Below are 115,343 nucleotides of genomic sequence, written 5' to 3' on the forward strand. Positions count from 1 at the left end.
GCTCCTATCCGCTGGATGGTGTACGGGGCCTCGGCTCCCGCACATGGTGTCCGCGTCCCGGGAGGCGTGCTTTGACGAGCTCCATGGTGGGTCCGAGATCGGAAAGCTGCCACACGCTGTGCCGTGAGGTAGCGGCCCAGCGGACCGTGTCCGCCACATCGCGGAGGTACCCTCCGCGCCGCTCGACGACGGCGCGGCGAAGATCTCCAGCCGTCCACGCGTAACGGAGCCCGGGCACTCCGTCCGGGAGCCCTCGGTGTCCGATGCCCAGCGTGAGGTGACCCCACAGATCGATCATCCCGGGTCTGGCGGCGTCCGCGAGTCGCATGGAGCCGAAGAAGCGGCCGTTGAGGTCGATGAGGTGATAGGTGTTGTGACTGTCGATGAGGAATTGGAGCTCGACCAGTCCCCGCCAGCCCAGCCCCGCAAGAAGCTGTTCCGCGCGGGAGGCAAGCACCTCATCAACCGGCACCGTGACAGCCCGCGCCGAGATCCCGTTGGGTGTGGGCCACAACCTCGTGCTTTCCTGCTGCACCCGCGCGGTGAGGCGTCCCCGGTCGAAGATCCCGATGAGCGCGCTCAACCGGCCCGCAACCGGTGTTTGAAGCACGGGTCGGGCTCCTGCTGCCTGGAGGTCACGAATCCGCGGTTCGGCCGCACTGATCGTGGGGTAGGTTCTCGCCTCCATGCGGGTCTGCCGGGTTTGTCCTGGGTTCCAGTGGGCGCGGCTCTTCACGATGACCGGGCCACGCCAGGACCGGATGCTCGCCTCGTCGGCATCACGGATCAGGGGGGTGGATAGCCCTGCTGCGACCGCATGCTCGGCGAGCCGGACCTTGTCCAGGGCATTCGAGACGACATTCGCCGGAGGGTGGGGATTGAGCGCCGGGATCCGGCTCCGATAGGTGGAGACTGCGGCCATCCAGTCGTCTCCGGAACCGAAGACCATCGCGTACTTGCCGGCCTGCACGGCAGCCCTGACCCCGAGTACGAACGATTCGCCGTCTCCGCGTGGTCGGGGAACAGTGTGCCGCGCCGTCACGGCTCGTGATGCTCCAGCCATGCCGCCGCCTTCCGGGGTCCCGAGCCCTACGCGCCACCCGGCGGCAGACAGTGACCGGGCGGCAGCCAAAGCACCACGGTCGCGACCCGTTCCGACGATCAAGGCGCTCAGCGGGGCCTCGACCGGTGATCGACCCGACGTCGAGAAAACCCTCGCCAGCCGTGGGTCGTTTCCCCGTTCCATCCCGCGCGCCGTACCGAAACCAGATTCTTGTTCCCTGGTGCTCATCGCTGCCCACCGTCATCATCGCGTTCACCAGGTTCCATACTGCTGGAGCGTACAAACGGCAGATGAGGAGAGCATGAGAAACATCGGCTGCATGCTCCCGGATGAGCGACCGGCAGCCCCACGTTCCGCGCTCGTCCGGCTCCGCCGTGCAGAGCAGTGTAGTGCTGCCCACCGGTGATCACAGCGCATCACGGAGCTGGTGGAGGTCTCATGTCCTTCTCATGGTCAGTGCCTAGCGTGGGCCGAGGGGAAACCCCGATCGCGATCCTGCCGGTCGGCGATCACGGTTGCGGAGCACTGACGGGCAGCAGCGATGCGCCGTCACTGGCCAAGGACTTCACCACCACGACGAAGAGGAATCACCATGAAAACCCACCTGCCCAAGCTTCTTGCCGTTGTCGCCACACTGATCGCCCTTGCCCTGACGGGCTGCGACAACCCCTCCCAGGATGAGGGATCCAACAACAACCAGGAACAACAGGACGATTCCCGGAACCAGGACAACCAACCGGACGACGGCAGCGACGATAGCGATGACACCGACGACGACAACGGCGACGGCGCTGGAGAAGACGACGGCGACGACGACGACTGAGCATCAGCACTCCCCTTGCTGATCGCTCGACGGCACCTCGTTCATTCCATGCTGAGGTGCCGGTAGACCGTGGCGCGACCGGCTCAGTGGATGGCGAGTTCAAGAGCGAGCACTGCCAGTCCGAGGACTGCCATGATGGCAAGTACCAGGATTTTGAGTCGTGGCCTTACGCGTAGACGACGTACAGCGAACAGCGTGACGACCATCAGGGTGGCGACGAGCGCTACCGCTATCAGCCGGAGCGCCGGCGCCAGTCCGACCACGCCGAGGGCGCTGAGCCCCAGGATCGCCATCGGCGCCAGAAGCACCCCCAGGGACCCGAAACTCACATAGGCGAGATGGGCGAGTTCGGCCCGGGATGGCAGGGAGCTGTCCCGAACCATATGCGCGGTTACATCTGCAACGAACACTGCCAGCAGCGTGCCCACAACGGTGAGCAACAGCGTCAACGCAGCGCCACCGATGGTGGCATGTTCGGAGTCGCGTTCGACGGCGATCGTCACGGCCAGCGTGGTGAACGTGACGTACACACGCTCCTTCAGGGCTTCAGAGCGCTGCTGCGCGGTCGCGCCAGGTGGTCCGCTGAAGAGGACGGCAGCCACGTTCTGCTCCTAGAATCGCTGTATCACAATCCGTGGTGTCTCACCGATGGGCCGGAAGTGCATCTGGCGCTGAGGGCCGCGACGCTACCGGCGATGCCATCGGCACCGGACGAAGGAGCGGGCAGCACCCGTCCCACCGACTGACGACTCTCAGCTACCGCACCAGCAGCGGTTTCGATGAGGGATGGGAGTCGTCCGGCGTCGAGGTGCTACCCGCCTGGGTCACCTGCCGGCCGATGCCATGCTGTCGGCGTTCTTCCGAGCCAATGCGGCGTCGAGGACCCTGTACTCGGCCTCTTCCACAGCCCAGTAGGCATACGCGATCGCGAATTGTGCGTCTTCCTCGGCGACGTCCGCGTTGCGCTGCGCAGCCTTGACGTCGTGCTCTGCCTTCTTGGATTCGACATCGCGGCGGAGAGAGGCGATGTCCTCGTCCCAGCTCTTCTGCACGTCGCTCCACCACGCAGCGACCTTTCCCTTGTTGGCTTCGGCGGTCTCGCGCAGCCGGTCCGTGCCCTTCTGCAGCGAGTCCCGTGCGCTCCGGACATCCTGCTGGAGCTTCGCGTGTGCATCCTGCTCGGCGGCGACGAATCGGTCTTCTGCCTCTTTCGCTCGGGCCGCGAGCCTGCTCAGATCCTCGGAGAGGGGCATGAGAATTTCCTTCCACTGTGGTGCTCTGATTGTGAGGTGACGGGAGATCGTCGTCTCCGGGACGGCGGTGCCCATTCGAAGGAGCCGGTCCCACCGTCGTTCCAGACTCACCCCTGGGCTCGCGAACGATTAGGGTCGAAAGTCCTTCGATCAGGTGTGCGCCCTCCATCCGCCGACGGTGCCCGCACGCCGCGGAGCAGGCGCGGTCTCGGCGAACGCTCCAATCCGTGGTCTGGCGGCGGAGAACAGGGCACTTCGCGAGAATTCCCTCGCGTCACGTCTCGGTCGACGACATCACCGTTCACGTGCGGGTCACAACGGACCGACAACCCGTCGGTGCAGTTCCACGGTGAGCCTGTGGATCTCGCGAGTGAGCTCGGTGTTGGTCTTCACCTCGGTCTCCGCCTCGAGGAAATCGTGATCCGCCTTCTCCTGCTGGAAGGCGGATGCGCGGTTCTGCCCGATCAGGACGAAGGTCGACAGGAAGATCGCCTCCAGTGAAACGACGAGGGTCAGCGTCGGCCACGGACTTTCCTCGACGAAAAGCATCCACACGGCGAATACGACGACATGGACGTAGACGAAAGGCATGGATCCGGCGAAGTCGGTGATCACATCGGCAATCCTCAGTTGCGGTTGCTTGGCGCGCCTTTCCCGGAACCTGGTCACGACCGGGTGTTCATGCAGTGGCGGGGGAGGATGGAGTCGGGGCATTGTTCTTCCTCGGAAGGTGTGGCGGGCCAACCCGCGCCTCAGGCTTGTGTCTGAGCGAAGCCTTGGTCCGTTGTCGACCTGATTGCGGGAGAATCCGGGGCGGCCTGCCCCTCGGTCCAGGTGCGGCGCCACGGCCGCTGATCGTAGATCGCAAGGAGTTGCGCGCCGAGGCCCAGGAACACCATGGCGGCCCATACGGCGATGTTCAGCCACGGGATCTGCAGTGCGACGATGAGGATCACACCGCCGACCAGAGCCTTCACCACCGGAGGCTGGTCGCCCCGGAACAGGAGCCTTCCGATGTAGTACGCGACATGCACGAAGGTCGCCAGCGTGAGAACGAGCCAGACCAGGAAACCTGCAAGGGCGAGGGGCGCCCCGATGATCGTCACCAGAATGACCAGCAGCGCGATAGGAACAGCGATCGACGCCACGAATCCGACGAGCAGCGCCCTCCACGGCGTCGGGACGAGCTGATTGGTGACCCGATGCAGCACGCGGGGAAAGAGTAGTCCAGCGAGTGCTGTCACGAGGCTCAGCGCGACCAGCGCGTAGAGCAATCCGAGGAGCCAACCGATGAACAACGCCCAGGGCGAGGGTTCGACCGTGGGTGGCTGCGGTGACACGACACGCTCCACCGTGCCGCTGACGGCGCCCTCGGCGATCCGAGCGTCCCGGTCACTGCTGTAGGTGACGTCACCTCCGACCGTCCCATCGATGGTGAGGCCTCCGACACCGACGACGACATCACGGCCGACCGCCCCCGCGAGCACGATGTCCTCCGCACCACCCACCAGATCGCCGCCGAACGAGCCCTCGTCGGTGACCTTCACGATCGACGCGACGATCGTCCCACTCCGTGAGATGTCACCGTTGATCGTGACGTCCTGCCCTGCGAGCCGGACATTGCCGTCCACGTTCCCGGTGATGGTGATGGTCTGGGCCGCTGCAATCACATCACCGGTGACATCACCGGAGATGGTGATGCTTTGTCCTGCTGCGTACACATCCCCGTCGACATCATCGGCGATATCGACAACCGAATCACTGTAGAACTGCGGACCGACGCCATCGTTGACCACAGAGGGCACGGACGACGGGCCCGATGCCGGAAGAGCAGCGACCGACGCCGACCCTGTCGCCACAACGAGGATTCCAGCCGCGAGAACTGCGGCAAGAACCCTCCGGGTATGTGGAAATGCTTCCATTGCAACGCCTCTCCTGCCTGGGGTGCACATGATGTGGTGGGCCCTCGTCGGCGTCGCGAGCGTGTGCGCCTCGTGACCGGTCGGAGCTCTTCGCCCGACCCCGACGATGCGAGCGGGTCGAGCTTCTCAGTGGCGTTCACCCTGGAGGAGAGTCGAAGGTCCCGATAGTGGGACCGTGCTGGTGGTCGGCGCTGTCCCCTGATCCCGACCGGGCCCCGGTCGAGCTCCCGCGGAGCCCGGGCGGGGGCCGGCTCAGCCCCCGAGCGGGCTCCGCGAGTTCTCCGGTGAGAGCAGTCAGTTCGCGTAGACGTCCACCAGGCGCAGGTCCGGCGTCCACAGCCCCAGCGAGTCGCCGGTGTTGTTGAGCACGGAGGACGGCATCGCGTTGAAGTAGGCGGTCGGCGTGTTCGTGCCGGGCCCGGTGTGGACGCGCAGCTCACCACCGGGCTGCAGGACATAGCCGTCCCCCACACGCAGGACGGTGTTCGCGGCGTCCCGGAGGAAGTAGCCGCTGACGTCGACTGCAGAGCCGGAGGCGTTCCGCAGCGTCACGTACTCACCGGCGTCCGGCTGGACGTCGTCGCCCGCCGGGTTGTTCACGGCCCCGCTGATCTCGAGGGCTGCACCCGGGAACACGGGGATCCCGCGCAGGTAGCGGCTGTTCTGGATCGGGAAGTCGGTGGTCACGACGTCGACGCCGAGGTCCACGACGGCCTGCACGGCTTCCGGCGAGTTCACGGTGTAGACGCCCATCACGAGGCCCGCGTCCTTGACCCGGGCGACATCGGCGGCAGTGAGGCCACGGTAGTTCGCGCCGACGGAGTCCACGAACGTGGCCCACTCGGCCAGCACCTCGGACCCCGGGACCACGCCCGTGAGCTGCTGCAGTTCCACCTCGGGCGCCAGGGCGGCGAACCTGCGGTTGGAGGACTCGTCGAAGCCGAGCACCTGCACCTTGTCCGCGTCGACCAGCTTCTGCCAGGCGGGATCGGTGCTCAGTTCGGTGGCCACCAGTTGCTCGATACCGGGTGAGTTCACCGGCGACTTGATCTCGATGTACACGCCGGTGTTGCGGGTGGCCACCGTGGCGGCGTCGTCGAGGTGCGGGATCTTCTCGCCGACGAAGCGCCCGTCGAAGTACGAGCCGACGTCGAGCTGCTGCAGCTCGGCCCACGTGAAGGACGTGATCGGGTCGCCGGCGCGGGCCGGGAAGACGTCCTCCACATTGGTGGTGCGGGCGGGGGTGTCGTCGTGGAAGAGGAACGGGACGCCGTCGGCGCTGAGCTGCACATCGATCTCGATGAAGTCCGCGCCGGAGGACCGGCCGTCCTTGAAGGCCGCCACGGTGTTCTCGGGCGCCGTACCCCCGGCACCGCGGTGCCCCACGAGGACCGGACCCGCCTGGTGCTTGGCGTCGCCGCGACCCCCGGACGCCTCGGTGACGGTACCGACGGGGACGGCGTGGGCGGGAGCAGCAAGGAACGAGAGTCCGACGGCGACGGCGGCCGCCGAACGGATGGAACGGGCGAAACGGGGCATGGGTGGATCCCTTCGGGTGGAGGACACGCAAGCGATGACCGCTCACCTCGAGCCAACAGCCCCCGTCCGGCACTCCGCTCAATGGCGCATGAACTGCCGGTGAAAGGCACCGTTACCTCAGGTAACGGCCGCCGAGGCCGGGATCCCGGACGACCGGGCGCCAGGGCACTCAGAGTCCGAGGGCCGGGACGGTCAGCCCGAACTCCCGTCGGAGCGCCAGCTTCGCCGCGTTGAGCCCGGCCATCCCGTGCACGCCCGGGCCGGGCGGCGTGGACTGCGAGCAGAGGTAGAAGCCCTTGATCGGCGTCGCCCACGGCTGCAGGGACGGCACCGGCCGGGCGACGATCTGGCGGAGGTTCACCGCCCCGCTGCTGAAGTCCCCGCCCACGTAGTTGGCGTTGTAGACCTCGAGCTCACCGGCCGTCGTCGTATGGCTCTGCACGACGACGTCCCGGAAGCCCGGCGCGAACCGCTCGATCTGGGCGGTCACGGCCTCGGCCATGTCCCGCGTTGAGCCCCGCGGCACGTGGCAGTAGGTCCAGAGCGTGTGCCGGCCCTCGGGCGCGCGGGTGGGATCGAACGACGACGGCTGGGAGAGCAGCACGTACGGGCTGTCCGGGTGGATGCCCTGGTTGACCTGCTTCTCGCCGGCGGCGATCTCCTCCCGCGTCCCGCCCAGATGCGCCGTTCCGGCGCGGTGCAGTTCGGGGTGGGTCCACGGGACGGGCCCGGACAGGATGAAGTCCACCTTGCACGCGGCGTTGCCGTACGTGAAGGCCTTCAGTGCTGTCTCGTAGGCGGCCGGGAGGCGCCCACGGGACATTGCCTGGAACGTCTTCGGTGCGACGTCGAGCAGCACCACGGGCGCATCCGACACCTCCGCGAGGGTCTCCACCCTGCTGTCCGTGATGATCTGCCCACCGTGCTGCCGCACGTCGAGTGCCAGGGCGTCGGCGATGGACTGCGATCCCCCGACCGGGATGGGCCAGCCCCCGGTATGGGCCAGGAGATTCAGCACCAGACCGGCGCCTGCCCCGGTCAGGGAGGGCAGGGTCCCCACGGGGTGCGCCATGACACCCGTGACGAGGGCCTTCGCCTCCTCGGTGCTGAAGCGGCGGTTCCACCACGGCAGTCCCTGGTCGAGGACTGCGAGGCCGAACCGCACGGTGGCCTCCGGGCTCTTCGGGACGCGCACCACGTGGTTGAGGGTGAACGCGAGGATGGCCTGTTCGCGGTCGCTCAGCGGCTGCAGGAGCCGCCGGTACGCCTCGCCGTCCACGCCGAGGCCCTCGACGGTCCTCTCGAGGCTGCGGTAGGCGATGCCTGCCCGCCCGTCGTCGAGCGGGTGGGCGAAGGAGACCTCGGGAACCGCGAAGCCGATGCGCCGGCTCAGCTCGAAGGCGCGGAAGAACGGCGAGGCGAGGGCCATCGGGTGGACGGCCGAGCAGAAATCGTGGAGGTGGTCCTGCTGCATGAGCTCGATGGACCGGGACCCGCCGCCGATGGTCGGCGCGGCTTCGTGGATCCGTACGGACAGGCCTGCGCGCGCCATGACGACGGCGGCCGCGAGCCCGTTGGGACCGGCGCCGACGACCTCGACATCTACCATGGCTTCCTCTCTTCGGGGCGGGGCGATCCCGCCGGTCAGGTCTCCGTGCTCNGGGGGGGGGCGCCCCCGCCGGTCAGGTCTCCGTGCTCGGGCGGCTGCGCCCGCCGACCCGATCGGCCGCCTGCCGGAGGCGGTCGACGGTCCGCCGTGCGGCTGCCGGCCCCCTCCGGCGCGCGGCCAGCAGTGACGCCACCGCGGTGTAGCGGCCGGCGTCGAGCGGGACGTCGTAGGTCGTGGGCACCACCACCACGTTCTTCGAGAAATTCCGTTTGAACGTCGTGACGTTGGCCAGGGACGGGTAGTTCTCGCTCTCGATGCCGGTGAGGCCGCACGCGGTGTTCCCCCCGGCCTTGAGCGCCCTGAACGCCTCCCACAGCAGCAGGTAGGGGGCGAAGGTGTTGCGTGCCGCGAGAGTACTGCCGGCGAAGTAGTAGACGGCGTGGCCGCGGTACTCCGTGGTGATCAGCCAGCTCAGGGGCCGCCCGGCGCGGTAGGCGACGAGGAGGCGGAGGTGGTCGCCCAGTACGGTCAGCAGGGTCTCGTAGTAGGACGAGTCGAAGGACTGGAATCCGTCGCGTTCGGCTGTCTCCTGCAGGATCGGGTACAGCTCGGTCGCGAAGACCTGCTTCCATTCGCTGCGCGGAATATGTTTGATCTCGATGCCGTTGCGTTGGGCCCGCCGGATGCTGTTGCGTGCGTTCGGCCGGAAACTCTTCAGCAGGTCGGCCTCGGACGGCGTGAGGTCGACGACGATCTCCCGCTCGTACCAGCCGTGCTCGATCGGACCGGCGGCGGGGGCCTGCGGTGTGGCGACCTGCAGGCGGACATAGAGCGGGTGCACCGTCGGGTGGTCCCGGAACTGCCGGCGCACGGTCTCCATCAGCAGGCGCTCCGCGGCGGGGGTCCGTTCCGCGAACCAGACCGGTCCGTTGACCACGACGACGGATTCCCGGAAGCGGCGGACCACGTGGACGTAACTGGCGGTCGCCACGAGCCTGCCCGCTGCATCCCGGTACGCCCAGATGCCCAGCGGCGTGCGCCCGAGGGCCCGCTCGAAGTCGACCCAGTCCGGCGTCTGCTCGAGCGGGATCACCACCTCGGGGTGCGCGGCGGCGATGGCGTCGAAGGCCTGCCGGTCGAGCGGGCTGTAGGTCAGGAGTGCTGCGTTCACTGGGGGTCTCTCACTGGGGGGCCTGCTCGGGTCGATGATCGGGCGCGCTGCGGGCCGGGGGTGCCGGCCGACCGGGGCCCGTCACCGTCGGCCGACGCGGTGAAGGCTGCGTCCGCGCGGTCCTGCAAGCCTATCGGAGCAGCGCGCACGGAGGGCTCCGCCGTCCGCAGCCCCTCCGACGGCCCCCGACGGGGCGAGGATCCCCGGGGTCCCAGGGTGAAGCGATCACGCGCCCGGTCGAACGGGCCACCCTGGGGGTCGTCGATGCCGCCGCGCCGCACCACATCGCCGCGTGGCGCGAGGATCTCCGCGACGACCACCCCCATGACATATGCCGTGCCAAGCATGTGAGCGAGGACCGCCCAGGAGTACGTGCCGAGTCCCAGGTTGTTCGCGGCGGGGCCACCGCTCGTCATGCCCCCGAGATACAGCCAGACGGCCGCCCAGTGGAGGACCTCCACGAACTGCCAGGCGAGGACCACCCGCCATCGGGGAACCGCGAGTGCCACGAGCGGCACGAGCCACAGGGCGTACTGGGGCGAGTACACCTTGTTGCAGAGGATGAACGCACCCACGATGAGCACGGCCAGTTGGGCGAGCCGGGGCCGGCGCTGCGCCCGCAGCGCGAGGACCGCGATGCCCGCGCAGGCGAGGACGAACAGGGCGGCGGCACCCGTGTTGATGGCGCCCGGTGTGAGGGTGGCGACGCCTGCCTGCCGCGCCAGCGCGTTGTACACGTACCACCCCGAAGAGAATCCGGCGTCGCGCGTCTCCGAGAAGGTGAGGAAATAGCCCCAGCCTGCCGGATCACGCAGCAGGAACGGCAGGTTCACCGCGAGCCAGGCCGCGAGCGCACCGGCCGCCGCACCGAGGAAGGGACGGTAGCGCCCCGTCCGGATCGCCAGGACCAGCACCGCCCCGAGAATCAGGACCGGGTAGAGCTTCACCGCGGCGCCGAGCCCCCAGAGGATCCCGGCCAGGACCGGCCGGTCGCGCGCGAACGCCAGCATTCCGCAGGCCGCGAGGAGCACGGCCCAGAGATCCCAGTTGATGGTGCCGGCCAGGATGATGACCGGCGCCGTGGCCACGAAGGCCGCGTCCCAGGGGCGCCGTCCGGCGAGCCGGAGGGTCGCGAGGACCGTCAGGATCCACACCCCGGCGAGGAGTACGGCGTTGACGTCGAAGTAGAGGAGGGAGGCCGCCGCGGCGTCCGCGCCACCCGCGACCACCTCCACCAGCACCGCGGTGCCCGAGGCGAGCAGCCCGAGCAGCACCGGGTACTCGAAGAGCGCGCCAGGGGTGATGAACGGCAGGACGCCCTCCCCGAGACCCCGGCTCCGGTAGAGCTCGGTCCAGTCGGAATAGCAGGCGCGGTAGAAGTAGTCCGGGGAGGACCACCCCTCGATGCGGCACGGGTTCTTGACGACGACGGCCAGGACGGCCGAGCAGACGGTCAGGAGGATCAGCACCCGCTCCACCGTGAACCAGCCCGGCGAGATACGGCCGGGGTCGGTGCGTCGTCCGAGCGGGCCCCCGACGCCCTCGACCAGGGGCCGCAGCGCCGGATCGGACCGGCTCGGGACGCTGATGCGGTAGGGGCCGCGCCTGCCCGTGCCCGAGGTCATCCCCCGAGCCTAGCCGCCCCGCGCCCGGCGGACGGGCAGCGCCCGGGCGCATGATCGGGCAGGTGATCGGGGGCGGGGACCGGATCGAGGAATGAGGCGGCAGCCGCCCGCGTTGGAAACTGAACGTACACTGGCATTCCCTGCCAACCGCGCCCGGGGCGACGACGGCCGGGGCATATTCAACTGGCTTTCGAGGAGAACTGTGGGACAGAACCCCATTCGCGTGGCAATTATTGGAGTCGGCAACTGTGCCGCGTCGCTGGTCCAGGGCGTGCACTACTACCGCGACGCGGATGCGGCGGGTGCCATTCCCGGCCTGATGCACGTCGAGTTCGGCAAGTACCACGTGGGTGACGTGCAGTTCGTGGCGGCATTCGACGTCGACGGCAAGAAGGTGGGCCACGACCTCGCCGAGGCCATCGGCGCCAGCGAGAACAACACGATCAAGATCGCCGACGTGCCGCCCACCGGCGTCATCGTCCAGCGCGGTCACACCCTGGACGGCCTCGGCAAGTACTACCGCGAGACCATCGTGGAGTCGGACGAGGAGCCCGTCGACATCGTGGCGCAGCTCAAGGCGTCCAAGGCCGATGTCCTGGTCTGCTACCTGCCCGTCGGCTCGGAGCACGCCGCGAAGTACTACGCGCAGTGCGCCATCGACGCCGGCGTCGCGTTCGTCAACGCCCTCCCCGTCTTCATCGCCGGCACCAAGGAGTGGGCGGACAAGTTCACCGAGGCCGGGATCCCGATCATCGGCGACGACATCAAGAGCCAGATCGGCGCCACGATCACCCACCGTGTCATGGCGAAGCTGTTCGAGGACCGCGGCGTCACGCTCGACCGCACCTACCAGCTGAACGTCGGCGGCAACATGGACTTCAAGAACATGCTCGAGCGCGACCGCCTCGAGTCGAAGAAGATCTCCAAGACCCAGGCCGTCACCTCGAACGTCAAGGCCGAGCTGCGGGCCAATGACGTCCACATCGGCCCCTCGGACTACGTCGCCTGGCTCGACGACCGCAAGTGGGCCTTCGTGCGCCTCGAGGGCCGCAACTTCGGTGACGCCCCCGTGTCACTCGAGTACAAGCTCGAGGTCTGGGACTCCCCGAACTCGGCCGGGGTCATCATCGACGCTATCCGTGCGGCGAAGATCGCCCTGGATCGTGGGATCGGCGGACCGATCCTCTCGGCGTCGAGCTACTTCATGAAGTCGCCCCCGGAGCAGTACGCGGACGATATCGCCCACGAGAAGGTCGAGGCCTTCATCCGCGGCGACATCGAACGCTAGCCGGCATCACGGGAGGCCGGGACGGTTCGCCGTCCCGGCCTCCCGTGCGTTCCGGCCCGTTCCCGGGCAGGGACGGGTGCTAGAACAGCCCGACGGCGTTGCCGTCGGCATCCACGTCCATCCGGAGCGCGGCCGGCTCCTTCGGGAGTCCGGGCATCGTCATCACGGAGCCCGTGAGCGCGACGATGAACCCGGCGCCGGTCTTGGGGATGAGGTCCCTGACGTGCACGGTGAAGCCCTTGGGTGCGCCGAGCACGCTCGCGTCGTCCGAGAACGAGTACTGGGTCTTCGCCATGCACACGGGCAGCCCCGACCACCCGTTCGCCTCGATCTCCTTCAGCCGGCGCAGGGCCGGGACCGAGAACTCGACGCCGTCCGCGCCATAGATCTCCTGCACGATGGTGCGGATCTTCTCCTGGACGGGGAGGTCGAGCGGGTAGAGGTGGGAGAAGGCGACGGGCCGCTCGAGGGCGGCCAGCACCTCGGCCGCGAGCTCGTCCCCGCCGGGGCCGCCTCCGCCCTGGCCCCACACGTCGGCGACGGCGGCGGCGATCCCCTCCCCGGCGCACCAGGAGAGCAGCCAGTCGAGCTCCTCCGGCGAGTCGGTGCCGAACCTGTTGATGGCGACGACGGGCCGGATCCCGAACTTCTCGATGTTCCGCACGTGGCGGAGGAGGTTCGCCGTCCCGTCCCGGAGCGCATCGGCGTCGGGCGTCGCGAGGTCCGCCTGGGCCACCCCGCCGTGCATCTTGAGGGCGCGGACCGTCGCGACGATCACCACGGCGTCGGGTGCGAGATCCGCGGCCCGCGCCTTGATGTCCATGAACTTCTCGGCGCCGAGGTCCGCGCCGAAGCCGGCCTCGGTGACGACGATGTCCGCGAGGCGGCGCGCCGTCCGGGTGGCGATGACCGAGTTGCAGCCGTGGGCGATGTTGGCGAAGGGACCGCCGTGCACGAGGGCCGGTGTGCCGGCGATGGTCTGCACGAGGTTCGGCTTGAGGGCGTCCTTGAGCAGCAGCGCCAGCGCCCCCTCCACCCGCAGGTCCCGGACGGTCAGCGGCCGGCGGTCGTAGGTGTAGCCGAAGGTGATGTCCGCCAGGCGTTCCTTGAGGTCCTCGGGGTCGGCGGCCAGGCAGAAGACGGCCATGATCTCGGAGGCCACGGTGATGTCGAAGCCGTCCTGGCGGGGTGTTCCCTGCATGGGCCCCCCGAGGCCGATGACCACTTCGCGCAGGGCGCGGTCGTTGACGTCCAGGACCCGCTTGAACGTGATGCGCCGCGGATCGATGCCGAGCTCGTTGCCCTGGTGGATGTGGTTGTCGATCAGCGCCGCCAGCGCGTTGTTCGCGGAGGTGATGGCATGGAAGTCGCCCGTGAAGTGCAGGTTGATCTCGTCCATCGGCAGCACCTGCGAGTAGCCACCACCGGTCGCGCCGCCCTTCATGCCGAGCACGGGGCCGAGGGACGGTTCACGCAGGGCGATCATGACCCGCTGCCCCGCCCGGGCGAGCGAATCAGCGAGCCCCACGGTGCAGGTGGACTTCCCCTCCCCGGCGGGGGTGGGACTCATGGCGCTGACCAGGACCACCTTGCCGGGGGTGCGGCCGTCCTCGGGTAGCAGGCGCGGGTCGATCTTCGCCTTGTACCGGCCGTGGAACTCGAGGGCCTCCCGCGGGATCCCGGCCGCATCGGAGATGTCCTCGATGGGCCTGACCGCGGCGGCGCGGGCAATCTCAAGATCGCTCATGCAGCCAACCTATCAGCGCGCCGGGATCAGGCCCGCGGGAGCCCGGCCCGCCCGAGGACGTAGTCGATGAGGGGTTCGTACAGTCCAGGGGTCACGTTGTCGTCGAGCGGGACGGCGACGTCCAACTGGCCCTGCGCCTCCGAGACGAACAACCCGGGGTCGTTGCAGTCCGCGAAGCCGACGGTGGGCAGCCCGACATTCGCCGCATGGCCTGCCCAGCCGTGATCGGCCACGACGAGATCCGGGAGGTCGTGTCCGGTGTTCGTGAGCGTGTCGAGGCTCAGGCGCATGGGCTCGGGGAAGTGGGTGTGCATGAGTCCGCCGTGCTGATGCCACACGAGGACACCGAAGACCTGCCGGATGTCCCCGGCCCCGAAGTGGCGCCCCTCCGGGACCCGGACCACCGTGGCGCCCGCCGCGGCCACCGCCTGCGCGAAGGCCGCATGGACGGGGAGCAGGCCCGCGGGGTGGCCTGTCGCGAAGAGGATCCGCTCCCGCCGGCGGGCTGACGCCCCCAGCCGGTCGGCGAACCGGTCGAGGGCGGCGACGCACTTCTGCGCGTCGATGGTGTCCTGGCCCTCGGTGTGGTTCCGGTCGGGGCTCGTCCCCACACGCTCGTGCATGAGGTCGAAGACGTCGTCGTAGGTCCAGTCGCGCGTGTGTTCCACCCCGAACTCGAGGTGCTCGTTGCGCTCGAGGAAGAGCCGCATGTGCTTCAGGTTGTCCTGCCGCGGCGTGGCCACCAGGCCGGTGATGCGAACGGAATCGAGGTATGCGGCGAGCTCGGCGGGATTCACGCTTCCATCCTAGGTTCCCGGGCGGGGCTTCAGCGGGCGGTCGCCGCGGGGAAGCGCTCGACGGCGGCGCGATAGCTCTGCGCCGTCAGCAGGGCCGTGCGCTGCCAGCCGAACGCCAGCGCATGGGTGGCGGCCCCCCGGCCCAGTGTCTCCTTCAGGCGGACGTCGTCGTGCAACCGTTCGAGGACGTCCGCCCAGTGGGCCGCGGAGTGGCCGTTCACGAGGAGGCCGCTGCGCCCGTCGCTGACGGCCTGCGGCAGCCCGCCGACGTTGGCGGCGACCACGGGGGTTCCGCAGGCCTGCGCCTCCAGCGCCACGAGGCCGAAGGATTCACTGAAGGACGGCATGGCCACCGCATCCGCGGAGCGGAACCACTGGGCGAGGTGGGAGGCGGTCACGGGCGGGTAGAGGCGCACGTCCCGGGTGAGGCCGGCGGCGTCGATGAGGGGCTGCAGGGCCAGGGCCTCGGCACCGCTTCCCGCGCCGAGGATGCTGACGGCGAGCGGGATGTCCGGCCGGCGGCGCCGGAGTTCCGCGGCCGCTGCGACGAGGACCTGCGGACCCTTCAGCTTCTGGATCCTCCCGGCGAACACCACGTGGAACTGCTCCGGCGGGAACGCCAGTGCAGCGCGCGCAGCGGCCCTGTCACCCGGGTTGAACGTCGAGAGATCCACGCCGGGAGCCACGACGTCGACCCGGTCCGGGTCGGCGCCGTAGAGCGAGATGAGCTCGGACGCCTCGGTGCTCGTATTCGCGATCAGGCGGGCCGCCCCCTCGACGACCGCCTCCTCACCGGCGATCCGATCCGCCGGTTCCGGGGCGCTGAGTGCCTTCATGCGCAGGTTCTTGACCTTCGCCATCGTGTGCATGGAGTGGATCAGGGGGAGGTTCATCTCCCGGCTGAGCGTGAGGCCCACGAGTCCGGAGACCCAGTAGTGGGAATGCAGGACGTCGAAGTGGCCGTCCGCGAGGAGGTCGGCCACGTCGGTGATCGCGTCGGCGAAGGTGTCCGTCAGTCCCGGGAGGTCCTCCTTCGGGATGCGGTGGCGGGGCCCGGCGTCGAGGTGGTGGACCACGACACCGTCGGCGAGCACCTCACGCCGCGGGCGTCCCTCACCGGCCTCCCGGGTGAAGATCTCGACGTCGATCCCGACGCCGGCGAGTTCGAGGGCCGTGCTCCTGACGTAGACGTTCATGCCGCCCGCGTCCCCCGTGCCGGGCTGCTCGAGCGGCGAGGTGTGCAGGGACAGCATGGCCACGCGCCTGACGCCGGACACACCATCTCCCTTCCGACCGGCGGGGGAAAACCGGTCGCATAACCTCACGACCCTATAACGCCGCGTCCGCACCCCCCATTCCGTGAATCGGTCACACCCTGCCGGTCGCCGACGGTGCCCGGGATCGCTGATCTGATCGCCGGCTGCGGTCGGCGCGGCCGGCCCGTATGTCACTTGATGTAGGTGGTGTGCTGGGGCAGTGTGAACCGCTGCGACGCCTCCCAGGGGTCACGGGGCCGGTCGGCCCAGATCTGTCCCCACACGGACAGGCTGTTCCTCCATCTCCTCAGCAGGCGTCGTACCTCCTTCCTGCGGTGGAAACCGGGCATCGGATGGGACGGGGCACCCGGGAGGTCCACTCCCGGGCCGGCGTCCGGAAGGGGGGTCAGCGATCCGCCCATGATGAATTCGCCGGAGGCGGGAAATGGTGCGGAGGGATTGTCGGTGAATTGGTCGGGAATGGGCCGGGAATTGGGCAGGACGGAATTCGGCAGGGACGAGCCACGAAGGGCATTACCGGAAAAGAATGGGACGAGGAAGCCGCGCACGGTCACGGGCGCGGGGATGGTGCTGGTCGACCGGCTACCGCCGGTGCGCTGGCTTCCTAATGGTCACGGGTGACGAAGGCGGGATCGGTGCGGCGGGCAAAGGCTCCGCCGAGCATGGTATTCACGATCTCCACCTCCGTTCCGTCGAGTGACCTGCAGTCATGCGGTAATGGGTTCCCTCGCTGCTCGAGGTACGAACTGTTCGAGTTGGGATGACCCAATGGCACGTGGATAAAGCTACCGTATGAAATATGCGCAGGGATAGCCCTTCGGATGAATTGGTCCGGATATTTTCGGGGAAAGGTGGACATCGGGTGTCGGCACCGACGGCCGCGAGCTCACGCATCGTCCAGATCGATGCCCTGAGGGGATTCGCCCTCTTCGGCATCCTCATGGTCAATGTGTGGTTCTTCGCCGACTCGTCCCACCTGGCGGGAGGTCGGGATCCGTCCACCTCGTCACGGGCGGACCTCGTCATCCGGTTCGCCGTCGTGACGTTCTTCGAGGGCAAGTTCTACCTGCTGTTCGCGCTGCTGTTCGGCTACGGATCCGTCGTGCTCGCGGCGGCGCCCGGCAGGGACCCGGCACGCCTCGTCGCACGGCGCCTCGTCTTCCTCGGGGTCCTCGGCGTCGTTCACGGGCTGACCCTGTTCTACGGCGACATCCTCCTCACCTACGCGCTGGCAGGAGCGATCCTGCTCGCTGCCGGGTCCCTCGCGCCACGCGCGCGCCTCGGTCTCGCGATCGGCATCACGCTGGGGATGGCCCTGCTCCTCGTCACCGTGGCGGTGCTCCTGCCCGTCGGCGGTGCGGCCGGCACTGCCGGCGCGCCGATCGTGCCGACGGCGTCCCCTGCCGCCGCACTGGCCGCCAATGCGGCGACCTACGGTGTCGTTCTTCCCTCCGTCGTGTTCTTCCAGGGTCCGCTCGCCCTCGCGGCCTTCCTCGCGGGCTCCGCCCTGGCGATGCTGGGCGTCCTCCGGCCGGCGGTGCCCGACCGCGCCGTGCTGTGGCGCGTCGTCGTCCTCGCCCTCCCCCTCGGGCTGGCCGGCGCGGCGTACTCGGCCTATCTCGATGTGTGGGCCGACGGCAGTGCGGTGCCGCTCCTGGCCACCGGGATCTCGGTCGTGGCGTCCCCGTTCGTGACCGTGGGCTACGCCGCGTCCCTCCTGCTGGTGCTGGGCTCACGCGCCGGACGCGCCGTCGCCGCGGTGCTCGCCCCGACCGGGCGCCTGTCACTGAGCAACTACCTCGCCCAGTCCGCCGTGCTGTGCCTCGTCTTCACCGGGTACGGGTTCGGCCTGATGGACCGCCTCCCGGCCACGCTCGTGGTCGTGGTCGTCGTCGTGCTCTTCGCCGGGCAGGCTGCTGCCAGCCGCCTCATCCTCGCGAGGTACCGGACCGGACCGCTCGAGTGGGCCCTCCGGAGCTTCGCCCGCCGGGCGCCGCGGCGGGAGCCGGGGCCCGACGGCGCGTAGATCTATCGACCTAGAGGTTCCAGTGCACGATGGCGGGCGTGTGCTTGTCCCAGCCGAGCGCGCAGACCGCGGCGGTGCCGAGGACGAACCGCCGGCCCTCGATGCCGCCGAACTGCAGCCAGCGGGCCGCGACGATCCGCAGGAAGTGGCCGTGTGCCACGAGCAACGCGTTCTGCACGGGCGTCGCCCCGGGGTCGTCGTCGGCGGCAGTGCCGCATCCGGCCTGGACGCGGGCGATGACGCGGTCCGCCCGCTCCGCCACCTGGTCGAGGGTCTCGCCGTGCGGTGCGCCGTCGTTCCAGATCAGGTAGCCGGGGTTCTCCGCGCGGACCGTCGCACTGTTCAGCCCCTCGTTGTCGCCGTAGTCCCACTCGTGGGCGTAGGGCAGCACCTCGGCGTCGGGGAACCCCGCGAGTTCGGCCGTCCGGACCGCGCGCTGCAGGGGCGAGGTCACCACGAGGTCGAAGTCGATGCCCTGGAGGTGCTCGCGCGCGGCGAGCGCCTGCTCCTCCCCGTATCCGGTCAGGGGAAGATCGGTCAGGCCCGTGTAGCGGCCGTCCCTGGACCATTCCGTCTCGCCGTGCCGGAGCAGCCACAGGCGGGGCAGGGGTGTCCCGGACGGGGTGAGGTCCGGTGCTGCGGCGCCTGACAACGGCTTCATGGTGTGCTCTCCTGGGATTCGGGCTGCTCGCTCCACCACTGGCGGAGTTTGGTCTGGGCATCGGCGGGGTCCTGCGGGCCGTGTTCCATGCGTTCCTCGAGGAGGAAGCGGTAGGCGCGACCCACCACGGGGCCGGGGCGGACCCCGAGCAGCGCCATGATCTGCTCGCCGTCGAGGTCGGGGCGGATCGACGCCAGCTCCTCCTGATCGGCGAGCGCCGCGATCCTCGCCTCGAGATCGTCGTAGGCGAACGCCAGCCGTTCGGCCTTGCGCCGGTTGCGGGTGGTGACGTCGGAGCGTGTGAGGCGGTGGAGCCGCTCGAGGAGGGGTCCGGCGTCGCTCACGTAGCGGCGGACCGCCGAATCGCTCCAGCCCGCCTCGCCGTAGCCGTAGAACCGCATGTGCAGCTCCACGAGACGCGCGACGGCCTTGATGGTGTCGTTGTCGAACCTCAGCGCCCGCAGCCTCTTCGCGGCGAGCTTCGCGCCGACGGCGTCGTGGTGCCGGAAGCTGACCGCGCCTCCGGGCTCGAACTTCCGGGTTGCGGGCTTGCCGATGTCGTGGAGGAGGGCGGCGAGCCGCAGGACGACGTCGGGCCCCGGGACGGGGCCGTCCTCGTCCGACTCGAGGGAACACGCCTGGCGCAGGACGGTGAGGGAGTGCTGGTAGACGTCCTTGTGGCGGTGGTGCTCGTCCGTCTCCAGCCGAAGGGCGGAGACCTCCGGCATCACGTGCTCCGCGAGTCCGGTCTCCACCATGAGGTCGATCCCGGCGTCGGGCGCCGCGCCCTGGAGGAGCTTCACCAGTTCGTCCCGCACGCGCTCGGCGGAGATGATCGAGATCCTCTCGGACATGTGCGTCATCGCCTCCGTCACCTCCGGGGCGAGAACCATACCCAGCTGGGAGACGAAGCGCGCGGCGCGCATCATGCGCAGCGGGTCGTCGGAGAACGACGACGACGGCGTACCGGGGGTGCGCAGGACGCCCGCGTGCAGGTCCCGGACACCGCCGAACGGGTCGACGAGTTCGAGGGACGGCAGCCTGAGGGCCATGGCGTTGATCGTGAAGTCGCGGCGCTGGAGGTCGTCGTCGAGGTTCGTGCCGAAGGCGACCGTCGGGTTCCTCGACGACGGGTCGTACGCTTCTGCGCGATACGTGGTGATCTCGATCTGGTAGCCGTCCTTGCGGAGGCCGATCGTGCCGAACGCCCGGCCGATCTCCCAGTACGCATCCGCCCAGCGCCTGACGACCGCGAGGATCTGGTCCGGGTCCGCGTCCGTGGTGAAGTCCAGATCGGGCGACACCCTGCCGAGGAAGAGATCGCGCACCGGCCCCCCGACGAGCGAGAGCTCATGGCCCGCGGCGGCGAAGAGTCCGCCGACCTCGAGGACGACGGAGGGGAGGGGTGCGGTGAGGGTCGAAGTGTCCAGCAGGTGCGCCATAGTCTCTCAAGGGTGCCAGATCAGCACCCGTTTCCCACACCGGGGACCGGGCCGCACGATGCCGTGACACTGCCCCGGAAACGGGCAGGCCGGGGGCCGGGTCGTCGTCGCCCCGTGCCAAAGATCGTTAGAGTGGTCTGCATGGACCGACCCGTTCCAAGTGCTCCGAAGCGCACCCCGTTGACAGTGTCAATGGGAACCACGGGTATGCCTGCCGTGCAGCACCAGTTGCCCACGGTGGAGGAGGTGTCCGCGGGCGGCATCGTCGTCGACGCGTCGAAGGAGACCCTCGACGTCGCCATCATCGCCCGCCTCAACCGCGGCGGACGCCTCGAATGGTGCCTGCCCAAGGGCCACCCCGAGGGCGCGGAGAACAACGAGGAAGCGGCAGTCCGGGAGATCGCCGAGGAGACGGGTATCGAGGGCAGGATCGTCTCCGCGCTCGGCAGCATCGACTACTGGTTCACGGTAAGCGGCCACCGCGTGCACAAGACCGTCCACCACTATCTCCTGATCAGCACCGGCGGCTACCTCACCATCGAGAACGATCCCGATCACGAGGCCGTCGACGTCGCCTGGGTGCCCCTGCAGGATCTCGGCCGCCGCCTGTCCTTCCCCAATGAACGGCGGATCGCCGACCTCGCCCGCGAGGTCCTGCCCGAGCACCTCTGAGTCCGGCCGGCGACCAGCACGAGCGGGTCGCGGCGCGCCGTCGCCGTCCCATCGGTGAGACGATGGGGAGCGATGTCTGACACGAACACAGCCTCGGTACCCCTGCAGGAGCCCGGTCACCCGGTCCGCGATGACCCTTCGGCACCGCGCGGCGGTTCCGCCGTCCGGTCGAGTGCGATCATGGCCGCCGGCACCCTGGTCTCGCGGATCCTCGGCCTGGTCCGGGTGGCCCTGCTGGCGACGGCGATCGGTGCTGCGGGTCAGGTCTCGGACCTCTTCACCTCGGCCAACAGCCTGCCGAACTTCCTCTACCTGATGCTGGCCGGGGGTGTGTTCAACGCGGTCCTGGTGCCCCAGATCATCCGGGCCAGCAAGCAGGCGGACCGGGGGGCGGACTATGTGAGCCGCCTCCTGACCCTCGCCGCCGTCGTCCTGCTCGTGCTGACCGTGCTGGTCACGCTCGCCGCGCCGGTCATCGTGGGTGTGGCGACGAGCTTCACGGGGGCGAACCTCGCCCTGACCACGGTGTTCGCCTTCTGGTGCCTCCCGCAGATCTTCTTCTACGGGATCTACGCGGTGACCGGTCAGATCCTGAACGCCAACGGCTCGTTCGGCCCGTACATGTGGGCTCCCGTGGTCAACAACGTCGTGTCCATCGCCTTCCTGGTGGTCTTCATCGCGCTGATGGGGGGCGAGCAGGCGGAACGGCACAGTCCGGACTCCTGGACCTTCGAGCAGACGGTGCTGCTGGCGGGCGGGACCACGCTCGGCATCGTGATCCAGGCACTGGTGATGTTCATCCCGCTGAAGCGCCTGAACCTGGGCCTGCGGCCGAAGTTCGGGATCCGCGGCACGGGCCTCGGGCGGACGGGCAAGCTCGCGTCGGTGACGATCCTGACGATGCTCATCGGCAACGGTCTCTATCTCGTGAACCTGAACATCGCCACGATCGCCGGCGATGCGCGCGAGGGGCTTCTCGCGCAGGATCCCCCCGTGCAGATCGCGGGGTGGACGAGCCTCGAGCTCGGCGCCCTGGTGTACCAGCTGCCGCACTCCGTGATCGCTCTGTCCCTGGCCACGGTCATGTTCAACCAGCTGTCCTCAGCGCATGCGGACGGCGATCTCCCCACCGTCCGGGCCACCCTGTCCCAGGGCCTGCGCATCATCGGTGTGGCGACCGTGTTCGGCGCCGCCGCCCTGCTGGCCTTCGCCGGTCCCCTCGGCATGCTGTTCAGCGAGTCGCCGGAGAGCGCGGCCATCAACGGGGTGATCATCGCGATCCTCGCCGTGGGCGCCCCGTTCCTCAGTGCCAACTTCTTCCTCAACCGCGTCTTCTACGCGAGCGAGGACGTCAGGACACCGCTGAAGATCCAGCTCATCCTGTCCGCCGTAGGGGTCGGCCTCGCCCTCGTCGCGGGGACGTTCGATCCGCGGCTGATCGTACCGATGCTGGCCGTCGCCTACTCGCTCGGCAACGCGATCGCCGTCGTCGTCAGCCATCTGTTCCTCACCCGCAAGATCGGCTCCTACGGCGCCGGACACGTCTTCGACGTCCATGTCCGCCTCACCCTGGCCGGGATCGTGGCGGCGATCGCGGGGACCGCACTGTGCTGGGCGTTCGGAGGATACAGCGCGGACGGCTTCCTCTGGCAGTCGAAACTGAACGCCATCGCCGTGCTCGCGATCGGCGGCGTCCTCATGCTGGCCGTGTACCTCGTCATGCTGAAATTGCTGCGCGTCACCGAACTCACCGAACTCACGGGCCCGATATTCGCTCGATTCCGCCGGAGCGGCGCCTGACCCACCAGCCCGGGAATGGGACGACCGACCGGTAGCATGGGTAAAAATCAGCCAGGGTTTCCGGGGAGGAACACGTGCCAGAAGCAGTAGACGTCGGTTCAGTGCTGGGTGGCCGTTACAAGGTGACCGCCTACGTGCTGGCATCTGCTGAGAAGGATCTCGTGCTCGACGGCGTCGACCAGGTCCTCAACCGGGCCGTCAGCATCCTCGTCGCTTCGGCCGGCAATGCCTCGCAGGTGGCCACGAGCGCCCGGGAACTGGCCACGGGGGACCGCAACGGGAACATCCAGGTCCTCGACCTCGGCATCACCGACTCCGGCACCTACCTGGTGACCAACCGCGCACCTGCCGCCGACATGCTCGACCTGATCGTCCAGCAGGACGCCCCGGCCCACGACGCGCCGTACATCGAACCGTTCTTCACCGACACGCTCGGCTCCGAGATCTTCGGCCGACCGCGTTCCACGGAACCCGAGACCTACGAGGACGACGACCACTACGACGAGGACGACGCCAGGCCGCAGCGCCCCTCGCGGTTGTCCGGCCTGACACAGCGTTTCAGTCGACGAGGTCCCGGGAACCAACAGCAGGACGACACCTCGGATCTCGAGCCCGTCGCAGCCGAGCCGGCCGCCGCGCAGCCACTGGCCGACCAGCGGTCGTCCTCGCACCGCGTTCCCCCGCCGCCGAACCGGCGGCCCGGCGGGGCGTCGGCCGCAGGTTCGGCGGGGTCGCATGATGGGAACGGTCCGGAACGCCTGGACCCCGCCGCCGTGGCGGCCGGCGCCGCAGCAGGAGCGGCATCGAGCGTCAGCGCCACGTCCGCGGCTGGAACTGCTTCCGCCGGCGGGGCGCAGAAGGCCGCGCGGCCGGCCTCGAGGTTCCCGTTGTCCGCGTACAACGACGACGACGCCCCCACCGATGGTTCCGACGATTCCGACGATTCCGACGATTCCGACGAGTACGACACGGAACAGGCGGACCGGGACGACTACGACGACAGCGACGGCGGCGGGCGGAAGTTCACCCGAGTCCTCGTCGGGGTGGTGCTCACCGTCGTCCTGGTGGTCGCCGTGGTCCTGGCGACGACGCACCTCGGGTCGGTGTTCAGCGGAAGCCGGCCCGTCGCGGACGACGCTCCCGTCCCGGCCACGAGCGCACCCGCCGAGGCCCCGACGACGGCTCCGGCCACTCCCTCCGCGGAGCCGACCCCTGCGGCGGTGGCTCCCGTGATCACGGGCATCACCCGACTCGTACCGGACAATCCCGGGCTCGACGCCGGCAATGACAGGACGCTGCCGCTGATCATCGACGGGAACCCTGCGACCTTCTGGGGCAATCAGGTCTACGCCAGCGACACCTTCGGAGGCCTCGCCACGAATCTGGCGCTCGTCGTCGAACTGGAGGAGGAGTCCACCATCACGCAGGTCACCATCGACCAGTTGAACGCGGCGGGCGGCACATTCTCCGTCCTGGTGAACGACCAGCCCACGCTCGACGGCGCCGAGCAGATCGCCCAGGGAGGATTCACCGCGCCGACGGCGAACCTCCCCATCCCCGCCGGCCCGGACGGTCCCGTCACGGGACGGTACGTGATCATCAACTTCACGCAGCTACCCCGGCTCTCCAACATCCAGGCCCAGTTCCCGTTCGGGCTCAGGATCGCCGAGATCGAGGTCAGCTGATCCCCTGCGGCGCGTGCTCCGCGATCCTGTGGGGCACGCATCGGAGCGAGCCCGGGCACCCTTCCCCCGCGGAATAACCGCACCAGCGGTTCCGTTGTGGGAGGTGTCCCCCGAGAACGCCCGGCACGGCCGTATCAGCGCAGGAACAGACAGGAAGGTCTTCCGAACACGTGACAACGCACACCGATGTCCAGCTGGAAACACCCACGGCAGATGCTTCCGGTGGTGAACACAAGATCCACGACGTCATCATCGTCGGGTCCGGACCGTCCGGCTACACTGCCGCGGTCTACACCGCCCGGGCCAACCTCAAGCCCCTCATGATCGCCAGTTCGGTCAAGGCCGGCGGGGAACTCATGAACACCACCGACGTCGAGAACTTCCCCGGTTTCCCGGAGGGTGTCATGGGCCCTGAGCTCATGGAACAGTTCGAGCAGCAGGCCCGCCGGTTCGGTACCGAGATCCTCTACGAGGACGTGGTCTCCGCAGAACTCTCCGGTGACATCAAGAAGCTCACCATCGCCACGGGCGAGGAGTTCCTCGCACGGGCGGTCATCATCTCGACCGGTTCCGAATACCGCGAGATCGGCCTCGACGACGAGAAGCGGCTGTCAGGGCACGGCGTGAGCTGGTGTGCAACCTGCGACGGTTTCTTCTTCCGGGACCAGGACATCGCCGTGGTCGGTGGTGGTGACTCCGCCATGGAGGAGGCTCTGTTCCTGACGAAGTTCGCGCGCTCCGTCACGGTCATCCACCGCCGCGACAGCCTCCGGGCGTCGAAGATCATGCAGGATCGGGCCCTCGCCCACGAGAAGATCCGCTTCCTGTGGAACTCCGAGGTGGTCGGGATCCACGGTGCCGCCAAGGTCACCGGGGTGAAGGTCGCGAGCACCGTCGACGGCTCGACCAGCGACGTCGACGTCACCGGCATCTTCGTCGCAATCGGGAACGATCCACGCGTGGACCTCGTCAAGGACCAGCTCCAACTGACCAGCGAGGGCACCATCGCCGTCCAGGGCCGCACGTCGAAGACTTCGCTGCCCGGTGTGTTCGCCGCCGGTGATGTCATCGATCCGACCTACCGCCAGGCGATCACCGCGTCGGGCAGTGGCTGCGTCGCAGCCCTCGATGTGGAGCACTATCTGGCCGACACGGTCAGCGGGGCCCTCACGGCCGCCCGGGTCCCCACCCCTCCGGCCGAAGCAGTCTCCGAATCAGCCACTCTCTGATCGATCAACTACGCAAGGAGCAACACAATGAGCAACGCAAAGGATGTGACGGACGCGTCTTTCGACGCTGACGTCCTGCAGGCCACCAAGCCCGTCATCGTGGACTTCTGGGCCGAGTGGTGCGGCCCCTGCCGCATGCTGTCGCCGATCCTCGACGACATCGCCGCCGAGCACAGCGAGAAGATCGACGTCGTCAAGGTCAACGTCGACGACAACCCGGCTATTGCTGCCAAGTACGGCATCACGTCGATTCCCGCGGTGTACGTCTTCAAGGGTGGAGAGGTCGCGGCGACCTCCATCGGCGCCAAGCCGAAGCAGGTCCTCGAGCAGGAATTCGCGGCGTTCATCAACTGATCGCCGAGTAGGTGGAGGGGCCCGTCGGATCGATCCGACGGGCCCATCTTTGCGTGTCCGGCTCCCTACGTGCGGCGTGAGGAAGCTCTTCCGGGTCCGCTGGCCACTCCCAGCCACGTGGTAGCCCTCCCATCACCCGGGGATTCCTCGTGATCTCCGCGGCCGATGCGGCTCATGGATCGGCCCTCGGAGGCCCCCCTTCCGCGAGTACAGCAGCGAAGGCTCCGGGGTCGTGCGGCACCGGGTGGGTGAGCTGTCGCAGACCTCGGAGCCCGCTCGATGGCCTCACGTGGCGATCCTGCTCGATGGGTGGCTCGACGGCTGTCGAAAGGCCCACGCCCGGTGCGAGGACCCCATTCCATAGACCGTTTCACGTGAAACAGTGGGCCTCATCCTCGTAGCTCCCCTGAAAACACCGTCAAAACGTTGTTTAACGGTCGGACGGACGACTGTTGATGCTCGGAGGGGTGCAAACCCTCGGGTGCCGTGAAGGCGCCTCTCCGACCTCCGATCGGCAGGACATGATGCCCTTCTGCCGCTGTGCATCCGGTGGTGCAATGCTCCGGCGGCAGAGGGCGCCAGGTCCGGTCGCAGTCGGGATCGCGATCGGCTCCCTTCCCGACGTCGCATCGGCTTCGACGCCTGGCACCGGTACCGGATCGGCATCGATGACCCGCTGACCGGCTCCTGCGCCGAACGGCTCTGATTTCAGCTCGTGGTTGCGGATGGGTTGGTTCCTCCGTGCCATTGCCGACGGTGAACTACAAGGACGCCGACCCAGCCTGCCGTTTCACGTGAAACACCGTCCTCGAGTAGCAAGTCATTACGGCCGGTGTTCCTCGGGAGGCAACTTTCGAGGAATGCAGGCGTGCGGCCTCCACGCGCGGAGGGCTCCCTCTGTAAAGGTCGACAACATCGTCGAGCGGAACCAGGGCGGTGTCCGCGATGCCAGCAGCTCGGTCGGTGAGCCGGCTCGACCTCGACGACTGACCGGCGAGGGACGACTGACCGGCGAGGCAAGCGAGCGATACCTAGAGGGCCAACCGCGATCGAACACCCTCAGTGCGCTCTACCATCGGGCCCGGGTCCTGGAGCTGCAGCTGGGGACGACCGCCTGATCCTCAGAACGGATGCGCTCACGCGGATGTGCTGACGGGCACCGTCCTTGAAGCCGGGCAGCAGCTCTCACACGCCTTCGAGCGAACTGCTGACGTATGGACGCCGGCCCGGCAAGCTGCATCACAAAGCCCACCGCCTAACGTTGATTTATTGGCGGACCAGCGTCGTGGACCTATCTCTCGAGAGCGTCGGAGACGGCCAAAGGAGGACCCTCACCGCAGTACTGGGCGGCCGGCCTGCCTATCGTACGTTGACCGTGCAGTCGCGCTCCACCTCCTTGCCACCGCACCGCTGAGCCGCTCCTCACCGGAGGCCTGCCGCCCGCCCTTGGTACCGTCCACACGCCCACAGCGGCGTCGCATCTCACCACTCCATGACCAGGACAGGCGCTGATCTGATACCGCTTGTTGATGTGGTTTCACGTGAAACACCGCCCGCCCTTACTCGACGCCGTGTTCCACGTGAAACATTGCTCGTGGCTCCCTTGCTGTAGGACAACCGGTGGCCTCCACCTGCACCCTGAGGTACGCCGCGTGCCTCCCGCGATAGTGCCCAACCCGCGTCCTGCCATTACGGGCACCGAACGGCTTGGCCGTCCGGACGGCAGGGCCACGCGCGTCGCGCTCCGGCTCCGGCGATCGACGTAGCGCGAGCTCGACCGGAGAATTCGGCTACTGCATGCCAGCGTGCCGGGTTCTTCGTGCATGCCACCGGTCGGCACCCTGAAGACGAGACGCACGTGACCGATGCGAGGTGTCATGGACGGCGAAGCGGTGTTTCACGTGAAACCTGCGACCTCGCGCATCCAGCTCGCGGGGAGCACCACGCCGCGGCTAAGCAAGGCACCCTCGAGGCAGCGCCACGTCGCGCCTGTACCACGACCATCGAGTAGACCTGCCCGGGCCACCGGCCACCGGCACGACCATCGTCGCTCATGGGTGTCCTACTGCTCGCCCGGAGAGGTCGCCACCTGGTGACCTGACCATGACTCCCGACCCCACCAGGAGTCACAGGACCACGATGTGTCGTCAGCCTCCAATCCAGAAGCAGTGAACTCGAACCCACTCTGTGCGACGAAAGAACGTTGCTCGCTGCCGTTGGTCCGCCGGTTTCACGTGAAACATGCTCCAAGGAGCACTCGGGGACAGACAAGCTGAGGGGCGCCGTACGCGATGCAGCCGACCTGAGAACGCTCACGACTGCCTCGTCCGTTGAAGTACCTTATTTGCTCGCAGCATCCTCGGTGATGACCAACCGTCCCGCATTCGTCCCTCAGGGCACCCGACCCCTCGGACGGTGTCGCCGATCGGCCCAATGTCACCAGCGCGTCCGGCACCAGGCCCCGCACATCGTGAGCACACACCGGTGGCTTACGGCTTTCGATCGAAGAGGTCACGTGACACATCGCCGGCAGGTGGCCGGCCTGCGGGAGATACCAGAAGGGGCCTGTTTCACGTGAAACAGGCCCCTCGGGGTTCGTCGATACAGCTGGGATGCGTCAGTCGTTCGTAGGTGACAGAACGCCGATGATCCTGTTGAGATCGTCAACGCTCGCGAACTCGATACTCACGCGGCCCTTCTTTGCACCCAGTGTGATCTTCACATTGGTATCGAGCCGGTCGGACAGGGACGTGGCAAGGTAATCCAGGCGCTCATGGCGTGCGCCATCCCTCGGCGTGGAGGGCTTGCTCGCCCGCCGCAGCCCGCCGCTAAGGGCCACGATCTCCTCGGTGGATCTGACCGACAACCCCTCGGCGACGATCCTTTGCGCCAACTTCTCCATGTCGGCAGGATCCGCGAGACCGAGCAGGGCACGCGCGTGACCCGCAGAGAGAATCCCCGCCGCCACGCGACGCTGAACGAGGGGCGGGAGCTTCATCAACCGAAGGGTGTTGGAAATCTGGGGACGAGAGCGACCGAGCCGACCCGCCAGCTCGTCATGCGAACATCCGAAGTCATCGAGCAGCTGCTGATAGGCGGCAGCCTCCTCCAGGGGGTTGAGGGCGCTCCTGTGAAGATTCTCGAGCAGGGCGTCCCGGAGAAGGTCGTCGTCCAGCGTCGACCGGATGATCGCGGGGATGGTCTCCATCCCGGCTTCGCGCGACGCCCGCAGGCGCCGCTCGCCCATGACCAGCTCGTAGGGAGCGTCCCCTACTTCCTTCGACGGGCGCACCACCACCGGCTGCAACACGCCGATCTCGCGGATCGAGTGGACCAGCTCCGCGAGCTCGTCGGCGTTGAACTCGGTACGGGGCTGCTTGCGGTTCGGGTGGATGCTGTCGAGCGCCAGATCGGCGAACGTCGCCCCGGGCACGTCGACGAGCTCACCTTGTGAAAGCGCTTCACCCGTGGCCGGCGTCGGGGCCGGGGCGGTCTTCTCGCTTGTTTCACGTGAAACGCCTACCGACGAATCCTGCGTGGCAGAGGCAGGAGCAGCAGTCGTGTCATCCGCCGCAGGAGGGGAGATCACGGCACCCTGCCGGTCGGGAAGGGTCGCAGTCTCCTCCGTACTGTCCCGCCGAGCATCGATACCGTCGGAGGGACGACCGTCCGTCGTATCCTCCCCGGAGGGGAGGACCTGCAGCGCCGGGTCCAGGTCAGCCGTGCTCCCGGGTCCAGGGGCGTCCTCGACCGCATGCGCAGCATTTTCTGCGGCGTCCGGGGCGGCGGAGTCCTCCTTGACGGGCGACTTTGCTCCGCGCGACGATTCCGACGTGCTGGTCGGCTTCCTCGACGAGCCCTTCGCAACCCGTTTGGTTTGCGCGTCGAGGACGTTCTTGTTGATTCCGCTGCGGAGGGCCGACGAGTACGATCGCGGCTGCTCTGCCACGTCGTCCTCGGTGACACGCTCGAAGAAGAGGTCCACCGGCCTTCCCCCCTGCTTCCGGGACATGGGAGCGTTGTCCGACTCGCGGGCCGCGCGCTTCTCGGGCTCCCGCTCACGCTCGATCGTCTCGGGGATCTCCTCAGCCGGGGCACTGGGGATCAAGGCACCCAGTCCTCGGCCCAGGCCACGCCGCTTTTCCGCCATGTCATTCCTTCCACGATTCGGAGCGAAGCTCCGGCTCTACGTCTTGCGGGCCCAACGGACCGATGATCGGCCGTTGTCAGGACCGCGAAGCGATCTCAGCCGCGGCTTCCTGGTAGGAGAGGGCACCACTGGATGAGGGGTCGTACGTCATGACGGTCTGCTGGTAGCTCGGCGCCTCCGAGATCCTGACGGAACGCGGCACCACCGCCTTCAGCACCTGCTGGGGGAAGTGCTCGCGTACTTCCGCCGCCACCTGGGCCGCAAGATTCGTGCGTCCGTCGTACATCGTGAGGAGGATCGTCGAGACGGAGAGATCGGCGTTGAGATGCTTCTGGATCATCTCGATGTTCTTCAGGAGCTGGCTGAGCCCCTCGAGCGCGTAGTACTCGCACTGGATGGGGATGAGGACTTCCTTGGCCGCGACGAACGCATTCACCGTCAGCAGTCCCAGGCTCGGCGGGCAGTCGATGAAGACGAAGTCCAGGCGCGGTTCACCCTTCTCCTGGCGCTGCTTGGCGTACACCTCGATGGCACGGCGCAGACGCTGCTCACGGGCGACGAGGGAGACCAGCTCGATCTCCGCTCCGGCCAGATGGATCGTGGCCGGTGCGCAGATGAGATTCGGTACGTCCGGGCAGGCAGCAACGACATCACCCAGCGGGACGTCGTCGATGAGGACGTCGTAGATCGAGTCCACGTCGGCGTGGTGATCGATGTTCAGGGCGGTCGATGCGTTGCCCTGGGGGTCGATGTCGATCACCAGTACCTGGAGTCCGGCTGTTGCAAGGGCGGCGGCGATGTTGACCGTCGTCGTGGTCTTGCCCACCCCGCCCTTCTGGTTGCTGATCGTCATGATCCGCGTGCTCTTCGGTCGGGGGAGCTCCTTGCCCAGGAGCTTCTCGCGGCGTCTGGTTTCGCTCGCGAGTTCGCGCCCCAGGGGCGAGGAGTCATCCATCGCCTCCATCACGCTCTTGCCCTTCACCGGCTTCTTCGTTGCAGGGGAGCCGACGGAGTCCGACGCGGACGGCGTGGTTTCACGTGAAACAAGCACTCCGGTATTTGCCGGGTCTGAAAACTGTCCCGGTTGTATCTCGCGCAATCCGACGGCAAGAGGGCGTCCGGAAGCCAGCAATGGCTCGGACTTCTTCGCGGGGGCGTCCTTGATGGTCACTCAGTAGCTCACTCTCACATGCCAGACGTCGTTATCTACAAGGGTAACGGGATAACCCGTGCCGCACGGGACGGTGACGCCACGGGGGCAGGGCGGAAAATCAGGCGGGACGGACCGGGATCCGCACAACCGTCGTGGGCTCCTCCAGGACGTCCGCGCCGGCCATGACGATCTCCGCCGTTCCTCCGCCGAGCTTCCGGATCACCTTGCGGGCCTTGTCGATCTCCTCGCCCGCACTCCGTCCCTTGATCGCGAGGACCTGTCCTCCGGCCCTGGTCAGGGGGATCGTCCACCCGGCGAGCGTGGAGAGGGCGGACACCGCACGCGCGGTCACGTAGTCGCCGTGCAGGATGCCCGCCATCTCCTCCGCGCGCGCCCGGTGCACCGCCACGTTGTCCAGGCCGAGATCGTCCACGACCTCCTTCAACCAGATGACGCGCCGCTCGAGCGGCTCGACCAGATCGAGGCGCAGGTCCGGTCGCGCGATCGCGATCGCCAGTCCGGGCAGCCCGGCGCCGCTGCCGACGTCGACGACCGAGGCATCTGCCGCCATGAGTTCTGCCACGACTGCGCAGTTCAGGACATGACGACCCCAGAGCCGAGGTACCTCCCTCGGCCCCAGCAACCCCCGTTCGATGCCGGACGAGGCAAGATGAGCCACGAAACCGCGGGCCAGCCCGAGCCGGGCGCCGAAGACGGCTGAAGCCGCGGTCAGCTCCCGGGCCGTCGGTTCAGGGACGCCTGCATCGGTACCGGCAGGATCAGTCATCGCTGGGGGAGATCACGATGTGCCGCGCCTGTCCCTCACCCTCGGACTCGCTGAGGAAACCCAGATCGGCGACGACGTCGTGCACGATCTTCCGCTCGTAGGCGGACATCGGCGCCAACGCCATGTCCTCCCCGGTCTCCCTGACCTTCTCGACGGCGTCCTGCGCGATCTTCGTCAGCTCACGCCCGCGCCGGTCACGGTAGCCGTCCACGTCTAGGACCAGCCGCGACCGCGCATCGGTCGCGGTCAGCACACTGAGCCGTGTCAGCTCCTGCAGGGCCTCGAGCACCTCGCCGTCACGCCCGACGAGGGAGCTGAGCCCGGTGTCGGATGCGTCCTCGGACACGATCGAGATGTACGTGCGGCCGCTGCGGACCTCGATGTCGATGTCTCCGTCGATATCCGCGATGTCGAGCAGTTCCTCGAGGTAGTCGGCCGCGACATCACCCTCCTCGTCGAGGCGTGATGCCTTGCTCGCCGGGGTGGCCTCGACGTCGTCGTCGGGCTCCGGCTCGTGGCCGGCGGTCTGCTCTTCGTTGTCTACCGTCATCGCCTCTTCCTCTTCTTGCGCTGGGGCTGAACACGCTGGCCTCGGGGCTCCGGCACCGTCTCCACGACCGGCTCGGTCTTCCGCTCCCCGAGCAGCGGAGCCACGGGCAGGCCCTTCTTGGCTCGCCGGTCCGCGAGGGCCTTGGCGGCAGGCGACCCCGGAGTGGGCATCCTGCGGATGACGTAGAACTGCTGCGCCATGGTCCATACGTTGGTCGTGGTCCAGTAGACCAGCACACCGATGGGGAAGTTGATGCCACCGATACCGAACACCAGCGGCAGGATGTAGAGCATGATCTTCTGCTGACGCATGAACGGGCTCTGCATGGCCTCTTCGGACATGTTCTTCGCCATGATCTGCTTCTGCGTGATGAACTGCGACGCCGTCATGGCGATGATCATGACCACGGAGAGGATGATGACGCTGATGTTCCCGTCGGCGCCGAAGCTGCCGAGGAACGTCGACGAGAGGGGGGCGCCGAAGATCGTCGCGTCGTCGAACTGCCGGACGGACTCCGGCGACAACGCACCGATTCCCTCGTTGTCCTCGCTGGCCCGGGAGATCCCGTTGAGCACGGTGAACAGGGCGAAGAAGAACGGCATCTGGATCAGGATCGGCAGGCATGCGGCGAACGGATTCGTCCCGTGCTTCTTGTACAGGGCCATCTGTTCCTGCGTCATCGCCTGACGCGAGAGCTGGTCCGTCTTCCCCTTGTACTTCTGCTGCAGCTTGCGCAGGTCGGGCTGGAGCGCCTGCATGCCGCGCTGCGCCTTGATCTGCTTGACGAAGACCGGGATGAGCGCGGCGCGGATGACGACGACGAGGCCGATGATCGACAGCACCCAGGTCCACCCGGATGCGGGATTCATTCCGAGGAACGTGAAGCCCTCGTGGAACATGAACATGATCCACGACACGAGCCACCTGAACGGTGTCAGGATCGTCTCAAAAAAACCCATAATCAGTCTGCTCCTCGGGCCGCGGGGCGGCTTTCGTCATCGGCCGGAATCACCGGGTGGTTCAACACAACTATCGCTGGCACGTTCCCCTCGGGGAAACGCCTGCCACCCGGCGGGACGTGATCCACACCGCCGGCGTTCCAGGGGTGGCATCGCATCAGCCGCCTGGAGGCGAGCCATATGCCGCGAAGGAACCCATGGACGGTCACGGCTTCGAGGGCATACGCCGAGCAGCTCGGGTAGAACCGGCACACCGGCCCGTACAACGGAGAGACGACCTTCCGGTACGCGATCAGGAAGCCGATCACCGTCAGGCGCGGGATCCCGACGACGAAGGCCAGCACTCGGAGAGCGACCTCACTCACGATACTCCGCCCTGCCTTCCCGGTGGTTCCAGGCCCCCCAGCTTCCGGGCGACCGTGGACACACAGCTCCCGAAATCCTTGGTCAGGGCCGACCAGTCACTCTCGGCGGCCGCCGGTAGGGCGCGGACGACGACGTCGTACCCGCGAGGATTCGCGTCGACCCACTCCGCCGCCAGATGGCGCAGCCTCCGTTTAACGAGGTTGCGTGTGACAGCGTTCCCCACGTTCTTGCCGACGATGAATCCGACCCTCGACGGGGCGGTCTCCGTGGTCCTTGCGCCGTATAGCACAACGTTCCGGCGCCCTGATCGGGCGCCGGAACGTACGGTACGTGCAAAATCCGCTGCCGTCCTCACTCGGTGGATCATCGGGAGCATGAGGATGACCTGATCCTCGCTGAAGGAGGGAAGCCCATGCCGACGCGATCATCCGAAGGATGCATGGCGAGGGAGGAACCGCTTATGCCGAGAGTTCGGTACGGCCCTTGCCGCGGCGCGCCGACAGGATGGCACGACCAGCGCGGGTGCGCATGCGAAGACGGAAACCATGCTTCTTGGCACGGCGGCGGTTATTCGGCTGAAAAGTCCGCTTGCTCACTGTAGTTACTCCAGAACGATCTTGAGATGCGTCCGGCCCATTGCAACAAGGGGGAAGAACAGACTGACGCGATGAAGGTGTACATCCGACATTCGCGGGAAGAGCTGTCACATCCCGAGGCCTCTTAGTACCCGGGAACACCTGTGATGGCATGCGAAATGCAGACATGTTGGACTACATAACGGTAGGGGACAGCGTCGACGGGCGTCAAACTCGGGGCGGACGACCGGCTGGGAGCCGGCGCACAGCCTGTGGACGAGTTTTCCACCGCCCTGTGGACAACCGGGACTCGAATCACCCTACACGCACCCCCGCCGAGCTCACCCACCACACCTCACAGGGGCCCGCGACCCGCGCCAGTCCGCTATCTTCTGTACTTTTCATCCTCTAGTCTTGCCTCTGGTCCGTTTATCCACGCCATGTGCACAACTCTGTGGATGACGGACATTTTCGACTGGAAGCACAGCCAAGAGGGGTCTTAGTGGGTACAGATGAGGTAAACGACGTCGGGAGCTCCTGGCGTAAGGTCATCCGCACCCTCGAACAGGACGACCGCGTCACCCCCCGCCAGCGCGGCTTCATGGTCCTCGCCCAGGCTCAGGGGCTCATCGGGACGACGATGCTCATCGCCGTCCCGAACGAACTGACGCGCGAAGTGCTGCAGACCCAGCTCAAGGGGGCCCTCGACGAAGCCCTGCGCGACGTGTTCCGCGAGGACATCCAGTGCGCGTTCGTCATCGACCCCGAGCTGACCCCCGTCACCGAGGACGTCCCGGAACAGGAACCCGCGGAGCAGCCATCCCCGGAACCGAAGGGTGAAGCCAAACCGTCTCCGACGCCCCCCAGCAATTCGCACGAGTTCGGTCGGCTCAATCCGAAGTACATCTTCGACACCTTCGTCATCGGGTCCTCGAACCGCTTCGCCCACGCTGCTGCGGTGGCCGTCGCGGAGGCCCCGGCGAAGGCCTACAACCCGCTGTTCATCTACGGCGACTCGGGGCTGGGCAAGACCCACCTCCTGCACGCGATCGGCCACTACGCGAGGCACCTCTACACCGGCATCCGGGTCCGCTACGTGAACTCCGAGGAATTCACCAACGACTTCATCAACTCGATCCGCGACGACGAGGGCTCGAGCTTCAAGCAGACCTACCGCAACGTGGACATCCTGCTGATCGACGACATCCAGTTCCTCTCCGGCAAGGACCGGACCATGGAGGAGTTCTTCCACACCTTCAACGCCCTGCACAACCACAGCAAGCAGGTCGTCATCACCTCCGATCTGCCGCCCAAGCAGCTCATCGGGTTCGAGGAACGCATGCGCTCCCGCTTCGAGTGGGGCCTGCTGACAGACATCCAGCCTCCCGAACTGGAGACGCGCATCGCCATCCTCCGGAAGAAGGCGATCAGCGACAGCCTGAGCGCCCCCGATGACGTGCTCGAGTACATCGCCTCGAAGATCGCCACGAACATCCGCGAACTCGAAGGCGCCCTGATCAGGGTCACGGCCTTCGCCAGCCTGAACCGCCAGCCCGTGGACGTGAACCTGGCGGAGATCGTCCTGAAGGACCTGATCTCGGCCGACGGAGCACAGGAGATCACGTCGACGGTGATCATGGCGCAGACGGCCGACTACTTCCAGATCAGCATGGAGGAGCTGTGCAGCAAGTCCCGGACGAGGACCCTCGTGACTGCGCGGCAGATCGCGATGTACCTCTGCCGTGAACTGACCGACATGTCCCTGCCGAAGATCGGACAGGAGCTCGGCGGACGCGACCACACCACGGTCATCCATGCCGACCGCAAGATCCGGGAACTCATGGCCGAACGCCGGGCGATCTTCAACCAGGTCACCGAACTGACCAACCGGATCAAGCACAAGCAGCGGGAAGCCTGACCCCCGGCGGGGCTCCTGGACGCACCGGCAGTAATTAACAGGTGTGGACACAGCTGTGGATAACCGGGGGGACATCCCGGGTCAACCTGAGGATAACCACCCACCTGCCTGTGGATGCGCGGAATGACAAGGATTCTGCCCACAGCCGCCCCCTGCAGGCCGTCGGCTCGACACACACCTTGTCCACAGGCAAAATCCGCGGCGTCGCACGGACCAGCGACGTTATCCACAGAATCCACAGCAGTTATTAACACTACGAACCTTAAACTTCAAAAGCTCGTCAAATAACATTCCACGTCCCGGACATCCCGCACACCGCCCCGACGGACCCCGCTGCGCGGGCTCGCTATCCGGCTAAGCTTTGACCCAGTAGGGTTGTAGTTCCCGTGCCGTGGGGACATCCGTCAAGGCATCGGACCCGACCATCCGCCGGCTGTTCGCCGGTGGCTGTTTTTTTGATCTGGCGAAAGGCGGCACTGCTCCGTGAAATTCAGAGTTGAGCGGGATGTACTTGCGGAGGCAGTGTCCTGGACCGCCCGTTCCCTGTCCCCACGCCCACCCGTGCCGGTCCTCGCAGGCCTCCTGATCAAGGCCGAAGGCGGCATGCTGAGCCTCGCGAGCTTCGACTACGAGATCTCGGCCCGCCTCGAGATCCCTGCCGACGTCCTCGAGGAAGGCACCATCCTCGTCTCGGGACGCCTCCTTGCCGACATCTGCCGGAGCCTGCCCTCCGCACCCGTGGAAGTGGCGACCGACGGCTCCAAGGTGACGCTCACGTGCCGCAACAGCCGCTTCAACCTCGCGACTATGCCCGAAGGGGAATATCCCGAACTCCCCAAGCTTCCGGACGTGAGCGGTGTCGTCGATGGAGACGCCTTCGCCCTGGCGGTATCGCAGGTCATCATCGCGGCGAGCCGTGATGACACCCTGCCGATCCTCACCGGCGTGCGGATGGAGATCGAGGACGACCTCATCACGCTGCTGGCCACGGACCGCTACCGTCTGGCCCTCCGTGAGGTCGCCTGGAAGCCGTCGACCCCGGGCATCTCCACCAGCGCCCTCGTCAAGGCCAAGACCCTCAGCGAAGTGGCCAAGACCCTCGGCGGGGCCGGCGAACTGAACATCGCCCTGTCCGACAACTCGGAACTGATCGGTTTCGAGTCCGGCGGCCGCCGGACCACGTCGCTGCTCGTCGACGGCGACTATCCCAAGATCAGGTCGCTGTTCCCCGCCACCACCCCGATCCACGCGACGGTGCAGACCAGCGCGCTCGTGGAAGCAGTGCGCCGCGTCTCGCTCGTCGCCGAACGCAACACCCCGGTGCGCCTCGCTTTCTCGGAAGGACAGGTCACCCTGGACGCCGGGACCGGGGAGGACGCGCAGGCCTCCGAAGCCATCGAGGCGACGCTCGACGGCGACGCCATCACGGTGGCTTTCAACCCGCACTACCTCAGCGAGGGCCTCGGGGCCTTCAACAGCCCGTACGTGCGGTTCTCGTTCACCTCGCCCCCGAAGCCCGCTGTCATCTCCGCGCAGGAGGACGCCTCGGGCGAGGACAGGGAAGACTACAGGTACCTGCTGATGCCCGTGCGGCTGCCCAATCTGTAACCGGACCGTCAGGTCCCAGGACCCGGCCGACGGCCGGAAGAACACGTCACCAGAAAGAGAGCTCATGCACATCGGTCTCGTCGGTCTCGGCAAAATGGGATTCAACATGAGGGAACGGCTCCGGGCCAAGGGCGTCGAGGTCACCGGCTTCGACCGCGCTCCCGATCGCACGGACGTGTCGAGCCTCGAGGAACTCGTGTCCTCCCTGCCGGTCCCTCGGCTCATCTGGGTGATGGTCCCTGCCGGCGAGATCACGCATGCCGTCATCACCGAACTGTCACAGCTCCTGGCCGAGGACGACCTCGTCATCGACGGCGGCAACTCCAGGTTCACCGATGACCAGATCCACGCGGCGCTGCTCGCCCAGAAGGGCATCCGTTTCCTCGACTGCGGTGTCTCCGGCGGCATCTGGGGCCTGGAGAACGGATACGGCCTGATGGCCGGAGGCAGCGACGAGGACATCGACGTGGCCCTCCCGGTCTTCGACGCACTGCGCCCCGAGGGTGATCGCGCGGAGAGCTTCGTGCACGTCGGCGACGTCGGAGCCGGGCACTACGCCAAGATGGTGCACAACGGGATCGAGTACGGACTCATGCAGTCCTACGCCGAAGGCTATGAGCTGCTCGAGGCCAAGGACATCGTGAAGGACGTCCATGGCACCTTCGCAGCGTGGCAGAAGGGCACCGTGGTCCGCTCCTGGTTGCTGGACCTGGTGGTCAAGGCACTGGAGGAGGACCCACGCCTGGCGACGATCGCAGGGTACGTGGAGGATTCGGGTGAAGGCCGATGGACCGTCGAGGAGGCCATCGCCAACTCGATCCCGGCTCCCGCGATCACCGCCGCCCTGTTCGCGCGGTTCACTTCACGCCAGGAGGACTCACCGTCCATGAAGATGGTCGCAGCGCTGCGCAACCAGTTCGGCGGACACGCCGTCAAGCCCGCCCAGCCGAAGCCCGAGTAAGTGCGCTCCGGTGTACGTTGAGCACCTCTCGCTCACCGGGTTCCGGAGCTACGGGCAGCTCGACACCGCCATCGAGCCCGGCATCACCGTCTTCGTCGGGCCGAACGGTGTGGGGAAGACCAACATCGTGGAGGCGGTCGGATACCTCGCGACGCTGTCCTCACACCGGGTCAGCACGGACAAGCCACTCATCGCCTTCGGCGAGGAACGGGCGATCATCAGGGGCAAGCTGGTCCGCGGAACGCAGCGCACGAGCGTCGAGGTCGAGATCAACGCCGACGCCGCGAACCGCGCACGGATCAACAGGTCGAATCCCGTGCGGGCCAGGGACGCCGCGGGGATCCTGAAGACGGTCCTCTTCGCTCCCGAGGACCTCACCCTCGCCAAGGGTGATCCATCGGTACGGCGCCGGTACCTGGACGAGGTCATGGTGTCGCTGCTGCCGCACCAGTCCGCGCTGCGGGCGGACTACGAGCGGGTACTCAAGCAACGCAACGCCCTGCTCAAATCGGCTCGTGCTGCCGGCCGGTTCTCGACGGGGCACGAGGCCACCCTCGATGTGTGGGACCAGCACCTCGCCGAATCCGGCGCGCGCCTGCTGTCGGCGCGGTTCGCCCTCGTGGACAAGCTCCGCCCGCACGTACAGCGCGCCTACCGGGAGCTGACGGACGGCTCCAAACCCGCGGACATCGCCTACGTCTCGAGCGTCTCGCCGTCGTCGGACCCCTCGGCGGAGGGCGACGCCGAGCTGGGGCGGACCGGGGACGACGGCCTGGGGGACCTCGACCAGGGTGCGCTCACCGACCTGTTCGTCACCGGTCTCCTCCGCCACCGCAAGAAGGAACTCGAGCGCGGGATCTCCCTCGTGGGCCCGCACCGTGACGAGCTCGCGCTGATGCTCGGACGCGTACCCGTGAAGGGATACGCCTCCCACGGCGAGACCTGGTCCACGGCCCTGGCCCTGCGGCTCGCGTCCTACTACCTGCTGCTGGAGGAGGACCGGACGCCGGGCGGCGATCCCGTGCTCATCCTCGACGATGTCTTCGCGGAACTCGATGCTCAGCGGCGCACCCGGCTCGCTGCCATCGTGGCACCCGCCGAACAGGTCCTCGTCACCGCGGCCGTGGGGGACGACATCCCGGCGGCCCTCGCCGGACGGCAGCTCCGGGTGGTACCCGGAGCCATCGTCGGCGGTGGGGACATCGGTGACGGCACGAACGGAACCGGTGACGTCACTCCGGAGACCGCCGATCAGCACTCCGTCGCCGATATTGATGCCGCTGGAGGAATAGATGTCTGACCAGGCGTCAGGAGACATTCCTCCCGCGGACGGACAGGACCCGCAGGCCTCCGGTGACCGAACACCCCGGAGTACGCGGGAGGGCGACGGAGCGCACCGGACGGCCGATGCGACGGAGGAGTTCCCGGACCAGGATGCCCCGCAGGCCCTGCTCAACCGGCTGCGAAGCGCATCACAGGCCAGGGGTACGCCGCGCGAGGCGGCGTCGAAGCGGTCGGCGAAGACGACGCGACGCCGGTATTCCCCCGAGCCGGTGTACGGGGGCAGGGACCCGGAGGGCGTGGGCAACGTCTTCTCGCGGATGCTCGCCGAGCGGGGATGGAAGTCACCGGTCGCGATCGGATCGGTGCTGTCGCGCTGGAGCGAGATCGTCGGGACCGACATCGCGGCGCACTGCGTCCCGGAGAGCTTCGACGCGGACACCGTGCTGGTCCGGTGTGATTCGACGGCCTGGGCCACGCAGCTGCGTCTCATCACCCCACAGGTGCTGCAGCGCTTCGAAGCCGAACTCGGCGCGGGCGTCGTCACCCGGCTGTCGGTCATCGGCCCCGCGGCTCCGAGCTGGCGCAAGGGCGGACGGTCCGTCAAGGGCCGTGGACCGCGGGACACGTACGGGTGATCTCCGACGGCCCGATTGCGCTGTCCGCTGAGCGGCCTGTAGCGCAATCAGGGCCCCGGCAGTCGTATCCGGGCTCACGGATGGTACTGCCGTCCGGTCTGACGCGGGTTTATTGGCCAATGAAGGGGTGTTCGCGCCGGACTCGGGCCCTCCGCAGGGTAGAATAGGGAAGATTGTTTTGGTCGATCCAGTTGAGGAGCCGTCTACGCCTGTGGCACACGAGAACGAGTTGAATGCGAGCGACGTGAAAATAGGCGATGGCGAGTCCCCGATCCTGGAGGCGGCCACCGAACACGCCTACGGCGCCAGTGAGATCACGGTGCTCGAGGGACTGGAAGCGGTCCGGAAGCGCCCGGGCATGTACATCGGATCGACGGGGCCCCGCGGCCTCCACCACCTCGTCTACGAAGTCGTGGACAACTCGGTCGACGAGGCGCTGGCGGGATACTGCGACCACATCGAGATCTCACTGCAGGCCGATGGCGGCGTGAAGGTCGTCGACAACGGGCGAGGGATCCCCGTGGACATGCACCCCACCGAGGGTCGGCCGACCGTCGAAGTGGTCATGACCATCCTCCACGCCGGCGGCAAATTCGGCGGCGGAGGCTACGCCGTGTCCGGTGGCCTGCACGGCGTGGGTATCTCCGTGGTCAACGCGCTGTCCAAACGCGTGGAGACGGTGGTGCGACGCCAGGGCCACGTGTGGATGCAGTCCTTCGCGGACGGCGGGAAGCCCGTCGGCGAGCTGCGGAAGGGCGAGGAGACGTCCGAGACGGGCACCACGCAGACGTTCTACCCCGACGACTCAATCTTCGAGAGCACCGAGTTCGACTTCGAGACACTCCGCGCACGCTTCCAGCAGATGGCATTCCTCAACAAGGGACTGCGCATCACGCTGACGGACGAGCGCGTGGACGTCGTGGAGACGGACGAGGTCGCGGAGGTCGAGAGTGCGCAGGACTCCGACGGGGAGCCGAAGCACCGGTCCGTCGTGTACCTGTACGAGAACGGGCTGCTCGACTACGTCCGCCACCTCAATTCCTCCAAGCGGGTGGATGTGATCCACCCCGACGTGATCGCCTTCGAGACCGAGGACACGGACCGCAGGATGGCCGTCGAGGTGGCCCTGCAGTGGACGTCGGCGTATTCGGAGAGCGTGCACACCTATGCGAACACGATCAACACGCACGAGGGTGGGACGCACGAAGAGGGTTTCCGTGCGGCCATGACCACGCTGATCAACAAGTACGCACGCGAGAAGAACATCATCAAGGAGAAGGACGACAACCTCACGGGTGACGACATCCGCGAGGGCCTGACCGCCGTCATCTCCGTCAAACTGTCGGAGCCGCAGTTCGAGGGGCAGACGAAGACCAAGCTCGGCAACTCCGAGGCCAAGGGGTTCGTCCAGCGGGTGGTCACCGACCAGCTCGGTGACTGGCTGGAGCGCAACCCCGGGCCGGCCCGCGACGTCATCCGGAAGTCGATCCAGGCATCGCAGGCCCGCCTTGCGGCCCGCAAGGCGCGCGAGTCCACGCGCCGCAAGGGGCTGCTGGAATCCGGCGGCATGCCCGGCAAGCTCAAGGACTGCCAGTCCAAGGACCCTGCGCGGTCCGAGATCTACATCGTCGAGGGTGACTCGGCCGGCGGCTCCGCGGTCCGCGGCCGGAATCCCGAGACCCAGGCCATCCTGCCGCTGCGCGGCAAGATCCTGAACGTGGAGCGTGCCCGCCTCGATCGTGCCCTCGGCAACAGCGAGGTCCAGGCCATGATCACCGCCTTCGGCGCGGGGATCGGCGAGGACTTCAATGTGGACAAGGCCCGGTATCACAAGATCGTGCTCATGGCCGATGCCGACGTCGACGGCCAGCACATCACGACGCTGCTGCTGACCCTGCTGTTCCGTTACATGCGGCCGCTCATCGAGAACGGTTTCGTGTACCTCGCGCAGCCACCGCTGTACCGGATCAAGTGGTCCAACGCGAAGCACGACTACGTGTTCAGCGACCGGGAGCGCGACGAGGTCATCAAGATGGGCATGGCGAACAACCAGCGACTGCCCAAGGACAACGGGATCCAGCGCTACAAGGGCCTCGGCGAGATGGACTACACGGAACTGTGGGACACCACCATGGACCCGGACCACCGCACCCTCCTGCAGGTGACCATGGACGACGCCGCAGCCGCCGACCAGGTGTTCTCCGTCCTGATGGGCGAGGACGTCGAATCCCGCCGCAACTTCATCCAGCAGAACGCCAAGGACGTGCGTTTCCTCGATATCTGAGGTCCGCACCCGGCCTGCGGTCGAGTGATCTTTGCGGTTGAGAACCTTCCACGAACGGAACTGATTCATGAGTGACGACATCACCGGCAACGGACCGGACGAGCCCATCGAGGGCGAGGTCCTGACGGACCGCGTCGAGCAGGTGGACCTGCAGACGGAGATGCAGCGGTCCTACCTGGACTACGCAATGGCGGTCATCGTGGGCAGGGCCCTGCCCGATGTCCGCGACGGGCTGAAGCCCGTGCACCGCCGCGTGCTCTACGCGATGTTCGACGGTGGCTACCGGCCGGACCGGTCGTTCAACAAGTGCGCCCGCGTGGTCGGCGAGGTCATGGGGCAGTACCACCCGCACGGCGACTCGGCGATCTACGACGCCCTGGTGCGCCTCATCCAGGACTGGACGATGCGCTACCCGCTGGCGCTCGGCCAGGGGAACTTCGGGTCCCCCGGCAACGACGGCGCCGCGGCACCGCGATACACCGAGACGAAGATGGCCCCGCTCGCCATGGAGATGGTGCGGGACATCGACGAGGAGACCGTCGACTTCCAGGACAACTACGACGGCAAGAACCAGGAGCCGACGATCCTCCCGTCGCGCTTCCCGAACCTGCTGGTCAACGGATCCTCCGGTATCGCCGTCGGCATGGCCACCAACATCCCGCCGCACAACCTGCGCGAAGTGGCCGACGGGGTCCAGTGGTATCTCGAGAACCCCGACGCCACGAAGGAAGAGCTCCTCGAAGCGCTGATCGTCCGCATCAAGGGACCCGACTTCCCCACCGGCGCCCAGATCCTCGGGCACAAGGGCATCGAGGACGCCTACCGGACGGGGCGCGGTTCCGTCACCATGCGGGCCGTGGTCAACGTCGAGGAGATCCAGAACCGGACCTGCCTGGTCGTCACCGAACTGCCCTACCAGGCGAATCCCGACAACCTCGCCATCAAGATCGCGGAACTCGTCAAGGACGGCAAGGTCAGCGGGATCGCCGACCTCCGCGACGAGACGTCCGGCCGCACCGGCCAGCGCCTCGTGATCGTGCTGAAGCGCGACGCCGTCGCGAAGGTGGTGCTCAACAACCTCTACAAGCACACGCAGCTGCAGGACAACTTCAGTGCCAACATGCTGGCGATCGTCGACGACGTGCCCCGCACGCTCAGCCTCGACGCGTTCATCCGCCACTGGGTGACCCACCAGCTCGAGGTCATCGTGCGCCGCACACGGTACCGGCTGCGCAAGGCGGAGGAGGAAGCCCACATCCTCCGCGGACTGCTGAAGGCCCTCGACGCCCTCGACGAGGTCATCGCGCTGATCCGCGCCTCGTCCACGACGGAGCAGGCCCGGGACGGGCTGATGGAGCTGCTCTCGATCGACGAGCTGCAGGCCACGGCCATCCTGAACATGCAGCTCCGGCGCCTCGCGGCCCTCGAGCGGCAGAAGATCCAGGACCGCCATGCCGAACTGGAGTCGATGATCACGGAGTTCAACCGGATCCTCGCCTCCGAGGACGTGCAGCGCGGCATCGTCAGCACCGAACTGGCGGAGATCGTGGCCAAGTTCGGCGACGACCGGCGGACCGAGATCCTCATGGGCTACGACGGCGACATGAGCATGGAGGACCTGATCCCCGAGGAGGAGATGGTCGTCACCATCACCCGCGGCGGATACGTCAAGCGCACGCGGAGCGACAACTACCGTCAGCAGGCGCGTGGCGGCAAGGGCATCCGGGGTGCACAGCTGCGCGGCGACGACGTCGTCGAGCACTTCTTCGTCACCACCACCCACCACTGGCTCCTGTTCTTCACCAACCTGGGCCGGGTCTACCGCGCCAAGGCGTACGAACTCGTCGAGGCGGCACGGGACGCCAAGGGCCAGCACGTGGCGAATCTCCTCGCCTTCCAGCCGGACGAGACGATCGCCCAGGTCCTGGACCTGCGCGACTACCAGCAGTCGCCCTACCTGGTCCTCGCCACCAAGCGCGGTCTCGTCAAGAAGACACGCCTCGAGGACTACGACACCAACCGCACGGCCGGCGTGATCGCCATCAACCTGCGTGACAACGACGAACTCGTCTCCGCGCAACTGGTGTCCGGCGACGACGACATCATGCTCGTCTCCCGCAAGGGACAGTCGCTGCGGTTCACGGCCGACGACGACGCCCTGCGGCCCATGGGCCGCGCCACCTCGGGCGTGACCGGCATGAAGTTCCGCCCGGACGACGAGCTGCTGGCCGCGAACGTGGTCACGGACGACTCCTACGTCTTCATCGTCACCGAGGGCGGCTTCGCGAAGCGGACCAGGGTGGACGACTACCGCGTCCAGGGCCGTGGCGGACTGGGCATCAAGGTCGCGAAACTGGCCGAGGAGCGCGGAGACCTCGTCGGAGCGCTCGTGGTCCAGGAAGAGGACGAGGTCCTCGTGGTCATGGGTGGCGGCAAGGTGGTCCGATCCGCGGTGGCGGGAGTCCCGGCGAAGGGTCGCGACACCATGGGTGTCATCTTCGCGAAGCCCGACAAGACCGACCGCATCATCGCCGTCGCGCGGAACAGTGAGCGCAGCGTCGCCGTCGAGGAGGGCCTCATCGACGATCCTGCCGAAGCCAGCCCGGACGTCGACATGATAGGCACGATCACCCCGCAGGACGATCCTGCGGAGTTCACAGCCGATGAAGTACGGTTGTCGACAGAGGAGATGGCTGAGCCCGACGCTGAGTCGCCCGAACACGGAGGTAACGAGTGAGCTCGGCCAACACCAACCCGCGGCCGTCCAGCGGACAAGTGCGCACGTCCGGTGCGCCGCGCGTGAATGCTCCCGCGCGTCCGCCACAGCGGCCCGCATCCGGTGGACAGGCCGCCCGTCCGGGGCAGCGTCCCGGGCTCGTGAAGCCCGCTCCGAAGGCGAAGGCCCGGAAGGCCCGGCTGCTCGTCAGCAAGGTCGATCCGTGGTCGGTCCTGAAGATGTCCTTCCTGCTGTCCGTCGCGCTCGGGATCGTCACCGTGGTCGCGTCCTTCGTGATCTGGACCGTCCTCGACCTGACGGGGATCTTCGACGGCGTGAACGAACTGCTCCGCGAGATCGCAGGATCGGAGAGCGGCGGGTTCGACCTCCGCCAGTTCGCCTCCCTGCCGCAGGTCCTCTCCTTCGCGACGATCATCGCCGTCGTGAACGTCGTGCTCCTGACCGCCCTGGCCATGCTCTCGGCCGTGCTGTACAACATCTCGTCCACCCTCGTCGGCGGTATCGGCGTCACGCTGACCGACGATTAGGAGACCGGCCTCTTCGGCGCCCCCCGGGCGATTTGAAGAAAGCCGAGACACTACTGTAAAGTCGTATCTCGGCCCGAAGAGGTATCGGGGCGTATAGCTCAGGCGGTTAGAGCGCTTCGCTGATAACGAAGAGGTCCCAGGTTCAAGTCCTGGTACGCCCACGGATCCACCACTCGCAGGAAGCCGCAAGGAGACTGTCGTGAAGAAGTTGCTCGTCGCAGCAGCGGCTGCCGCAAGTGTCCTCGTGTACAAGCGGTGGAAGGATTCGGAGAAAAGCAAGAGCGTCTGGAGCAGTGAGACGGACGACGTGGTCTAGCTTCAGGGAACAGCGTCCGGGATCCACCGGACCACGTTCACTTCGGGGGCATGGCGCAATTGGTAGCGCACCTGCTTTGCAAGCAGGGGGTTCGGGGTTCGAGTCCCCGTGCCTCCACCGAAGAAAAGTCCCGGCCGATGGCCGGGACTTTTCGCGTTGACGGGTCGGATCACGGGCCGCGGATACCGTGCCCTACAGTTGCCGGGTGACTATCTTCCTCTCGATCCTCGGCGTCATCGGGGTATCGGCGTCCGGACCGATCATGGCTGCCACCATAGCGCCGGTCCTGGCCATCGCCTTCTGGCGCAACCTGCTCGGTGCCGCGCTGATGGGAGGGCCGGCACTCGTGTCCAAGAGGGCCGAGTTCGCCGCCCTGACCCGGGCGGAGTACCGGCGACTCGGGATCGCGGCCGTAGCACTCGCCCTCCATTTCGCGTGCTTCATCACGGCACTGAAGCTGACCTCCGTCGCGGCCGCCACCGCTCTCGTCTGCCTCCAGGTGGCCTGGATCGCGCTCTTCAACGCCCTCCTGGGATCACGGCCGCAGGCCGCGGTGGTGGCGGGACTCGGTGTCGCCTTCGCGGGCGTCGTCATCATCACCGGATTCGATCTCTCGTTGTCGCGGGAGGCACTCCTCGGCGACCTGCTGGCCCTCGCCGGCGGAGCCCTCGCCGCGGTCTACCAGATGGCCGGAGCAGCCGCCCGGCGGACCATGTCCACGGGGACCTACACCACGCTCTGCTACGGCGCCTGCGCCATGATCCTGCTCGCCCTGTGTGCTGCTACCGGGCAGCCCATCGTCGGCTTCAGCCCCGCGGCCTGGGCGGGAATCCTCGCGGTCACCCTGCTGGCCCAGATCATGGGCCACTCCGTCTTCAACCATCTCCTGGCGGTCATGAGCCCGCTCGTGGTCTCCATGATCATCCTGCTCGAGATCCCCGGAGCCGCGATCCTCGCCGCGGTGTTCCTCGGCGAGCAGCTCCCGCTCGGCACCTACGGCGGTTTGGCGCTCATCCTGGTCGGCCTGGCCATCGTCATACGCGGTCAGCAGCGACGGAAGGCGCGCCGGTCCCCTGCCGAGGCAGGGACAGCGGTCGCACCCCCACCCGCAATGGGTGGCGAGTAGTATGCTTGATTCGTTATATGCGTGATTTAGGATGTTAAAGGAAGAACCCCCGGCCTGTGGCCGGGGGTTCTTCCATGCGCTGCGGCCGGATCAGGCCTTCGAGTCGTCCGACGGCTTGGCGGCGTGCTTCGCCGCCTCCGTGGCGTCCTTCGCCTTGTCGGCAACGGCCTTGGCTGCGTCCGCGGCCCTGACCTTGGCATCGTTCTTGGCGTCGTTCGCGGCTTTCGCCTTGTCGTCGCTCTTGACGTCGCTCTTGACGTCGCCCTCGGAGGCTGCGGCGCGATCGGCCGCCTCCTTGATGGAGGTGACGACCTCCTTGGCTTCGCGGGTCTTCTCGCTCGACACCGGAGCAGGCGCCGCCTTGATCGGAGCCGGCGTCTTCCACGGGTCCTCGACCGGCTTGGAGGCCCGCCAGACGGCGACGCCCGCCACGATCGCGCTCAGGACGATGCCGACGATCAGCCAGCCCTTGCCCTTCTTGCGTCGCTGGCTCTTCTTCAGGTCCTTGGAGGCCTGCAGGGTGGCGGCCACCAGGCGCTTCTGTGCCTTCTTGACCGCCTTCTTGTCACCGGTGATCCTGATGACGGCCTTCTCGACGGCCGGCGGCACGTGTGCGGAGGCGAGCGAGCGGGACGCCGTGTCCGCTGCGTCGCCCAGCTTGGTGGACAGCGTCGGCAGGTAGTCGTCGACCACCTTGACCTTCGCCGAGTTCAGCGCGGGAGCCGCCTTGTCGAGGGTTCCCTGGATCTTCGGCGTGGTGTCGTCGATGACCTGCGAGATGCGCGGGCCCACCTTGTCGATACCGTCCTGGATCTTCGGCGCGACGACGGCGATACCACCGGCGATACCACCGGAGATTCCCTCCGAGGCCTTGCGGACGGAGTCCTGCAGGGCGGGACCGGCGGTCTCGATGCCCTTCTCCCAGCGCGGCTTCGCCCACTCGTACGCGGCGTCGACGCGTGGCGTGGCCCATTCCCGTGCGGCGGCCAGTCCGGCAGCGGCTGCCAGTCCGAGTGCGACGCCTTCTTCGAGTTCGTGGGTGGCGCGTTCGTTCTTCTTCACAAAAACCTCCAAGGGGGGTGGTTACTCGTTTTGATCAGCCTACGTTGCATGGGCAGAGGGTGCTATCCGGACGGCAGGCGGAATGCCCGGGAGGCTGCCGTTTCACTGTGCGCGGAATGGCCCTGCTCCAGCTTATTGTCAGATGCCGCATGGAAGAATGGCCTGATGACTGCTATTCCGACAGCAAAAGCGACCATCCACACCAACCAGGGCGACATCGAGGTGAACCTCTTCGGCAACCATGCGCCGAAGACGGTCAAGAACTTCGTGGGCCTCGCGACCGGCGAGATCGCCTGGACCCACCCGCAGACCGGTGAGGAGAGCAACGCTCCCCTCTACGACGGGACGATCTTCCACCGCATCATCAAGGACTTCATGATCCAGGGCGGGGATCCCCTGGGCCAGGGCACCGGCGGCCCCGGGTACAAGTTCGACGACGAGATCAACCCGGACCTCTCCTTCAAGGAGCCCTACAAGCTGGCGATGGCGAACGCCGGCACGCAGGGCGGGCGCGGCACCAACGGCTCGCAGTTCTTCATCACCTCCGTGCCCACCACGTGGCTGCAGGGAAAGCACACCATCTTCGGTGACGTCACCGACGAGGAGTCGCGTGCCGTGGTGGAGAAGCTGAACTCGATCGCCACCGACATGAGGGACAAGCCCCTCGAGGACGTCGTCATCAAGAGCATCACCGTGGAACAGCTCTAACCCAGATGTCCTACGGTGTCCCCGCGCCCGACGCCGGAAGCCAGCCGGCCCCGGTCTGCCCACGGCACCCTGACCGCGTCAGCTATGTGAGATGCCAGAGGTGTGACCGGCCGGCATGCGCGGACTGCCAGCGGCCCGCGGCGGTCGGTTTCCAGTGCGTGGACTGCGTCCGGGAGCAGGCCGCCGGTGCTCCGGTCTACCGGACCGCGTTCGGCGGCGTGGTGCGCGGGGGCACGACCGTGGTGACCTACACGCTGATCGGTATCTGCGTGGTGGTCTTCCTTCTGCAGCTGGTGCTGCCCGGGGTGACCAACGCCTTCATCTATGCCCCGGTCTTCACCGCCGGAGTGGAGGGGGCGCTGCCGGCCCAGCCCTGGCGCATGCTGACGGCGGCCTTCCTGCACTCGCCGGGCTCGTATCTGCACATCGCCTTCAACATGTATGCGCTGTACATCCTCGGGAAGGCCCTGGAGCCCACGCTGGGACGGGCGAGGTTCCTCGCGCTGTACCTGATCTCGGCCCTGGGCGGATCGGTCGGCGTCCTCCTGCTGTCCGGGAACCCCGGTCAGGGCGTCGTCGGTGCCTCCGGCGCGGTCTTCGGCCTGTTCGGGGCGCTCTTCATCGTCCAGCGGAAGCGCGGCGGGGACGTCCGACAGATCGTCGTCCTGATCGCGATCAACGCCGCGCTGGGGTTCCTGGTGCCATCGATCGCCTGGCAGGCCCACCTGGGCGGGCTCGTCGCCGGCGCCGCATGCGCCGCAGTGATCGCCTACGTCCCCCGCGGTCCCCGTCAGGCACGTCTCCAGTGGCTGGGCCTGGGAGGCGTCGTCGTGCTCCTGGTCCTGCTGACCGTTCTGGGAGTCTCACTTCTCCCGTTCTAGGACGCTGCTGACGACGGAACGGACGCGGGAGGGCCGGTGCGCATCGCACCGGCCCTCCCGAGTTGTCCACACCCCTTATCCACACGGGGGATAACTTACACACATGTAATTCCACAGCTGTGGATAAGCCTCGCCCGGGATTTCGGGCCTCTCGCTGGACCATCAACAATTCTGTGCACATCTGTGGATAACTTTCTGCACAGCGTGTGTACAGAGCGGAGAGCTACCGCCAGCGTGTGGTCATGAGGAACCCGACGATCGCGATGCCGAAGCCGGCGAGGATGTTCCACGATCCCCAGGCCTCGACGGGAAAGCGGGATTCCGAGATGTAGAACGTGATGATCCAGAGCAGGCCGATGATCATGAGGCCGAACATGACGGGTTTGTACCAGACGGGGTTCGGCTTCGGCTGCGAGGACTTCACGGCGGGAGCGGCGGACCTGGCTCTCTTACGGGGCTTCGACTCGGGCACGGTTTCTCCTCGGCAGGGCACGGCTGTGGTCAGCTGCACCGGTGGTCGTACCGGCCGCCATTCCGTGCCCGGACCCGCAGGCTAGCCTGAAGGAGAACAACGTCCGGCGGCCCGGATATCCCCCTGATTCTAGCCAAGAACCGTCCGATACCCGTGCAACCCCGGGGCGGCAGCGGCAATGGCCAGGTCCGGGGTCCGGTGCGCAGGAGCGTATTATTGCTTACTCGGTGCTGATGCTCTTCGTGTTCCCCTGGTCTCCCAGTCCAACCCGCTCACTGATTCAACGATTGGTTCCCCCTAGCTCATGGCTGACACCACCAGAATCCTCGTCGTCGACAACTACGACAGCTTCGTCTACACGCTGGTCGGGTATCTCCAGGAACTCGGTGCCGAGACCACCGTGGTCCGCAACGACGACCTCACACTCGCGGAGGTGCAGGAGATGGCCGCCTCGCGCGACGGAGTCCTGATCTCCCCGGGCCCGGGGACGCCCGCCGACGCCGGGGTGTGTGTCGACCTCATCAGGTGGTGCGGAGAGAACGGCAAACCCATGCTCGGGGTCTGCCTCGGGCACCAGGCACTCGCGGAGGCCTACGGTGGCACCGTCACGCACGCGCCCGAGCTGATGCACGGCAAGACGTCCCTGGTGGAACACGATGCGACCAGCGTGTTCGCCGGGCTCCCCTCGCCGGTCACGGCGACGCGGTACCACTCGCTCGCGGCCGTCAGCGACGACGTCCCGGCCGAACTCACGGTTACGGCGCGCACGGCCAGCGGCATCATCATGGGCCTCGAGCACAGGAGCGCGCCGCTGTGCGGCGTCCAGTTCCACCCGGAATCGGTGCTCACCGAGGGCGGGTACCGGATGCTCGGCAACTGGCTCGAGTCCCTGGGCCTCGAGGGTGCATCGGCCCTGTCGGAAGGACTCAGCCCGCTGATCGCCCGCTAGTCCGAGCCCTCCGTAGGCCGCGGCTCCGACTGCTCCCCCGTCGGCCGGCCCTCCGGCTCGTCGCTCGGGGGATTGGCCGGTGTCCCGGTCGGCTGCTGGGTGGGCTCCTGGGTGGGCTCCTCCGTCGGGGCCTGGGTGGGTTCCGCCGGTGCCTTCGCGATGGTGAGGACGATCTCCGTACCCTGCGCCACCTCGGACTGCGCCGGCTCCGACTGTGCCGTGATGATGCCGGGCTGTACGACGCTGTTCTCGACCTCACGGACGCTGAAGGGCAGCTGTACGGCCGGGTCCTCGAGCAGGGCCTGCGCCTGCGCGACCGTGAGGTCGGTGAGCAGGGGAACCGTCACCCTGCCGCTGGAGAGCACGAGGTCCACGGTACTGCCGACCGGCACGGACTGCCCGGGCTGCGGCCTCGTGGTGATGACCCTTCCCTGTGCGACGACGGCGCTGGTCTCCTCGGTGACCTCCCCACCCCTCAGGCGCAGGTCCTCGAGTGCATCGCGTGCCGAGGACTCGGTGAGGCCCGGCAGGGATTCGGGCAGCACCACGTTCGCCGGCCCGAGGGACACCGTGATGTTCACGCGGGAGTCCGGTTCGACCGACGCACCCGCCGACGGGTCGGAGGAGATGACGTCCCCGGCGTCGACCGACGCGTTGAACTCCTCGTCCGTGGAGGGAGTGAGGCCCGCGTCCACGATGGCGTCCCGCGCATCGGCTTCCGGCATGCCGACCAGGTCCGGGACATCCACCGCCGCCACTTCCTGGACCGGCTGGTTGTTCACGGAGGTGATCACGAAGTAGCCCGCGGCGAGCACGAGCAGCACCGCCACGAAGAACACCGTGGTCCAGGCTGCCCGGGACGCCCTGCGCCGCCGCTCCCTCCGCTCGTCCGGCTCGTCCCCGCCGCGCAGGACGTCCAGCCGGCCGTCGTCGTCGTCCGGCAGGAGGTCCCGCTCCGCCGGCGAATGCTCACCCGACACCCTGTCCATGGCACGCGTGCCCGGTCCGCCGGCCGCCGACGCGGCCGCACCCAGGGTCGCCGGATGTACCCGCGACGCCGTGACGTCCATCGCCTCGGTGGCGTCACCGGCCGCAGGGGCGAGCACCACACCGCGTCCGGCGTCGAGCAGTGCCCTCCGGAAAGCGCCCGCATCCTCGAAGCGGTGGTCGCGGTCCTTCTGGAGCGCCCGGTCCAGCACGGACTCCAGCGCCGGGGTCACCTCGGGGTTCAGGCTGCCTGCACGGGGTGGTGCCTCCCGCACGTGCTGATAGGCGACGGAGACGGGACTGTCACCGATGAACGGTGGCCGTCCGGTGAGCAGTTCGAACAGCAGGCAGCCGGTCGAATACAGGTCGCTCCGCGCATCGACGGTCTCGCCGCGAGCCTGCTCGGGCGAGAGGTACTGCGCCGTCCCCAGCACGGCCTGCGTCTGCGTCATGGTGGCCTGCGAATCGGCGATGGCGCGTGCGATGCCGAAATCCATGACCTTGACGGCACCAGCGGGCGTGATCATCACGTTGGCGGGTTTGATGTCGCGGTGGACGATGCCCGCCCGGTGGCTGTACTCGAGGGCGGAGAGGACACCCGCCACGTAGGTGACGCTGTCCTCCGGGGTGAGGTCACCGGCCTTGACGTGGTCCCGCAGGGTGAGCCCCTCCACGTACTCCATCACGATGAACGGGACCCGCACCTCGTGCTGCGGCCGGTCGGGGATCTCCTCCTCGCCCGTGTCGTACACCGCCACGATGCTCGGGTTGTTGAGTCCGGCCACGGCCTGGGCCTCCCGCCGGAACCTCGCCTGGAAGAGCGGATCCCTCGCGAGGTCCTTCCGCAGCACCTTGATGGCGACCGATCGGCCGAGGCGCAGGTCCACCCCCCGGTGCACGTCGGCCATGCCGCCGCGGCCGATCAGTTCACGGACCTCGTAGCGCCCGTTCAGGACGCGCTCGGTGGTTGTCACATCGCCATCCTCTCCGTGCCGTCTCGGGTCGCCGGTCACGGGCCGGAGGTGGCTGTCGGTGTCGGCGTCGGTGTAGGTGTCGGTGCCGTCGCCGCGGCCGTCGCCGGGGGCGTGGTCGGAGCTGCCGGCGGTGGGGCCGGCGCGGGCGCCTGGGTCGGGGGAGGCCCGGACGAGACGATGTAGCTCACCTCGCTGTCGACCGGCACCTCGGCCCCGGGCCCGGGGTTCGTCCGCAGGATCGTCCCCTCGGGTTGCTCGGACTCCTCGCTGCCGGCGTTCACGGGCCGCAAACCGAGGTCCACCAGGGCGGCCTGGACCTCGGACTCGGTCCGTCCCTGGAGTCCGGCGGGGATCGAGACCTGTTCCGGTCCGGCCGAGACGGTGAGGGTGATGGTCTCCCCCGGGCTCAGCGCTCCGACGGGGGCGACACCGATCACCAGGCCCTCGGCGTACTCGGCGGAGGACTCCCGCTGGGATTCGACGCGGAACCCGAGGCCGCCGAGTTCCGCCGAGACCTCGGCCTCGGGCCGGCCCAGGTACTGGCTCGGGGTGATGACCACCTGATCGGCCTCCGTCGTGCTCGGGGAGGGAGAGGGTGACGGCGAGGTGGGCGACGGCGACGGCGACGACGTGCGGGAGGTCGCCGGTGCGGGGCTCGCGGAGGTGCTCGTCTCCGCCGGCGCCGGATCATCCCCGCCACCGGCCAGCAGGGGCTGCAGGACCAGGAAGGCGATGGCGCCGAGCGCGAGCAGGAGGAGCACGATCAGCGGGATCAGCCACGGGCTCCGGCGGTTCTCGTCCTCGTCGCGGTCCGTCGGGGCGGGCGCGTCGACGTCGTCCTCCGACCAGTTCCGCGAGGCCGCGAGGCCGGCAGCCGCGCCGGCCGCGGCAGGTGCGGCGACCGTGGGCAGCGCCGATGTCGTCGGTGCAGGCACCGTCGTCGTCGCCTGCGTGTCCTGGCGGGGAATCGCTGCGGTCGCGATGCCTGAATCGTCAGCGAAGGACAGCAGGCCCGGGACGGCCGCCTCCGCGGCACGGATGTCACCGGCACGGATCGCATCGACGGCACGTGCGAGGGATTCGGCGTCGCGCGGTCGGTCCGCGGGGTCCTTGGCCAGCATGGAGCCGATGAGCCCCCGGACCGGACGCGGGATGGACTGAGGGAGCGGCGGCGGGGCGTCGTTGACCTGGGCGAGGGCGATCGCGATCTGGGACTCGCCGGAGAACGGGCGTCGCCCGGCCAGCAGTTCGTACCCGATGACGCCGAGCGCGTAGATGTCGGAGGAGCCCGTTGCCGGCTGGCCGGTCGCCTGCTCCGGCGCGAGGTACTGCGCCGTCCCCATGACCTGCCCGGTAGCGGTCAGCGGTACCTGGTCGGCCAGCCGTGCGATGCCGAAATCGGTGATCTTGACGCGGCTGTCCGGCATCACGAGGATGTTGCCCGGCTTCACGTCGCGGTGCACCAGGCCCTGGCGGTGCGCGACGGCGAGAGCCGTGGCGGTCTGCCCGACGATCGAGAGCGTGCGGTCGGGGGAGAGCACCTGTTCCTTCTCGATGACGGCCGAGAGCGGCTGCCCGGGAACGAGCTCCATCACGAGGTACGCGGATCCGCCCTCCTCCCCGTAGTCGAAGACGTTCGCGATGCCTTCGTGGTTCAGCAGAGCCGTGTGGCGGGCCTCCGCCCGGAAGCGGTTGAGGAACGCGGGATCACCCGAGTACTCCTCCTTGAGGATCTTGATCGCGACGACACGGCCGAGGATCTGGTCCCGGGCCTTCCACACCTCGCCCATACCGCCGATGGCGATCCGCTCGGTCAGTTCGAACCTGCCGCCCAGGGTGATGCCTGACGTGGGCCTCATCTGTTCAACACCGCCTCTATGAGTCTCTTGGCACTGGGTGAGGTCAGTTGCTGACCAGTGGGGATGTCCACGTTCTCCATCACGATCGAAAGGGCTACCTGGGGGTCGTCCGCGGGTGCGAAGCCCGTGAACCATGCGTTGTCGCCGGTCGTGGAGAACTCCGCGGTCCCCGTCTTGCCGGCCACCCGGACACCGGGTACCTGTGCCCCCACCGCCGTGCCGTTGTCCACCACGTTGACCATCCATTCGGTGAGCTGGTCGGCGGTGTCCCGGCTGACCGACTGGCGCAGCGACTCCGGCTGGGGCGAGTCGATCAGTTCCAGGTCCGCGGCCCTGACCGACTTCACGAGCTGCGGTTTCATCTGCTGTCCGTCGTTCGCGATCGCCGCGGACACCATCGCCATCTGGAGGGGGGTCACCAGCGTGTCGAACTGGCCGACGGCGGACTGCGCCAACTCCGGATCCGTCAGGTCCGACGGGAAGGTACTCGCGATCACGCGGGTGGGGATGTACATCTCCTCGCCGAACCCGAATTTCGCGGCCTGCTCCTGGATGGCCTCCTCCCCGAGGTCCAGTGCGATCTGCGCGAAGGGCGTGTTGCACGACTGTTCCAGCGCGAACTCCAGGTCCGCCGTCGTCCTGCTCGCGCAGCCGCCCGAGACGAAGTTCGGCAGGGTGTACTCGATCCCCGGGAACTCGAGGGCCGGAGGATTCGGGATCTGCGATTCGGCGTCGTACTCCCCGGACTCGAGGGCCGCGGCGGCGTCGATGAGCTTGAAGACGGATCCGGGCGAGACGAGGGCCTCGGTCGCCGGGTTCAGGTAGATCGAGAGTCCCGGCTGCTCGGAGAGTTCCGCCGCGTTCTGTTCGATGACCGCCGTGTCATGCCCCGCCAGGAGGTTGGGATCGTAGGAGGGCTTCGAGACCATCGCGAGGATGTTGCCGGTGGAGGGCTCCATCACCACGATCGAGCCGCGCTGGCCGTCGGGGATGAGGTCGGAGGCGAGCTGCTGGATCTGGGGGTCGATCGTGAGCTCCACGGAGGCGCCCTGCGGATCGACGCCGGAGAAGAGGGTCACCACGCGGTCGTAGAACAGGGAACTGCTGGTTCCCGCAAGGATCTCCGACTCCGTCTTCTCGAGCTGGGACGACCCCAGGGAGAGGGAGTAGTACCCGCTCAGGTGCGCGTACAGTTCCGGCTCGTTGTACACGCGCTGGTAGTTGAACTGGTCGTTCGAGGGCACGGATTCGGCGACGGCACGGCCGTCCACCAGGATCGCACCGCGCTGCCGGCCGAAGTCCTGGTACAGCTGGCGGCTGTTCCAGGGGTTGTCCTTGAGCTCCTGCGCCTGGAAGAACTGCACGTAGGTGAGGGAACCGAGGACGAGGGCGAACATGCTGATCGCCACGACCCATGCCCTGCGGATGGCCTGGTTCATCGGGTGGCCACCTTCGCGGTCCGTTTCTTCATGGGTCTGCCGTTGACCCCGAGCGCTTCGGGGAACGAGTCCTTCATGGGTGCCGTCGACACCGGACGGCGCGCGGACTCGGAGATGAGCAGGATCAGGGCCACGATGAGCCAGTTTGCCAGCAGGGAGGAGCCGCCGGCCGACATGAACGGCGTGGTGAGTCCCGTGAGGGGGATCAGCCGCGTGATGCCGCCGATGACCACGAAGCACTGCAGGGCGATGGTGAAGGAGAGGCCGCAGGCGAGGAGCTTGCCGAAACCGTCCTTGGTGCCGAGGGCCGCCCGGATTCCCCGGGAGACGAGGAGCACGTAGAGCATCACGACGGCGACGACGCCGATGAGCCCCAGCTCCTCTCCCAGTGCGGCGATGATCATGTCGCTGTTGGCGTACGTGACGAGGTCGGGACGCCCTGCGCCGAAGCCCGTGCCGGCGAGTCCGCCGTTGGCCAGGCCGAACAGTCCCTGCACCACCTGGTGGCTGCCGCCCGGCGCGCGGTCGTAGACCTCCGGGGCGAAGGCATTGATCCACGAGTCGAACCGCAGCGCGACGTGGCTGAACAGCTCGAGGGCCACGAAGACGCCGACGCCGATCATGGCCAGGCCGATCAGTACCCAGCTGACACGGCTCGTCGCGACGTAGATCATGACCATGAACAGCCCGAAGAAGAGGATGGACGAGCCGAGGTCCCGCTGGAAGATCAGCACACCGATGCTCACGACCCAGGCGGCTGCCATGGGCGCGAGGTCCTTGAAGCGGGGGAGCTGGAGCGGGCCGAGCTTCTTGCCCGCCAGCAGGATCAGGTCACGATTCGTCGAAAGATACCCGGCGAAGAATATGGCGAGGGTGATCTTCGCGATCTCGCCGGGCTGGAAGGTGCCGAAGCCCACCGAGATCCAGATCCTCGCCCCGTTGATCTCGAGGCCGATCGGGGCCGGGGCGAGGGGCAGCAGGAGGAGGACGGCGCTGACGATCAGCGAGATGTACGTGAAACGGCGCAGCAGCCGGTGGTCCCGCAGCAGGATCAGGAGCGCGGCGGCGGCGCCCATCGCGACGGCCGTCCACATGACCTGCTGTGATGCGACGGGGTCGATCTCCGGGTTGGCCTGCAGCGCCGACAGGTCCAGGCGGTGGATCATGGCCAGGCCGATCCCGTTCAGCGCCACCACGATCGGAAGGATGAGCGGATCAGCATACTTCGCCCGGAGACGCAGGACGATATGCAGGAAGAGGCTCATGAGGGTGAGGGTCAGCCCCTGGGTCCAGAAGAACTCACTGAACGCCTCCTCGCGATCGACGCCCGCCAGGTAACTGGCGGCGATGGCGACGGTCAGCGCGAGGAGGAGCAGGAGCAGCTCGACGTTGCGCCGCGACCGGGGCGCGGTCAGGACATCACTCATCTGCTGCACCTTCACATTCGACGGCTGGGGACGACACGGCGGGGGACGACGACGTCGGCTGCGGCGACGCGGACCCCGCGGCGGGACCGGACGAGGACGATGGAGACGACGACGGGGTGGACCCCGCGGTCCCGGTGGCCGACGGAGACCCGGAGGGCTGCGGTGATGCCGTACCCGTGGGCGCCGCTCCGCCGGCTGTGGAACCGGAGGTCGGGCGCGGCGATGCCGGGGCCGTCGAGGAGGGTGCCGGATCGCAGCTGACGGCTCGCAGTTCACTGCGCAGATCGCCGACGATCCGTTCGGCTTCCTCCAGGCTCGCTGCCGGCAGCGTGTTGGACAGCTGGGACCGCTGGTACTCGGGGAGGTTGGAGACGGGGATGTCCGTCACCTCGTACAGTTCGCTGAGGCTGATCGGCCCGATCCGCTGGGGGACCCCCGTGTAGATCGCGACGCGGTTCTCGGAGTCCGCCACGTAGTAGCGCGTCTGGGTCCAGGTGTAGCCCAGGCCGACGACGGCGATCAGGATGAGGCTCATGAGGGCGAGGGTCGCGGGGACGAACCAGCGCTTCTTCCCCGCCGGGGCCTCGTCCTCGGTATCGTCGCTGACCTCCGGCTCCGCCTTGTGGGTCAGCATCATCGCGGCGCGCCGTTCCGTGGACCGCTGGGTCACGATCGGGATCTGGCCCGTCTCGGTCGCGAGTGCCGCGGACCCCACGAGCACGTGGGGCCTCGTCAGCAGGTCCTGGCGGATGATGTCGGCGCGGATCGCCGCACCGGGCAGGTCGCCGTTCCGGTCGATCTCGTGGGAGGCCGCATCGGGGTCGGTCGGTGTGTCGCGTTCCCCGGCCGCCTGCCGCGCGGGCGGGATGGACACCGGCGGCAAGGCGTCGTCGTCGTCCGCTTCGATGACCTCGACGACGGCGACGGTGATGTTGTCCGGGGAGCCGCCCGCGAGGGTCAGCTCGACGAGGGTGTCGACGCACTCGCGGATGCCCTTCGACTCGCGCATGACCTGCTCCACCGCGCGGTCCTGCAGGACCGCGTTCAGGCCGTCCGAGCAGAGCAGCCATCGTTCGCCGGGTTCGGCGTCGAACTGCGCGAGGTCCAGCTCCGGGCTCGCGTCGACGTCGCCGAGGACCCTCATGAGGACGTTCTTGTGCGGGTGGGTCTCCGCTTCCTCGGGCCTGAGCCGCCCTTCCTCGATGAGGCGCTGGACGAACGTGTGGTCCGTGGTGATCTGCTCGAAGACGCCGTCCTTGAGGCGGTAGGCGCGGGAGTCGCCGATGTGGGCGAGCTGCAGGGTGCTGCCCTCGAGCAGGATCGCCGTGACCGTGGTCCCCATGCCGGCGAGCTGAGGGTTGGTGGCGACGAGTTCGGACAGGAGCGAGTTCGCGGTCTGGATCTCGTCGGCCAGGTGCGTCCCGGCGTCGCCGTCGTGCGCACCGTGATCGAGGTGGACCAGGTCGAGCACGGTGGAGGCCGACGCCACGTTGCCGCCCGCGTGGCCGCCCATGCCGTCGGCGACGACGGCCAGGTAACGGCCCACGTACGCGGAGTCGTCGTTCTTCGCCCGCACCATGCCCACGTCGGAGCGGGCAGCGAACCTCAGGGCAAGCTGCACGCCTACGGCCTCAATTCGATGACCGTCTTACCGATCCGGATGGGGACATTCGGTTCGACGGGCAGTGCGCGCGTCAGTTGGGCTCCCGCGAGGTAGGTGCCGTTCGTGGAGCCGAGGTCCTCGATGAACCAGCGGCTGCCCTGCGGGAAGAGACGGGCGTGACGGCCCGAGGCGTAGTCGTCCTCGAGCACCAGGGTGGCTTCCTGGGCGCGGCCGAGGAGGATGGGGCTCGCTGCGAGGTCGAGGCTGGTGCCGGTGAGGGGACCTTCCGTGACCACCAGGCGGCGTGCGGAGGTGCGTGCGGGGGGAGGTTCCTCCACGAGCTCGGGATTCTTGCGGATCTCGCGCGCCGTCGGAGCCCCCACCCTGTTGCGGCGTCCTACGGCGAGGTCGCGGCGCAGGGCCCCGACCGTGCTGAGGACGAGGACCCACAGCAGGATCAGGAACCCGAAGCGGAACAGGGTGACGGTGAGCTCTCCGGCCTCGCTCATCGGTGGCCCGCCCCGTCCTGTGTGGGGAGGAGATGGAACGTCATGCGGGAGCGCCCCATGGTGATCGTGGACCCGTCGGTGAGTTCGGCCTGCCCGATGACCCGTTGCCCGTTGACGTAGCTGCCGTTGGTGGAGCCGAGGTCGACGGCGTAGATCCGGCCGCCCTGCGCCCGGATCTCGAGGTGGCGCCGGGAGACCCCGGTGTCGTCGACGAGGATGTCCGCTTCCGAGGAGCGGCCCAGGACGATGGAGCCGGAATTGATCGAGTACCGCTGCCCGTCCATCTCGAGGATCGGCTGGTAGCGCGTGGGCTGGCGGCGGGGGGCCGTGGGCGCGGAGGGGCCCGGGGAGCGCTGGGCGGCGGTCTGCTTCTCGATGGAGGAATCGATCTCGAAGACGCCGGCCTTGAGCTCCGGATCGTGCTCGAAGGAGACGCGGACGGGTCCCTGGAGGCTGTAGTGCTGGCTGTTCACATGCGCGATGACGACGTCGCAGAGTTCCTCGGCGAGGGCGGAGCCCCACTGCTGTGCGAGCTCGAAATCGGAATCGGACAGCCGGGCGGTGAACACGTTGGGGGCGAGGGTGCGGCCCTGCGCGAGGACGAGGGACCGGTTGTCCAGTTCCTTGCGGAGGGCGCTGGCGATCTCGAGGGGCTGCACCTGGGAGCGGGCCCCGGTGGTGAAGGCTCCGCGGACCAGTTTCTCGAGTCCACGCTCCACGTTGTCGAGAATGCCCATCTTCCGCCTCCTCCCCCTGCCACACAGGTGTCCGGTCCCCGGTCAGCAGGGTGCTGAGGGGCGTGGCCCGGCCATGGTCATGGGAATGTCCAGCCGGGCATGTTCCATCCGATACTACTGGGAGCCCCTGCGAATGGGCTCCAAGCCGTCACGTCGAGGATTACTTTGTCCTAACGATCGTCCGCCGTCGTGGACCCTGCAGGTACGCCCCGGGGCCCGTCCTGGGGGCGGTTTAGGTAATTGCCACCGCGCTCCGTTATGCTTATCTCTGCTGTTCACAACACCTGCCGGGTGCAGATGTTGGAATCTCGAAATTGCGCGAGTGGCGGAACGGCAGACGCGCTGGCTTCAGGTGCCAGTATCCGAAAGGGTGTGGGGGTTCAAATCCCCCCTCGCGCACAGATGAACGACTCGGAAGGGCTCCCGCTCAGCGGGGGCCCTTCGTCATGTCCGGGACCGTCAGCGGAAGTCGCGGGACTTCGTGGTCGCCTTCAGCTGCAGGACCTCGATGCGGTCCGCCACGACGTTGACGATCCCCTCGGCGGACCGCTCCAGGATGCCCCTGACGATCACGCTGCCGGCCTCCCGGGCGACGCGGCGATAGCGCTGCCACACCCCCACGGAGCAGATGACGTTCACCAGTCCCGTCTCGTCCTCCAGGTTCATGAAGGTGATCCCGCTCGCCGTCGCCGGTCGTTGCCGGTGTGTCACGACTCCCGCCACCTCGATCCGCCGGCCGGACTCGGACGTCCTGAGCTCCTGCGCCGTCAGGGCGCCGCGGCGCTTCAGCCGCGCCCGGGCATGGCGCACGGGGTGGTCGTCAGGGGTGATGCCCGTGGACCACAGGTCGGAGCCCACCTTGTCGATGTCCGAGAGCTCGGGCATCAGGGGAGGCTGGATGTAGACGGCAGTGCCCCTGATCTGGCCCTCGCGCTCGGTGGATGCCGGTCCGGCGTTCCAGAGTGCCTCGCGGCGGCTCAGGCCCATCGAGTCGAAGGCACCGGACGCCGCGAGGGCCTCGAGCTGGCCCGCGGTGGCACCCGTACGGCGCGCGAGGTCCGGCATGTCCTCGTAGGCCCCGTTGCGATCCCGCTCGGCGACGATCCTCCCGGCGAGCTTCTCTCCGACGGTGTCGACGCCGGCCAGCCCGAGCCGCACCGCGTAGTTGCCGTCACGGCGGTGGGCTGTCGAGTCGAACGGCGTGTCCTGGTCGAAGTAGCCGACCGGGGGCTGCTCGTCCTCCGTGCAGCAGTCCGTCCCGGTGGTGCGCCCGGCCGGATCATCGGCGGGCTCGTAGCCCTCGAGCGGTTCGAGGTCGGCGTGCACCCCGGAGTGCAGGATGTCGGGCCGCAGGACCACGGCTCCGTGCCGCCGGGCGTCGGCGACGAGTGTCTGCGGTGAATAGAACCCCATGGGCTGCGCCCTCAGGAGCGCGGCGAGGAACGCCCCGGGGTAGTGCAGGCGCAGCCAGGCGCTCACGTAGACCAGCAGGGCGAAGCTGATCGAGTGGCTCTCAGCGAAGCCGAAGTTCGCGAAGGCGTGGATCTTGCTGTAGATGGTGTCCGCGACGTCGCCGGTGATCCCGTTGGCGGCCATGCCCTCGTACAGCGTGGCCCTGAGGGAGTCGATCCGCTCCTCGCCGCGCTTGGATCCCATGGCGCGGCGCAGGAGGTCTGCGTCCGCCCCGGAGCAGCCGCCCACCACCATCGCCATCTGCATGAGCTGTTCCTGGAAGAGCGGGACGCCGAGGGTCCGTTCGAGGACCGGTTCGAGGTCGGGATGGAGGTACCGGACCTCCTCCTCGCCCGTCTTCCGCTTGATGTAGGGATGGACGGCGCCACCCTGGATGGGTCCGGGCCGCACGAGGGCCACCTCGATGACGAGGTCGTAGAACTGTCGGGGTTGCAGCCGTGGGAGCATGCCCATCTGCGCGCGGCTCTCCACCTGGAAGACCCCCACCGAGTCCGCGAAGCACAGCATGTCATACACGCCCTGCTCCTCCTTGGGGATCGTGTGCAGCTCCCACTTCTCCCCGAGATGCCGCTCCACGAGGTCGAAGTTGTACTGGATCGCCGCGAGGATGCCGAGACCCAGCAGATCGAACTTCACCAGCCCCATCCAGGCGCAGTCGTCCTTGTCCCACTGCAGGACCGTCCGCCCCTCCATCCTTCCATGCTCGATCGGGCATACTTCTCCCACGGGGCGATCGGTGAGCACCATGCCCCCGGAGTGGATCCCCATGTGGCGGGGGAACGTCAGGACCTCCTGCGCCAGGCCCACGACGGACTCGGGGATGTCGTGGTCGGTGCTGGAGACGAGCCCGCCCCACCGCTCGATCTGCCGCGACCAGGCGTCCTGCTGGCCGGGACTGTGGCCGAGGGCCTTCGCCATGTCCCGGACGGCGAACTTGGGACGATAGGTGATGACATTGGCCACCTGGGCGGCGTTGAAGCGCCCGTACTTCCGGTAGACGTACTGGATGACCTCCTCACGGCGGTCCGCGTCGAAGTCGACGTCGATGTCGGGCTCCTCGTCGCGCATGCTCGAGAGGAAGCGCTCGAAGGGGAGCTGGTACTTGATGGAATCGACGGCGGTGATCTCCAGCAGGTAGCAGACCGCGGAGTTGGCGGCCGAGCCCCGTCCCTGGCACAGGATGCCGTTGCGGCGCGCATAGTGCACCAGGTCGTGGACGATCAGGAAGTAGCCCGGGAAGTTCTTGCTCTCGATGACGTCCAGCTCGCGTTCGATGCGGTCGCGGACGTCGGTCCGGCTCCCGTAGAGCCTGTCGGCCCCCTGCCACACGAGTTCGCGGAGATAGCTCATCTGGGTGTGGCCCTCGGGCAGGTCGATGGTCGGCAGTCCGGGCCTGACGCTGCGCAGGGTGAAGGAGAGGTCCGCGGCGATGTCCACCGTGCGCTCCACCGCCCCGGGGTAGTGCTTGAAACGCCGCGCCATCTCCGCACCGCTGCGCAGGTGGGCGGCGCCGGCCGCGGGAAGCCAGCCGTCCATCTGGTCCAGGCTCCGGCGGGCCCGGACCGCAGCAAGGGCCGAGGCGAGCCGGTGCTGCTCCGGTGTCGCGTAGTGCACGTTGTTGGTCGCCACGGTGGGCAGCCCCACGCGGGCCGCGACGGCGCTCAGGGCGTCGTTGTGCGCCGTGTCCAGGGGATTGCCCTGGTTGACGAGCTCGACGGCCACCGACTCCCGGCCGAACAGTTCGACGAGGTTCCGGAGCTCGGCCTCGGCCGCGGACTCACCCGCAGCGACGAGCGCCGAGCGGACCGCACCCTTCCGGCAGCCCGTGAGGATCATCCACTGGCCGGCGGCATGCCCTGCGAGGCGTTCGAGATCGTAGCGGGGCTTCCCCTTCTCGGCGTCCGCGTGGAGCTGGGCGTCGGTGATGGCCGTGGACAGGCGGTGGTAGCCGGCGGATCCGCGGGCGAGGACCAGCAGGTGCCGCCCTTCCGGGTCGGCCTCCCCGTTCTGCGGCCGGGACAGGCCGAGCGAGAGTTCCGTCCCGTACATGGTCGAGATCCCGGGGTGCTTCTCGGCGGCCTCCGCGAAGCGCACCGCGCCGTACAGCCCGTCATGGTCGGTGAGCGCCATGCCGGTGAGTCCGAGCCGCCGGGCTTCCTCGGCGAGGTGTTCCGGGCTGGAGGCGCCGTCCAGGAAGCTGAAGTTGGAGTGGACATGCAGTTCCGCGTACGGCACCACGGGCCCCTCGGGGGCCGGGACCCCGGCGGGAGCGGTGTAGGGCCGGCGCTTGCGGGACCAGGCAGGGCTGTCGCCGCCGTCGGCCCCGACGGGCGGCGCGCCGGGCCGGGTGTCGGAGAGGTTCCGTTCGAAGTCCGACCACGGGATGGGGGGGTTGTTCCAGCCCATCAGTCGTAGCTCGCCTCGACCCACCACGCGTGGTCCTCGAGCAGCAGGAGCCAGGCCGATCCCGAGTGGTCCACCAGCTGGAAGCGGTTGAGGACGCGCCCCGCTGGGTCCCACCAGCGTTCGTCGATCGGCCACGGGCCCGCCCAGGAGTGCACGGGCCGCCGATCGTCGTGGGGCCCGGCGCTGAAGAAGGAGGGATCGGCGGTCAGGAGACCGCGGGGGTCCACGTCCACCGGCTTGCCCCGGGAATCGACGACGACGGCGGGCACGGGGTCGGCGAACACCGTGGCCGGTGCCGGACCGGGCAGGCGGCCCGGCCAGGGCTGCGTACGGTCCCTGGCCTTAGCCGTCGAGGACTGCTGCGGGCCGGCCGGTGCGTCTCCCCACGGGATGAGGACCCGGCGGTCCGCGAGGAGCCGACCCCCGGCGATGATCCCGGTCAGCACGGCGCCGTGGCCCAGCATGCTCTGCACGCGGGCCAGTCCGTGGTGGATCCCCGCGTCCGGTCCCGTGCCCCACAGGCCGTCCGCGTGGTCGGCGAGGTCCTCCACGATGTCGGGCACGATGTGGACCCTCGTGATGCCGGAGGTCAGGCCGTGGTCCGAGGCGTTGGTGCCCTGGAGCTGCCAGCGCACGCGGTCCACGACGTCCTCGGCGTCGAACCAGCGCGGATGCCGCCACCGGCGCTCGGACACCTCGCCCGACTCCGTGTGCAGACGGACCTGCAGCGCCGTGCACACCAGTCCCGCCTCCCGCAGTCCGTCGACGAACTCGCCGGCCCGGGTGCGGAACGCGAAGGCCAGCTGGTCGATGCGGGCGAGGGGTGGCTCGAAATCAGCGGTGACGTCCAGGTGCGGCGGGGGCGTCCGGGCGACGACGTCCCGGTGGTCGAGTCCGCTCGCCTGGCGGTGCGCGAGGGCACCCTCGGCGCCGAAGCGGTTGCGGACGTCGGAGGCCCTGAGCGCCGCGAAATCCGCGAGGGAGCGGATGCCGAGGCGCTTGAGCAGCACGGTGAGCTTCGGCTGTTCGAGGACGTCCAGGGGGTAGCTGCCGAGGAACCAGGGCGATCCACCCTCAGGGATGACGACCAGCTGCTCGACGTCGTCGTCCAGTTCGTCGGTGGCCCGGGCGGCCTGTTCGGCGGCGAACGGGCCGTCCGCGATGCCGATCCGCAGGTCGCTGAGGCCGATGGCCGCGAGGGTCCGGAAGACCACGTCCGCGGCCCCGCGCTCGCCGCCGTAGTAGCGCGCGGGGCCCTTGATCCTGATGGCGCACAGCCCGGGGCGGATGACCTGCACACCGGGCATGATCGTCTCCACGGCCGCGGTCACCGGTTCGAAGGTGCGCTCGTCCAGCGACGGGTCGTACGGGAGGGATACGAGTCCGGTGCTGCGGGCCTGGGCCTCCCGGACGCGCAATCCCCTCCTCACGCCGTCCTGCCGTGCTGCGGGGGAGCAGGCGAAGACCTCCCCCCGGTCCACGAGGACGAGTGCCGTGTCGGCGGGCAGCGCATGCTCGCGCAGGGCCGCCGTGATAGGCCAGTCGGGGCACCAGAGCATCATGGTCCGGGTGGCGGTCGCCGTCCCTGCCGGCGGTGTGGCCGTCACGAGGACTTCATCAGCCGTGGTTCGAACAGGGTGGACGCCGTGGCGAAGGAGGGTCCGGGAGGGGCGAGGGCGGTGGGCGCCTCCGGAGAGGTGTCCTGCAGGTCCGCCAGCCCCACGTAGGCGTGGCGGAGCCGCCCGGAGGGCTGGGTCGCGGTGATCTTCAGGCGCCGGGACCGCAGGTGGCCCGAGCCCGACCCGAGGCCCTCCCAGGCGCTCTCCGCCACGCCGAGGGTGGAGTCGCTCTGCTTCCAGTTACCGAGGGTGATGAGTGCCGCTCCGCGCTGCCGGAGGCGTGCTTTGAGCCGGGCCCATTCCGTGGGCGCCAGGTGGTCCGGGGCGCGGGTCAGGATGACGGAGACCACGTCCACGAGGGCCGCGGTGACCGTGAGCCACTGGGAGCCGGGATCGGGGACCAGGATGAGGCGGTCGAGGTTGATGCCGAAGCCCTCGGCCGCCTCCACGCTGAAGTCCGGCATGCCGACGACGCTGCACCACGCGCCGGTCGAGGAGGGGCCGGCGAGCAGGGCCATGGCCAGGGTGGTGGAGTTGCGGACGGTGTAGGAGCCCCCCGACTGGAGGCCTCCGCCCGGCAGGATGTGCGCGAGGGCCGGAACCGTGGGCAGGCGGCGGGAGTCGAGCGTGGTGGCCTGCATGCTGTTGATGCGGGCCTGGAGGTCGAGGGTGGTGTCCTGGATTCCCCGACCGCCGGCCGCCCCCTGCCGCGTCCTCCCGGCATCGGGGGAGGGCTCGTCCCTGTCGAGGGCGGAGCCGGCAGCTGGAGGCGTCACTCGTCAATATTCGAACAGGTGTTCGAATAAGTCAATCGTCGTGCCTCACTCCTGGGCCGGGGCCCGTGTGACGCATGGGACTTTGTCCCGTGCGGTGCTCAGGCGTCGGTCGCCTTGCGTGCGGCGTCGCGTTCCTTCACCCGCGCGGCCTCCGCACGGACGGCCGCCTGCGTGGCCCGCTCCGTGACCAGCCATGCGGGGGGATCCTGCAGCAGGGCGGTGATCTGCTCGCTCGTCAGGGGATCCGTGAGGCCACCGCGTGCCAGTCCGCCGATGGAGATGCCGAGCTTCTGCGCGACGACGGGGCGCGGGTGCGGGCCGGTGCGGCGCAGTTCGGCGAGCCACTCCGGAGGTGTCTGCTGCAGTTCGTCGAACTCCGCGCGCGTCAGCTCGGCCTCCTGGAAGTCCTGGGGGGTGGCGGGCAGGTAGATTCCCAGTTTCTTGGCCGCCGTGGCGGGCTTCAGGGTCTGGGGGGTTTTCGCGGGAGTCATGGTCCCAGCTTAACCGTCCGCCTCGCCGTCGTCGGCAGGCGCTACTGTGATCAGATGCCCGCAGACCAGCCCAGAACCCTGTCCGTCGGCTTCGTGCCGGGCGTGACGCCGGGGAAGTGGGTGGCCCGGTGGCGTGAACGGCACCCCGGGGTGGACCTCGCACTCCACCAGCACGACGACGCCCTGACGGCGCTGCTGGACGGATCCGACGACGTCGTCTTCGTCCGCCTGCCGGTGGAGCGCACCGGGATCCACCTGATCCCCCTCTACGAGGAGCAGCCCGTCGCGGTCATGGCGCGTGACAACGAACTGTCCCTCTACGACGACGTACCGCTCGGGGAACTCGAGGGGGAGTCCCTGCTCGACATCGAGGAGTGCGGCGGCCCGAAGACTGCCGTGGAGGTCGCCGCGACCGGCGCCGGCGTCGTCGTCCTGCCGATGTCCCTCGCCCGCCTGTACTCACGCAAGGACGCCGTCCACCGCCCCGTCCCGGGGCTTCCCGTGACGACCATCGGGATCGCCTGGCGTGTGGAGGACGAGTCCGAGGACGTCGAGGAGTTCATCGGCATCGTGCGCGGACGCACGGCCCAGAGTTCACGGCAGCCGTCGCAGCGTGAGGCCCCGAAGAGGACCGCGTCCCAGAAGGCCGCCGCGAAGAAGGCCGCGGCCGGCGGGAATCCCCGCGAGCAGAAGGGGGCCGGGAAGCCGCGGAAGCCTGCGCGTCCTGCAGGGTCCCGCGGGAAACGGCGCTGACCTCCCCGCGGTGGAGGCCTGCCCGGTGCGCAGTTGGGGCGGGTGTGTGGCGCAGTGACCCGCCGCAGGTGCGCGCCGAAGGCGATCGCGGGTCCAATCTGCTCCCTGGCCCGCGACCTGCTACCCGGACACGGAAAGGCCCGCCCCGCGCGATGCGGGACGGGCCGGTGCTGCCGTGATGCGTCAGGTTGCGGAAGCGAGGGCGAAGACGGCGGTGGCGATGGCGAAGCCCATGACGCCGATCGTGGTCTCCATGACGGTCCACGTCTTCAGGGTGGTCTTGACGTCCATGTTGAAGAAGCGGCCCACGAGCCAGAAGCCGGAGTCGTTGACATGGCTCGCCACCACGGAACCGCCGGCGACGGCCACCACGAGGGCTGCCAGCTGCAGGCCGTTGTAGTCGCCGGCAAGGATCGCGGGGGAGATGAGGCCCGCGGCGGTGGTCAGTGCCACGGTCGCCGAGCCCTGGGCGATGCGGAGGATCGCGGCGATCAGGAAGCCGGCGAAGATGATCGGGATGCCGAGATCGCCGAGGACGTCGGCGAGTGCGTCGCCGATGCCGCTGGCCCGGAGGACGCCGCCGAACATGCCGCCGGCGCCGGTGATGAGGATGACGGAGCAGACCGGGCCGAGCGCCGATTCCAGCGTGCTCTCCAGCGCGGTCTTGTCGATCCCGCGGCGACGGCCGAGCACGTAGGACGCCACGAGGAGGGTGATCAGCAGGGCCACGGGGGTCTCCCCGAGCATGCGCAGGAGCTGGAACCATCCCTGTTCCGTCACGCTCTCGTCCACGGCACCCGAGCGGGCCAGCGTGTTCAGGCCCGTATTGAGGAAGATCAGTGCCAGGGGCAGCAGCAGGATCCCGACGACGGTGCCGAACTTGGGCGGGTTCGCCTCGGCGTGCTCGTCGGCCGTGCCGAGCAGCTCGGGGACGGGCAGGACGTACTTCCTGCCGGCCCAGAGGCCGTACAGGTAGGAGGTCACGTACCAGGTGGGGATCGCGGCGAGGAGGCCGATCATGATGACGAGGCCCACGTTCGCACCGAAGAACTCGGACGCGGCGACGGGTCCCGGGTGCGGCGGGACGAAGATGTGCATGACGGAGAAGGCGCCCGCGGCGGGGAGTCCGTAGCGCAGCACGCCGCCGCCGAGGCGTCGGGCGACGGAGAAGACGATGGGCAGCATGACCACGAGGCCGGCGTCGAAGAAGATGGGGAAGCCGAAGATCAGCGAGGCGACGCCGAGCGCGAGGGGTGCCCGCTTCTCGCCGAAGGCCCGGATGAGGTAGTCGGCGAGCACCCTCGCGCCGCCACTGGTCTCGACCAGGCGCCCCAGCATCGCGCCGAGGCCCACCAGCAGCGCCACGGCGCCGAGCGTGTTGCCGAAGCTGCTGACCATCACGGGGACGATCTGCGACGTGGGGATCCCGGTGGCGAAGGCGGTGGCGAGGCTGATGAGGATCAGGGCGACGAACGCGTGGATGCGGAGCTTGATGATCAGGAACAGCAGCGCGAGGATGGCCGCTGCGGCGATCAGGAGGAGCGGACCGGCGGTGAGGCTCTGGGTCCATCCTTCGATGGTCATGTTTTCTCCATTGAAAGTGGTGCGGATCGGGGGTGGGGGGTCAGTTGCTGGGCAGATCGAGCTGGTCGATGACGTGGGTCGTGACGTCGTCGGGCGTACCGGTGTTCTGGATGCGGATGCCCAGCTCATCAGGTTCCAGGGGTTCGAGCGTGCTGAGCTGCGACGGCAGGAGCGACTCCGGCATGAAGTGGCCGCTGCGGGTCTTCATGCGCTCGAGGATGAGATCGGTGTCGCCGAGCAGGTGCACGAACCGCACCTGGCCCTCTGCCCCGGTGAGGAGGTCCCGGTAGGAACGCTTCAGGGCTGAGCAGGTGACGACGGTGCTGCGGCCCGCCTGCGCCTGGAGGGTCATCCAGGCGCGCATGGACTCCAGCCAGGGCCAGCGGTCCTCGTCGGTGAGCGCCGTGCCGGCGGTCATCTTCGCGATGTTCGCCGCGGGGTGGAAGTCGTCCGCCTCGGCGAACACCCAGCCGAGCCGTTCCGTGAGGCGGGAGGCGATGGTGGTCTTCCCGGACCCGGAGATACCCATGACGACCACATGGTGTGGCTGTGCATCCATGCTGACTCCCTTGTCGGTGCTGTGGAACGGTTCGCGATCGGAGTAAAGGTAACACCTTTCACGCCAAAGGTAGTACCTTTTCGGGTTTGCACGATCGCTCTATCGTTAGGGGATCGGCCGGGTGGCCGCCGGCGCATGGAGGAGGACGATGACGTCGCAGTCAGTACCGGCGGGATCACCGGGGGAGGCAGCCGCGGTGTTCCACACGCGGATCATCGACGCGCTGGGCCAGGACATCGCGGACGGCGTGCTGCCCGAGGGCACGCGGCTGACGATCGAGGGCCTGCAGCAGCAGTTCGGGGTCTCGCGCACCGTGGTGCGGGACTGCATGCGGGTGTTGGAGTCGATGAACCTGATCGTGCCCAAACGCCGGATCGGACTCGTGGTGCAGGGCCCCGAGCGGTGGAACGTCTACGATCCCCGGGTCATCAGGTGGCGGCTCCACGGCCCGGGGCGGGCGGACCAGTTCCGTTCCCTCACGCACTTGCGCCGCGCCGTCGAACCGGTCGCGGCGGCCCTTGCGGCCCGGCACGCCTCCGGGACGCAACGCCTGCGGATCGCGGCGCTCGGGGAGGACCTGCGGCGGCTGGGCGAAGCCGGGTTGCTCGAGGAGTTCCTGGAGGCGGACATCGAGTTCCACACGCTCGTCCTCGAGGCGAGCGGCAACGAGATGTTCCTGGCCCTGCGGGAGGTGATCGCCGAGGTGCTCTCGGGCCGGACCCGACAGGGCCTCATGCCGCACCATCCGAAGGAACACGCACTGTGGACCCACGAGCAGGTGGCATCCGCGATCAGGGGCGGTGATGCCGCGACGGCGGAGGCGTGCATGGAATCGCTGCTTGCCGAGGTCAGCGAGGCCATCGACTGAGCAGGGCGACCAGGGGACGTGAAGTCCTCGCGATACTGCACGCGTTGACCTGAGGGCGGCACGGGATGGGCCGCCCGTACTCAGATGAGGTGGCGTTCGCTCCGGTCGTGAGCCGGTCCGGTTCGACCTCGTCCTGTAGACCAGCGGAGACGGCCCGAGATTTTCGCGGGCGGCACCAGCGCGACAAACTCGCATGCTCAAGGTCCGGAAGGTCCTCAAGAAGGATGAACTCCATCGGCAGCATCAGGGTAAGGCTTCGCTGAGGGCTGGACATGCCGGCGCTGCAGTACTGCCCCACCTGCCAGACGAACGGCGAAATCTTGGCGGACCGGAGAACGTCCAAGTTCCTGAAGTAGGAAGATCCGGCACCCAAGGCGTTCCGGCCGACCCTTCCACGGGTCCTCGAGACCGTTCCTTTCGAGTTCTGCCAGTCTTCCTCGGCGGCGGTCTGTCTTTCCCTTGGGGACCCTTGGCACCCGGCTGCTCTTCGAGCGGACCCCACCACGCGGCGACTGCGGCGGCGCCGCGGACGGTGGCGCTGGTGGTCGGATTGCGGTTCGGGACTTATGGTCCTACCGGGCACGCCCGTGGGGCGTAGCGTTTTGATCCAAACTCGCATGTCTTGGTCAACACTAAAGGGTCACAATGCGCCGGTCTCGCCCCGCCGTCCTCGGAATGGTCTTGGCCCTCGCCCTCGGCAGCGGCCTCGGGGGCACGGCTCTGGGGCCTCCCGCGGCCGCTGAATCGGCGGTGGCTGCGCAGTGGAGCGTTCCGGCGTTGACGGCGGTCGAGCAGGCCGGCGACGACGCGATCGAGCAGCACTATGAGCAGCTCGGCGGCAGCGCATCGTTCCTCGGCACGCCAGTCGGCAGCGCGTACGACATCGCTGGGGGTCGCGCCCAGGACTACGCCGCCGGGACGATCTATTGGAGCCCCGGTACCGGAGCGCACGAGGTGCACGGGGCGATCCGCGGACGCTATCTCGCGTTGGGGGGACCGGCCGGCTTCCTGGGCTTCCCGCTCACGGACGAGACCGTCACCCCGGGCGCCGCTGGTCGGTACAACCACTTCAGCGGTGTGAACGCCGGTTCGTCGATCTACTGGAGCCCCGGTACCGGAGCGCACGAGGTGCACGGGGCGATCCGCGGACGCTATCTCGCGTTGGGCGGACCGGCCGGCTTACTGGGCTTCCCGCTCACGGACGAGACCGCCACCCCCGACGGGGTCGGCCGGTACAACCACTTCAGCGGTGTGAACGCCGGTTCGTCGATCTACTGGTCGCCCGCCACGGGAGCCTACGAGGTGTACGGAGCGATCCGAGCCCAGTGGGTGGCCCTCGGTTGGGAGCGCAGCCGGCTCGGCTACCCGACCAGCGGCGAGTACGGCATCACGGGCGGGCGCCGCAGCGACTTCCAGCGCGGTTCGATTCTGTGGCACGCGGCCAGCGGCAGGACCGAGGTCATCAACACCAGCGTCCCGTCGACGCTCCTGGGCGTGGACCTCGAGCGCATTCCGACCACGCAAAAGGTTGTCGCGCTCACGTTCGACGCCGGCGCCAACGATGCCGCCCTCCGATCGATCCTCGCCACCCTCGCAGCCAACGGCGTCCCAGGCACATTCTTCCTCACCGGAGACTGGGTTTCCCAGTTCCCCTCCGACCCGGCGCTGATCTATAACGCGGGGCATCGGATCGGCAATCACTCCATGACCCACCCAGACTTCACGACCTTGGCCGACGCCCAGATCGCGGCCGAGATCAGCAGCGCGCAGAGGACCATCAGGGCCGCTGGAGGCGACCCGCTCCCGTTCTTCCGCTTCCCCTTCGGCGCCCGCGATTCCCGCACGATCGCAGACGTCAACGGTGCTGGTTACGCGGCGATCCGGTGGACCGTTGACACCCTGGGCTGGCAAGGCACCATGAATGGAACCCGCGGCGCGAGCTTCATCGTCCAGCGCGTCATGGCTTCCGCGCAGCCCGGGGAGATCGTCCTGATGCACCTCGGCTCGAACCCCGACGACGGCTCAACGCTCGATGCCGCGGCCCTCCCACAGGTCATCGCCCAGCTCCGGGCGGCAGGCTACGGCTTCGTCACCCTCGACGCCGCCCTATGATCCTTCATCTGGTCATTCCACCGATGGCTGGATTCAACCGGTCGGCGCAGCAGCCCGTTGGTGTTCTCGTTCGTGCCTCGCTGACGCGCGCCCAGGTCTGTCGCTTCGACCGAGCTCGTAGTACGCGCAGTGCACGCCCGGTTCGAATGTGCAGGACGAGTACGCGCCTCAGGGCCCCGAGGCTCTTGATGTAAAGCGCCTGGTAGATGGCTTCGTCGGAGATGCGCATGGACTCATCATCGGGGAAATCGGCCTTGAGCCGATGAGAGATTGCTCCCGACTCCACCCCAACACCCGTTTGCGGTCAACCTGGGGCCGCGACCGGTGTTGAGAAGGGGTCGATCACCCCGGACCGCTGCACCGCCGGGCACCGACGCGCTGACCGGCGTGGAAGAGTAACGACGCATCCTCAACCCCGTCGAGGCAGTATCCGCGCAGGAATGGGCTCAATTGACGCAGGACGACCAGGGCTCTGCGGGAAGGCGCCGGACAGACAGGAGGGGATGCGCGCGGCGCATCCCCTCCTGTGCGGTCTGCCGGGGTCGGTCAGACGGTGGCCTTGTCGGTGCCGGCGGGGGAGACGACTTCTGCGGTGGGCTCCATGTTCTCGGCGTCGACCATCCACGCGTACTGCTCGAGCTTGGCGATGAAGCCGTGCAGCAGGTCCGCGGTGGTGGGGTCCTCCTCGTCGATCTGGTCGTGGACGTCGCGCATGGTCGTGACGGTTGCGTTCAGCATCCGGACCACGAGGCCCACGGTGTCCTTCGTCGAGACGAGGCCTGCCGGGAACGGATCGATCTTGGTGCCCTCGGCCACGGCCACGCTGCGGCCGTCGGGCACGGCGTGCAGTGCGCGCATCCGCTCCGCCATCTCGTCCGCGAACAGGCGGGCGTCCTCGATGATCTCGTCCAGCTGCAGGTGGAGGTCACGGAAGTTCTTGCCGACGACGTTCCAGTGGGCCTGCTTGCCCTGCAGGTGCAGTTCGATGAGGTCGACGAGGACGGCCTGCATGTTGTCTGTGAGGGTGGGTGATGCCTTCATGGATCCTCCAGTGCTAGAGAGATTTTCTCCTCCCGGCCGGGCGCCGGAGGCGCTGATTCCCGCCGGAGGGACTCCTTTCACCCTAGCCCTGCGCGTTGGTCAATTCCAGCCGATCTGCCTACGCTAAGGGGACTTACGGTTTCGTCGTGTCGTATGCCCTGCGACGGTGTGCGGGCGGCGCCGGAGTCCGACCAAGGAGGAACCGTTTTGGCTTCAGTGCAGGAATCCATCGACGTATCAGTACCGGTCAGCACCGCCTACAACCAGTGGACCCAGTTCGAGAGCTTCCCCCAGTTCATGGGCGGCGTGGATTCGATCACGCAGACCTCGGACACCTCCACCCACTGGGTGACGAGCATCGGGGGAGTGCATCGCGAGTTCGATGCCGAGATCACCGAGCAGCACCCCGACGAGCGGGTGGCCTGGAAGAGCACCGACGGCGAATCCCATGCCGGCGTGGTCACCTTCCACCGCCTGGACGAGAACACCACCCGGCTCATGGTGCAGATCGACTGGCACCCGGAGACGTTCATCGAGAAGGTCGGGGCGGTCGTCAACGCCGATGCCTCCCAGGTGAAGGGCGACCTCAAGCGCTTCAAGGCGTTCATCGAGAAGAGCGGCGGCGAGACGGGTGCCTGGCGCGGCGACGTCGCGGCACCGCCGTCGGGTGTCACGTCCGAGGCGGAGCCGGCCAACAGCGTCCTGCCGGACACCTCGGCGGACGATCCCGAGTCGGGCGGCCCGCGCGTCGGCTGACCCGGTCCGTGTGGGGGAGGCGGATCCCTTCGGGGGTCCGCCTCCTGCGCGTCCTAGGGGATGTCCCCCACCGCGATGGACGCGCTCAGGCGTGGCCCAGGCGGTAGCCGTCCCCCCGGTGGACGAGCCGGCGGCCGCCGCCGTCGTTCAGCAGGATCCACACCACGGAGGCATCATCGGTCCTCATGTCCAGGACGCCGTGGAGCTGGGGCCCCGTGGCGTGGCGGAGGGTGACGTGCTGGCCGCGCCTGAAGCCCGACCAGTCCTGGACCTCGGCATCGGGGGCTGGGGGGAGAGCGTTCATGGTGGGCCTTTCGGGAGGTTCCGGGACTCCCACGCTAGCCATGCTTCCTGAACGGCGTGTGAATGCCCGCTGAAGGTTGATGCCGTCCTGGTTCCGCGCGTGGTCACAGGGTCCGCCAGTCCCCGCTCGTCAGGTGCGATCCCGCTTGGGGTCCCATGAGGAGCATGCCGCCGTCGACCACGAACGAGGCCCCGTTCACGTAGCTGGAGGCACCGGAGGCGAGGAAGGCCACGACGTCGGCGATCTCCTCGGGCGCGCCGGGGCGGCCGAGCGGGATGCCCGGACGGTCCATGGTGCGCGGGTCCTGCTCCTCGGAGTTGTTCATGGGGGTGTTGATCTCGCCGGGCAGCACGGCGTTGGCGGTGATGCCCCGGTCCGCCAGTTCGAGGGCGATGGTCCGGATGAGGCCGCCGAGGCCGTGCTTGGAGGCGTCGTATGCCGCCGAGCCCACGCGGGGCTGTTCCTGGTGCACGCTGGTGACGGCGATGATGCGTCCGCCCCGGCCGCCGTCGATCATGTGCCGTGCCGCACGCTGGAGGCAGACGAAGGCGCCGTCGAGGTTCGCCCCCATGGTGCCGCGCCACGTGTCCCAGTCCGTCTCCATGAACATGGTGCCGCCGTTGACGCCGGCATTGTTGACGAAGACGTCGAGGCCGCCGAGCTCGTGGGCGAGCCGGTCGACGACGTCGCCGCACGCGGGTGCATCCGTGGTGTCGAGCTGCGCGACCGCGGCCCGCACGCCCTTCTCCCGGACGAGCCGCGCGGTCTCCTCGGCTCCCTCCCGGTCGGAGTGCCAGGTGACGCCGACGTCGCAGCCCGCCGCGGCGAGGGCGAGGGCCGTTGCACGGCCGATGCCGGAATCGGAACCGGTGACGATTGCTCTGCTCGGTGTGAAGTCCATGTCCCCATCCTTCGCACCCGGCCGCGCCGCATGCAAGGGGAACCCGGGGATCGACGCCGGGTACCCCCGGACGGGTGTCCGGGGGTACCCGGGTGGGTGGTCCTACGCGTCGACGGCGCCCTGGGGGGCCGAACCGGAAGCGGACGACTGCACCGGCTCGGCGGATTCTCCGCTGATCACCTCGATCTTGCGGGGCCGCGCACGCTCGATGACGGGGATCGTCACGCTGAGCACGCCGTTCTCGTAGCGGGCGGCGATGCCTTCCGTGTCGACGCCCTGGCCGAGGTTGAGCTGGCGCAGGAACGAACCGCTCTCGCGCTCGCGGGTCAGCCACTTGACGCCCTCGGCACTGCGCAGCGTGCGCTCGGCGCGGATGGTGAGGAGCTGGCCGTCGACATCGATGTCGACGGATCCCGGATCGATGCCCGGAAGATCCGCGGAGAGGACGTAGTGGTCCTTCTCGCGGTAGAGGTCCATCGGCATGAGGCGCAGGCCGGGGCGGCCCTCCAACAGGGCGCCGGTCACGCGGTCCAATTCACGGAACGGGTCGAATTTCATGGCCACGGGAAACAACTCCTTCGCTGATGCCACCGGCAGGTGGTTCGTTCGTCGAGAGTTGAGCGCCCTCCGCTCAACTACGAAAAATGTTAGCACTCGAACACGGCGAGTGCTAAGGAGTGATGTTCGCCCAGGACGAAATCCCCGAGACGCGGAAAAGGCCCGTACCGACGTAGCGGTACGGGCCTTCCCAGTGGCGCTGTCTCCAGCCGATCCTCGTGCCTGCGCGGGGCCTTGATCCCCGGGCCTTCCGCGTGTGAAGCGGATGCTCTACCAGACTGAGCTACACAGGCAATTGGTTCTCCCATAGCTTAGGCCATCCGGGCGCCGCGCCAAATTCTCCCGGTACAGCAGCGCGGGGCACGGCGGCGTCCGGCCTCCTGCCGGGAACCGTGCTGGTCATCGCCGTGCTGCCTCAGTAGCCTGAAGGAAAGCCTGCTGAGCGTTCCAGGCGCCTGCCGGGCACCACCCCACGAAGGGACAGCACCATGGACAACCAGGACATCCTGCAGCGCATCCAGACACTCGTCCAGGAGGAGCACGATCTCCGGGAGCAGCCCCAGGATGCCGGCGCCGGGGCGGAGCAGCAGGACCACGCCGCCCGCCTCAAGCGCGTCGAGGAGGATCTCGACCAGTGCTGGGACCTGCTGCGCCAGCGTCGCGCGAAGGCCGACGCCGGAGAGAACCCGGCCGACGCCGACGCCCGTCCGGTCAACCAGGTGGAGGGGTACCGCCAGTAATGGCCCTGCCCCTCGTATTGTTCGACGTCAACGGGACCCTCTCGGACCTGGGGCGCATGTCGCAGCACTTCGAGGAGCTCGGAGCTCCTCCGCAGCTGGCCGCGCTGTGGTTCACCTCGGTGCTGCGTGACGGCTTCGCCCTCACGGCCGCCGGGCGGAACGCTCCCTTCGGCGAGATCGCCGGGGACGCCCTCCGCACGGTCCTCGCGGGGCAGGCGCTCAACCGGGACATCGATGACGCGCTCGCGCACGTGATGACGAGCCTGCAGGAACTGCCCGTCCACCCGGACGTCGTCGAGGGGCTCCAGGCCCTGACCGGCCAGGGCTTCGAGCTGGCAGCTCTCACCAACGGGGCGGCTGCGACCGCGGAGGCCCTCCTCGAGCGGGCGGGTGCCCGCGGCGCCGTCGGTGCCGTCCTGTCCGTCGAGGACGCGCCGCGGTGGAAGCCCGCCCCGGAGTCCTATGCCTACGCCCTCCGGGCGGTACGGCGGGAGGCGCACGACGTCGTGCTCGTCGCGGTCCACCCGTGGGACATCGACGGGGCCGCGCGGGCGGGGCTCCGTACGGTCTGGCTCGACCGCGCCGGGGCGCCGTACCCGACCGTCATGACGCGCCCGGACCACGAGGTGTCGACGATCGCCGAGCTGCCGGACCTCCTCGTCCGGGGCTGACGCGCAGCCGACGGACCTGCTGCGGCAGGCGAGGCCCCTCCCGCGCCGGTGCATCAAGAAAGCGTAAAGACTCCGTGGCCGCGGCAGGTCGTCGGGTTGAATGAGCCTCTGGTGCGGACGGTCCGCGCCGTTCGCACCGTCCCCGGAGGTCGAGGGCATCCCCGCCATGTCACGCACCGCACCACTCCGGGAGTTCCGCCGTTCCACGGAAGCAGGCCTGCGCCGGTCCGCGCACGCCGTCGCGGTCCGGCTGGAGCGGCTCGGTCCCCGCCACCCGGCCCAGGTGATCGTGCTCGGCTTCGGAGCGGCGATCCTCGTCGGAACGGTACTGCTGATGCTCCCGAGCTCGAAGGTGGGCGAGGGCGGCGCCACGTTCCTCGAGGCGCTCTTCACGGCCACCTCCGCCGTCTGCGTCACGGGCCTGATCGTCGTCGACACGCCGGTCTACTGGACCGGTGCCGGGCAGGTGATCATCCTGGGGCTGATCCAGGTCGGGGGCTTCGGCATCATGGCTTTCGCCTCCCTCCTGGGCGTCCTGCTGGCCCGCCGGATGGGTCTCCGCTCGCGCATCTCGGCGGCGGCGGAGACCAAGAGCGTCGGCTTCGGCGACGTCCGCAGCGTGCTCCTCGGTGTCCTGCGGATCACGCTGGTCGTCGAGTCCGTGACGGCGGTGCTGCTCGCTGCGCGCTTCGGGCTGCACTACAACCACAACCTCGGGGAAGCGGTGTGGCTCGGGATCTTCCACGCGGTGTCCGCCTTCAACAACGCCGGGTTCGCGCTGTTCAGCGACAACCTGATCGGGTTCGCGGGCGACCCGTGGATCTGCCTGCCGATCTGCGCAGCCGTCATCGTCGGCGGGCTGGGTTTCCCGGTCCTCTTCGAACTCCGACGCCACTTCCGGTACCCCCGCAAGTGGCACATGACCACCAAACTGGTGCTGAGCGGCACCGTGGTGCTCCTGGTCCTCGGGACGGTCTTCATCACCCTCGTCGAGTGGTCCAACCCTGCGACCCTCGGTGCCCTACGGCCGCAGGAGAGGATCCTCGCCGGATTCTTCCAGTCCACGATGACCCGGACGGCCGGCTTCAACAGCGTCGACTTCGCACAGCTGGATCCGGTCACCCTGCTCGCCATGGACGTGCTGATGTTCATCGGCGGCGGTCCCGCCGGAACGGCCGGTGGCCTGAAGATCACCACGTTCGGCGTGCTGTTCTTCATCCTCTACACCGAGATCACCGGCGGTACCGCCGTCAACGTCTTCGGCAAGCGTCTGCCCCGGTCCGTCCACCGGCAGGCCATCTCGATCGTCCTGCTCGCCGTCGGACTCGTCACCACCGCGACGATGTTCCTCATGCTCACCACCGACTTCGGGCTGGACCGGATCCTCTTCGAGGTCGTCTCCGCGTTCGCGACGGTCGGCCTGTCCACGGGCATCACGGCCGGCATCCCGCCCGCGGGCCAGGTGGTCCTGATCCTCGTGATGTTCGCCGGACGCCTCGGCCCGGTCACCCTCGCCACGGCGCTGGCCCTCCGCTCCAAACCCCTCTACTACGAATACCCGAAGGAAAGGCCCCTCATTGGCTAGGCAACGCATGTTCTCCTCCAGGCCCGCCGATGCGATCGCAGCCGTGGATTCCGTCGCCGTCATCGGCCTCGGCCGATTCGGAGGAGCCCTGGCCCTCGAACTCGAGGATGCCGGGACCGAGGTGCTCGGGATCGACAACGACGAGGACGTCGTCCAGTCCTACAACGGCCGGCTCACGCACGTGGTGCGCGCCGACACCACGAAGGAGGAGGCCCTGCGCCAGCTGTCCCTGCCCGACTTCGACCGGGTGGTGGTTGGGATCGGCAGCGACCTCGAGGCGAGCATCCTGACGACGTCGATCCTGCTCCGCTTCGAGCGGCCGACCATCTGGGCGAAGGCCGTCAGCGAGCCCCACGCGCAGATCCTCTCCCAGCTGGGGGTGGAGCGTGTGATCCGTCCCGAGCAGGACATGGGCAGGCGCGTCGCACACCTGGTCCGGGGGACCATGCTCGACTACGTGGAGTTCGAGGACAACTTCGCCATGGTCAAGACCCGGCCGCCGCGGGAGTACTGGGACCGCGATCTCGGGACCACGGGGATCCGCGCCCGGCACGGCGTGACAGTGGTCGCCGTGAAGCGGCGCGGGGGCACCTGGGACTACACGACGGCCGCGACCACGCTGTACGACGACGACGAGATCATCGTGGCAGGGCCGACGGACAAGGCCGAGCACTTCAGCTCCCTCGTCTGAGCGGCCGGCGCAAGGCCCATGATGCGGCGTCCTTTTTCACGGTCCGCGCCCGCCTCGCGCTACGCTGGTCATCTTGGTGAGCCGGGAAGTCTGGTCGGCGCTCACACGAGCGAGCCCGATCCTAGGAACCCATGACCTCCCATCACGCCCCGTCCAGTCCGCCCGGGACGCCCCCCGGCGCAACGGTCTTCCGCCGCAGCAGCTACCCCGAACACCTGCGCATCTCCGGCATCCTGCGCAAGGAGACCGTCGGCGGAGGGCTCCTCCTGCTCGCCACGGTCCTGGCGCTCGTCCTCGCCAACACCGCCGCGGCGGACACGTACTTCGCCGTCCGTGACTTCCGGTTCGGCTACGAACCCTGGCACCTCGAGCTGAGCGTCGGGGCCTGGGCCGCGGACGGCCTGCTCGCCATCTTCTTCTTCCTCGCGGGACTCGAGCTCAAACGCGAGTTCGTCGCCGGTGACCTGCGCAAGTTCGACCGCGCGATCGTGCCCGTCGCCGCGGCGATCGGCGGGGTCGTCGTGCCCGCCCTCGTGTATGTCGCGATCACGCTGAGTGCGGGCCCCGAGGCACTGCGCGGCTGGGCCATCCCGACGGCGACGGACATCGCCTTCGCCGTGGCCGTCCTCGCCGTCGTCGGCTCCTCGCTCCCTAGCTCGCTGCGCATCTTCCTGCTGACGCTCGCCGTGGTGGACGACCTCCTGGCCATCAGCATCATCGCGTTCTTCTACTCGGAGGACATCTCCGTACCGCCCCTGCTGATCGCGATCGTCCCGCTGGCGGCCTACGCCTTCCTCGCGCAGCGCTTCCCCACCTTCTTCCAGCGTCGAACCTGGGCCCCGTGGCTGATCCTGCTCCCGCTCGGGTTCGTGGTGTGGGCCCTGGTCCACGAATCGGGCGTGCACGCCACCGTCGCCGGCGTCCTGCTCGGCTTCGCGATCCCCGTCCTCCCGCACGGTGTGAAGGCATCCGACCTCGACGACCCGGCACAGCCCGTCGACACCGAGCCGGCGGACGGACCGGGCAAGGCGCACGACGTGCAGCCGGACGGCCTGGCCGACACCCTCGAGCACCGCATCCGCCCGCTGTCCGCGGGCTTCGCCGTGCCCGTCTTCGCGTTCTTCTCCGCCGGGGTGGCCATCGGCGGCCTCGAGGGCCTCGTGAGCGCCATCACCGATCCCATCGCCGTCGGCATCATGGTGGCGCTCGTCATCGGCAAGCCCGTAGGCATCCTGCTGGCCACCCTCGCCGTCACGAAGACCACCAGGGCGAGCCTGGACCCCGATCTCTCCTGGGTGGACATCGTCGGCGTCGCCCTGCTGGCGGGCGTCGGCTTCACGGTGTCGCTGCTCATCAGCGAACTCGGCTTCGGCCAGGGCACGCCGGAGGACGACCACGCGAAGGTCGCCATCCTCGCCGGCTCCCTCATCGCCGCGCTCGCCGCCGCCGTGCTGCTGCGCCGCCGGAACAAGCGGTACCGCGAGATCGCGGAGCAGGAGACGATCGACGCCGACAACGACGGCGTCCCCGACGTCTTCGAGCAGCGCTAGGTCAGGCGTTCGCGCGCCGCCACAGCCAGGACAGCGTCAGGGCGCCGGCACTGCGGCGGAAGCCGCTCTGCCCGGACACCACCTCGAGCACGGCCCAGACGGCCAGGCACACTGCGCTGGCCCGGCGCAGGCGCTCGCGGTTCTGCTCGTCGAGCGCCACGAACGAGGCCGCGCCGAGCACCGCCCACCCCAGGATCGGCGCGTTCGGCTTCTGGGCGACCGTCTGGCGGCCGAGGCTGTCGGTGAAGAAACCCATCACGCACCCTTCTTCCTGGAGGAGCCGGACTCCTTGGCGGACCCGGCCTTCTTCTTCTCGCGGTTCTTCTCGACGCTGCGCCGCAGGGCCTCCATGAGGTCCAGCACGTTGTCGCCGTCGTCCTCGTCCCGGGTGCCGCCGAACGTCTCCTCGGTGTCGAGGGTGTCGCCCTTCTCGATCTTCGCGTCGATCAGGGTGCGCAGCTGCACCTGGTACTCGTCGGTGAAGTTCTCCGGGTCGAAGTCGGTGGAGAAGGAGTCCACGAGGGCGGCCGACATCTCCTTCTCCTTGGCCGAGATCCGCACCTTCTCCTCGAGGGACGGGAAGGACGCCTCCCGCACCTCGTCGTCCCACAGGAGCGTCTGGAGCATCAGGACCTCTCCCCGCACGCGCAGGGCGGCGAGGCGGCTCTTCTGGCGGAGGGAGAACTGCACGATGGCGGTGCGGTCCGTCTCCTCGAGCGTGCGGCGCAGCAGGACGTAGGCCTTGGTCGAGGTGCTGTCCGGCTCCAGGAAGTATGCGCGGTCGAGCATGATGGGATCGATCTGGTCGCTCGGGACGAACTCGACCACCTCGATCTCCCGGCTCCTCTCGACCGGCAGGGCGGAGAGGTCCTCGTCCGTCAGCACCACGGTGTGCTCGCCGTCGTCGAACGCCTTGTCGATGTGCTTGAAGTCCACCACCTCGCCGCACACCTCGCACCGCCGCTGGTAGCGGATGCGGCCGCCGTCCTTGTCGTGCACCTGGTGCAGGGAGATGTCATGATCCTCCGTGGCGCTGTAGACCTTGACCGGCACGTTCACCAGGCCGAACGCGACGGCACCCTTCCAGATGGCTCTCATGGGTCCAGTGAACACCAAGCAGGCTTACCGGGCCAGACCATGCCCGCCGTCCACCCCTAGACTTGGGGGGTGACTTCCGAGACCGTAGAGCCCATCGTCAGCAAGACCACCAGCGACGACGGCGGGACCGTGCTGCGCCTGGAGTTCCAGTTCGCGTTCCCGCCGACCGTGCTGTGGAAGCACCTCACGGAGGTCGAGAAACTGAAGTACTGGTTCCCGTGCGAGATGGAGTTCGAGCCCCGCAAGGACGAGGAGATCCTGTTCCGCTTCGCCGACCAGAAGCCCCTGCGCGGGACGGTGCTGGAGGCCGAGCGGCCGTCGGTGCTCGCGTACACCTGGGAACGGGACACCCTCCGCTGGGAGCTCGCGCGGACCGCTGAGAACGGCACGCAGCTGGTGCTGTTCCTGACCCCGGGCAGCCCCCGCCACTCCGCCACCATGGCGGCCGGCTGGCACCTGACCATCGCCGGTCTCGACGACTTCCTGAACAAGCGCAGCCTCGGCCAGGACCCCGCGGTATGGGACACCTACGTGGCCCGGTACCGCCGGCAGTTCGGAGACTGAGTCCCGGCAGGGACCCTCCGGGGCTGCTCCACCGATTGGGACTGGAATACCGCGGGCATCCGGTCAAGACTGGGGGAATGGCCCCTCCCCGCTCCGCAGGGCAGCAGACCGTCACCGTCGAGGGGCGCACGCTGCGCCTCTCCAGCCTGGACAAGGTGCTGTATCCCGCCACCGGCACCACCAAGGCCGAGGTCCTCGCCTACTACGCGGCCGTGGCACCGCACCTGATCCGCCATGCAGCGCACCGCCCGGTGACACGCAAGCGCTGGGTGCACGGTGTCGGCACGCCCGAGGAGCCGGGCCAGGTGTTCTTCCAGAAGAACATCGACGACAACGCCCCCGCCTGGGTCCCGCGGAACACGATCAAGCACAGGGGCCACACCAACGTCTACCCGATGGTCGACGACCTTGCCACGCTCACCTGGCTGGGGCAGATCGCCGCGCTCGAACTCCACGTACCCCAGTGGCGCTTCGCGGCGGACGGCACCCCGGCGAACCCCGACCGCCTCGTCCTGGACCTCGACCCCGGCGACGGTGCAGGACTGGCGGAGTGCGCCGTCGTCGCCGGGCTCGCCCGGCCGATCCTGCAGGGCATGGGGCTCGAGCCCTTCCCCGTCACCAGCGGCTCCAAGGGGATCCACCTCTACTGCGCCCTCGACGGCCAGCAGACCTCCGAGGAGGTCTCCGCCGTCGCCCACGAACTCGCGCGCGCGCTCGAGGCCGACCACCCGGACCTCGCGGTCAGTGGCATGACGAAGGCCCTCCGCCCCGGCAAGGTGCTCGTGGACTGGAGCCAGAACAGCGCGAACAAGACGACGGTGAGCCCCTACTCGCTGCGCGGGCGCTTCCGGCCGACCGTCGCCGCACCGCGCACCTGGGAGGAGATCGGCTCCGAGGGCCTCGACCACCTCGACTACCGCGACGTCCTGCAGCGGGTCGGGACACTCGGGGACGTCCTGGCTCCGGCGACACACCCCTTCTCCCCGGCCGGGGACGGCGGAGCCGCGTCGGACCGGCTCTCGACGTACCGGTCCATGCGCGACGCGGCGAAGACCCCCGAACCGGTCCCCGAGGAGGTGGGACCGACGGGCGGCAACAGCTTCGTGATCCAGGAGCACCACGCGCGGCGGCTGCACTACGACGTCCGGCTGGAACGCGAGGGCGTGCTCGTCTCCTGGGCCGTCCCGAAGGGGCCTCCCCTCACGCCGGACAGGAACCACCTGGCCGTGCAGACCGAGGACCACCCCCTCGACTACGCCATCTTCGAGGGACATATTCCCAAGGGGGAATACGGGGCGGGGGATGTGACCATCTGGGACGCGGGCACCTACGAGCTGGAGAAGTGGCGGGACGGCAAGGAGGTCATCTGCACGCTCCACGGGAAGCCCGACGGCGGCCTCGCACGGGGCGGCGCCGCGATCCGCCGCTACGCGCTCATCCACACGGGCGGCGCGCCGGGCGGCAGGAGCAACTGGCTGATCCACCTGATGAAGGACCAGCCCACCCCGGCGCAGCAGGATCCGGGCACGGAGCAGGACCCGCAGGACCCGGAGTCCGCCACGGACGCCGGCCTGGATCCCGTCACGCCCCCCGCCAACCCCGTCCCCGCGGCCCCCGACCTCCCCGCATCCGGCCTCCCCGCATCCGGCCCTGCATCCGGCCCCGACCCCGTGCGGCCCATGTTCGCGACGCTCGGCTCCGAGCAGGCCATCCCCGATCCGGAGGACTGGGCGTACGAGATGAAGTGGGACGGCGTGCGCTGCATCGCCGTCGTCCGGGACAGCAGGGTCCGGTTGATCAGCCGCAACGGCGTCGACGCCACGCCCACCTACCCGGAGCTCGGCGACCTCGGCGGGTTCCTGAGCGCGGACAGCGCGGTGCTCGACGGCGAGATCGTCGCGCTGGACACCAGGGGCCGCCCCGACTTCGGGCTCCTGCAGACCCGCATGAAACTGGCCCACCGGGCCGAGATCGAGGCCGCGCAGGCCGCCACGCCGGTGCGCCTCATGCTCTTCGACCTCCTGGAGCTCGATGGCAACGACCTGACGGGCCTCGAGTACCGCCAGCGCCGGGAGCTGCTCGGGAAGGCCGTCGACGACGCGGAGGACGGTCACGTGCAGGTCCCGCCGGTGCTCGACGCCACGCTCCGGGAGGCGGTCGAGGCGAGCCGGCAGCTGGGACTGGAGGGCATCATGGCCAAACGCCTCTCGAGCGACTACCAGCCCGGCACGCGCTCGGCGTCGTGGGTGAAGATCAAGCACGTGCACACGCAGGAGGTCGTGGTGGTGGGCTGGCGTCCCGGCCGGGGCAGCCGTGCGGCGAAGGTGGGGTCCCTGCTCGTCGCCGTGCCAGACGGCGTGGACCTGCGCTACGTGGGCCGTGTGGGATCGGGCCTGACCGAGCGAGACCTCGCGGAGGTGGGCGCCCGCCTGAAGAAGCTGGCCCGCAAGACCGCCCCGCTCGGCGACGTCCCGGGCGCCGACGCCTCCGACGCCCACTGGGTCCGGCCTGCCCTGGTGGGCGAGGTCCAGTACAGCGAGCACACCGGCACGGGCCGCCTCCGGCATCCCGTCTGGCGCGGCTGGCGCCCCGACAAGTCACCGTCCGACGTCGTCGTCGAACTCTGAACGGACCGAAACCGCGCATCACCCAAGGAGGCAGATATGAGCACTCTCGATATCCAGGCACTGGACGCCTGGTGGCGGGCAGCCAACTACATCTCGGTGGGCCAGATCTACCTGCGGGACAACGCCCTGCTCACCCGCCCGCTCGTCGGGGAGGACGTCAAGGCGCGGCTGCTCGGCCACTGGGGCACCACCCCCGGGCTCAACTTCGTCTACACGCACCTCAACCGCGTGATCTCGGAGCGACGGCAGGAGGTGCTGTTCGTCACCGGTCCCGGCCACGGCGGGCCCGCGAACGTGGCCAACGCCTGGCTGGAGGGGACGTACTCCGAGGTGTACAGCAGCATCGGCAGGGACGGCGCGGGGCTCAACGCCCTGTTCAAGCAGTTCAGCTACCCCGGCGGCATCCCCTCCCATGCGGCACCGGAGACCCCGGGGTCCATCCACGAGGGCGGGGAACTCGGCTACGCGCTCGCCCACGCCTACGGCGCCGTCTTCGACAACCCCGACCTCATCGCCGCGACGGTGGTGGGCGACGGCGAGGCCGAGACCGGGCCGCTCGCCACGAGCTGGCACTCGACCAGCTTCGTGGACCCGGCGGTCGACGGCGCCGTGCTGCCCATCCTGCACCTCAACGGCTACAAGATCGCCAATCCCACCGTGCTGTCCCGCATGCCGGAGGAGCAGCTGCGGCAGCTGATGTACGGCTACGGCTACGACCCGCACTTCGTCACGGTCTCCGACCCCGCAGCCACCGAGGCCGCGCACCGGGACTTCGCCGCCGTCCTGGATTCCTGCATCGACGACATCCACGCGATCCAGGCGGCGGCCCGCACCGCGCCGGCCGAGCCGGAGGCCCCCGCGCCCCGGTGGCCCATGATCGTGCTGCGCTCGCCGAAGGGCTGGACGGGGCCGGCCGTGGTCGACGGCCTGCCCTCGGAGGGGACGTGGCGTGCGCACCAGGTGCCGCTGTCCGGGATCCACGAGAACGAGGAGCACCTGCACCAGCTCGAGGAGTGGATGCGGTCCTACGATCCGGGCTCGCTCTTCACGGACACCGGGGAGCTGCGGCCTGAGATCGCCGCGCTCGCCCCGGACGGCCCCCTGCGCATGAGCGCGACGCCCTACGCCAACGGCGGGTGGCTGCTCCGCGACCTCGTGCTGCCCTCCTACGCCGAGCACGCCGTCGAGGTCACGCGGCCGGGCGTGGGGAAGGCGAGCCCCATGATGACCGTGGGCGGCTACCTCCGGGACGTCATCGAGCAGAACCCGCACAACTTCCGCCTGTTCGGGCCGGACGAGACGGCGTCGAACCGTCTCTCGGCCGTGTACGAGGTGACGGACAAGGTCTGGCAGCCGCGCATCGAGGACGTCGACGAGCACCTCGCCCGCTCGGGCCGCGTGATGGAGGTCCTCAGCGAGCATCTCTGCCAGGGCTGGCTCGAGGGCTACCTCCTCACCGGCCGCCATGGCGTGTTCAACTGCTACGAGGCGTTCGTGCACATCGTCGACTCGATGTTCAACCAGTTCGCGAAGTGGCTCAAGGTGCACCGCGCGCTGTCCTGGCGCCAGCCCATCGCGTCCTTCAACTACATGCTCTCCAGCCACGTCTGGCAGCAGGACCACAACGGGTTCTCCCACCAGGACCCGGGCTTCATCGACCACGTGGTGAACAAGACGGCGGACATCATCAGGGTCTACCTGCCGCCGGACGCCAACACGATGCTCGCGGTGACCGAGCACTGCCTGCAGACCCGCGACACCATCAACGTGATCGTCACCGGCAAGCAGCCCGCGCCCACCTGGCTCGGACCCGAGGACGCGCACCTGCACGTGAAGCGGGGCATCGGCATCCTCGACTTCGCGGGGTCCGAGGAGCCGGGCGTGGAGCCCGACGTCGTCCTCGGGTGCGCCGGCGACGTGCCGACCCTCGAGGCCGTGGCCGCGGCGGGGCTGCTCAAGGCGGCCATCCCGGGGCTCAGGATCCGCGTGGTCAACGTCGTGGACCTCATGCGCCTGCAGGACAGCTCGGAGCACCCCCACGGATTGTCGGCCCGCGACTTCGACACGCTGTTCACCACCGGGAAGCCCGTGGTCTTCGCGTATCACGGGTACCCCTGGCTCATCCACCGCCTCACCTACCGGCGGACCAACCACGCGAACCTTCACGTCCGCGGGTATAAAGAGGAAGGCACCACGACGACCCCGTTCGACATGGCGATGCTCAACCAGATCGACCGGTTCCAGCTGGCCATGGACGTGATCGACCGCGTGCCGGCCCTCGGGGCCACCCAGGCCCGCTTCCGGCAGGACCTCCAGGACAAGCGGCAGCGCGCCTGGCAGTACACGCGTGACGCCGGGAAGGACCTCGAGTCCATCACCGGCTGGACGCTCGACGAATCTTCGCCGGACGACGCGAAGTAAAACCCGTCGTCCACGACCAGAAGGAGAACGCCGTATGACAGAGTCCCGCATTTCCGCGACCCGCACCATCGACGCACCCGCCGGTGCGATCTTCGACCTCCTGTCCAACCCCGCCCGCCACGCCGCACTCGACGGCTCGGGCATGGTGCAGTCGGACAGCAAGTCGGACCGCATCACGGGCGTCGGCCAGACGTTCACCATGAACCAGAACTGGGACAAGATGGGGGGCGACTACCAGACGGACAACCACGTGGTGGGCTACGACCACAACAAGCTGCTCGCCTGGAAGACGGCTCCCGCCGGGGACGTGCCCCCGGGCTGGGAGTGGGTCTGGGAACTGCAGCCCGCCGGCCCGGACTCCACCGAGGTCTCCGTGACCTACGACTGGTCCGCCGTGACGGACAAGGCCATCCTCAAGCAGCTCAGCTTCCCCGAGGTCTCGCAGGATGCCCTGGACTCGACGCTGGCGAACCTCGCGGCGCAGGTCTCCGAGGCCTGATCCCCGGAGTGTTCCGGTAGTACCTCCGGCGGCGGCCGGTCCCTCGGGGCCGGCCGCCGCCGGCGTCCCGGCCCCGGTACAGCTAGTCCAGCAGGGCGACGTCCGAGACCAGCTCGATATGGCGCTGCATGGCGGCTGCCGCCGCGACGGGGTCCTGCGCCCGGACGGCCTCGAGGATGCTCCGGTGCGAGGCCAGGGACTGCTCCGGCCGGCCGGGCTGGGCGAGGGACTCGAGGCGGGTCTCGAGCACCATCTCACCGATGAAGGCCATGAGCTGCGCCAGCACCGGGGAGTGGGCCGCCGCCGTGACGGCCTGGTGGAAGAGCTCGTCGCCGCGCGCGCCGCGCCCGCCGTCGTCGATCTCCGCCCGCATCTCGTCGAGTGCCCGGTCGATCGCGGCGAGGTCCTCGTCCGTCCGGCGCTCCGCCGCGAGGGCGGCGAGCCTGACCTCGAGCGTGCTGCGGGCCTCCACGATATCGGGGAGGCGGCTCCGATGCTCGCGCAGCCCCTTGATGACGGTGGCCACGCTGGCTCGGTGACGCAGCACCGCTCCGGTGCCGTGCTGCACGTCGATCACGCCGAGGACCTCGAGTGCCACGAGCGCCTGGGCCAGCGTGGCCCGCGAGACACCGAGCCGTTCGGCGAGGTCACGCTCGGCGGGCAGGAGATCGCCGGGGCGCAGCTTCGCCGATTCGATGTAGCCGAGGAGCTGCTCGACGAGCTGTTCGTACAGCCGCGGGCGCGCGAGGCGGCCGAGCGGTGGTGGACTGGCGTCCTCGGTCATCCTGGAGCTCCCCCGTGTCGTGGTGGAGCCATGCTATCGCTCACCGATTGACAGGGACACCCACTCTCCTACAGGCTAGGCCAGTGGTCCTGTAACACAGGTCACAGCTCAGCCCCCTGTCCATTGCCCGCTGGAGGATAACGATGTCCGCTCCACTCCTATCGATCATCATCCTCGCGGCGATGTTCCTGATAGCCACCCTGCTGCCCATCAACATGGGGGCCCTCGCCTTCGTCGGCGCCTTCCTGCTCGGGGCCGTCGTGCTCGGCATGGAGACCGACGACATCATCGCGGAGTTCCCCGGCGGACTGTTCCTCACCTTGGTCGGGGTGACCTATCTCTTCGCCATCGCCCAGAACAACGGGACGATCGACCTCCTCGTGCAGGGTGCCGTGAAGCTCGTGCGCAACCGGGTGGCGCTCATCCCCTGGGTGATGTTCCTGATCACCGCGGTCATCACCGCGGTCGGTGCGCTCGGCCCCGCCGCCGTCGCCATCATGGCCCCCGTGGCGCTCGGCTTCGCGGCCCGCCACAAGATCTCCCCGCTGCTCATGGGCATGATGGTGGTCCACGGAGCGCAGGCCGGCGGCTTCTCGCCCATCGCCGTCTACGGCGTGATCGTCAACGACATCGTGGGACAGTCCGGGTTCGAGTACAGCCCGCTCGCCGTCTTCCTGGCGAGCTTCATCTTCAACCTGCTCATCGCCGTCGTCCTGTTCATGGTCCTCGGCGGCCGGACCCTCATGTCCTCACGCGTCACCGAGTTCGTGGAGGAGGCCGCCGAGGCCCGCCTGAGCGTGAGCCCCGGAGCCCGCCGGGCCGACGTCGCCTACAAGGGGACCGGCAGCGGCACCTACGGTCCGCGCGATCCGGCGGGCGACGGCGTCGTCGCCACCAGGACCCGCGATGACCGCGTCCCCCAGGTCGCCACCATCCTCGGCCTGATCGCCCTCGCGGTCGTCGCCCTCGGGTTCAGCGTCGACGTCGGCTTCGTCGCCATCACCGTCGCCGTCGTCCTCGCCCTGATCTCCCCGAAGGCGCAGAGCGGGGCCGTCAACAAGATCGCCTGGTCCACCGTGCTGCTCATCTGCGGCATGCTCACCTTCGTGGGCGTCCTCGAGGCCGCCGGCACCATCGACTACGTGTCCGACGGCGTCGCCAGCCTCGGCATGCCGCTCCTCGCCGCGCTGCTGATCTGCTACATCGGCGCCGTGGTGTCCGCGTTCGCGTCCTCGACGGCCATCCTCGCGGCCCTGATCCCCCTGGCCATCCCGTTCCTCGAGACCGGGGCCGTGGGCGCCGTCGGCGTGGTCTGCGCGCTCGCCGTGTCCTCCACGATCGTGGACGTCTCGCCGTTCTCCACCAACGGTGCCCTCGTCCTCGCGAACGCCCCGGAGGGCACCGACAAGGAGCGCTTCTACAAGCAGATCCTCGGCTACGGGGCGATCGTCGTCGTCGCCGGCCCGATCATCGCCTGGCTCGTCCTCGTGGTCCCCGGCTGGCTCTGAGCCGACCGGCCCGCCGACGCACCGTTCCCGCAGGACCCACCGCACCGACCCCGGAGGAACCATGACCGCCGAGACCACCGCACCGCAACCGACCGCTGGCGGGGAGCGCGGGGGCCCGCTCGCCGGGCGCCTCGTCGTCGACCTCAGCCGGGCCCTCGCCGGACCGCACGCCGGGATGATGCTGGGCGACCTCGGCGCGCGCGTCATCAAGGTGGAGACCCCGGGCACCGGGGACGACACCCGCGGGTGGGGGCCGCCGTTCGTGGGACCAGAGGACGACCGCCAGTCCACCTACTTCCTGTCCTGCAACAGGAACAAGGAGTCGATCGCCCTCGACCTCAAGAGCGACGACGGCAGGGCGGTCCTGACCGACCTGCTGCGCCGCGCGGACGTCGTCGTCGAGAACTTCCGGCCGGGTGTCCTGGACCGGCTCGGCTTCTCCACGGACGCGATGCTGGAGCTGAACCCCGGGCTGGTCATCCTCTCCATCACCGGCTTCGGGCATGACGGGCCCGAGGCCAAGCGCAGCGGCTACGACCAGATCGTCCAGGGCGAGGCGGGCCTGATGTCCGTCACCGGGCCGGACCCCGACAACCCGCAGCGCGTCGGCGTCCCCATCGCCGATCTGCTGTCCGGGATGTACGGCGCCTACGGGGCGGTCGCCGCCCTGCTGGAGCGCGAACGGACGGGCCGGGGCCAGGTGGTCCGCACGTCGCTGCTCGCCGCGATCATCGGCGTGCACGCCTTCCAGGGCACCCGGACCACCGTGGCGGGCGAGGTGCCGCGGGCGCAGGGCAACCACCACCCCTCGATCGCGCCCTACGGACTGTTCAACTGCCGGGGCGGCAAGGTGCAGATCAGCGTGGGCAGCGAGAAACTGTGGGCCGCCTTCACCGCGGCGTTCGGGCTCGACGCCGGCAGGCCCGAGTTCGGCTCGAACGCGGACCGGGTGCGGAACCGGGACCTGCTGATCGAGGTGGTCGAGGACGCGTTCTCCGCCTACGAGTCCGAGCCCCTCCTCGCGAAACTCAACGAGGCGGGGATCCCCGCCGGCAGGGTGCGCACGCTCGACGAGGTGTACGCGTGGGACCAGGTGCACTCCCAGGGCCTGCTCCTGGACGTCGACCACCCCGTGCTCGGCAGCATCGCCCTGCCCGGCCCGCCCCTGCGCTTCTTCGACGGCGCGTCGGAGACCACCACCCGCACCCACAGCGCACCGCCGTTGCTCGGCGGCGACGGCGCGGCGATCCGCGCCTGGCTCGCGTCGGACGATGACGGCTCGTGAGTGCTGAGGCCCGCGCCCGGCACCTGACCGCCCGCGAACTGATCGACGCCGTCCTCGACACAGGGTCCTTCGCCTCGTGGGACAGCCCCGTCCCGTCGCCCTATCCCGGCGCCGGTGCGGCCTACGAGGACGAACTGCGGCGGGCACGCGAGAAGAGCGGGGCGGACGAGTCGGTGCTGACGGGCGAGGGCCTCATCCACGGCCGCCGGGTGGCCGTCATCGTCTCGGAGTTCGCCTTCCTCGCGGGCTCGATCGGCAGTGCCGCCGCGCACCGGATCACCGCAGCGGTCCGCAGGGCGACGGCGGAGGGGCTGCCCCTGCTGGCCGGCCCCGCCTCCGGGGGTACCCGCATGCAGGAGGGCACGCCTGCATTCCTGTCCATGGTGGACATCACCGGCGCCGTGCGGGCCCACCGGCAGGCGGGCCTGCCCTACCTCGTCTACCTCCGGCACCCCACCACCGGCGGCGTCATGGCGTCCTGGGGGTCCCTCGGCCACGTCACGGTCGCCGAACCCGGCGCCCTGCTCGGTTTCCTGGGGCCGCGCGTCTACGAGGCGCTCTACGGGGAAGCCTTCCCGGCCGGTGTCCAGACGGCCGAGAACCTGTTCGACAAGGGACTCATCGACGCCGTCGTCCCGCCCGGGCAGCTGGCGGCGATCGTGGACACGGCACTGTCCGTCCTGCTCGCTGAACCGTCCCGCCTGCCCCCGCCGCCCCCGACCGCCGCCGTCATCCCCGGCGACGGCGACGCCTGGACGTCCATCCTCATCTCGCGCAACCGGCGGCGCCCCGACCTCCGGCGCCTGCTCGCCGCCGGAGCCCGCGACGTCCTGCCGCTCAACGGGACCGGGCAGGGCGAGAAGGATCCCGGGCTGCTGCTCGCCCTGGCCCGGTTCGGGGAGCAGCCGTGCGTCGTGCTCGGCCACCAGCGGCCCCGGCGCCCCGAGGACGCGGTGATGGGTCCGGCGTCGCTCCGGGAGGCGCGGCGCGGCATGAAGCTCGCCGAGGAACTGGGCCTGCCGCTGCTGACGGTCATCGACACCGCCGGCGCGGACCTGTCCAGGGAGGCCGAGGAGGGCGGGCTCGCCGGGGAGATCGCCCGGTCCCTGCACGACCTCATCGGGCTCGCCTCGCCGTCGGTATCCGTGCTGCTCGGCCAGGGGGCGGGGGGAGGCGCGCTCGCCCTGCTGCCCGCGGACAGCACCATCGCCGCGGAGCACGCCTGGCTCTCGCCGCTCCCGCCCGAGGGGGCCAGCGCGATCGTGCACCGCACCGTGGACCGGGCGCCCGGGATGGCCGAGGCGCAGGGCGTCAAGGTCGCCGCGCTCGTGGATCGCGGCGTCGTCGACCACGTGGTGGACGAACGGCCCGACGCCGCCGAGGAGGGGCGGGCGTTCTGCGAGCGGATGGCCTCGGCCATCGAGTACGAGCTGGCGCGCGTGACGGGCCTGCCGGCCGATGACCGGCTGGAGCGCCGGGCGGCGAAGTACCGGGCGGGAACCCCCTGAGCGGAGCGCGCTCCCCGGACGTGGGGCGCGGAGCCCGCGAACGTCAGGCGGGGTGCTGCGCCCGGTAGATCTCCATCTGGCGGTGCCGGCGCTGCAGGCTGTCCCGGCGCGGCGTGCTGTCGGCGTCCGCCGCCTCGGCCGTGAGGTCGATGTGCCGCTCGCCGTAGTGCCACAGCAGCATGTCGTCGAGGAGCCGGTCCGGCCCGGGGGAGTACCGGTGGTCGAGGGCCTTGCGTACCGTGGTGATGGTGTCCGCCTGCAGCAGGTCCACGAGTTCCAGGGTAGTCTTCCGCCCGTGCGCGGCGAGGAGTTCGGCGGCCCACCCCCAGTTGTCGTCCGATTTCCGGTCCACGTGGGGCAGCAGCGTCTGCCAGACGTCACGGATCCGGTTGGGGGTCAGCGGGGCGCTGCCCTCGCCGTCCTCGTCCCAGAACCCCGTGACGGTCTCGTACCGCTCGTGCAGTTCCGCGAAGGCCGACTCCACGGTCTCCAGCATGGCCGCGGTCCCCGTGAACTGGCGGTCGAAGTAGGGGCTCCAGGCCTTCGGGTTGGAGGCCTTGAAGCGGATGTCGTGCTCGATCTCGGACCACGCGTGCGCCAGCACGGTGCGCACCTGCACCTCGAAGAGATAGCTGCCCGCGGCCTTCGTCTCCGGGTCCACGGCCTGCTGGAAGCTGCGCACCACGTCGTTGTGGATGGTGCGCATGATGAGGTGGCGGCTCGAGTAGCCGTACGTGCCGGATTCGATGGATCCGATGTCCTTCTCCCGGTCCCCCCGGCAGTCGAACTCCTGGCGCTGGCGCTTGAGGAGGTTCGCGGCGAGGTCCACCTCGTGGGGCAGCGTGGTGATGATGCGGACCCCCACGAGGTCCGTCAGGTTCCGCATCGGATCCGGGAAGACGAGGACGGGCGGGTCCGCGGGGTCCACGGCGGGCAGCGTGCGGGAGGCCTTGTCGCGGAAGGACTCCACGGTCTTGGTGCGTGCCGTGACGAACAGGGGCTTCAGGTCCGAGCTCTCGAAGATCGCCGCGATGCTGGACCGCATGGCCTCGGTGACGCGGTCCAGTGCCGGCCGGACCCGCGCGAACTCCCGCGTATGCGCCTCGACGGCAGGGCGCAGCCGCTCGTCGAGATCGTCCCACGCACCCATGCATCCAGCCTTTCCGAGGAGAGTCTTCATCGTAGCCAACCCTGGTGACCGTTACGCTTCCCCTGTGCATCGCGAGAATCCCGTGCCCCCGCCGGGCCGCCGCTCCGTCCTGACCCTGCTGGCCGCCGCCGGGGCCGCCGTCCTCGCGGCCTGCGGGATCCGCCAGGAGACCGGGGCCGGTTCCGTGGCCCCCCGGCGCTACCGCTACGGCGACGATCCCAGCCAGTTCGCGGACCTCTACCTGCCCGGCGGGGAGACCGCCGTGCGCGGCGTCGTCGTGATCGTCCACGGCGGCTACTGGCGGTCCACCTACGGCGCGGAGCTCGGCGAACCCCTCGCGCAGGACCTGGTGGGGCGCGGCTACGCGTGCTGGAACCTCGAGTACCGGCGCGCGGGGAACGGGGGCGGCTGGCCCGCCGCTTCCGGCTAGATGCGGAAGAGTCCGGTCCCTCTCGCACGGTCGTGGATTCCGCGCTGGTCCGCGTCGATGATCAGTGCCGGGATCACGAGGCACAGGAGGACGCTCCGGATGATCGCGGTGAGGTAGCCCGCAGGCCGGCNAGAGTCTTCATCGTAGCCAACCCTGGTGACCGTTACGCTTCCCCTGTGCATCGCGAGAATCCCGTGCCCCCGCCGGGCCGCCGCTCCGTCCTGACCCTGCTGGCCGCCGCCGGGGCCGCCGTCCTCGCGGCCTGCGGGATCCGCCAGGAGACCGGGGCCGGTTCCGTGGCCCCCCGGCGCTACCGCTACGGCCACGATCCCAGCCAGTTCGCGGACCTCTACCTGCCCGGCGGGGAGACCGCCGTGCGCGGCGTCGTCGTGATCGTCCACGGCGGCTACTGGCGGTCCACCTACGGCGCGGAGCTCGGCGAACCCCTCGCGCAGGACCTGGTGGGGCGCGGCTACGCGTGCTGGAACCTCGAGTACCGGCGCGCGGGGAACGGGGGCGGCTGGCCCGCCACGTTCGACGACGTCGCCGCGGGCATCGACCACCTGGCCGTCGCGGCCGGGGACCACGGGCTGGACCTGCGCTCGACGACGGCGCTCGGCCACTCCGCGGGCGGTCACCTCGCGGTGTGGGCGGCGGGGCGGTCGACGCTGCCGGCCGGTGCGCCCGGCGCCGGGACCCCCGCGGTGCCGCTGACCGCCGTCGTCAGCCAGGCCGGGGTGCTGGACCTCGCGCAGGCCCGGGCGCTCGGCCTGAGCGACAACGCGGTCCAGAACCTGCTGGGTGCACCCGAGGACCCGGAGCGCTACGCGCTCGCCGACCCGATGACGGCTGTTCCCCTCGAGGTCCCCGTGTACGCGGTGCACGGCACGGAGGACACCACGGTGCCGCCCGGCCAGTCGGAGGCGTACGTGGCGGCGGCCACGGGGGCGGGCGCGACGGCGGAACTGGTCCGCGTCCCGGGCGACCACTTCGCCGTCATCACCCCGGGGTCCGAGGCGTGGGAGGCGATCCTCGACCGGCTCGGGACGGCGAGCCACCCCGGCCCGCCCACACGGGGCTGACCGGGGTCGGGTCCCCTAGTTGAGGGGGAGCGTCCCCTCGGGCAGGGCTCCACCGGCGAGCAGCTCGCGGGCGGAGTCCGCCAGCGCGGTCAGCGCGACGCGCTGCGTCCACGGGCCGTAGGAGATCCGGGCGACGCCGAGTTCCTGCAGGCGCGCGGGCGCCAGGCTGCCGGGCACGTTGATCACGCTGAGCCGCTGCGGACCGAAGGCCTCCACGAGGGTGACCACGGTGTGCTCGTCGAGCAGGCCGGGGACGAACACGTTCGTCGCACCGGCGGCGAGGAACGCCGTGCCGCGCTCGACGGCGTCGGCCAGCACGTCCGCAGGATCGCGGTCTCCCGCCTTCACGAACGCATCCGTCCGGGCGTTCAGCACGAAGTCGATGCCCTCGGCCTGGCCGGCCTTCACGACCGCCTCCATCCGGGTCACGGCATCGGCCAGCGGCCGCATCTGGTCCTCGATGTTCGCTCCGACGATCCCCACGCCGATCGCCCGGCGCACGGTGTCCCCGGGATCCCCGTAGCCGGACTCGAGGTCGGCGGACACGGGGAGCGCGGTGGCCGCGGCGATCCGTCCGACCGCCGCGATCATCTCCTCCACGGGGATGTTCTCGCCGTCCTCGTACCCGAGCGACGCCGCGATGGAGTGGCTCGCCGTGGCGAGGGCCGTGGCGCCGGGGACGTCGGCGACGGTCCTGGCGGTGATCACGTCCCACACGTTGACGACCTGCAGGATCTCGGGGGCGGCGTGGAGCCGGGTGAGTGTCGTGGCCTTCACTGCGAGGTCGCTGTGGGCTTCAGTCATCGAGTACCTTCCGGGTGTGCGAGGCGATCCAGGCGGCGGCGCCGTCCACCTCGGTGGGGTGGATCCCGTGACTGCCCTCGCGGACGTTCCGTTCTACTTCGGCGCCACGGCTCTCGAGGATCGACCCGAGGCGGGTCACGCTGTCGATCGGGGCCATGGCGTCGGACGCCCCGTTGAACAGGGCCACGGACGTCCCGGACAGGTCGGCGTCGATGGTGCGCCCCTCGAGGGGGTACATCCCCGAGAAGGCGACGGCGCGCGGGACGGCGTCCGGGTGGAGCAGCGCGGCGGCGAGGGCGATGTTCGCCCCGTTCGAGAACCCGACGGCGACGAGCGGGCGGTCGGCGATGCCGTAGTGGTCCCGCGCCCGGCCGAGGAATGCGGCGAGCTCACCCGCGCGGCGGACGACGTCGTCGACGTCGAAGACGCCCTCGCCGAACCGGCGGAACCAACGGTTCAGGCCGTGCTCCTGCACCGGGCCCCGCGGCGCGAGGTACCCCGCCCCGGGCGCCAGGCGGGCGGCGAGTGGCAGGAGGTCGTGTTCGGTGCCGCCCGTGCCGTGCAGGAGCAGGAGCACGGGGGTTCCCGCCGCTCCGGCCTCGAACAGGTGCGGCCACGTCTGGGTGTCGGTCATGATCGCTCCTACTTGAAGAAAGCCTGGACGGCGGGGTTGTTCTCTCCGGGCAGGTCGATCTTCGCGACCGCGTGGGAGATGGCCTCGCGGTTCGGCTCGAGCCACGGCGGCAGCTTGAGGGAGCGGCCGAGTTCCAGCAGCGGCTCGTCGATGTCGAAGCCCGGGGTGTCCGTCGCGATCTCCAGCAGGGTCCCGCCGGGCTCGCGGAAGTAGATCGAGGTGAAGTACTGCCGATCGAGGATGGCTGTGACCCCGTATCCGCGCTCGGCGAGTTCCTGGCGCCACACCTCCTGGGTCTGCTGGTCGGGTACGCGGAAGGCGATGTGGTGCACCGTCCCGCCGGCCACGAGGCCGCGCTCGCCGCGGGGGTCGGTGACGACGTCGACGACGGTCCCGGGCTCCCCGTTGTGCGTGCTGAGGCGGTAGCGGCCGTCCTTCTCGGCGAGGACCGTCATGCCGAGGTCACGCGTGAAGGTCTCGAGCGTGCGGGTGGGGTCCTGGACCGTGAGGACCGAGGAGTGCTGGCCACGCACGGCGTACTCGGCCGGCACGGAGGCGGAGTCCCAGGGGTCGCGCGGATCGGAGACGGACGAGGCCACGAGGTCGATCTGCAGCCCGTCGGGGTCGCGGAGGGAGAGTCGCTCCTCCTCGGACGAGGCACGCGCGATGGTCGATTCCACGCCGAGCGCCTTGAAGTGCTCCTGCCACCAGCCGAGGGTGCCCTGCGGCACCGAGAACGCGGTGGTGGTCGACTGCCCGCTGCCCACGCGTCCGCTGCGGATGCCCTGCCACGGGAAGAAGGTCAGCAGGGAGCCGGGGCGGCCGGCCTCGTCGCCGTAGTAGAGGTGGTACGTCCCGGGATCGTCGAAGTTGACCGTCTTCTTGACCAGGCGCAGTCCCAGGCCCCTGATGTAGAAGTCGATGTTCTTCTGCGGGTCGCCCGCGATCGCGGTGACGTGGTGGAGACCTTCGGTTCGTGCGGTCACGCTGTCCTCCTGGGTTCGGACCGGCCTTCCATGCACCGGCATGTTCATGCAAACACATGTACTCTGCTTTTTGTTCCCCTGGTGTTCCTGTCCCAGGGCGTCGAACGCACCCCGCAGGCTGTGGCATTCTGTGAGCATGGCAGCGAAAGAGCGGTTCCCGGCGTGGGTCCACCGAACCGCCGCCGAGGTGATCGGGTGGACCCTCGTGGTGGTCGGGGTCGCCGCCCTCGTGCTGCCCGGCCCCGGGCTCCTGATGGTCGCCGCGGGCCTCGCGGTCCTGTCACGGCACTACCACTGGGCACGCCGCTACCTGAAGCCGCTCAAGGAGAACGCCTTCCATGCCGCCGCCCTCGGGGTGAAGACGATTCCGCGGATCACGGCGAGCTGCATGAGCTCGGTCGTGATCATGAGCCTCGGCGTGGTCTGGATCATGGAACCCACCACGCCCCACTGGTGGTTCCTCGCGGACAGGTGGTGGCTCTTCGGCGGCACGGGCACGGGTATCAGCCTGATCCTCTCGTCGATGATCGCGCTCACCCTGATCGTCTACAGCGTGCGGCGCTTCCGGGGCAGGCCCATCCCGCCGCGGCCGTCGCTCATCCCCCGGCGCCCGAGGTAGGACGTCGGGAGGCATCCCGTACCGGCCTCGACCGCGGCTGGTACGTTGAACGGGTGCTCACCGTAATCGGGGAAACCCTCATCGACGAAGTCGTCAGCGACACCGCGTCCATGCGCGCCCACGTGGGCGGCAGTCCCATGAACGTGGCCGTGGGCCTCGCGCGCCTCGGTCATCCCGCCCAGTTCGTCGGCCGGTACGGCGACGACGACTACGGGCGGATGATCCAGCAGCACCTCCGCGACAACGCGGTGCCCTTCCCCGTCCGGCCGGACGCCGCGCCCACGAGCGTCGCGACCGCGCGCCTGGACCCCGCGGGCGGTGCGTCCTACGACTTCCAGCTGGTCTGGGACCTTCCGGGACTGGCCGGGCAGAAGGACACGCTCCTCGACGGCTCCACCCTGCTGCACACCGGGTCCATCGCGACCATGCTCGCTCCGGGGGCCGACGACGTCCTGGCCCTGGTGGCGAGCGCCCATCCGCTCGTCACGGTCACCTACGATCCCAACTGCCGGCCGACGATCATCCGCGACGCGGCGTTCGCCCGACAGCAGGCCGAGCGGTTCGTGGCCCTCGCCGACGTCGTCAAGGCCTCCGACGAGGACCTCGCGTGGCTCTACCCCGGCCGCGCCCCCGAGGAGTCGGCGCGCGCATGGCTGGAGGCCGGTCCCGCCGTCGTCGTCGTGACGCGCGGGTCGAAGGGCCCGTGGGGCGTCTGCCGTGCGGGCGAGGTGTCGGTTCCCGCACCGCCGACGTCCGTGGTGGACACCGTCGGCGCCGGGGACTCGTTCATGGCGGCCCTCCTGGGCGCGCTCGTGGACTCCGGTCTCGACGGCGCCCATCACCGCGACGACCTGCTCCGAATCACCCGTGAACAGCTCACCGGGATGCTGCAGTACGCGGCCCGCGCCGCGGCCATCACGGTCTCCCGCGCGGGAGCGAACCCGCCCACGCGCGACGAGATGGCCCGCAGCGCGTGAGGACACCGACCGACGACGACCACAGGAGCACCGCGATGACCCGCGATCCGTACGCAGACCTTCCGCAGGTCCCCGACTTCGAGCTCACCAGCGCGACCGTCACCGATCATGCGCCCCTGGACGCCGCGCAGGCGTCCGGGATGATGGGTGCGGGCGGCAAGGACGAGTCGCCGCAGCTCGCCTGGAGCGGCTTCCCCGAGGGCACGCGGAGCTTCGCGGTCACCGTCTACGACCCGGACGCGCCGACCGCGAGCGGCTTCTGGCACTGGGCGGTCGCGGACCTGCCGGTAACGACCACGTCGTTGCCCGCCGGCGCGGGAACGGAGGGCTCCGGCCTGCTGCCCGAGGGTGCCGTGCAGCTGCGGAACGACGGCGGCTTCCCCGGCTTCGTGGGCGCCGCGCCGCCCGAGGGACACGGGCCGCACCACTACCACGTGGTGGTCCACGCCGTGGATGTGGAGTCGCTGGACCTCCCGGCCGACGCCAGCCCCGCCTACCTGGGCTTCAACCTGTTCTCCCACACCCTCGGCCGCGCCCGCCTGACCGGCACGTACGAGCAGTAGCAGCCCCGCCGAGGAGTTCCCTGCGGACGAGTTCCTGCAGGTGACTGCCCCGCCGCCGGTAGGGTAGAGGTCCCGGACCTGAAGGAGTGGACGATGCGCCTCGTGGCGAGCGACATGGACGGCACCGTCGTCGGGCACGACGGCAAGATGAGCGAACGCACCATCCGCGCGTTCCGGGCCTGCGTGGACGCCGGGGTGGACGTCGTCTTCGTCACGGGCCGCCCGCCGCGCTGGCTCGAGCCGCTCCGTGACCAGCTCGGGCACACGGGGACGGTCATCTGCTCCAACGGCGCCCTCACCTACGATCTCGCGTCGGAGCGCGTGCTCGACGCGAAGCTCCTCGCCCCCGAGAACATCTACGCCGCGCGCGACATCATCCGCGAGCTCTTCCCGGCGGCCACCTTCGCCGCCGAGACCGTGTCGGGGTTCAAGCTCGAGTCGGGGTTCGCCGACGCGTCGACGATCGAACTGCTCGGCGGCCTCACCGCCCGGCCGTTCGAGGAGTCCCTGCCGGGCGAGGACATCGTGAAGTTCCTGGCCCGGGAGAGGGCCGTCTCACCCGACGATTTCCTGGCCACCGTCCGGCCCGCGGTCGCGCACCTGGTCTCCACGACGCACTCCGCGCCCACGATGGCACTCCTCGAGATGGCCCTGCCGGAGATCAACAAGTCCGTGACCCTCGCGCAGTACGCCGCAGCGCGCGGGATCGACGCCGCCGACGTCGTCGCCTTCGGGGACATGCCCAACGACGTCCAGATGCTCGACTGGGCGGGCCACGGGTACGCGATGGCCTCCGGGCATCCCGACGCGCTCGCCGCCGCGAACCTCATGGCCCCCGCCTTCGAGGAGGACGGCGTGGCGCAGATCCTGGAGCAGCGCCTTGCGGCGCTCCGCACGGCCTGACGCGGGCCTCTTCCCCTATCTCGACAACGCGGCGGGGGCCCCGCCCCGGCCGCAGCCGATCGCGCTGTCCCACCGCGGCTTCGCACCCGACGGCGGGGAGAACACCTTGGCCGCCTTCGGACGTGCCGTGGAGCTCGGCTTCCGGTACCTCGAGATCGACGTCCACGCCTCGAGCGACGGCGTCGTCATGGTGTTCCACGACGAGGTCCTCGACCGCGTCACCGGGGACCGCGGCCCGGTTGCCGCACGGACCGCGGAGGAGCTGGGCCGGCTGTCGGTCGGCGGGGGCGGGGGGATCCCGACGCTCGAAGCCGTGCTGCTGCGCTGGCCGGAGCTGCGTCTCAACATCGACGTCAAGAGCGACGCGTGCGTGCGTCCCTTCGCGGAGCTCATCAACCGCCATGCCGCCCACGACCGCGTGCTCGTCGCGTCCTTCTCCGATCGGCGGAGGCTCGCGGTCCTGCGCCTGCTCGACCGTCCGACGGCGTCGTCCGCCGGGATGGCGGTCAACGCCCTCCTGAGGATCGCAGTGCCGCTGGGGCTGGCCGGGCCGGTTGCCCGGACGGCCAGGGTCCATGCGCTGCAGGTGCCCGAGACGTACCGCGGCGTGCGGGTCGTGACGCGGGGGTTCGTCCGGCGCTGCGAGGACGCGGGCCTGCAGGTCCACGTCTGGACGGTCAACGAGCGGGCCGGGATGGACCGTCTGCTGGACCTCGGCGTCCACGGGATCGTGTCCGATGCCGCGGACGTCCTCGCGGAGTGCCTGCGGGACAGGGCCGTCTGGCCGCAGGGGCGCCCGGGGGGTTGAGCCGGCCGGCGTCGCCGCGTCGGGGGCTCCGTCCTCGAGGGTGCAGGTGTGGTGGGTCGAGCGCTCCGGCACCCGCCATGCGTGTGCAACGGAGCCGACGCCCGCACCCGGGGCGGGGCTACGCCGTCAGGACCGGGTCCGTCAGCGTCCTCAGGTAGTGCAGCGCGGCGGGGGCGTACGCGCGCATGGAGTCGTCGTCCGCGTAGACGAGCAGGCGCAGCCACGAGCCGTACCGATGGACGCCGGCCAGCGCCAGGGCGGGTTCGACGGCGGCCCGCAGCTCCGGCAGCGGCGCGTGGTCCGTCCAGCGTTCGAGGTAGGCCGTGATGACGGACTGGATCCGCGGGTCCGCCGCCGTGGTGTTCCACTGCTCCCGCATCTGCGTGATGGGCACGAGCAGGGCGCTGAACGGGTGCGCCCAGTAGGCGTCCGCGAAGTCGAAGAACCGCAGCGGCTCGGCGTCCGTGCCGGGCAGGAAGCAGTTCCGCGCGTGCAGGTCGTTGTGGTCGAGGGACAGCGGCACCGGGACGGCCCGCAGCGCATCGACGGCGCGGTGGACGGCGGGCAGGCGGCGCACGACGTCGTCGGCCCCCTCCGCGGACAGGTACAGGGGGTGCCCGGCCGGCAGTCCCGTGTGCAGGAGCAGCTGGTTCTCGACAAAGTTCGCCGCCACCTCGGGATTCATGGTGACGAGCCCCGCCTGGGCGAGCCGCTCACCGTGCCGGGCGGCGATCCGCTGCAGGTCCGCGAAGTCGGTGGTGATGCGGACCCACGCCGCGGCGTCGTCCGATCCGAGGCTGTCGAGCGTGGCGCCGTGGTCCGCCGTGAGCATCCAGCCGCGGGAGGGCTCGATCGCGAGCGGGGCCATGACATGGTCCGGCGCCAACTCGCCGAGCAGGGACAGGATCGAGGCCTCCGCGAGCTGACCCGGGTTGTTCTCCTTGAACCAGAGCGTGCCGTGGTCCGTGGGGACGGTGAGCTGCGTCGACCAGAAGCGGACGCGCGGCTGGTCGGTCGGACCGGTCCGGGTCACCCCGAACGATTCGAGCACCAGGTCGATCCACTGCTCCGCCTGCTGCCGCCACGCCGGGGAGGCCCACACCTCGCGCGGATCGTTCATCGGCTGCGGGAGAGGGTGGAGGGAGGCATGGACCCCATCTTCGCATCAGCCACGGGTCAGCCCAGCTTCGAGGGCCTGGTGCCGTGGTCGCTCGATTCGAGCTCCTCCGGCCCGGCCACGTGCTCGCTCCCGCGGGCCCGCGCGATCGCCGTCATGCCGTGGAAGATGATGAGCGCGGCGGCCGTCCCGAGGGCGATCCCCGCGAAGGTCAGGTCACCGATCACCCAGGTGAAGTCAGCGATCCCGATGACCAGGGCCACGCCCGCCGTCGACAGGTTGATGGGGTTGGAGAAGTTGACCTGGTTCTGCACCCAGATGCGGACGCCGAGGATCCCGATCATGCCGTAGAGGACCACGCCCGCCCCGCCGAGCACCCCGGCGGGCACGGTCGCGATGAGCGCACCGAACTTCGGGAAGAGGCTCAGGAGGATCGCGACGATGCCGGCCACCCAGTACGCGGCCGTCGAGTAGACGCGGGACGCCGCCATCACGCCGATGTTCTCCGCGTAGGTGGTGGTCCCCGAGCCGCCGCCGGACCCGGCGATCATGGTTGCGAGGCCGTCCGCCATGAGGGCGCGTCCGGTGTACGGGTCGAGGTCCCGGTCGGTCATCGCGGCCACCGACTTCACGTGGCCGATGTTCTCGGCGACGAGCACGAGGACCACGGGGATGAAGAGCCCGACGACGGAGAGGTGGAACTCCGGTGCGGCGAAGTCCGGGAGGCCGATCCACGCGGCGCTGCCGATCGCGGCGAAGTCCACCTCGCCGCGGACCATCGCGACGGCGTACCCGGCGAGCACGCCCACGAGGATGGACAGGCGTCCGAGGATGCCCTTGAACAGCACCGTGACGAGCAGGATCGAGATCACGGTGACCAGTGCGGTCAGGGGCGCCTGCTCGAAGCTCGCCTTCGCGGTCGGCGCGAGGTTGAGCCCGATCAGCGCCACGATGGAGCCCGTGACGATGGGCGGCATGGCCACCTGGATCCACCGGGTGCCCGCCGTGTGGACGATCAGGCCGATCAGCGCGAGGGCGGCACCGGCCATGATGATCCCCCCGAGCGCTCCGGGCGCCCCGTGCTGGGACTGCGCCGCCGCGATCGGGGCGATGAACGCGAAGCTCGACCCCAGGTAGCTCGGCACCCGTCCGGCCGTGATCACCAGGAACAGGATGGTCCCGATCCCGGAGAAGAGCAGGGTGGTCGACGGCGGGAACCCGGTGATGAGCGGGACGAGGAAGGTCGCGCCGAACATCGCGACGACGTGCTGGGCGCCGATGCCGATGGTCCTGGGCCAGGTCAGGCGTTCCTCCGGAGCGACGAAACCGCCCGGCCGGACGTTCTTCCCATCGCCGTGGAGGGTCCAGCCGATGCCTCGTGCACTCATGGGTATGCCTTCCAAAGCGGGGTGGGGTTCCGGGAAAGCCTACCGGGAGCGTGTGGCAGGGGTGTTACGTTGCTTGTCACGGAGGAAGAGGGCACACATGGTATTCACGGTTCAGGGACGCACCGTCCTGGTCACGGGCGCCGGCAGGGGCATGGGCAGGCTGTACGCCGAACGCGCGGCGAGGGAGGGCGCGGCCGCCGTCGTGCTGTGGGACGTGGACGGACGCGCCCTCGAGGACGTCGTCGCGGGCCTCGCCTCGAGCGCCGCCTCCGTGCACAGCTACGTGGTCGACGTGGCGTCCGCGGAATCCATCCAGGCGGCCGCGGGCGCCGTCCTCGACGAGGTCGGCGTGCCGGACGTCCTGGTGAACAACGCCGGGATCGTGCGCGGGAAGTACTTCTGGGAGCACGACCACCACGCGGACATCGACCTCACGCTGCGCATCAACACCGGCGGGCCCATGCACGTCACGCGTGCGTTCCTGCCCGCGATGATGGAGCGCGGCACACCCGCGCGGATCCTCAACGTCGCCTCCGCCTCCGGCACGCTGGCCGTGCCCCGCATGAGCGTCTACGCGGCCTCGAAGTGGGCGGTCATCGGCTGGAGCGACTCGCTGCGCCTGGAACTGGTGTCCAGGGGCCACCCCATCGCCGTCACCACCCTCATCCCGAGCTACATCAGGACCGGCATGTTCGAGGGTGCCCGCGGCCCGCTCATGACACCCCTGATGGAACCGGGGTACGTCGTCGACAAGGCCTGGCGTGCCACGCTGGCGGGCAGGGCCCGCGTGCAGCTGCCCTGGACGGTGCAGCTCGCCGGGGCCCTCCGCAACCTCCTGCCGCAGCCCGTCTGGGACGTCGTCGCCGGGCGGGTCTTCAAGGTGTACAGCTCCATGGACCGGTTCACCGGGCGCCCGAGCGGCGACCCCGACCAGGAAGGCGCTCGATGAGCATCGACACGCACGCGACGGACGCCGCCGGACTGCTGGCGGACCGCCGGCGGTACTTCGCCACGGGGGCCACGCGTCCCGCCGCCTGGCGCCGCGGACAACTGGGCGCACTGCGCCGCCTGCTCGCCGACCGGGCCGGCGAGCTCACCGCGGCCCTCGAGGAGGACCTCGGGAAGAGCCGCACGGAGGCGTTCCTCTCCGAGATCGCCGTCGTGCGGGCCGAGCTCGACCACGCCCTGAAGCACCTCGACCGCTGGATGGCACCCGAGAAGATCGCCGTGCCCGCCGGACTGCTCCCGGCACGGGCGTGGACGCAGGCACGGCCACTCGGCGTCGTGCTGATCATCGGGCCCTGGAACTACCCGCTGCAGCTCGTGCTGGCGCCGCTCGTCGGGGCGCTCGCCGCCGGCAACGCCGCCGTCCTCAAGCCCAGCGAGCTCGCCGGTGCAACATCCCGCACGCTCGCCCGGCTCGTGCCGGAGTACCTGGATCCGGAGGCGGTCTCGGTCGTCGAGGGCGGCGCCGATGCCAGTACGGCACTGCTCGGGCAGCCGTTCGACCACATCTTCTACACCGGGGGTGAGCGCGTCGGGAAGATCGTCATGAAGGCCGCGGCCGAACACCTGACGCCGGTGACCCTGGAGCTGGGCGGGAAGTCGCCCGCCGTCGTCGTGGGTGGCGACCTCCGCGCCGCGGCCCGCAGGATCGCGCTCGGAAAGTTCCTGAACGCGGCGCAGACGTGCGTGGCGCCGGACTACATCCTGACGACGCCGGCCGCCGCACCGGCGCTCGCGGCAGCGCTGGCGGACACCGTCCGGGACTTCTACGGCAGCGACCCGAGGACCTCCGGCGACTACGGGCGGATCATCAACGAGCACCACTTCGACCGCCTCGTGGGCCTGCTCGGGGACGGCACCGTCGTCTCGGGTGGACGCCACGACCGCGCCGAGCGGTACATCGAGCCGACCATCCTGCGCGACGTCGACCCCTCGTCCGCGCTCATGCAGGAGGAGATCTTCGGGCCGCTGCTGCCCATCCTCGAGGTCGAGGACCTGGACGCCGCGATCCGCTTCATCGGTGCCCGCCCCCACCCGCTCGCCGCCTACCTGTTCAGCGACCGCGAGGAGCACCTGGGCGCGTTCACGGAGCGCGTCCAGGCGGGCGGGATCGCCCACAACGTCTGCACCATCCAGCTCGCGGTCCCGGGCCTGCCCTTCGGCGGCGTCGGCGCGAGCGGGACGGGCAGCTACCACGGGCAGCAGTCCTTCCGGACCTTCAGCCACCTGCAGCCGGTGTTCTCCAAGCCCACCGGCGTGGACACGCTGCGGCTCGCGTACCCGCCCTTCGGGCCGATCAAGCGGAAGCTGCTCAGCATGCTCCTGTAGCCGCAGGGGTCAGCTGATGACGCCGTCCACCAGGGCCTTCGCCTCGGCCTGCACCTGCTTCAGGTGTTCCTCGCCCCTGAAGGACTCGGCGTAGATCTTGTAGACGTCCTCGGTGCCCGACGGCCGTGCCGCGAACCACGCGTTCTCGGTGGTGACCTTCAGGCCGCCCACGGGGGCGCCGTTGCCCGGGGCCTCCGTCAGGCGGGCGGTGATCTCCTCGCCGGCGAGGGTGGTCGCGGTGACGTCCGACGGCGAGAGCTTGCCGAGCGCGGCCTTCTGCTCGCGCGTGGCGGCGGCGTCGATCCGCGCGTAGACCGGGGCGCCGAAGCGGTCGGTCAGCCCGGCGTAGTGCTGGGAGGGCGTCCTGCCGGTCACGGCGGTGATCTCCGAGGCGAGGAGGGCCAGGAGCAGGCCGTCCTTGTCGGTGCTCCACGGCGTCCCGTCGAGGCGCAGGAAGGACGCACCGGCGGACTCCTCGCCGCCGAAGGCCAGGTCCCCGCTCAGCAGGCCGGGCACGAACCACTTGAAGCCCACGGGGACCTCGTGCAGCACACGCCCCAGGTCCGCCGCGACGCGGTCGATGATCGACGACGAGACGAGGGTCTTGCCGATCACGGCGTCCGCACGCCAGTCGGGCCGGTTCGCGTACAGGTACTGGATGGCGACGGCGAGGTAGTGGTTCGGGTTCATGAGGCCGCCGTCGGGTGTGACGATCCCGTGGCGGTCCGCGTCGGCGTCGTTGCCGGTGGCGATGTCGAACTCCGTGGCCCGCGTGATCAGGGAGGCCATCGCGAACGGGGAGGAGCAGTCCATGCGGATCTTCTCGTCCCAGTCCAGCGTCATGAACGCCCACTGGGGGTCCACCGTGGGGTTCACGACGGTCAGGTTCAGGTTGTGGCGTTCGCCGATCGCGCCCCAGTAGTCCACGGAGGCGCCGCCCATCGGGTCCGCGCCGATGTGCACACCGGCGGAGCGGATGGCGTCGAGGTTCAGCACGGACGGCAGGTCGTCCACGTAGTGCTGCAGGAAGTCGTAGCTGCCGATCCCCTCCGCCGTGCGGGCCTGGGCGATCGGCAGGCGCTTCACCCCGCGCAGGCCGTCCTCGAGCAGGGCGTTGGCGCGGTCGGCGATCCAGTTCGTCGCGTCGGAGTCGGCCGGGCCGCCGTGCGGCGGGTTGTACTTGAAGCCGCCGTCGCCCGGGGGGTTGTGCGAGGGCGTGATGACGATGCCGTCCGCCTGCCCGGTGTGCGTCGCGTTGTGGGTGAGGATCGCGTGGGACACGGCGGGGGTGGGGGTGTAGGCGGCGCGGGCGTCCACCAGGACGGTCACCCGGTTGGCCGCGAGGACCTCCAGCGCGGTGTTCTGCGCCGGCTCGGACAGGGCGTGGGTGTCCTTGCCCATGAACAGGGGGCCCGTGATGCCCTGCCCGGCGCGGTACTCGACGATCGCCTGCGTGATCGCCGCGATGTGGCCCTCGTTGAAGGAGGACTTCAGGGACGAGCCGCGGTGGCCCGACGTCCCGAACGCCACGCGCTGGGCGGGATCGGAGAGATCGGGTTCGACGTCGAAGTACGCGTCGAGCAGTCCGGTCACGTCGATGAGGTCGCTGGGAAGGGCCACTGTGCCCGCTCGGTTAGCCATGGCCCCAGCATGCCAAAGAACGCGCCCGATTACACCAGCGCAGCGCGGGTTACGCGGGAGTTCCGCCGGTGCGGTGGCAGGTTGCCCGCGAACCGATCATCAGTAAGCTGAGTATCAGCGCCCAGTCAGGGAGCAGACGCATCACGGAAGGCAGCACCATGAGCGAGAATCCCAACGACACCCCCACCGCGGATCCCGAGGAGCAGGGCGCCGACCAGGCCGGCACGCCGGAGGAGCAGGACGCCGGCGGCTACGGCGGTCCCGGCATCGAGGACGAGGTGGCCCCCGGCTTCGAGGCGGACAACGGCGGGGCGACCGACGCCTGACCGGCCCGGGGTGGCCCGGATGCACCGCTAGGGTGGACGCGTGACCACGCCAGCGCATCAGCGTCCGCTCAGGATCGTCCTCGCACCCGACTCCCTCAAGGGCAGCCTTCCCGCGGGGGAGGCTGCCCTCGCCATGTCCGCCGGCGTGAGGGCGGCCGCCGCCCGCCTGGGCCACCCGGCGCCCGACATCGTCCTGGCCCCCCTCGCCGACGGCGGTGAGGGGACGCTCGACGCCCTCCTCGCGGCCTGGCACGTGGGGGCGCGGACCACGGCCTGCCACGACGCCGCCGGCCGGGCGCGGACCGCGCGCTACGGCATCTCCGAGGACGTGCCCGGTTCCCCGGTCCGGGGCGTCCTCGAGGCGGCGGAGGCCAACGGCCTGCCGCTGGTCGCCGACCGGCCCCTCGACGCCCTCGCCGCCACCAGCTACGGCGTGGGCGAGATCGCGGCCCGCCTCCTCGACGACGGCGCGGACGAGATCCTGCTGTGCATCGGCGGGTCGGCGACGACCGACGGCGGTGCCGGCCTCCTGGCAGCCCTCGGGGCCCGCTTCCTCGATGCCGACGGCGCGCCCCTCGCCCCGGGCGGCGGTGCGCTGGGCGCCCTTGCGACGATCGACGTGACCCGGCTCCACCCCCGCGCCCGTGCCGTCCGCTGGCGTATCGCCGTCGACGTCGACAACCCCCTGTGCGGACCGCGCGGCGCCGCGACGGTGTTCGGGCCGCAGAAGGGCGCCACGCCCGACGACGTCGTCGTGCTCGAAGCAGGCCTCACCCGCCTGGCGCGGGTGGTCGCCGGGGCGACCGGCGTCGACATGCTCGACGTGCCGGGGGCGGGCGCGGCCGGCGGGCTCCCCGCCGTGCTCGTGCCCTTCCTCGGCGCCGAGATCGTGCCCGGCTCAGCCCTCGTGGCCGACGCCGTCGGACTCGCCGGCGCCCTCGCCCACGCGGACCTCGTGCTCACGGGCGAGGGCTCCTTCGACTCCCAGTCGCTCGGCGGGAAGGTGGTCCATGCCGTCCTGGCGGCCGCCCCCGCCGCATGCGCCGTCGTGGTGATCGCCGGACGCGTCCAGCTCACGGCCGCCCAGGTGCAGGACGCCGGACTGGCGGCGGCCTTCTCCCTGGCCACCGGGCCCATGGCCCTCGACGAGCTGATCGAGGGGGCCGGGGCCCTGATGGAGGATGCCGCCGCACAGGTCTACGGCGTCTTCAGCGCAGGCCGGGGCCGGATGTACGGCTAGACCGTGATCTCGCGCTTGAGGATCTTGCCCGTGGGCCCCTTGGGCAGCGCCTCGACGAGCACCACGCGGCGCGGGTACTTGTAGGCGGCCACGCGCTCCTTCGCGAAGGCGGTGATCTCCGCCGCGAGGGCCTCGCGGGCGGCGTCGTCGGCCGGTGCGTGCTCCGCCCGGACGCCGATGACCGCGACGATCTCCTCGCCGTGGAGGTCGTCCGGCACGCCGATCACCGCGGCTTCCGCGACAGCGGGGTGCTCGTACAGGACCTCCTCGACCTCCCGCGGGTACACGTTGTAGCCGCCGCGGAGAATCACGTCCTTCTTGCGGTCCACGATGAAGATGAGGCCGTCCTCGTCCACGCGGGCCAGGTCCCCCGTGCGGAACCAGCCGTCGGGGATGGCAGCCTCCGTGGCGTCCGCATTGTCCCAGTAGCCCTTCATCACGCAGTGGCCGCGCACGGCGAGTTCCCCCACCTCGCCCTGGGGCACCTCGGCGCCCTGCGGGTCGAGCATCCGCACCTCGACGCCGTCCACCGGGGTGCCGATGGAACCGGGCTTGCGGAGCTGTCCCACGCGGTTGAAGCTCACGATCGGGGAGGTCTCGGACAGGCCGTAGCCCTCCAGCAGGTCCGCCTTGAACACGCGCTCGAACTCGTGCAGCACCTCGACCGGCAGCGCGGACCCGCCGGACACGGCCACGCGCACGGAGGACAGGTCCGTGCCGGCGACGTCCGGGTGGCGCAGCATCGCGACGTACATGGTCGGGACGCCCTCGAAGACCGTCACGCGGTCGCGCTGGATGATCTCGAGCGCCTTGCCCGGCTCGAAGCGGGGGAGCAGGGTCACGGTGGCCCCGGTCAGCACCGCGGCGTTCAGTGCGCAGGTCTGCCCGAAGATGTGGAAGAACGGCAGGCCCCCGAAGAGCACCTCGCCCTCCTTGGTGCCCATGAGGTCGCGGGAGATCTCCGTGTTCCGGGAGAGATTGGTGTGGGAGAGCGTGGCGCCCTTGGGCCGCCCGGTGGTCCCGGAGGTGTACAGCACGACGGCGGTGTCCTCACCGTCGAGTTCGACGACGCCCGGCGTCGGCTCGGCCGCGGAGACGCGCTGCATGAAGGCGCCGCCGTCGACCGTCACCACGGAGACCTCGCCGCCCGTCTCGGCGCCGGAAGCCTCGGCGCCGGCCTGCGCCTCGGCGATGATGCCCTCCCAGGCGAACACGAGCCTCGCGCCCGAGTTGGTGAGGTGGTAGGCCACTTCGCGCCCCTTGAGGAGCGGATTCAGCGGGACCACGACGGCGCCGGCCCGGAGGACGCCGTAGTAGACGAATGCCATCTGTGGAATATTCGGCATGATGAGCGCCACGCGGTCACCGCGCTGCACCCCGTACTCGGTGAGGAGCGTGGCGACCTTCTGGCTGAGCACCTCGAGGGCGCCGAAGGTGACCTCGACGTCGTCGAGCTTGATGGCCACCGTCGAGGGGCTCCTCGTCGCAGTGGCCACGAGGTTGTTGGCGAGGTTCGACACGCGATCTCCTTTGATCTCTCAGCGCTTCGCTGCAGGGATCCTGCAACTGCCGGTACGGATGTTACCGGTGGGTAGAAGTCTGTGGGATCGGGGGCCTCCACGCAACAGGACCCTCCCCGGCGGTGAAATGCTCCCCGGAGAGGGTCCTGTGACGTAGGGTCCGAGGCTATCGGACGCCGCTCATGGCCTTCCGGATCGCCGGGGCCCCCGCGAGCAGTGCCGCGCCCAGGATGATCGCCGTGACGCCGCTGAACGCGAAGTACGGCACCTCCGTCTGCTCGGAGTAGAGCCCCGCGAGCAGGCCGGACACCGTGGTGCCGAGCGAGATGGAGAGGAAGAACAGGGCGAGCATCTGGGTGCGGAACGCCTCGGGCGCGAGCTTGGTGGTCACGGACAGGCCGATGGGGGAGATGAACAGCTCCGCGAAGGTGAACAGCAGCAGGATCCCGGCGAGGCCGATCAGCGGCGTGCTGTTGGGCCCGCCCCCCGCGAAGGGGATGAAGGCGAGGAACGCGATGCCCATGACGATCAGGCCGAGGGAGAACTTCACGGGCGAGGACGGCTGGCGGCTGCCGAGCCGCGTCCACAGGGTGGCGAAGATCCCGGCGAAGATGATGATGAAGACGGGGTTGATGGACTGCACCATGCCGGGGGGCATCTCCCATCCGAACAGGTTCCGGTCCAGGCGGCTCTCCGAGTAGAGCGCCACCACGGTGAACTGCTGCTGGAACAGGGACCAGAACGCGGCGCTGGCCACGAAGAGGGGCATGAAGGAGTAGACGCGGCGTCGCTCGACGCCGGAGACCCTGCTGCTCGAGAGGATCACCGCGAAGTAGGCGATGGTCGCTGCGATCGCCGTGTACGCCATGACATCGGCCAGGTTGCCGGCGTTGAGGAGGCCGGTGGCCAGGGCCGCGCCGAGGAGTGCGACGGTGGCGGCGGCGATGCCGATCCAGCGCGGGTACTCGGCACGGGGTAGGGGGTTCTCGACCTGGTGCGCTGCCGCTGGGAGGTTCCTGCGGGAGAGGGAGTACTGGATCAGGCCTGCGGCCATGCCGACGGCGGCCAGGCCGAAGCCCACATGGAAGCCGTAGGCGGCCCAGGCCAGGTTCGTCAGCAGCGGGCCCACGAGGGCGCCGATGTTGATGCCCATGTAGAAGATGGAGAATCCGGCGTCGCGCCGATCGTCCCCCGACCTGTAGAGCGTGCCGACGAGCGAGGAGGCGTTCGCCTTCAACCCGCCCGAGCCGACGCCCACCAGCACCAGGCCGGCTGCGAGGCCCGGCACACCGGGCAGCAGGGCGAGGGCGATGTGCCCGCCCATGATGACGATGGCCGAGACGAACAGCACCCGCTCCGAGCCGAACACGCGGTCGGCGAGCCACGCGCCGAGGATCGTCGAGAGGTAGACGCCGCCGCCGTACGCGCCCACGAGCCCGGCGGCGAGCGCCGGATCGAAGCCGAGGCCGCCCTCGGCGAGGGAGTAGGTCATGTAGTAGAGGAGCAGCGCCTGCATCCCGTAGAACGAGAACCGCTCCCACAGTTCGACGCTGAACAGGTTGG

General features: G+C 69.1%; 99 protein-coding genes, 4 tRNA genes and 3 pseudogenes (1 of these 106 running past the window's edge). 51 read left to right on the plus strand and 55 right to left on the minus strand.

Going from position 1 to position 115,343, the window contains the following annotated elements:
* Positions 1-4: 4 nt before the first annotated feature.
* Positions 5-1,063: a hypothetical protein gene (locus RY94_RS05760; protein ID WP_231554430.1), complete on the minus strand. Its 1,059-nt coding sequence runs from the start codon at positions 1,061-1,063 to the stop codon at positions 5-7.
* A gap of 592 nt (positions 1,064-1,655) precedes the next feature.
* Here RY94_RS05760 and RY94_RS05765 point away from each other — a divergent pair.
* Positions 1,656-1,886, plus strand: coding sequence for a hypothetical protein (locus RY94_RS05765; RefSeq protein ID WP_043442622.1), 231 nt, complete (start codon positions 1,656-1,658; stop codon positions 1,884-1,886).
* Between the two features lie 83 nt (positions 1,887-1,969).
* Here the strand turns inward: RY94_RS05765 and RY94_RS05770 are convergent, their stop codons facing one another.
* From RY94_RS05770 to RY94_RS05805, 8 genes are all read right to left on the minus strand, one after another.
* Positions 1,970-2,488, minus strand: coding sequence for a hypothetical protein (locus RY94_RS05770; RefSeq protein ID WP_052274005.1), 519 nt, complete (start codon positions 2,486-2,488; stop codon positions 1,970-1,972).
* Positions 2,489-2,710: 222 nt separating this feature from the next.
* On the minus strand, positions 2,711-3,139 hold the full coding sequence (locus RY94_RS05775) for a hypothetical protein (protein WP_043442625.1): 429 nt from the start codon (positions 3,137-3,139) through the stop codon (positions 2,711-2,713).
* A 312-nt stretch (positions 3,140-3,451) separates the two neighbouring features.
* Positions 3,452-3,853 carry a DUF1003 domain-containing protein gene (locus RY94_RS05780; protein ID WP_052274006.1) on the minus strand — a complete coding sequence of 134 codons (402 nt, stop codon included), beginning with the start codon at positions 3,851-3,853 and terminating at the stop codon, positions 3,452-3,454.
* A 38-nt stretch (positions 3,854-3,891) separates the two neighbouring features.
* On the minus strand, positions 3,892-5,091 hold the full coding sequence (locus RY94_RS05785; RefSeq protein WP_156135040.1) for a hypothetical protein: 1,200 nt from the start codon (positions 5,089-5,091) through the stop codon (positions 3,892-3,894).
* Between the two features lie 264 nt (positions 5,092-5,355).
* Positions 5,356-6,600, minus strand: a complete 1,245-nt coding sequence (locus RY94_RS05790; protein WP_043442628.1) for a glycerophosphodiester phosphodiesterase family protein — start codon at positions 6,598-6,600, stop codon at positions 5,356-5,358.
* Between the two features lie 169 nt (positions 6,601-6,769).
* Complete coding sequence (locus RY94_RS05795; RefSeq protein WP_043442631.1) at positions 6,770-8,209, minus strand: phytoene desaturase family protein; 1,440 nt, start codon at positions 8,207-8,209, stop codon at positions 6,770-6,772.
* Positions 8,210-8,282: 73 nt separating this feature from the next.
* Entirely contained in the window at positions 8,283-9,380 is a 1,098-nt protein-coding gene (locus RY94_RS05800; protein ID WP_043442633.1) for a lipid II:glycine glycyltransferase FemX, read from the minus strand.
* Positions 9,377-11,005, minus strand: coding sequence for a glycosyltransferase family 87 protein (locus RY94_RS05805; protein ID WP_082046088.1), 1,629 nt, complete (start codon positions 11,003-11,005; stop codon positions 9,377-9,379). Before RY94_RS05805 ends, RY94_RS05800 begins: the two co-directional genes overlap by 4 nt.
* Positions 11,006-11,207: 202 nt before the next feature.
* Between RY94_RS05805 and RY94_RS05810 the strand changes: the two genes are divergently transcribed.
* The gene (locus tag RY94_RS05810) at positions 11,208-12,293 is read left to right on the plus strand and encodes an inositol-3-phosphate synthase (protein WP_043442636.1); all 1,086 of its coding nucleotides are present in this window, start codon (positions 11,208-11,210) and stop codon (positions 12,291-12,293) included.
* A gap of 79 nt (positions 12,294-12,372) precedes the next feature.
* Here RY94_RS05810 and RY94_RS05815 read toward each other — a convergent pair whose 3' ends face one another.
* Genes RY94_RS05815 through mshA form a run of 3 tightly spaced genes read right to left on the minus strand, consistent with a single transcriptional unit; the run spans position 12,373 to position 16,114 of the window.
* Complete coding sequence (locus RY94_RS05815; RefSeq protein WP_043442637.1) at positions 12,373-14,040, minus strand: formate--tetrahydrofolate ligase; 1,668 nt, start codon at positions 14,038-14,040, stop codon at positions 12,373-12,375.
* A gap of 26 nt (positions 14,041-14,066) precedes the next feature.
* Positions 14,067-14,837, minus strand: coding sequence for a phosphatase (locus tag RY94_RS05820; RefSeq protein ID WP_043442639.1), 771 nt, complete (start codon positions 14,835-14,837; stop codon positions 14,067-14,069).
* Positions 14,838-14,866: 29 nt separating this feature from the next.
* On the minus strand, positions 14,867-16,114 hold the full coding sequence (gene mshA, locus RY94_RS05825) for a D-inositol-3-phosphate glycosyltransferase (protein ID WP_043442641.1): 1,248 nt from the start codon (positions 16,112-16,114) through the stop codon (positions 14,867-14,869).
* Positions 16,115-17,615: 1,501 nt separating this feature from the next.
* Between mshA and RY94_RS18690 the strand changes: the two are divergent.
* Positions 17,616-18,140, plus strand: a pseudogene (locus tag RY94_RS18690) (DUF418 domain-containing protein); the annotation flags it as partial.
* Positions 18,141-18,150: 10 nt separating this feature from the next.
* On the opposite strand, the gene RY94_RS05835 reads toward RY94_RS18690, so the two are convergent.
* Entirely contained in the window at positions 18,151-18,801 is a 651-nt protein-coding gene (locus tag RY94_RS05835; protein ID WP_052274009.1) for a histidine phosphatase family protein, read from the minus strand.
* A complete protein-coding gene (locus RY94_RS05840) occupies positions 18,798-20,243 on the minus strand; it encodes a CCA tRNA nucleotidyltransferase (protein WP_043442643.1) in 1,446 nt (481 codons plus the stop codon). Before RY94_RS05840 ends, RY94_RS05835 begins: the two co-directional genes overlap by 4 nt.
* A 192-nt stretch (positions 20,244-20,435) precedes the next feature.
* On the opposite strand from RY94_RS05840, the gene RY94_RS05845 reads away from it, so the two are divergent.
* The 5 genes from RY94_RS05845 (at position 20,436) to trxA (ending at position 25,983) form a co-directional block, all read left to right on the plus strand.
* The gene (locus RY94_RS05845; protein WP_052274010.1) at positions 20,436-20,915 is read left to right on the plus strand and encodes an NUDIX hydrolase; all 480 of its coding nucleotides are present in this window, start codon (positions 20,436-20,438) and stop codon (positions 20,913-20,915) included.
* 72 nt (positions 20,916-20,987) lie between these two features.
* Entirely contained in the window at positions 20,988-22,715 is a 1,728-nt protein-coding gene (murJ, locus tag RY94_RS05850; protein WP_043442646.1) for a murein biosynthesis integral membrane protein MurJ, read from the plus strand.
* 74 nt (positions 22,716-22,789) lie between these two features.
* A complete protein-coding gene (locus tag RY94_RS05855; RefSeq protein ID WP_043442648.1) occupies positions 22,790-24,400 on the plus strand; it encodes a hypothetical protein in 1,611 nt (536 codons plus the stop codon).
* A gap of 194 nt (positions 24,401-24,594) precedes the next feature.
* Positions 24,595-25,629, plus strand: coding sequence for a thioredoxin-disulfide reductase (gene trxB / locus RY94_RS05860; protein ID WP_052274116.1), 1,035 nt, complete (start codon positions 24,595-24,597; stop codon positions 25,627-25,629).
* A 27-nt stretch (positions 25,630-25,656) separates the two neighbouring features.
* Entirely contained in the window at positions 25,657-25,983 is a 327-nt protein-coding gene (gene trxA / locus RY94_RS05865) for a thioredoxin (RefSeq protein ID WP_043442650.1), read from the plus strand.
* A 2,617-nt stretch (positions 25,984-28,600) separates the two neighbouring features.
* On the opposite strand, the gene RY94_RS05870 is transcribed toward trxA, so the two are convergent.
* The 8 genes from RY94_RS05870 to rpmH form a co-directional block, all read right to left on the minus strand.
* Complete coding sequence (locus RY94_RS05870; RefSeq protein WP_043442652.1) at positions 28,601-30,133, minus strand: ParB/RepB/Spo0J family partition protein; 1,533 nt, start codon at positions 30,131-30,133, stop codon at positions 28,601-28,603.
* 76 nt (positions 30,134-30,209) lie between these two features.
* Complete coding sequence (locus tag RY94_RS05875; protein WP_082046160.1) at positions 30,210-31,097, minus strand: ParA family protein; 888 nt, start codon at positions 31,095-31,097, stop codon at positions 30,210-30,212.
* 307 nt (positions 31,098-31,404) lie between these two features.
* Positions 31,405-32,073: a 16S rRNA (guanine(527)-N(7))-methyltransferase RsmG gene (gene rsmG, locus RY94_RS05880; protein WP_043442654.1), complete on the minus strand. Its 669-nt coding sequence runs from the start codon at positions 32,071-32,073 to the stop codon at positions 31,405-31,407.
* Positions 32,066-32,623 (minus strand): Jag family protein, encoded by a 558-nt coding sequence (locus RY94_RS05885; RefSeq protein WP_043442657.1) that lies wholly within the window; start codon positions 32,621-32,623, stop codon positions 32,066-32,068. Before RY94_RS05885 ends, rsmG begins: the two co-directional genes overlap by 8 nt.
* Positions 32,620-33,582, minus strand: coding sequence for a membrane protein insertase YidC (gene yidC, locus RY94_RS05890; protein WP_043442659.1), 963 nt, complete (start codon positions 33,580-33,582; stop codon positions 32,620-32,622). Before yidC ends, RY94_RS05885 begins: the two co-directional genes overlap by 4 nt.
* A 2-nt stretch (positions 33,583-33,584) precedes the next feature.
* Positions 33,585-33,947 carry a membrane protein insertion efficiency factor YidD gene (gene yidD, locus RY94_RS05895; protein ID WP_442853437.1) on the minus strand — a complete coding sequence of 121 codons (363 nt, stop codon included), beginning with the start codon at positions 33,945-33,947 and terminating at the stop codon, positions 33,585-33,587.
* Positions 33,944-34,324, minus strand: a complete 381-nt coding sequence (rnpA, locus tag RY94_RS17185; RefSeq protein WP_082046092.1) for a ribonuclease P protein component — start codon at positions 34,322-34,324, stop codon at positions 33,944-33,946. The genes yidD and rnpA overlap by 4 nt, the downstream gene beginning before the upstream one ends.
* A gap of 82 nt (positions 34,325-34,406) precedes the next feature.
* Entirely contained in the window at positions 34,407-34,544 is a 138-nt protein-coding gene (gene rpmH, locus RY94_RS17190; RefSeq protein ID WP_022892375.1) for a 50S ribosomal protein L34, read from the minus strand.
* Positions 34,545-35,025: 481 nt separating this feature from the next.
* On the opposite strand from rpmH, the gene dnaA reads away from it, so the two are divergent.
* The 12 genes from dnaA (at position 35,026) to RY94_RS05950 (ending at position 47,919) form a co-directional block, all read left to right on the plus strand.
* On the plus strand, positions 35,026-36,441 hold the full coding sequence (gene dnaA / locus RY94_RS05900) for a chromosomal replication initiator protein DnaA (RefSeq protein WP_043442664.1): 1,416 nt from the start codon (positions 35,026-35,028) through the stop codon (positions 36,439-36,441).
* Between the two features lie 483 nt (positions 36,442-36,924).
* Positions 36,925-38,049: a DNA polymerase III subunit beta gene (gene dnaN / locus RY94_RS05905; protein ID WP_043442667.1), complete on the plus strand. Its 1,125-nt coding sequence runs from the start codon at positions 36,925-36,927 to the stop codon at positions 38,047-38,049.
* A gap of 64 nt (positions 38,050-38,113) precedes the next feature.
* Positions 38,114-39,010 carry a phosphogluconate dehydrogenase (NAD(+)-dependent, decarboxylating) gene (gnd, locus tag RY94_RS05910; protein WP_043442670.1) on the plus strand — a complete coding sequence of 299 codons (897 nt, stop codon included), beginning with the start codon at positions 38,114-38,116 and terminating at the stop codon, positions 39,008-39,010.
* Positions 39,011-39,020: 10 nt separating this feature from the next.
* The gene (recF, locus tag RY94_RS05915; protein WP_082046093.1) at positions 39,021-40,310 is read left to right on the plus strand and encodes a DNA replication/repair protein RecF; all 1,290 of its coding nucleotides are present in this window, start codon (positions 39,021-39,023) and stop codon (positions 40,308-40,310) included.
* On the plus strand, positions 40,303-40,929 hold the full coding sequence (locus RY94_RS05920; RefSeq protein WP_082046094.1) for a DUF721 domain-containing protein: 627 nt from the start codon (positions 40,303-40,305) through the stop codon (positions 40,927-40,929). The genes recF and RY94_RS05920 overlap by 8 nt, the downstream gene beginning before the upstream one ends.
* A gap of 244 nt (positions 40,930-41,173) precedes the next feature.
* A complete protein-coding gene (gene gyrB, locus RY94_RS05925) occupies positions 41,174-43,213 on the plus strand; it encodes a DNA topoisomerase (ATP-hydrolyzing) subunit B (RefSeq protein ID WP_269429728.1) in 2,040 nt (679 codons plus the stop codon).
* 67 nt (positions 43,214-43,280) lie between these two features.
* Positions 43,281-45,950 carry a DNA gyrase subunit A gene (gene gyrA, locus RY94_RS05930; RefSeq protein ID WP_043442678.1) on the plus strand — a complete coding sequence of 890 codons (2,670 nt, stop codon included), beginning with the start codon at positions 43,281-43,283 and terminating at the stop codon, positions 45,948-45,950.
* On the plus strand, positions 45,947-46,477 hold the full coding sequence (locus tag RY94_RS05935) for a DUF3566 domain-containing protein (RefSeq protein ID WP_043442681.1): 531 nt from the start codon (positions 45,947-45,949) through the stop codon (positions 46,475-46,477). Before gyrA ends, RY94_RS05935 begins: the two co-directional genes overlap by 4 nt.
* Positions 46,478-46,564: 87 nt before the next feature.
* Positions 46,565-46,638 (plus strand) — tRNA-Ile (locus tag RY94_RS05940).
* A gap of 38 nt (positions 46,639-46,676) precedes the next feature.
* Entirely contained in the window at positions 46,677-46,793 is a 117-nt protein-coding gene (locus tag RY94_RS18335; protein ID WP_231554433.1) for a DLW-39 family protein, read from the plus strand.
* Between the two features lie 44 nt (positions 46,794-46,837).
* Positions 46,838-46,910: transfer RNA gene (locus RY94_RS05945), tRNA-Ala, on the plus strand.
* 88 nt (positions 46,911-46,998) lie between these two features.
* Entirely contained in the window at positions 46,999-47,919 is a 921-nt protein-coding gene (locus RY94_RS05950) for a DMT family transporter (RefSeq protein WP_043442684.1), read from the plus strand.
* A 90-nt stretch (positions 47,920-48,009) separates the two neighbouring features.
* Here RY94_RS05950 and RY94_RS05955 read toward each other — a convergent pair whose 3' ends face one another.
* On the minus strand, positions 48,010-48,981 hold the full coding sequence (locus tag RY94_RS05955; RefSeq protein WP_052274012.1) for a hypothetical protein: 972 nt from the start codon (positions 48,979-48,981) through the stop codon (positions 48,010-48,012).
* 165 nt (positions 48,982-49,146) lie between these two features.
* Here RY94_RS05955 and RY94_RS05960 point away from each other — a divergent pair, with 165 nt between their 5' ends.
* Positions 49,147-49,689 carry a peptidylprolyl isomerase gene (locus tag RY94_RS05960; RefSeq protein ID WP_043442686.1) on the plus strand — a complete coding sequence of 181 codons (543 nt, stop codon included), beginning with the start codon at positions 49,147-49,149 and terminating at the stop codon, positions 49,687-49,689.
* A gap of 5 nt (positions 49,690-49,694) precedes the next feature.
* Positions 49,695-50,570 carry a rhomboid family intramembrane serine protease gene (locus RY94_RS05965; protein ID WP_043442689.1) on the plus strand — a complete coding sequence of 292 codons (876 nt, stop codon included), beginning with the start codon at positions 49,695-49,697 and terminating at the stop codon, positions 50,568-50,570.
* 223 nt (positions 50,571-50,793) lie between these two features.
* Here the strand turns inward: RY94_RS05965 and RY94_RS05970 are convergent, their stop codons facing one another.
* A complete protein-coding gene (locus tag RY94_RS05970; RefSeq protein WP_043442692.1) occupies positions 50,794-51,042 on the minus strand; it encodes a cell division protein CrgA in 249 nt (82 codons plus the stop codon).
* A gap of 304 nt (positions 51,043-51,346) precedes the next feature.
* On the opposite strand from RY94_RS05970, the gene RY94_RS05975 reads away from it, so the two are divergent.
* Positions 51,347-51,991, plus strand: coding sequence for an aminodeoxychorismate/anthranilate synthase component II (locus RY94_RS05975; RefSeq protein WP_043442695.1), 645 nt, complete (start codon positions 51,347-51,349; stop codon positions 51,989-51,991).
* On the opposite strand, the gene pknB is transcribed toward RY94_RS05975, so the two are convergent.
* From pknB to RY94_RS06010, 7 genes are read right to left on the minus strand one after another with little or no spacing between them, the layout of a single operon-like run.
* Complete coding sequence (gene pknB / locus RY94_RS05980) at positions 51,988-53,952, minus strand: Stk1 family PASTA domain-containing Ser/Thr kinase (protein WP_197060602.1); 1,965 nt, start codon at positions 53,950-53,952, stop codon at positions 51,988-51,990. The genes RY94_RS05975 and pknB overlap by 4 nt on opposite strands.
* A 35-nt stretch (positions 53,953-53,987) precedes the next feature.
* Positions 53,988-55,811, minus strand: a complete 1,824-nt coding sequence (locus tag RY94_RS05985; RefSeq protein ID WP_082046095.1) for a protein kinase domain-containing protein — start codon at positions 55,809-55,811, stop codon at positions 53,988-53,990.
* Positions 55,808-57,250, minus strand: coding sequence for a peptidoglycan D,D-transpeptidase FtsI family protein (locus RY94_RS05990; protein ID WP_043442698.1), 1,443 nt, complete (start codon positions 57,248-57,250; stop codon positions 55,808-55,810). The genes RY94_RS05985 and RY94_RS05990 overlap by 4 nt, the downstream gene beginning before the upstream one ends.
* A complete protein-coding gene (locus RY94_RS05995) occupies positions 57,247-58,677 on the minus strand; it encodes an FtsW/RodA/SpoVE family cell cycle protein (RefSeq protein ID WP_043442700.1) in 1,431 nt (476 codons plus the stop codon). Before RY94_RS05995 ends, RY94_RS05990 begins: the two co-directional genes overlap by 4 nt.
* On the minus strand, positions 58,670-60,256 hold the full coding sequence (locus RY94_RS06000) for a protein phosphatase 2C domain-containing protein (RefSeq protein WP_082046162.1): 1,587 nt from the start codon (positions 60,254-60,256) through the stop codon (positions 58,670-58,672). Before RY94_RS06000 ends, RY94_RS05995 begins: the two co-directional genes overlap by 8 nt.
* 44 nt (positions 60,257-60,300) lie before the next feature.
* Entirely contained in the window at positions 60,301-60,789 is a 489-nt protein-coding gene (locus tag RY94_RS06005) for an FHA domain-containing protein FhaB/FipA (protein WP_043442704.1), read from the minus strand.
* Positions 60,786-61,526, minus strand: a complete 741-nt coding sequence (locus RY94_RS06010) for an FhaA domain-containing protein (RefSeq protein WP_043442706.1) — start codon at positions 61,524-61,526, stop codon at positions 60,786-60,788. Before RY94_RS06010 ends, RY94_RS06005 begins: the two co-directional genes overlap by 4 nt.
* 316 nt (positions 61,527-61,842) lie before the next feature.
* Here RY94_RS06010 and RY94_RS06015 point away from each other — a divergent pair.
* Positions 61,843-61,925: transfer RNA gene (locus RY94_RS06015), tRNA-Leu, on the plus strand.
* Positions 61,926-61,985: 60 nt separating this feature from the next.
* On the opposite strand, the gene RY94_RS06020 is transcribed toward RY94_RS06015, so the two are convergent.
* The 4 genes from RY94_RS06020 to RY94_RS06035 form a co-directional block, all read right to left on the minus strand.
* Positions 61,986-65,405 (minus strand): error-prone DNA polymerase, encoded by a 3,420-nt coding sequence (locus RY94_RS06020; RefSeq protein ID WP_043442708.1) that lies wholly within the window; start codon positions 65,403-65,405, stop codon positions 61,986-61,988.
* Positions 65,405-67,012: a DNA polymerase Y family protein gene (locus RY94_RS06025; RefSeq protein WP_082046096.1), complete on the minus strand. Its 1,608-nt coding sequence runs from the start codon at positions 67,010-67,012 to the stop codon at positions 65,405-65,407. Before RY94_RS06025 ends, RY94_RS06020 begins: the two co-directional genes overlap by 1 nt.
* The gene (locus RY94_RS06030; RefSeq protein ID WP_197060603.1) at positions 67,009-67,800 is read right to left on the minus strand and encodes a hypothetical protein; all 792 of its coding nucleotides are present in this window, start codon (positions 67,798-67,800) and stop codon (positions 67,009-67,011) included. Before RY94_RS06030 ends, RY94_RS06025 begins: the two co-directional genes overlap by 4 nt.
* Positions 67,801-67,898: 98 nt before the next feature.
* Positions 67,899-68,291 carry a DUF5997 family protein gene (locus tag RY94_RS06035; protein WP_043442711.1) on the minus strand — a complete coding sequence of 131 codons (393 nt, stop codon included), beginning with the start codon at positions 68,289-68,291 and terminating at the stop codon, positions 67,899-67,901.
* Between the two features lie 54 nt (positions 68,292-68,345).
* Here RY94_RS06035 and RY94_RS06040 point away from each other — a divergent pair, with 54 nt between their 5' ends.
* Positions 68,346-69,044: a LysR family transcriptional regulator substrate-binding protein gene (locus tag RY94_RS06040; RefSeq protein WP_052274014.1), complete on the plus strand. Its 699-nt coding sequence runs from the start codon at positions 68,346-68,348 to the stop codon at positions 69,042-69,044.
* 183 nt (positions 69,045-69,227) lie between these two features.
* Here RY94_RS06040 and RY94_RS06045 read toward each other — a convergent pair whose 3' ends face one another.
* Both RY94_RS06045 and RY94_RS06050 read right to left on the minus strand, forming a co-directional pair.
* Positions 69,228-70,628, minus strand: coding sequence for a GntP family permease (locus RY94_RS06045; RefSeq protein WP_043442715.1), 1,401 nt, complete (start codon positions 70,626-70,628; stop codon positions 69,228-69,230).
* 40 nt (positions 70,629-70,668) lie between these two features.
* Positions 70,669-71,187 carry a gluconokinase gene (locus tag RY94_RS06050; protein ID WP_043442718.1) on the minus strand — a complete coding sequence of 173 codons (519 nt, stop codon included), beginning with the start codon at positions 71,185-71,187 and terminating at the stop codon, positions 70,669-70,671.
* 148 nt (positions 71,188-71,335) lie between these two features.
* On the opposite strand from RY94_RS06050, the gene RY94_RS06055 reads away from it, so the two are divergent.
* Entirely contained in the window at positions 71,336-72,055 is a 720-nt protein-coding gene (locus RY94_RS06055; protein ID WP_043442720.1) for a FadR/GntR family transcriptional regulator, read from the plus strand.
* A gap of 645 nt (positions 72,056-72,700) precedes the next feature.
* A complete protein-coding gene (locus RY94_RS16735) occupies positions 72,701-74,167 on the plus strand; it encodes a polysaccharide deacetylase family protein (RefSeq protein WP_197060604.1) in 1,467 nt (488 codons plus the stop codon).
* 106 nt (positions 74,168-74,273) lie between these two features.
* Here RY94_RS16735 and RY94_RS18340 read toward each other — a convergent pair.
* Both RY94_RS18340 and RY94_RS06070 read right to left on the minus strand, forming a co-directional pair.
* A pseudogene (locus RY94_RS18340) lies at positions 74,274-74,438 on the minus strand (IS30 family transposase); the annotation flags it as partial.
* 275 nt (positions 74,439-74,713) lie between these two features.
* Positions 74,714-75,208, minus strand: coding sequence for a Dps family protein (locus tag RY94_RS06070; protein WP_043442723.1), 495 nt, complete (start codon positions 75,206-75,208; stop codon positions 74,714-74,716).
* Positions 75,209-75,424: 216 nt separating this feature from the next.
* On the opposite strand from RY94_RS06070, the gene RY94_RS06075 reads away from it, so the two are divergent.
* Entirely contained in the window at positions 75,425-75,964 is a 540-nt protein-coding gene (locus RY94_RS06075; protein ID WP_331375296.1) for an SRPBCC family protein, read from the plus strand.
* 85 nt (positions 75,965-76,049) lie between these two features.
* On the opposite strand, the gene RY94_RS06080 is transcribed toward RY94_RS06075, so the two are convergent.
* From RY94_RS06080 to RY94_RS06095, 4 genes are all read right to left on the minus strand, one after another.
* Complete coding sequence (locus tag RY94_RS06080; protein WP_043442729.1) at positions 76,050-76,268, minus strand: hypothetical protein; 219 nt, start codon at positions 76,266-76,268, stop codon at positions 76,050-76,052.
* 103 nt (positions 76,269-76,371) lie between these two features.
* On the minus strand, positions 76,372-77,169 hold the full coding sequence (locus RY94_RS06085; RefSeq protein WP_043442732.1) for an SDR family oxidoreductase: 798 nt from the start codon (positions 77,167-77,169) through the stop codon (positions 76,372-76,374).
* Positions 77,170-77,271: 102 nt separating this feature from the next.
* Complete coding sequence (locus RY94_RS06090; protein ID WP_043443799.1) at positions 77,272-77,727, minus strand: Hsp20/alpha crystallin family protein; 456 nt, start codon at positions 77,725-77,727, stop codon at positions 77,272-77,274.
* 219 nt (positions 77,728-77,946) lie between these two features.
* Positions 77,947-78,020, minus strand: a tRNA-Val gene (locus tag RY94_RS06095).
* Between the two features lie 195 nt (positions 78,021-78,215).
* On the opposite strand from RY94_RS06095, the gene RY94_RS06100 reads away from it, so the two are divergent.
* The 5 genes from RY94_RS06100 (at position 78,216) to nhaA (ending at position 82,964) form a co-directional block, all read left to right on the plus strand.
* Positions 78,216-78,467 (plus strand): DUF2630 family protein, encoded by a 252-nt coding sequence (locus RY94_RS06100; protein ID WP_043442735.1) that lies wholly within the window; start codon positions 78,216-78,218, stop codon positions 78,465-78,467.
* Positions 78,467-79,138, plus strand: a complete 672-nt coding sequence (locus tag RY94_RS06105) for a haloacid dehalogenase type II (RefSeq protein WP_043442737.1) — start codon at positions 78,467-78,469, stop codon at positions 79,136-79,138. Before RY94_RS06100 ends, RY94_RS06105 begins: the two co-directional genes overlap by 1 nt.
* A gap of 100 nt (positions 79,139-79,238) precedes the next feature.
* Positions 79,239-80,723: a TrkH family potassium uptake protein gene (locus RY94_RS06110; RefSeq protein WP_231554434.1), complete on the plus strand. Its 1,485-nt coding sequence runs from the start codon at positions 79,239-79,241 to the stop codon at positions 80,721-80,723.
* Positions 80,724-80,730: 7 nt separating this feature from the next.
* Positions 80,731-81,414, plus strand: coding sequence for a potassium channel family protein (locus RY94_RS06115; RefSeq protein WP_043442739.1), 684 nt, complete (start codon positions 80,731-80,733; stop codon positions 81,412-81,414).
* Positions 81,415-81,545: 131 nt separating this feature from the next.
* Positions 81,546-82,964, plus strand: coding sequence for a Na+/H+ antiporter NhaA (nhaA, locus tag RY94_RS06120; protein ID WP_043442741.1), 1,419 nt, complete (start codon positions 81,546-81,548; stop codon positions 82,962-82,964).
* Between the two features lies 1 nt (position 82,965).
* Here nhaA and RY94_RS06125 read toward each other — a convergent pair whose 3' ends face one another.
* Both RY94_RS06125 and ku read right to left on the minus strand, forming a co-directional pair.
* Positions 82,966-83,220 (minus strand): hypothetical protein, encoded by a 255-nt coding sequence (locus RY94_RS06125; RefSeq protein WP_043442742.1) that lies wholly within the window; start codon positions 83,218-83,220, stop codon positions 82,966-82,968.
* Positions 83,220-84,062, minus strand: coding sequence for a non-homologous end joining protein Ku (gene ku, locus RY94_RS06130; protein WP_043442746.1), 843 nt, complete (start codon positions 84,060-84,062; stop codon positions 83,220-83,222). The genes RY94_RS06125 and ku overlap by 1 nt, the downstream gene beginning before the upstream one ends.
* Positions 84,063-84,131: 69 nt before the next feature.
* Between ku and RY94_RS16740 the strand changes: the two genes are divergently transcribed.
* The 4 genes from RY94_RS16740 to RY94_RS06150 all read left to right on the plus strand — a co-directional run bounded on the left by RY94_RS16740 (position 84,132) and on the right by RY94_RS06150 (position 90,173).
* Entirely contained in the window at positions 84,132-84,626 is a 495-nt protein-coding gene (locus RY94_RS16740; RefSeq protein ID WP_052274016.1) for an SRPBCC domain-containing protein, read from the plus strand.
* A 77-nt stretch (positions 84,627-84,703) separates the two neighbouring features.
* Positions 84,704-87,253, plus strand: coding sequence for an ATP-dependent DNA ligase (locus RY94_RS06140; protein WP_043442749.1), 2,550 nt, complete (start codon positions 84,704-84,706; stop codon positions 87,251-87,253).
* A gap of 36 nt (positions 87,254-87,289) precedes the next feature.
* Positions 87,290-89,674, plus strand: a complete 2,385-nt coding sequence (locus RY94_RS06145) for a phosphoketolase family protein (RefSeq protein WP_043442752.1) — start codon at positions 87,290-87,292, stop codon at positions 89,672-89,674.
* A 34-nt stretch (positions 89,675-89,708) separates the two neighbouring features.
* On the plus strand, positions 89,709-90,173 hold the full coding sequence (locus tag RY94_RS06150; RefSeq protein WP_043442755.1) for an SRPBCC family protein: 465 nt from the start codon (positions 89,709-89,711) through the stop codon (positions 90,171-90,173).
* Between the two features lie 82 nt (positions 90,174-90,255).
* On the opposite strand, the gene RY94_RS06155 is transcribed toward RY94_RS06150, so the two are convergent.
* On the minus strand, positions 90,256-90,957 hold the full coding sequence (locus RY94_RS06155; protein WP_043442758.1) for a FadR/GntR family transcriptional regulator: 702 nt from the start codon (positions 90,955-90,957) through the stop codon (positions 90,256-90,258).
* A gap of 143 nt (positions 90,958-91,100) precedes the next feature.
* Between RY94_RS06155 and RY94_RS06160 the strand changes: the two genes are divergently transcribed.
* From RY94_RS06160 to RY94_RS06170, 3 genes are all read left to right on the plus strand, one after another.
* Positions 91,101-92,465: an SLC13 family permease gene (locus RY94_RS06160; RefSeq protein WP_043442761.1), complete on the plus strand. Its 1,365-nt coding sequence runs from the start codon at positions 91,101-91,103 to the stop codon at positions 92,463-92,465.
* A 61-nt stretch (positions 92,466-92,526) separates the two neighbouring features.
* Positions 92,527-93,750: a CaiB/BaiF CoA transferase family protein gene (locus RY94_RS06165; RefSeq protein WP_043442764.1), complete on the plus strand. Its 1,224-nt coding sequence runs from the start codon at positions 92,527-92,529 to the stop codon at positions 93,748-93,750.
* Entirely contained in the window at positions 93,747-95,258 is a 1,512-nt protein-coding gene (locus RY94_RS06170) for a carboxyl transferase domain-containing protein (RefSeq protein ID WP_197060605.1), read from the plus strand. The genes RY94_RS06165 and RY94_RS06170 overlap by 4 nt, the downstream gene beginning before the upstream one ends.
* A gap of 43 nt (positions 95,259-95,301) precedes the next feature.
* On the opposite strand, the gene RY94_RS06175 is transcribed toward RY94_RS06170, so the two are convergent.
* Complete coding sequence (locus tag RY94_RS06175; RefSeq protein ID WP_043442766.1) at positions 95,302-96,408, minus strand: GTP pyrophosphokinase; 1,107 nt, start codon at positions 96,406-96,408, stop codon at positions 95,302-95,304.
* Positions 96,409-96,592: 184 nt separating this feature from the next.
* Here RY94_RS06175 and RY94_RS06180 point away from each other — a divergent pair.
* Together RY94_RS06180 and RY94_RS06190 are read left to right on the plus strand one after the other, a co-directional pair.
* Positions 96,593-96,823: pseudogene (locus RY94_RS06180) on the plus strand (alpha/beta hydrolase); the annotation flags it as partial.
* Between the two features lie 311 nt (positions 96,824-97,134).
* The gene (locus RY94_RS06190) at positions 97,135-97,920 is read left to right on the plus strand and encodes an alpha/beta hydrolase (RefSeq protein ID WP_043443806.1); all 786 of its coding nucleotides are present in this window, start codon (positions 97,135-97,137) and stop codon (positions 97,918-97,920) included.
* 15 nt (positions 97,921-97,935) lie between these two features.
* On the opposite strand, the gene RY94_RS06195 is transcribed toward RY94_RS06190, so the two are convergent.
* Genes RY94_RS06195 through RY94_RS06205 form a run of 3 tightly spaced genes read right to left on the minus strand, consistent with a single transcriptional unit; the run spans position 97,936 to position 100,344 of the window.
* Positions 97,936-98,724, minus strand: a complete 789-nt coding sequence (locus RY94_RS06195; RefSeq protein ID WP_043442775.1) for an isocitrate lyase/PEP mutase family protein — start codon at positions 98,722-98,724, stop codon at positions 97,936-97,938.
* On the minus strand, positions 98,717-99,358 hold the full coding sequence (locus RY94_RS06200; RefSeq protein ID WP_052274017.1) for an alpha/beta hydrolase: 642 nt from the start codon (positions 99,356-99,358) through the stop codon (positions 98,717-98,719). The genes RY94_RS06195 and RY94_RS06200 overlap by 8 nt, the downstream gene beginning before the upstream one ends.
* Before the next feature lie 8 nt (positions 99,359-99,366).
* A complete protein-coding gene (locus RY94_RS06205; protein ID WP_043442778.1) occupies positions 99,367-100,344 on the minus strand; it encodes a ring-cleaving dioxygenase in 978 nt (325 codons plus the stop codon).
* Positions 100,345-100,480: 136 nt separating this feature from the next.
* On the opposite strand from RY94_RS06205, the gene RY94_RS06210 reads away from it, so the two are divergent.
* From RY94_RS06210 to RY94_RS06230, 5 genes are all read left to right on the plus strand, one after another.
* A complete protein-coding gene (locus RY94_RS06210; protein ID WP_052274018.1) occupies positions 100,481-100,963 on the plus strand; it encodes a PGPGW domain-containing protein in 483 nt (160 codons plus the stop codon).
* Between the two features lie 53 nt (positions 100,964-101,016).
* Positions 101,017-101,940 (plus strand): carbohydrate kinase family protein, encoded by a 924-nt coding sequence (locus RY94_RS06215; RefSeq protein WP_043442780.1) that lies wholly within the window; start codon positions 101,017-101,019, stop codon positions 101,938-101,940.
* A gap of 35 nt (positions 101,941-101,975) precedes the next feature.
* Positions 101,976-102,503, plus strand: a complete 528-nt coding sequence (locus RY94_RS06220) for a YbhB/YbcL family Raf kinase inhibitor-like protein (RefSeq protein WP_043442783.1) — start codon at positions 101,976-101,978, stop codon at positions 102,501-102,503.
* Between the two features lie 93 nt (positions 102,504-102,596).
* On the plus strand, positions 102,597-103,406 hold the full coding sequence (locus tag RY94_RS06225) for an HAD family hydrolase (protein ID WP_043442785.1): 810 nt from the start codon (positions 102,597-102,599) through the stop codon (positions 103,404-103,406).
* Entirely contained in the window at positions 103,384-104,214 is an 831-nt protein-coding gene (locus RY94_RS06230; RefSeq protein WP_043442788.1) for a glycerophosphodiester phosphodiesterase family protein, read from the plus strand. The genes RY94_RS06225 and RY94_RS06230 overlap by 23 nt, the downstream gene beginning before the upstream one ends.
* A 118-nt stretch (positions 104,215-104,332) precedes the next feature.
* On the opposite strand, the gene RY94_RS06235 is transcribed toward RY94_RS06230, so the two are convergent.
* Positions 104,333-105,334: a hypothetical protein gene (locus RY94_RS06235; protein WP_043442791.1), complete on the minus strand. Its 1,002-nt coding sequence runs from the start codon at positions 105,332-105,334 to the stop codon at positions 104,333-104,335.
* 56 nt (positions 105,335-105,390) lie between these two features.
* Positions 105,391-106,719 carry a uracil-xanthine permease family protein gene (locus tag RY94_RS06240; protein ID WP_043442794.1) on the minus strand — a complete coding sequence of 443 codons (1,329 nt, stop codon included), beginning with the start codon at positions 106,717-106,719 and terminating at the stop codon, positions 105,391-105,393.
* 97 nt (positions 106,720-106,816) lie between these two features.
* Here RY94_RS06240 and RY94_RS06245 point away from each other — a divergent pair, with 97 nt between their 5' ends.
* Together RY94_RS06245 and RY94_RS06250 are read left to right on the plus strand one after the other, a co-directional pair.
* Positions 106,817-107,668, plus strand: a complete 852-nt coding sequence (locus tag RY94_RS06245; RefSeq protein WP_043442796.1) for an SDR family NAD(P)-dependent oxidoreductase — start codon at positions 106,817-106,819, stop codon at positions 107,666-107,668.
* Positions 107,665-109,053 carry an aldehyde dehydrogenase family protein gene (locus tag RY94_RS06250; RefSeq protein WP_082046098.1) on the plus strand — a complete coding sequence of 463 codons (1,389 nt, stop codon included), beginning with the start codon at positions 107,665-107,667 and terminating at the stop codon, positions 109,051-109,053. The genes RY94_RS06245 and RY94_RS06250 overlap by 4 nt, the downstream gene beginning before the upstream one ends.
* A 9-nt stretch (positions 109,054-109,062) precedes the next feature.
* On the opposite strand, the gene pgm is transcribed toward RY94_RS06250, so the two are convergent.
* Positions 109,063-110,694, minus strand: a complete 1,632-nt coding sequence (gene pgm, locus RY94_RS06255) for a phosphoglucomutase (alpha-D-glucose-1,6-bisphosphate-dependent) (RefSeq protein WP_043442798.1) — start codon at positions 110,692-110,694, stop codon at positions 109,063-109,065.
* A 158-nt stretch (positions 110,695-110,852) separates the two neighbouring features.
* Here pgm and RY94_RS17705 point away from each other — a divergent pair, with 158 nt between their 5' ends.
* Together RY94_RS17705 and RY94_RS06260 are read left to right on the plus strand one after the other, a co-directional pair.
* On the plus strand, positions 110,853-111,020 hold the full coding sequence (locus tag RY94_RS17705; protein WP_156135042.1) for a hypothetical protein: 168 nt from the start codon (positions 110,853-110,855) through the stop codon (positions 111,018-111,020).
* Between the two features lie 40 nt (positions 111,021-111,060).
* Complete coding sequence (locus tag RY94_RS06260) at positions 111,061-112,260, plus strand: glycerate kinase (RefSeq protein ID WP_043442800.1); 1,200 nt, start codon at positions 111,061-111,063, stop codon at positions 112,258-112,260.
* On the opposite strand, the gene RY94_RS06265 is transcribed toward RY94_RS06260, so the two are convergent.
* Both RY94_RS06265 and RY94_RS06270 read right to left on the minus strand, forming a co-directional pair.
* Complete coding sequence (locus tag RY94_RS06265) at positions 112,257-113,780, minus strand: long-chain-fatty-acid--CoA ligase (protein ID WP_043442804.1); 1,524 nt, start codon at positions 113,778-113,780, stop codon at positions 112,257-112,259. The two genes, RY94_RS06260 and RY94_RS06265, sit on opposite strands and share 4 nt — an antisense overlap.
* A 166-nt stretch (positions 113,781-113,946) precedes the next feature.
* Positions 113,947-115,343, minus strand: the 3' portion of a protein-coding gene (locus RY94_RS06270) for a peptide MFS transporter (protein WP_052274019.1). It continues 67 nt past the right edge of the window; 1,397 of the gene's 1,464 nt are visible here — the last part of the coding sequence; its start codon lies off the right edge, out of view; its stop codon occupies positions 113,947-113,949.

Origin of the sequence: Arthrobacter sp. L77 (assembly GCF_000816565.1) — a bacterium.
GTDB lineage: Bacteria > Actinomycetota > Actinomycetes > Actinomycetales > Micrococcaceae > Arthrobacter_D > Arthrobacter_D antioxidans.

Excerpts from the sequence above, each read along its gene's own strand:
- RY94_RS05920 (WP_082046094.1), top strand. The coding sequence starts at position 40,303 with ATGTCTGACCAGGCGTCAGGAGACATTCCTCCCGCGGACGGACAGGAC.
- RY94_RS06050 (WP_043442718.1), bottom strand. The coding sequence starts at position 71,187 with ATGGATGCACAGCCACACCATGTGGTCGTCATGGGTATCTCCGGGTCC.
- RY94_RS05965 (WP_043442689.1), top strand. The coding sequence starts at position 49,695 with ATGTCCTACGGTGTCCCCGCGCCCGACGCCGGAAGCCAGCCGGCCCCG.
- RY94_RS06145 (WP_043442752.1), top strand. The coding sequence starts at position 87,290 with ATGAGCACTCTCGATATCCAGGCACTGGACGCCTGGTGGCGGGCAGCC.
- RY94_RS06175 (WP_043442766.1), bottom strand. The coding sequence starts at position 96,408 with ATGGGTGCGTGGGACGATCTCGACGAGCGGCTGCGCCCTGCCGTCGAG.
- ku (WP_043442746.1), bottom strand. The coding sequence starts at position 84,062 with ATGAGAGCCATCTGGAAGGGTGCCGTCGCGTTCGGCCTGGTGAACGTG.
- RY94_RS05775 (WP_043442625.1), bottom strand. The coding sequence starts at position 3,139 with ATGCCCCTCTCCGAGGATCTGAGCAGGCTCGCGGCCCGAGCGAAAGAG.
- RY94_RS06125 (WP_043442742.1), bottom strand. The coding sequence starts at position 83,220 with ATGGGTTTCTTCACCGACAGCCTCGGCCGCCAGACGGTCGCCCAGAAG.
- RY94_RS06020 (WP_043442708.1), bottom strand. The coding sequence starts at position 65,405 with ATGGGCTGGAACAACCCCCCCATCCCGTGGTCGGACTTCGAACGGAAC.
- pgm (WP_043442798.1), bottom strand. The coding sequence starts at position 110,694 with ATGGCTAACCGAGCGGGCACAGTGGCCCTTCCCAGCGACCTCATCGAC.
- RY94_RS05960 (WP_043442686.1), top strand. The coding sequence starts at position 49,147 with ATGACTGCTATTCCGACAGCAAAAGCGACCATCCACACCAACCAGGGC.
- RY94_RS06140 (WP_043442749.1), top strand. The coding sequence starts at position 84,704 with ATGGCCCCTCCCCGCTCCGCAGGGCAGCAGACCGTCACCGTCGAGGGG.
- RY94_RS05780 (WP_052274006.1), bottom strand. The coding sequence starts at position 3,853 with ATGCCCCGACTCCATCCTCCCCCGCCACTGCATGAACACCCGGTCGTG.
- RY94_RS05840 (WP_043442643.1), bottom strand. The coding sequence starts at position 20,243 with ATGGCGCACCTGCTGGACACTTCGACCCTCACCGCACCCCTCCCCTCC.
- RY94_RS06115 (WP_043442739.1), top strand. The coding sequence starts at position 80,731 with ATGTTCTCCTCCAGGCCCGCCGATGCGATCGCAGCCGTGGATTCCGTC.
- RY94_RS06035 (WP_043442711.1), bottom strand. The coding sequence starts at position 68,291 with ATGACTCCCGCGAAAACCCCCCAGACCCTGAAGCCCGCCACGGCGGCC.
- RY94_RS06155 (WP_043442758.1), bottom strand. The coding sequence starts at position 90,957 with ATGACCGAGGACGCCAGTCCACCACCGCTCGGCCGCCTCGCGCGCCCG.
- RY94_RS06165 (WP_043442764.1), top strand. The coding sequence starts at position 92,527 with ATGACCGCCGAGACCACCGCACCGCAACCGACCGCTGGCGGGGAGCGC.
- RY94_RS06220 (WP_043442783.1), top strand. The coding sequence starts at position 101,976 with ATGACCCGCGATCCGTACGCAGACCTTCCGCAGGTCCCCGACTTCGAG.
- RY94_RS06070 (WP_043442723.1), bottom strand. The coding sequence starts at position 75,208 with ATGAAGGCATCACCCACCCTCACAGACAACATGCAGGCCGTCCTCGTC.
- nhaA (WP_043442741.1), top strand. The coding sequence starts at position 81,546 with ATGACCTCCCATCACGCCCCGTCCAGTCCGCCCGGGACGCCCCCCGGC.
- RY94_RS05795 (WP_043442631.1), bottom strand. The coding sequence starts at position 8,209 with ATGGTAGATGTCGAGGTCGTCGGCGCCGGTCCCAACGGGCTCGCGGCC.
- RY94_RS06000 (WP_082046162.1), bottom strand. The coding sequence starts at position 60,256 with ATGGTGCGGGCGAAGAACGACGACTCCGCGTACGTGGGCCGTTACCTG.
- RY94_RS05985 (WP_082046095.1), bottom strand. The coding sequence starts at position 55,811 with ATGAGGCCCACGTCAGGCATCACCCTGGGCGGCAGGTTCGAACTGACC.
- RY94_RS06195 (WP_043442775.1), bottom strand. The coding sequence starts at position 98,724 with ATGACTGAAGCCCACAGCGACCTCGCAGTGAAGGCCACGACACTCACC.
- RY94_RS06040 (WP_052274014.1), top strand. The coding sequence starts at position 68,346 with ATGCCCGCAGACCAGCCCAGAACCCTGTCCGTCGGCTTCGTGCCGGGC.
- RY94_RS06200 (WP_052274017.1), bottom strand. The coding sequence starts at position 99,358 with ATGACCGACACCCAGACGTGGCCGCACCTGTTCGAGGCCGGAGCGGCG.
- RY94_RS06245 (WP_043442796.1), top strand. The coding sequence starts at position 106,817 with ATGGTATTCACGGTTCAGGGACGCACCGTCCTGGTCACGGGCGCCGGC.
- rnpA (WP_082046092.1), bottom strand. The coding sequence starts at position 34,324 with ATGCTCCCGATGATCCACCGAGTGAGGACGGCAGCGGATTTTGCACGT.
- RY94_RS06085 (WP_043442732.1), bottom strand. The coding sequence starts at position 77,169 with ATGGACTTCACACCGAGCAGAGCAATCGTCACCGGTTCCGATTCCGGC.
- RY94_RS05835 (WP_052274009.1), bottom strand. The coding sequence starts at position 18,801 with ATGAAGCCGTTGTCAGGCGCCGCAGCACCGGACCTCACCCCGTCCGGG.
- RY94_RS06100 (WP_043442735.1), top strand. The coding sequence starts at position 78,216 with ATGGACAACCAGGACATCCTGCAGCGCATCCAGACACTCGTCCAGGAG.
- RY94_RS06150 (WP_043442755.1), top strand. The coding sequence starts at position 89,709 with ATGACAGAGTCCCGCATTTCCGCGACCCGCACCATCGACGCACCCGCC.
- RY94_RS06005 (WP_043442704.1), bottom strand. The coding sequence starts at position 60,789 with ATGAGCGAGGCCGGAGAGCTCACCGTCACCCTGTTCCGCTTCGGGTTC.
- RY94_RS06235 (WP_043442791.1), bottom strand. The coding sequence starts at position 105,334 with ATGAACGATCCGCGCGAGGTGTGGGCCTCCCCGGCGTGGCGGCAGCAG.
- RY94_RS06250 (WP_082046098.1), top strand. The coding sequence starts at position 107,665 with ATGAGCATCGACACGCACGCGACGGACGCCGCCGGACTGCTGGCGGAC.
- RY94_RS06110 (WP_231554434.1), top strand. The coding sequence starts at position 79,239 with ATGAGCCTCTGGTGCGGACGGTCCGCGCCGTTCGCACCGTCCCCGGAG.
- RY94_RS05815 (WP_043442637.1), bottom strand. The coding sequence starts at position 14,040 with ATGAGCGATCTTGAGATTGCCCGCGCCGCCGCGGTCAGGCCCATCGAG.
- RY94_RS05875 (WP_082046160.1), bottom strand. The coding sequence starts at position 31,097 with ATGGAGGCGATGGATGACTCCTCGCCCCTGGGGCGCGAACTCGCGAGC.
- RY94_RS05790 (WP_043442628.1), bottom strand. The coding sequence starts at position 6,600 with ATGCCCCGTTTCGCCCGTTCCATCCGTTCGGCGGCCGCCGTCGCCGTC.
- RY94_RS05760 (WP_231554430.1), bottom strand. The coding sequence starts at position 1,063 with ATGGCTGGAGCATCACGAGCCGTGACGGCGCGGCACACTGTTCCCCGA.
- RY94_RS05785 (WP_156135040.1), bottom strand. The coding sequence starts at position 5,091 with ATGTGCACCCCAGGCAGGAGAGGCGTTGCAATGGAAGCATTTCCACAT.
- RY94_RS06240 (WP_043442794.1), bottom strand. The coding sequence starts at position 106,719 with ATGAGTGCACGAGGCATCGGCTGGACCCTCCACGGCGATGGGAAGAAC.
- RY94_RS05990 (WP_043442698.1), bottom strand. The coding sequence starts at position 57,250 with ATGAACCAGGCCATCCGCAGGGCATGGGTCGTGGCGATCAGCATGTTC.
- RY94_RS05885 (WP_043442657.1), bottom strand. The coding sequence starts at position 32,623 with ATGACGGTAGACAACGAAGAGCAGACCGCCGGCCACGAGCCGGAGCCC.
- RY94_RS17705 (WP_156135042.1), top strand. The coding sequence starts at position 110,853 with ATGAGCGAGAATCCCAACGACACCCCCACCGCGGATCCCGAGGAGCAG.
- yidC (WP_043442659.1), bottom strand. The coding sequence starts at position 33,582 with ATGGGTTTTTTTGAGACGATCCTGACACCGTTCAGGTGGCTCGTGTCG.
- murJ (WP_043442646.1), top strand. The coding sequence starts at position 20,988 with ATGTCTGACACGAACACAGCCTCGGTACCCCTGCAGGAGCCCGGTCAC.
- RY94_RS05975 (WP_043442695.1), top strand. The coding sequence starts at position 51,347 with ATGGCTGACACCACCAGAATCCTCGTCGTCGACAACTACGACAGCTTC.
- RY94_RS06160 (WP_043442761.1), top strand. The coding sequence starts at position 91,101 with ATGTCCGCTCCACTCCTATCGATCATCATCCTCGCGGCGATGTTCCTG.
- RY94_RS05870 (WP_043442652.1), bottom strand. The coding sequence starts at position 30,133 with ATGGCGGAAAAGCGGCGTGGCCTGGGCCGAGGACTGGGTGCCTTGATC.
- RY94_RS06090 (WP_043443799.1), bottom strand. The coding sequence starts at position 77,727 with ATGAAATTCGACCCGTTCCGTGAATTGGACCGCGTGACCGGCGCCCTG.
- RY94_RS16735 (WP_197060604.1), top strand. The coding sequence starts at position 72,701 with ATGCGCCGGTCTCGCCCCGCCGTCCTCGGAATGGTCTTGGCCCTCGCC.
- RY94_RS06045 (WP_043442715.1), bottom strand. The coding sequence starts at position 70,628 with ATGACCATCGAAGGATGGACCCAGAGCCTCACCGCCGGTCCGCTCCTC.
- RY94_RS06210 (WP_052274018.1), top strand. The coding sequence starts at position 100,481 with ATGGCAGCGAAAGAGCGGTTCCCGGCGTGGGTCCACCGAACCGCCGCC.
- RY94_RS05845 (WP_052274010.1), top strand. The coding sequence starts at position 20,436 with ATGGGAACCACGGGTATGCCTGCCGTGCAGCACCAGTTGCCCACGGTG.
- RY94_RS06010 (WP_043442706.1), bottom strand. The coding sequence starts at position 61,526 with ATGGGCATTCTCGACAACGTGGAGCGTGGACTCGAGAAACTGGTCCGC.
- gnd (WP_043442670.1), top strand. The coding sequence starts at position 38,114 with ATGCACATCGGTCTCGTCGGTCTCGGCAAAATGGGATTCAACATGAGG.
- trxA (WP_043442650.1), top strand. The coding sequence starts at position 25,657 with ATGAGCAACGCAAAGGATGTGACGGACGCGTCTTTCGACGCTGACGTC.
- RY94_RS06105 (WP_043442737.1), top strand. The coding sequence starts at position 78,467 with ATGGCCCTGCCCCTCGTATTGTTCGACGTCAACGGGACCCTCTCGGAC.
- RY94_RS05765 (WP_043442622.1), top strand. The coding sequence starts at position 1,656 with ATGAAAACCCACCTGCCCAAGCTTCTTGCCGTTGTCGCCACACTGATC.
- gyrA (WP_043442678.1), top strand. The coding sequence starts at position 43,281 with ATGAGTGACGACATCACCGGCAACGGACCGGACGAGCCCATCGAGGGC.
- rsmG (WP_043442654.1), bottom strand. The coding sequence starts at position 32,073 with ATGACTGATCCTGCCGGTACCGATGCAGGCGTCCCTGAACCGACGGCC.
- RY94_RS06055 (WP_043442720.1), top strand. The coding sequence starts at position 71,336 with ATGACGTCGCAGTCAGTACCGGCGGGATCACCGGGGGAGGCAGCCGCG.
- RY94_RS05805 (WP_082046088.1), bottom strand. The coding sequence starts at position 11,005 with ATGACCTCGGGCACGGGCAGGCGCGGCCCCTACCGCATCAGCGTCCCG.
- RY94_RS06080 (WP_043442729.1), bottom strand. The coding sequence starts at position 76,268 with ATGAACGCTCTCCCCCCAGCCCCCGATGCCGAGGTCCAGGACTGGTCG.
- RY94_RS05995 (WP_043442700.1), bottom strand. The coding sequence starts at position 58,677 with ATGAGTGATGTCCTGACCGCGCCCCGGTCGCGGCGCAACGTCGAGCTG.
- RY94_RS06225 (WP_043442785.1), top strand. The coding sequence starts at position 102,597 with ATGCGCCTCGTGGCGAGCGACATGGACGGCACCGTCGTCGGGCACGAC.